The 115,343-nt window shown below is 66.3% G+C and carries 89 protein-coding genes and 2 pseudogenes (1 of these 91 running past the window's edge); 51 read left to right on the plus strand and 40 right to left on the minus strand.

Going from position 1 to position 115,343, the window contains the following annotated elements; translation table 11 throughout:
* The 3 genes and pseudogenes from BLT73_RS17620 to BLT73_RS11530 form a co-directional block, all read left to right on the plus strand.
* Window positions 1-126 (plus strand): annotated as a pseudogene (locus tag BLT73_RS17620) (acyl-CoA dehydrogenase); the annotation flags it as partial.
* Window positions 127-907: 781 nt separating this feature from the next.
* Window positions 908-3,730, plus strand: coding sequence for a type VI secretion system ATPase TssH (gene tssH, locus BLT73_RS11525; RefSeq protein WP_090523996.1), 2,823 nt, complete (start codon window positions 908-910; stop codon window positions 3,728-3,730).
* Window positions 3,731-3,924: 194 nt separating this feature from the next.
* The gene (locus BLT73_RS11530) at window positions 3,925-4,434 is read left to right on the plus strand and encodes a hypothetical protein (protein WP_143025669.1); all 510 of its coding nucleotides are present in this window, start codon (window positions 3,925-3,927) and stop codon (window positions 4,432-4,434) included.
* A gap of 42 nt (window positions 4,435-4,476) precedes the next feature.
* On the opposite strand, the gene BLT73_RS11535 is transcribed toward BLT73_RS11530, so the two are convergent.
* From BLT73_RS11535 to BLT73_RS11550, 4 genes are all read right to left on the minus strand, one after another.
* Entirely contained in the window at window positions 4,477-6,399 is a 1,923-nt protein-coding gene (locus BLT73_RS11535) for a caspase family protein (RefSeq protein WP_090523999.1), read from the minus strand.
* A complete protein-coding gene (locus tag BLT73_RS11540) occupies window positions 6,399-12,326 on the minus strand; it encodes an MBG domain-containing protein (RefSeq protein WP_176805059.1) in 5,928 nt (1,975 codons plus the stop codon). Before BLT73_RS11540 ends, BLT73_RS11535 begins: the two co-directional genes overlap by 1 nt.
* Window positions 12,277-14,040, minus strand: coding sequence for a ShlB/FhaC/HecB family hemolysin secretion/activation protein (locus tag BLT73_RS11545; RefSeq protein ID WP_090524001.1), 1,764 nt, complete (start codon window positions 14,038-14,040; stop codon window positions 12,277-12,279). Before BLT73_RS11545 ends, BLT73_RS11540 begins: the two co-directional genes overlap by 50 nt.
* Window positions 14,041-14,367: 327 nt before the next feature.
* Window positions 14,368-15,261, minus strand: coding sequence for an OmpA family protein (locus BLT73_RS11550; protein ID WP_245727285.1), 894 nt, complete (start codon window positions 15,259-15,261; stop codon window positions 14,368-14,370).
* Here BLT73_RS11550 and BLT73_RS11555 point away from each other — a divergent pair.
* The 4 genes from BLT73_RS11555 (at window position 15,232) to BLT73_RS11570 (ending at window position 21,767) form a co-directional block, all read left to right on the plus strand.
* A complete protein-coding gene (locus BLT73_RS11555; protein ID WP_245727287.1) occupies window positions 15,232-15,945 on the plus strand; it encodes a PP2C family protein-serine/threonine phosphatase in 714 nt (237 codons plus the stop codon). The two genes, BLT73_RS11550 and BLT73_RS11555, sit on opposite strands and share 30 nt — an antisense overlap.
* Complete coding sequence (locus BLT73_RS11560; protein ID WP_090524006.1) at window positions 15,945-16,826, plus strand: M15 family metallopeptidase; 882 nt, start codon at window positions 15,945-15,947, stop codon at window positions 16,824-16,826. Before BLT73_RS11555 ends, BLT73_RS11560 begins: the two co-directional genes overlap by 1 nt.
* A gap of 3 nt (window positions 16,827-16,829) precedes the next feature.
* Window positions 16,830-19,280: an ImcF-related family protein gene (locus BLT73_RS11565; protein ID WP_090524007.1), complete on the plus strand. Its 2,451-nt coding sequence runs from the start codon at window positions 16,830-16,832 to the stop codon at window positions 19,278-19,280.
* A gap of 90 nt (window positions 19,281-19,370) precedes the next feature.
* Window positions 19,371-21,767, plus strand: a complete 2,397-nt coding sequence (locus BLT73_RS11570) for a type VI secretion system Vgr family protein (RefSeq protein ID WP_090524009.1) — start codon at window positions 19,371-19,373, stop codon at window positions 21,765-21,767.
* Window positions 21,768-21,775: 8 nt separating this feature from the next.
* Here the strand turns inward: BLT73_RS11570 and tagF are convergent, their stop codons facing one another.
* From tagF to tssA, 13 genes are all read right to left on the minus strand, one after another.
* The gene (gene tagF, locus BLT73_RS11575; protein WP_090524010.1) at window positions 21,776-22,252 is read right to left on the minus strand and encodes a type VI secretion system-associated protein TagF; all 477 of its coding nucleotides are present in this window, start codon (window positions 22,250-22,252) and stop codon (window positions 21,776-21,778) included.
* Window positions 22,253-22,255: 3 nt separating this feature from the next.
* On the minus strand, window positions 22,256-25,807 hold the full coding sequence (gene tssM, locus BLT73_RS11580; protein WP_090524012.1) for a type VI secretion system membrane subunit TssM: 3,552 nt from the start codon (window positions 25,805-25,807) through the stop codon (window positions 22,256-22,258).
* A 4-nt stretch (window positions 25,808-25,811) separates the two neighbouring features.
* Window positions 25,812-27,143, minus strand: a complete 1,332-nt coding sequence (gene icmH, locus BLT73_RS11585; protein ID WP_090524013.1) for a type IVB secretion system protein IcmH/DotU — start codon at window positions 27,141-27,143, stop codon at window positions 25,812-25,814.
* Between the two features lie 7 nt (window positions 27,144-27,150).
* Window positions 27,151-28,485 (minus strand): type VI secretion system baseplate subunit TssK, encoded by a 1,335-nt coding sequence (tssK, locus tag BLT73_RS11590; protein WP_090524015.1) that lies wholly within the window; start codon window positions 28,483-28,485, stop codon window positions 27,151-27,153.
* A gap of 20 nt (window positions 28,486-28,505) precedes the next feature.
* Window positions 28,506-28,976 carry a type VI secretion system lipoprotein TssJ gene (tssJ, locus tag BLT73_RS11595; protein WP_245727289.1) on the minus strand — a complete coding sequence of 157 codons (471 nt, stop codon included), beginning with the start codon at window positions 28,974-28,976 and terminating at the stop codon, window positions 28,506-28,508.
* A 1-nt stretch (window position 28,977) separates the two neighbouring features.
* Entirely contained in the window at window positions 28,978-30,531 is a 1,554-nt protein-coding gene (gene tagH / locus BLT73_RS11600) for a type VI secretion system-associated FHA domain protein TagH (RefSeq protein WP_090524016.1), read from the minus strand.
* Window positions 30,522-31,604 carry a type VI secretion system baseplate subunit TssG gene (tssG, locus tag BLT73_RS11605; RefSeq protein WP_090524018.1) on the minus strand — a complete coding sequence of 361 codons (1,083 nt, stop codon included), beginning with the start codon at window positions 31,602-31,604 and terminating at the stop codon, window positions 30,522-30,524. The genes tagH and tssG overlap by 10 nt, the downstream gene beginning before the upstream one ends.
* On the minus strand, window positions 31,568-33,451 hold the full coding sequence (tssF, locus tag BLT73_RS11610; RefSeq protein ID WP_090524020.1) for a type VI secretion system baseplate subunit TssF: 1,884 nt from the start codon (window positions 33,449-33,451) through the stop codon (window positions 31,568-31,570). The genes tssG and tssF overlap by 37 nt, the downstream gene beginning before the upstream one ends.
* The gene (locus tag BLT73_RS11615; protein ID WP_245727296.1) at window positions 33,451-34,170 is read right to left on the minus strand and encodes a type VI secretion system baseplate subunit TssE; all 720 of its coding nucleotides are present in this window, start codon (window positions 34,168-34,170) and stop codon (window positions 33,451-33,453) included. Before BLT73_RS11615 ends, tssF begins: the two co-directional genes overlap by 1 nt.
* A gap of 26 nt (window positions 34,171-34,196) precedes the next feature.
* The gene (locus tag BLT73_RS11620; protein ID WP_090524022.1) at window positions 34,197-34,673 is read right to left on the minus strand and encodes an Hcp family type VI secretion system effector; all 477 of its coding nucleotides are present in this window, start codon (window positions 34,671-34,673) and stop codon (window positions 34,197-34,199) included.
* Window positions 34,674-34,804: 131 nt separating this feature from the next.
* A complete protein-coding gene (gene tssC / locus BLT73_RS11625; protein WP_176805061.1) occupies window positions 34,805-36,313 on the minus strand; it encodes a type VI secretion system contractile sheath large subunit in 1,509 nt (502 codons plus the stop codon).
* A gap of 2 nt (window positions 36,314-36,315) precedes the next feature.
* Complete coding sequence (gene tssB / locus BLT73_RS11630; protein WP_090524025.1) at window positions 36,316-36,855, minus strand: type VI secretion system contractile sheath small subunit; 540 nt, start codon at window positions 36,853-36,855, stop codon at window positions 36,316-36,318.
* A gap of 41 nt (window positions 36,856-36,896) precedes the next feature.
* Window positions 36,897-38,048, minus strand: coding sequence for a type VI secretion system protein TssA (gene tssA / locus BLT73_RS11635; protein ID WP_090524026.1), 1,152 nt, complete (start codon window positions 38,046-38,048; stop codon window positions 36,897-36,899).
* 270 nt (window positions 38,049-38,318) lie between these two features.
* On the opposite strand from tssA, the gene BLT73_RS11640 reads away from it, so the two are divergent.
* Complete coding sequence (locus BLT73_RS11640; protein ID WP_090524028.1) at window positions 38,319-38,747, plus strand: DUF6484 domain-containing protein; 429 nt, start codon at window positions 38,319-38,321, stop codon at window positions 38,745-38,747.
* On the plus strand, window positions 38,747-39,112 hold the full coding sequence (locus tag BLT73_RS11645; RefSeq protein WP_090524029.1) for a hypothetical protein: 366 nt from the start codon (window positions 38,747-38,749) through the stop codon (window positions 39,110-39,112). The genes BLT73_RS11640 and BLT73_RS11645 overlap by 1 nt, the downstream gene beginning before the upstream one ends.
* Here BLT73_RS11645 and BLT73_RS11650 read toward each other — a convergent pair.
* From BLT73_RS11650 to BLT73_RS11665, 4 genes are read right to left on the minus strand one after another with little or no spacing between them, the layout of a single operon-like run.
* Window positions 39,102-40,010: a hypothetical protein gene (locus BLT73_RS11650; RefSeq protein WP_090524031.1), complete on the minus strand. Its 909-nt coding sequence runs from the start codon at window positions 40,008-40,010 to the stop codon at window positions 39,102-39,104. The two genes, BLT73_RS11645 and BLT73_RS11650, sit on opposite strands and share 11 nt — an antisense overlap.
* Window positions 40,010-41,155: a DUF4150 domain-containing protein gene (locus BLT73_RS11655; protein ID WP_090524032.1), complete on the minus strand. Its 1,146-nt coding sequence runs from the start codon at window positions 41,153-41,155 to the stop codon at window positions 40,010-40,012. The genes BLT73_RS11650 and BLT73_RS11655 overlap by 1 nt, the downstream gene beginning before the upstream one ends.
* Window positions 41,152-42,177: a 3-oxoacyl-ACP synthase gene (locus BLT73_RS11660; RefSeq protein WP_090524034.1), complete on the minus strand. Its 1,026-nt coding sequence runs from the start codon at window positions 42,175-42,177 to the stop codon at window positions 41,152-41,154. Before BLT73_RS11660 ends, BLT73_RS11655 begins: the two co-directional genes overlap by 4 nt.
* The gene (locus BLT73_RS11665; protein WP_090524036.1) at window positions 42,174-43,259 is read right to left on the minus strand and encodes a DUF2169 family type VI secretion system accessory protein; all 1,086 of its coding nucleotides are present in this window, start codon (window positions 43,257-43,259) and stop codon (window positions 42,174-42,176) included. The genes BLT73_RS11660 and BLT73_RS11665 overlap by 4 nt, the downstream gene beginning before the upstream one ends.
* Window positions 43,260-43,500: 241 nt before the next feature.
* Here BLT73_RS11665 and BLT73_RS11670 point away from each other — a divergent pair, with 241 nt between their 5' ends.
* Both BLT73_RS11670 and BLT73_RS11675 read left to right on the plus strand, forming a co-directional pair.
* Complete coding sequence (locus BLT73_RS11670) at window positions 43,501-45,585, plus strand: serine/threonine protein kinase (protein ID WP_090524037.1); 2,085 nt, start codon at window positions 43,501-43,503, stop codon at window positions 45,583-45,585.
* 378 nt (window positions 45,586-45,963) lie between these two features.
* Complete coding sequence (locus BLT73_RS11675) at window positions 45,964-46,857, plus strand: MurR/RpiR family transcriptional regulator (protein WP_176805063.1); 894 nt, start codon at window positions 45,964-45,966, stop codon at window positions 46,855-46,857.
* A gap of 22 nt (window positions 46,858-46,879) precedes the next feature.
* On the opposite strand, the gene BLT73_RS11680 is transcribed toward BLT73_RS11675, so the two are convergent.
* On the minus strand, window positions 46,880-48,355 hold the full coding sequence (locus BLT73_RS11680; protein ID WP_090524041.1) for an aminotransferase class V-fold PLP-dependent enzyme: 1,476 nt from the start codon (window positions 48,353-48,355) through the stop codon (window positions 46,880-46,882).
* Window positions 48,356-48,464: 109 nt separating this feature from the next.
* On the opposite strand from BLT73_RS11680, the gene BLT73_RS11685 reads away from it, so the two are divergent.
* A complete protein-coding gene (locus tag BLT73_RS11685) occupies window positions 48,465-48,935 on the plus strand; it encodes an Lrp/AsnC family transcriptional regulator (RefSeq protein WP_245727298.1) in 471 nt (156 codons plus the stop codon).
* A gap of 10 nt (window positions 48,936-48,945) precedes the next feature.
* Here BLT73_RS11685 and BLT73_RS11690 read toward each other — a convergent pair whose 3' ends face one another.
* Window positions 48,946-49,242: a VapC toxin family PIN domain ribonuclease gene (locus BLT73_RS11690; RefSeq protein WP_143025670.1), complete on the minus strand. Its 297-nt coding sequence runs from the start codon at window positions 49,240-49,242 to the stop codon at window positions 48,946-48,948.
* A 73-nt stretch (window positions 49,243-49,315) separates the two neighbouring features.
* On the opposite strand from BLT73_RS11690, the gene BLT73_RS11695 reads away from it, so the two are divergent.
* The 3 genes from BLT73_RS11695 to BLT73_RS11705 all read left to right on the plus strand — a co-directional run bounded on the left by BLT73_RS11695 (window position 49,316) and on the right by BLT73_RS11705 (window position 52,956).
* On the plus strand, window positions 49,316-50,302 hold the full coding sequence (locus BLT73_RS11695; protein WP_090524045.1) for a serine hydrolase domain-containing protein: 987 nt from the start codon (window positions 49,316-49,318) through the stop codon (window positions 50,300-50,302).
* 156 nt (window positions 50,303-50,458) lie between these two features.
* Window positions 50,459-52,111, plus strand: coding sequence for an alpha/beta hydrolase (locus BLT73_RS11700; protein ID WP_090524047.1), 1,653 nt, complete (start codon window positions 50,459-50,461; stop codon window positions 52,109-52,111).
* The gene (locus tag BLT73_RS11705; protein ID WP_245727300.1) at window positions 52,108-52,956 is read left to right on the plus strand and encodes a dienelactone hydrolase family protein; all 849 of its coding nucleotides are present in this window, start codon (window positions 52,108-52,110) and stop codon (window positions 52,954-52,956) included. The genes BLT73_RS11700 and BLT73_RS11705 overlap by 4 nt, the downstream gene beginning before the upstream one ends.
* A gap of 274 nt (window positions 52,957-53,230) precedes the next feature.
* Here BLT73_RS11705 and BLT73_RS11710 read toward each other — a convergent pair whose 3' ends face one another.
* From BLT73_RS11710 to BLT73_RS11720, 3 genes are all read right to left on the minus strand, one after another.
* Window positions 53,231-54,601, minus strand: a complete 1,371-nt coding sequence (locus BLT73_RS11710; protein WP_090524048.1) for an aspartate aminotransferase family protein — start codon at window positions 54,599-54,601, stop codon at window positions 53,231-53,233.
* A gap of 132 nt (window positions 54,602-54,733) precedes the next feature.
* Entirely contained in the window at window positions 54,734-56,194 is a 1,461-nt protein-coding gene (locus tag BLT73_RS11715; RefSeq protein ID WP_090524050.1) for an NAD-dependent succinate-semialdehyde dehydrogenase, read from the minus strand.
* A 144-nt stretch (window positions 56,195-56,338) separates the two neighbouring features.
* Complete coding sequence (locus BLT73_RS11720) at window positions 56,339-56,818, minus strand: Lrp/AsnC family transcriptional regulator (RefSeq protein ID WP_090524052.1); 480 nt, start codon at window positions 56,816-56,818, stop codon at window positions 56,339-56,341.
* 72 nt (window positions 56,819-56,890) lie between these two features.
* Here BLT73_RS11720 and ehuR point away from each other — a divergent pair, with 72 nt between their 5' ends.
* The 11 genes and pseudogenes from ehuR (at window position 56,891) to BLT73_RS11775 (ending at window position 68,520) form a co-directional block, all read left to right on the plus strand.
* Complete coding sequence (gene ehuR, locus BLT73_RS11725; protein ID WP_090524053.1) at window positions 56,891-58,258, plus strand: MocR-like ectoine utilization transcription factor EhuR; 1,368 nt, start codon at window positions 56,891-56,893, stop codon at window positions 58,256-58,258.
* Between the two features lie 189 nt (window positions 58,259-58,447).
* A pseudogene (locus BLT73_RS11730) lies at window positions 58,448-59,449 on the plus strand (TRAP transporter substrate-binding protein); the annotation flags it as partial.
* A 271-nt stretch (window positions 59,450-59,720) separates the two neighbouring features.
* Window positions 59,721-60,368 carry a TRAP transporter small permease gene (locus BLT73_RS11735; RefSeq protein WP_090524057.1) on the plus strand — a complete coding sequence of 216 codons (648 nt, stop codon included), beginning with the start codon at window positions 59,721-59,723 and terminating at the stop codon, window positions 60,366-60,368.
* A 3-nt stretch (window positions 60,369-60,371) separates the two neighbouring features.
* Window positions 60,372-61,658 (plus strand): TRAP transporter large permease, encoded by a 1,287-nt coding sequence (locus tag BLT73_RS11740; protein WP_090524059.1) that lies wholly within the window; start codon window positions 60,372-60,374, stop codon window positions 61,656-61,658.
* A 9-nt stretch (window positions 61,659-61,667) separates the two neighbouring features.
* Window positions 61,668-62,111 (plus strand): universal stress protein, encoded by a 444-nt coding sequence (locus tag BLT73_RS11745; protein ID WP_090524061.1) that lies wholly within the window; start codon window positions 61,668-61,670, stop codon window positions 62,109-62,111.
* A 7-nt stretch (window positions 62,112-62,118) separates the two neighbouring features.
* Window positions 62,119-62,838, plus strand: coding sequence for a maleate cis-trans isomerase family protein (locus BLT73_RS11750; RefSeq protein ID WP_090524063.1), 720 nt, complete (start codon window positions 62,119-62,121; stop codon window positions 62,836-62,838).
* The gene (gene eutB, locus BLT73_RS11755) at window positions 62,832-63,800 is read left to right on the plus strand and encodes a hydroxyectoine utilization dehydratase EutB (RefSeq protein ID WP_090524065.1); all 969 of its coding nucleotides are present in this window, start codon (window positions 62,832-62,834) and stop codon (window positions 63,798-63,800) included. The genes BLT73_RS11750 and eutB overlap by 7 nt, the downstream gene beginning before the upstream one ends.
* The gene (locus BLT73_RS11760) at window positions 63,797-64,762 is read left to right on the plus strand and encodes a cyclodeaminase (protein ID WP_090524067.1); all 966 of its coding nucleotides are present in this window, start codon (window positions 63,797-63,799) and stop codon (window positions 64,760-64,762) included. The genes eutB and BLT73_RS11760 overlap by 4 nt, the downstream gene beginning before the upstream one ends.
* A gap of 3 nt (window positions 64,763-64,765) precedes the next feature.
* The gene (gene doeA / locus BLT73_RS11765) at window positions 64,766-65,962 is read left to right on the plus strand and encodes an ectoine hydrolase DoeA (protein WP_090524069.1); all 1,197 of its coding nucleotides are present in this window, start codon (window positions 64,766-64,768) and stop codon (window positions 65,960-65,962) included.
* Window positions 65,959-66,945, plus strand: a complete 987-nt coding sequence (doeB, locus tag BLT73_RS11770; RefSeq protein WP_090524071.1) for a N(2)-acetyl-L-2,4-diaminobutanoate deacetylase DoeB — start codon at window positions 65,959-65,961, stop codon at window positions 66,943-66,945. Before doeA ends, doeB begins: the two co-directional genes overlap by 4 nt.
* A gap of 405 nt (window positions 66,946-67,350) precedes the next feature.
* Window positions 67,351-68,520, plus strand: a complete 1,170-nt coding sequence (locus BLT73_RS11775) for a Hint domain-containing protein (RefSeq protein WP_245727302.1) — start codon at window positions 67,351-67,353, stop codon at window positions 68,518-68,520.
* A gap of 36 nt (window positions 68,521-68,556) precedes the next feature.
* On the opposite strand, the gene BLT73_RS11780 is transcribed toward BLT73_RS11775, so the two are convergent.
* A complete protein-coding gene (locus BLT73_RS11780; protein ID WP_090524072.1) occupies window positions 68,557-68,961 on the minus strand; it encodes a hypothetical protein in 405 nt (134 codons plus the stop codon).
* A gap of 171 nt (window positions 68,962-69,132) precedes the next feature.
* Here BLT73_RS11780 and BLT73_RS11785 point away from each other — a divergent pair, with 171 nt between their 5' ends.
* The 6 genes from BLT73_RS11785 (at window position 69,133) to BLT73_RS11810 (ending at window position 78,042) form a co-directional block, all read left to right on the plus strand.
* Window positions 69,133-69,897: a LamB/YcsF family protein gene (locus tag BLT73_RS11785; RefSeq protein ID WP_090524074.1), complete on the plus strand. Its 765-nt coding sequence runs from the start codon at window positions 69,133-69,135 to the stop codon at window positions 69,895-69,897.
* Window positions 69,894-71,495 (plus strand): 5-oxoprolinase subunit B/C family protein, encoded by a 1,602-nt coding sequence (locus tag BLT73_RS11790; RefSeq protein ID WP_245727304.1) that lies wholly within the window; start codon window positions 69,894-69,896, stop codon window positions 71,493-71,495. The genes BLT73_RS11785 and BLT73_RS11790 overlap by 4 nt, the downstream gene beginning before the upstream one ends.
* A complete protein-coding gene (locus BLT73_RS11795; protein WP_090524075.1) occupies window positions 71,492-73,246 on the plus strand; it encodes an acetyl/propionyl/methylcrotonyl-CoA carboxylase subunit alpha in 1,755 nt (584 codons plus the stop codon). The genes BLT73_RS11790 and BLT73_RS11795 overlap by 4 nt, the downstream gene beginning before the upstream one ends.
* A gap of 155 nt (window positions 73,247-73,401) precedes the next feature.
* Window positions 73,402-74,787, plus strand: coding sequence for a hypothetical protein (locus BLT73_RS11800; RefSeq protein WP_090524077.1), 1,386 nt, complete (start codon window positions 73,402-73,404; stop codon window positions 74,785-74,787).
* A 2-nt stretch (window positions 74,788-74,789) separates the two neighbouring features.
* Window positions 74,790-75,524, plus strand: a complete 735-nt coding sequence (locus BLT73_RS11805) for a COG3904 family protein (RefSeq protein WP_090524078.1) — start codon at window positions 74,790-74,792, stop codon at window positions 75,522-75,524.
* Between the two features lie 208 nt (window positions 75,525-75,732).
* Window positions 75,733-78,042: a PIG-L family deacetylase gene (locus BLT73_RS11810; protein ID WP_090524080.1), complete on the plus strand. Its 2,310-nt coding sequence runs from the start codon at window positions 75,733-75,735 to the stop codon at window positions 78,040-78,042.
* A gap of 63 nt (window positions 78,043-78,105) precedes the next feature.
* Here the strand turns inward: BLT73_RS11810 and BLT73_RS11815 are convergent, their stop codons facing one another.
* On the minus strand, window positions 78,106-79,005 hold the full coding sequence (locus tag BLT73_RS11815) for a dihydrodipicolinate synthase family protein (RefSeq protein WP_090524082.1): 900 nt from the start codon (window positions 79,003-79,005) through the stop codon (window positions 78,106-78,108).
* Window positions 79,006-79,453: 448 nt separating this feature from the next.
* On the opposite strand from BLT73_RS11815, the gene BLT73_RS11820 reads away from it, so the two are divergent.
* Window positions 79,454-80,251 (plus strand): NAD-dependent epimerase/dehydratase family protein, encoded by a 798-nt coding sequence (locus BLT73_RS11820; protein ID WP_176805065.1) that lies wholly within the window; start codon window positions 79,454-79,456, stop codon window positions 80,249-80,251.
* Here the strand turns inward: BLT73_RS11820 and BLT73_RS11825 are convergent.
* A complete protein-coding gene (locus tag BLT73_RS11825; protein WP_090524086.1) occupies window positions 80,248-80,976 on the minus strand; it encodes a FadR/GntR family transcriptional regulator in 729 nt (242 codons plus the stop codon). The two genes, BLT73_RS11820 and BLT73_RS11825, sit on opposite strands and share 4 nt — an antisense overlap.
* Before the next feature lie 79 nt (window positions 80,977-81,055).
* On the opposite strand from BLT73_RS11825, the gene BLT73_RS11830 reads away from it, so the two are divergent.
* Window positions 81,056-81,916, plus strand: a complete 861-nt coding sequence (locus BLT73_RS11830; RefSeq protein ID WP_090524088.1) for an SMP-30/gluconolactonase/LRE family protein — start codon at window positions 81,056-81,058, stop codon at window positions 81,914-81,916.
* Window positions 81,917-82,021: 105 nt separating this feature from the next.
* On the opposite strand, the gene BLT73_RS11835 is transcribed toward BLT73_RS11830, so the two are convergent.
* The 4 genes from BLT73_RS11835 to BLT73_RS11850 all read right to left on the minus strand — a co-directional run bounded on the left by BLT73_RS11835 (window position 82,022) and on the right by BLT73_RS11850 (window position 86,181).
* The gene (locus BLT73_RS11835) at window positions 82,022-83,059 is read right to left on the minus strand and encodes a LacI family DNA-binding transcriptional regulator (RefSeq protein WP_245727306.1); all 1,038 of its coding nucleotides are present in this window, start codon (window positions 83,057-83,059) and stop codon (window positions 82,022-82,024) included.
* A 44-nt stretch (window positions 83,060-83,103) separates the two neighbouring features.
* Window positions 83,104-84,612 carry a tripartite tricarboxylate transporter permease gene (locus tag BLT73_RS11840; protein ID WP_090524089.1) on the minus strand — a complete coding sequence of 503 codons (1,509 nt, stop codon included), beginning with the start codon at window positions 84,610-84,612 and terminating at the stop codon, window positions 83,104-83,106.
* 12 nt (window positions 84,613-84,624) lie between these two features.
* Window positions 84,625-85,044 carry a tripartite tricarboxylate transporter TctB family protein gene (locus tag BLT73_RS11845; RefSeq protein ID WP_176805067.1) on the minus strand — a complete coding sequence of 140 codons (420 nt, stop codon included), beginning with the start codon at window positions 85,042-85,044 and terminating at the stop codon, window positions 84,625-84,627.
* Between the two features lie 78 nt (window positions 85,045-85,122).
* Window positions 85,123-86,181: a type 2 periplasmic-binding domain-containing protein gene (locus BLT73_RS11850; protein WP_176805069.1), complete on the minus strand. Its 1,059-nt coding sequence runs from the start codon at window positions 86,179-86,181 to the stop codon at window positions 85,123-85,125.
* A gap of 231 nt (window positions 86,182-86,412) precedes the next feature.
* Here BLT73_RS11850 and araD point away from each other — a divergent pair, with 231 nt between their 5' ends.
* From araD to BLT73_RS11880, 6 genes are all read left to right on the plus strand, one after another.
* Complete coding sequence (gene araD, locus BLT73_RS11855; protein WP_218132535.1) at window positions 86,413-88,155, plus strand: L-arabinonate dehydratase; 1,743 nt, start codon at window positions 86,413-86,415, stop codon at window positions 88,153-88,155.
* A 78-nt stretch (window positions 88,156-88,233) separates the two neighbouring features.
* Window positions 88,234-89,748: an aldehyde dehydrogenase (NADP(+)) gene (locus BLT73_RS11860; protein WP_090524092.1), complete on the plus strand. Its 1,515-nt coding sequence runs from the start codon at window positions 88,234-88,236 to the stop codon at window positions 89,746-89,748.
* Window positions 89,749-89,762: 14 nt separating this feature from the next.
* Window positions 89,763-90,473 (plus strand): ribonuclease activity regulator RraA, encoded by a 711-nt coding sequence (locus tag BLT73_RS11865; RefSeq protein WP_090524094.1) that lies wholly within the window; start codon window positions 89,763-89,765, stop codon window positions 90,471-90,473.
* A 68-nt stretch (window positions 90,474-90,541) separates the two neighbouring features.
* Window positions 90,542-91,486, plus strand: a complete 945-nt coding sequence (locus BLT73_RS11870; protein WP_245727308.1) for a 2-hydroxyacid dehydrogenase — start codon at window positions 90,542-90,544, stop codon at window positions 91,484-91,486.
* A 65-nt stretch (window positions 91,487-91,551) separates the two neighbouring features.
* Window positions 91,552-92,616 (plus strand): DNA topoisomerase IB, encoded by a 1,065-nt coding sequence (locus BLT73_RS11875; protein WP_090524098.1) that lies wholly within the window; start codon window positions 91,552-91,554, stop codon window positions 92,614-92,616.
* 261 nt (window positions 92,617-92,877) lie between these two features.
* Window positions 92,878-93,804, plus strand: coding sequence for a DMT family transporter (locus tag BLT73_RS11880; RefSeq protein WP_090524099.1), 927 nt, complete (start codon window positions 92,878-92,880; stop codon window positions 93,802-93,804).
* Between the two features lie 53 nt (window positions 93,805-93,857).
* Here BLT73_RS11880 and BLT73_RS11885 read toward each other — a convergent pair whose 3' ends face one another.
* The 6 genes from BLT73_RS11885 to BLT73_RS11915 all read right to left on the minus strand — a co-directional run bounded on the left by BLT73_RS11885 (window position 93,858) and on the right by BLT73_RS11915 (window position 102,256).
* A complete protein-coding gene (locus tag BLT73_RS11885; RefSeq protein WP_090524238.1) occupies window positions 93,858-94,463 on the minus strand; it encodes a 2-dehydro-3-deoxy-6-phosphogalactonate aldolase in 606 nt (201 codons plus the stop codon).
* A complete protein-coding gene (locus tag BLT73_RS11890) occupies window positions 94,460-95,362 on the minus strand; it encodes a 2-dehydro-3-deoxygalactonokinase (RefSeq protein WP_245727310.1) in 903 nt (300 codons plus the stop codon). Before BLT73_RS11890 ends, BLT73_RS11885 begins: the two co-directional genes overlap by 4 nt.
* Window positions 95,359-96,201 (minus strand): SMP-30/gluconolactonase/LRE family protein, encoded by an 843-nt coding sequence (locus BLT73_RS11895; protein WP_090524101.1) that lies wholly within the window; start codon window positions 96,199-96,201, stop codon window positions 95,359-95,361. The genes BLT73_RS11890 and BLT73_RS11895 overlap by 4 nt, the downstream gene beginning before the upstream one ends.
* Window positions 96,202-96,548: 347 nt before the next feature.
* The gene (locus tag BLT73_RS11905; protein ID WP_090524104.1) at window positions 96,549-99,692 is read right to left on the minus strand and encodes an efflux RND transporter permease subunit; all 3,144 of its coding nucleotides are present in this window, start codon (window positions 99,690-99,692) and stop codon (window positions 96,549-96,551) included.
* A 33-nt stretch (window positions 99,693-99,725) separates the two neighbouring features.
* On the minus strand, window positions 99,726-101,093 hold the full coding sequence (locus tag BLT73_RS11910; protein WP_090524106.1) for an efflux RND transporter periplasmic adaptor subunit: 1,368 nt from the start codon (window positions 101,091-101,093) through the stop codon (window positions 99,726-99,728).
* Window positions 101,094-101,239: 146 nt separating this feature from the next.
* Window positions 101,240-102,256 carry an Ldh family oxidoreductase gene (locus BLT73_RS11915; RefSeq protein WP_090524107.1) on the minus strand — a complete coding sequence of 339 codons (1,017 nt, stop codon included), beginning with the start codon at window positions 102,254-102,256 and terminating at the stop codon, window positions 101,240-101,242.
* Window positions 102,257-102,576: 320 nt separating this feature from the next.
* Between BLT73_RS11915 and BLT73_RS11920 the strand changes: the two genes are divergently transcribed.
* The 11 genes from BLT73_RS11920 to BLT73_RS11970 all read left to right on the plus strand — a co-directional run bounded on the left by BLT73_RS11920 (window position 102,577) and on the right by BLT73_RS11970 (window position 113,157).
* Entirely contained in the window at window positions 102,577-103,386 is an 810-nt protein-coding gene (locus tag BLT73_RS11920) for a transporter substrate-binding domain-containing protein (protein WP_090524240.1), read from the plus strand.
* A 66-nt stretch (window positions 103,387-103,452) separates the two neighbouring features.
* Complete coding sequence (locus BLT73_RS11925) at window positions 103,453-104,118, plus strand: amino acid ABC transporter permease (protein ID WP_090524109.1); 666 nt, start codon at window positions 103,453-103,455, stop codon at window positions 104,116-104,118.
* 10 nt (window positions 104,119-104,128) lie between these two features.
* Window positions 104,129-104,782: an amino acid ABC transporter permease gene (locus tag BLT73_RS11930; RefSeq protein WP_090524111.1), complete on the plus strand. Its 654-nt coding sequence runs from the start codon at window positions 104,129-104,131 to the stop codon at window positions 104,780-104,782.
* Window positions 104,775-105,497, plus strand: a complete 723-nt coding sequence (locus BLT73_RS11935) for an amino acid ABC transporter ATP-binding protein (protein ID WP_090524112.1) — start codon at window positions 104,775-104,777, stop codon at window positions 105,495-105,497. Before BLT73_RS11930 ends, BLT73_RS11935 begins: the two co-directional genes overlap by 8 nt.
* 10 nt (window positions 105,498-105,507) lie before the next feature.
* Window positions 105,508-106,737 carry an NAD(P)/FAD-dependent oxidoreductase gene (locus tag BLT73_RS11940; RefSeq protein WP_090524114.1) on the plus strand — a complete coding sequence of 410 codons (1,230 nt, stop codon included), beginning with the start codon at window positions 105,508-105,510 and terminating at the stop codon, window positions 106,735-106,737.
* Between the two features lie 4 nt (window positions 106,738-106,741).
* Window positions 106,742-107,743, plus strand: a complete 1,002-nt coding sequence (locus BLT73_RS11945; RefSeq protein WP_090524115.1) for a 4-hydroxyproline epimerase — start codon at window positions 106,742-106,744, stop codon at window positions 107,741-107,743.
* Window positions 107,740-109,437 (plus strand): cis-3-hydroxy-L-proline dehydratase, encoded by a 1,698-nt coding sequence (lhpI, locus tag BLT73_RS11950; protein WP_090524117.1) that lies wholly within the window; start codon window positions 107,740-107,742, stop codon window positions 109,435-109,437. Before BLT73_RS11945 ends, lhpI begins: the two co-directional genes overlap by 4 nt.
* Entirely contained in the window at window positions 109,430-110,458 is a 1,029-nt protein-coding gene (locus BLT73_RS11955; protein WP_090524118.1) for a trans-3-hydroxy-L-proline dehydratase, read from the plus strand. Before lhpI ends, BLT73_RS11955 begins: the two co-directional genes overlap by 8 nt.
* A gap of 67 nt (window positions 110,459-110,525) precedes the next feature.
* Entirely contained in the window at window positions 110,526-111,230 is a 705-nt protein-coding gene (locus BLT73_RS11960; RefSeq protein WP_090524242.1) for a GntR family transcriptional regulator, read from the plus strand.
* 138 nt (window positions 111,231-111,368) lie between these two features.
* Window positions 111,369-112,331: a dihydrodipicolinate synthase family protein gene (locus BLT73_RS11965; protein ID WP_090524243.1), complete on the plus strand. Its 963-nt coding sequence runs from the start codon at window positions 111,369-111,371 to the stop codon at window positions 112,329-112,331.
* Window positions 112,332-112,632: 301 nt separating this feature from the next.
* On the plus strand, window positions 112,633-113,157 hold the full coding sequence (locus BLT73_RS11970; RefSeq protein ID WP_090524120.1) for an outer membrane protein: 525 nt from the start codon (window positions 112,633-112,635) through the stop codon (window positions 113,155-113,157).
* A 161-nt stretch (window positions 113,158-113,318) separates the two neighbouring features.
* On the opposite strand, the gene putA is transcribed toward BLT73_RS11970, so the two are convergent.
* Window positions 113,319-115,343, minus strand: the 3' portion of a protein-coding gene (gene putA, locus BLT73_RS11975; protein ID WP_090524244.1) for a bifunctional proline dehydrogenase/L-glutamate gamma-semialdehyde dehydrogenase PutA. 1,386 nt of this gene lie beyond the right edge of the window; 2,025 of the gene's 3,411 nt are visible here — the last part of the coding sequence; the start codon falls outside the window, past its right edge; its stop codon occupies window positions 113,319-113,321.

Genomic DNA, 115,343 nt, shown 5'->3' on the forward strand with positions numbered 1-115,343 from the left:
TCGGAAGAGTTCCAGGTGATGCGGCACATGAACAACCTGGAAACGGTGAACACCTATGAAGGCACGCACGACGTCCACGCGCTGATCCTCGGCCGGGCGATCACCGGGTTGCAGGCGTTTTTCTGATCCGGGCGCAGGCGGTCAAGCTGCCTGCGGATTGCGTGTTTGTTGCGGCCTCCACAGGCGCAGCACTTGGCGCCCGAGGGCGAGATAGAGCGCATATCCGGCCAGAACGCAGGTGATCGGCCCGTTGCGGCCGGTCAACCGCTGACGCGATGCCCTTGGTGCAAGGAATGGTGCCGCGCAAGATCAGCGGCCAGAGAAACGCATTGTCGCGCCAGACGGATCTGGTTCGTGAATCCGATCTGTTCCGTGCGCCGAAACAGTTGCTCATTGCGACGTCCCTGCCAAGGAAAAGCTTTCGCGAGCCGCGGCATCGTCCCGCTTCGTCTTTCTGTGTGGCGGAGAGGGCGTTTCGACGGCGGCGCTGCGGCGCAATCAAATGGGGATGGATGTTCTCTGAATCGGTTGCGCTTCATCGTTAACGACATTTGTGCCGCATCGGTTACAGCTCTGCAAATTGGCAAGTCGAATCTTAAGGGGGCAGGGTTTTCGGCGGCTCCATCCGCTGGAAACCAAAGCCGATAAGGTCAAGAATTTTTTTTCTGCACGTTTTCGGCTTTCTGAAGGCGCGAGATAAATCTAAGTCTCGCAGTCACTTCTTTGAACGGTGACTGTCTGCGAACTGTCGAAATTCGGGTTTTCTGCAGCGGGACGCATGAAAGGCGTTCCGCATCAAATATCTGGCAAGAAAAAGAGTTTCGCGATACCATCGCCGTGCTATTGTTTTCGGAATACCCGACCATTTCCAGTTTTTGACTTCTGAAACTTCTTGGGGGCGTTTCAAATGGCCGCACGCGGATCTCAGCAAATCGTCAAGCGCAAGGAGCTGGTGGGAAAACTGAATCCCATTTGCTTCAAGGCATTTTCCGAAGCCGCGCAGGCCGCGAAACGCCGGGGCAATCCTTACGTGGAACTGGTGCATTTCATCACCGCCCTGGCCGATACCGAACGCTCCGATATCGCCTTGCTGCTGGAGTCCGCCGGGGTCGACCGGCATCGCTTCGATGGCGACGTGCTGCGGGCCACGGATGCGCTGCCGCATGGCGCCGGATCGGTCGAGGAGTTCTCGGAACATATCTTCCGCGCCATCCAGGAGGCGTGGAATTACGGCTCGCTGGAGTTTGGCGACGACACGGTGCGCTCCGCCTATCTGCTGCTCGGGGCGCTGCAGGTGCCGGTGCTGGAAGGGCTGCTGTTCAAGATCAGCCTGGAATTCGACAAGCTGGATGCGGCGGCAATGGCGGCGCAGCTCGACGATATCCTGGCCGCCTCGCTGGAGCGCCGCCCGGATGAGGAGGGGCAGAGCCCTGCCGGTGCGAAGCCCAGACCGGGCGGGCAATCGGCGCTGGATCAGTTCGCCACCAACCTGACCGCGCGGGCGCGCGACGGCAAGATGGACCCGGTCGTCGGCCGCGACGCCGAGATCCGGCAGATCGTCGATATCCTGCTCAGGCGCAAGCAGAACAACCCGATCCTGACCGGCGAGGCCGGGGTGGGCAAGACCGCCGTGGTCGAGGGGTTCGCGCAGCGACTGGCGCGGGGCGATGTGCCGCCGCAACTTCGCAATGTCGATCTGCACATGCTGGATATCGGGCTGATGCAGGCCGGGGCCAGCGTCAAGGGCGAATTCGAGAAACGCCTGAAATCGGTGATCGAGGAGGTGCAGTCCTCTGACGTGCCGATCATCCTGTTCATCGACGAGGCGCACACGCTGATTGGCGCGGGCGGCGCGGCAGGCACGGGCGACGCCGCCAACCTGCTGAAACCGCCGCTGGCGCGGGGCGAACTGCGCACCATCGCCGCCACCACCTGGGCGGAATACAAGCAGCATATCGAACCCGATCCGGCCCTGACGCGCCGATTTCAGACCGTCAAGATCGAGGAGCCGGACGAGGCGCGCGCCGTGCTGATGTGCCGCGGCATCGCCGGGGTGCTGGAACAGCATCACAAGGTCGAATTGCTGGATGAGAGCATCGAGGCGGCGGTGAAGCTGTCCCACCGCTACATCCCCTCGCGCCAATTGCCGGACAAGGCGATCAGCTTGCTGGACACGGCCTGCGCGCGGGTGGCGGTGTCGCAACACGCCACCCCGGCCGAGGTCGAGGATCTGGAACGCCGCCTCGCCGCACTGGAAATCGAGCGCGGCATCATCGATCGGGAAGAGGCGATCGGGATCGATGTCGCCGCCCGCCGCGAGGAGGTCGGGGCCGGGCTGGCCTCGGCGCAGGAGTCGCTCGAGGCGGCGCAGGCCCGCTGGGACGCGGAAAAGGATCTTGTCTCCGAAATTCTTGAGATGCGCGCGCAACTGCGCGGCGCCGGCGCCCGGCTGGATGAGACCGGCGAGATCGGCGATGCCGAGGAGGTGCTGGCCGAGGAGGGCGCGGCCGATCAGGACCAGCCATCCGATGCGCCGGATGGCATCGCGCAGGATGCTGCCGCGCAGGGTGCCGACGCGCAGCAGGCCGGGGCCGATCCGCAGCCAGAGGGGACCGCTTCCCCCGCCGAACCGCCATTCGACCGCGCGGCTGCGCTGGATGCGCTGAAAGAGAAGATGGCCGAGCTGGTGACGGCCCAGGGCGAGACGCCGCTTATCCTGCCTGCGGTCGACAAAGCGGCGGTCGCCTCGGTCGTGCAGGACTGGACCGGCATCCCGATGGGCCGGATGCTGGCCAGCCAGACCGAGAAGGCGCTGTCGCTGGCCACCAACCTGGCCGAGCGCGTTGTCGGCCAGGACCATGCGATGGAGATGATCGCGAACCGGATCCAGACCTCTGCCGCCGGGCTGAAAGCGCCGGAAAAGCCGGTCGGGGTGTTCATGCTGTGCGGCCCGTCCGGGGTGGGCAAGACCGAGACCGCGCTGGCGCTCGCCGAGCTGATGTATGGCGGCGAGGATAACGTCATCTCGATCAACATGTCGGAGTTCCAGGAGGCGCATACCGTCAGCACGCTGAAAGGCGCGCCGCCGGGCTATGTCGGCTATGGCAAGGGCGGCATCCTGACCGAAGCCGTGCGACGCCGCCCCTATTCCGTGGTGCTGCTGGACGAGGTCGAAAAGGCCCATCCCGACGTGCACGAGATCTTCTTCCAGGTCTTCGACAAGGGCATGATGGATGACAGCGAAGGTCGGCGGATCGACTTCAAGAACACGCTGATCCTGCTGACCTCGAATGTCGGGTCCGAGGAGATCATGGACATGACCGAGGATGGCAAGGCGTCTGCCGATCCCGACGCGCTGAACGCCGCGCTGCGCGCGCCGCTGCTGAAGGTGTTTCCCGCCGCGCTGCTGGGGCGGGTGGTCACGATCCCTTACTACCCGCTGTCCGACAGCATGATCGAGGCGATTGCCGGTCACAAGCTGCGCGGCATCGCCAAGCGGCTTGGCGAGGGGTACGGGGCGGAGTTGGTCATCGGCGATGGCGCCATGCAGGTCATCAAGGATCGCTGCACGGAGATCGAAAGCGGCGGGCGCATGATCGACGCGATCCTGACAAATACGCTGATGCCCGAACTCAGCCGGCGCATCCTCGGCTATCGTCTGGAAGGGAAGGAATTGAGCTCCGTCACGGTAACGGGCGGTGACACGGGCTTCGAGTATATTTTCGCCTGAGACATCTGCGCTGGCTTTGGTGGAACTGCGCCGTGCGCGGCGCGGCTGCGGCCGCCGTCTTCCTGGCGAGATGCGGGACCGGCCTTGGCAGAACCGATCGGCGGATTGTGCCGCGCCGCGGGCGTCTTCGCCGGGCCGCCAGGTCGAGGGCCAGAAAATTGAAGGTTTCAGCAGGCCGCTAACGGAGGGAAATTATGTACAGCATTGTTGACAGGATGCGCGAATATGGCGTGATGCATGATGAGTTCGCATTTGCTGCGGAACAGTTGCACAAGGTCGCCATGGCCGAGGACATCAGGCGCAACGCGGCGCGAGGCGAATTGAAGGACGAGATTCACGCCCAACTCCGCAATCCGCAGCAGGACAGGAGCCGCGCGAGATTGCTGGGCCGCGTTCTGGAGCCGGCCTTCGACGCGAAAATGCAGATCGCGGATGCCGAACTGCAACGCAGGCTGACCAGCTACCTGACGCAGAAATACGGTCTGGCCAAGGGGCCATGCCAGAATGCGCTGGCAGAGTTTTCGACCATGGTCGTCGAGGTCAGGGATTGTGGATATAATCTTGCGGATTTCACGGTACAGCAGCGCTTCTTCCAGTTTCTGCTCGCCTATGTGACTTCGGGCTTCAAGGAGAAGGACACCAATGGCACGCAAATGGGTCAGTATCGCGGTGACTGGCGCGGCGGCGGGTTTGCCAAAAGCTAGTCCGGGTGCGGCGCCGGGATCTGTGATGCCGGCCCGCGCCTGTCAATCGCCAAGCACCGCCACGTCGAAGCCACCGTTGCGCCAGCCTGTCAGCGCGGCGCTGAAGGCCGGGCCGGGCAGCCCGTCCACCTCGCTTCGATACAGCCCGGCATCGGCCAGCAATCTCTGCACCTGCGTGATCGTCTCGCGTGACCAGCGGTCGCTGCGTTCGGTCAGATCGGCCAGCACCTGTCCGTTATCCTCCGCCGTGGCGCGCAGCAGCATGTCGGCCGCGGCGGCCGGGTCGCGTGGCACACCGCGGCCTTCGTCCAGCAGAATGGCGGCCGCGCGATAGCCCTGGAACTCACCTTCGCGTGCGGCGCGCCGGAAATAGGACAGCGCGTCCTCGGGCTGGCCGATCAGGTTATCCTGCGCCAGCACACCGAGATTGAAGGTCGCCTTGGCCGAACCCTCCTCGGAGGCCCGCTCCAGCAGCGCGATGGCGCGCGCGTCATCCTTCGGCAGGATCTGGCCCTCGAACAGTGTCACGGCGAGGTTGATCATCGCATCATGGCTGCCGGCTTCGGCGGCGCGTTCGTAAAGCTGGATCGCGCCCGGAATATCCTGCGCCGTGCCGTTCCCGCTTTCCTTGAGCTGTGCGAGGCTGACCATGGCGCGCAGATCGCCGCGGTCGGCAGCGGTTTCATACAGCGCCAGTGCCCGGCCCAGATCGCCCGAGGCCGCGGTCGCGCGGGCCAGCAGGGCCACGTAATGCGGCAGGTTCGGCGATTGCGTCACCGCCGCCGAACAAGCCTGGATGGCCGACACCGCATTCCGCTGCAACCGCTCGAACGGGACACCAGATGTCCCGGCGGTCGCGTCGCGCGGATGCGTGGCCAGCCGCTCGCAAAGTGCGGCGGGATTGCTGTCCTGCAATTCCGGCAGCAGCGCCAGCAACTGCCGCGCATCCTCGACATTGCGCCCCTCGGGATAGCGGTCGAGGTAAAGTTGCAGCAGCGGGCGCACCCGGCTGCGCTGCGCCAGCGCCCAAAGCTTGTCGGCCTGCTCGGCCGGATCGCTGCGCTCGATGGAGCGGGTGCGGGTGCCGGTCTCCAGCCAGGCGAGCGCCTCGCCCAGATGGGCCCCCTGCGGGTAGAGATCGACATAGAGCCGCATCAGCGCATCGTCCCGCGCGCCGGTCGCCACCTGGTAGAACATGGTTTCCTGCGACACGCCCGGCGGACGGGTGTCAAAGGCGAACTGCCGTGTCAGGGAGGAGTTCTCCCACGGGATCTGCTGGCCGCCCGTGGCGGTCATCACGTCGCGCCGCACCGCGATCATCATGTCGGAGATGGTCTGGCCCGGCGCATAAAGCTGATGCAGCAGCGCCTGGGTGAAGAAGCTGTTCCGCCCGGTTCCGTCATAGGCGACATTGCCGGGCTGGGTGGCATAGGCGAACATGAAATCGGCCTCCGTGCCGATCCGCGCCAGACCCTCCTGCGCGCCGGCCATGCTGGCGCCGAACGGGTTGTTGCGGCAGGCATCCAGGAAGACCAGCTTCAGGCCTGGCATCTCCTCCATCCGGCCCAGAATCTCGTTGACGGACACGGTCTGCCCGGTCGAATCCTCGGTCGAGCTGATCCGCGCATCGGTCGGCACAAGATAGTTCTGCCCGTCGACCTGAAACCCGTGCCCGGCATAGAAGAACAGCGCCACCTCCGCGTCCTGCGCGGCCGCCGCGAACTCCGCCGTGGACTGCGCCATCCCGTCGCGGGTCAGATCACGGCCCAGAATGACCTCGAAGCCCAGCCCCTCCAACGCGACTGACATGTCGAGCGCGTCGTTCTTCGGGTTTTCCAGCGACTCGACGGCTTCGTATTCCGAATTTCCGATGATCAGCGCCACCCGCTCCGCCGCATGAAGCGCGCCGGCGCCTGCCGACAGCGCGACGATCACGACCAGCACCGCGCACCGCAGAAGGGCCATTACAGCCCCACGGAGCGCGACAACTCGATGCCGACGCTGTCCACGGCCTGCGCCACGCGGTTGATCGTGGCGGACTGGACCTGCGCCAGTTCCGGGTCATCCGCCCGGACGAGGGCGATGGCCTTTCGGATCTCCGTGGAGGCAGTGGCCACGGCCGCGCGGGCCTCGTTCACCGCATCACGGCGGATGCTGTCCCGCTCGGCCGCGGTGGTGGCCCCGGCAAGCCTGCGCGTGGCGCGGCTGCGCGAGGCGTCGATGTCGCGGCGGGCGTCGCGGATGATCTCGGCCACATTGCCCATCGCGGGCGGCAGGTCGGTCGAGATCTCGTCCAGCTTGTTCGCGAAATCGTCGAGCGCATCGGACAGGCAGGCCAGGTATCGGCTGACATCCGCGTCGCTTTGCGAACAACTATTGGCCGCGACTTCGAGGATGGCCGAGAACTGGTCGACCTGATCCAGCGTCTGCTCGGCCGCGTTGCGGGATGCGATCACCACCTGCGAGGCGGGCGCGCGCTCCGCCGCGGGCGAAGCCGCCGCGATCGTCAGAACCGCGCCCATGTCCAGCGACATCGTGTCCACCGGATTGGGCAGATCGAAGGCCGGGATGCTGACCGGACGGGGTATCCTGTCTTCGAATGCCGGGCCGGGCGTCTGCGCCGTGACGGTGAATTTGCCCGGAACGAAGGTGATGTCGTAATTCCGCACCCACCAGGCATAGGGCGGGTTTCCGTCGATCGCATAGGGGCTGCCGGCGGCGTTTGCGCCGGGCTTTGCACCATCGCTGATTATGTCGATATCGGGATGACCCTCCCAGGGCTTGAACCCGACCGCCGTGTATTCCTGCCCGGTGAAGGTGAAACTCTCGCCTTGCCGCTTTGTCTGGTCATTCAGGGTGATCGTCAGCGGGATCGGCGTGATCGCGAATTTCTCGTAACTGGAGTCGTAATAGTCGATGTCGTAATTCGACAGCCCGGTCCCGACGGCGTTGCTGGTGACGATTTCATAGCGAATCAGCGTCCGATCCGCCCGTTCCGCAGCACCCGGACTGGACATTCGCACCCGCGTCACGCTGTCGTCATTCTTCAGCCCCTCGGTGGAGAATTCCGTGCCGCTGAAGACGTATTGCTGACCGTATGGTTTTTCGATGAAATCGGGGATGATGACCAGCCGGGCGGGCGTGACTGCCATCTGACCGCTGCCATAGCTGATGTCGTAATTCGACAGCCCGGTTCCGCTCGCCCCGCTGGCGGTGATCCGGTAGGGGCCGCCCAGCACGGTGGCGCGCGGCCCGCTGCCGGCGCTCGACATCGTGACGCGACCGATGCGGTCGTTATTCACCAGCCCGTCCGCCGAAAACTCGGTGCCGTCGAAGACGAATGTCTCGCCGTAGATCTTCGACTGGTCGTCCGGCGTGATGGACAGCGAGGCCGGCGTGACCGTCATCGCGCCATCTGCGTAGCGGATGCTGTAATTCGACAGCCCGGAGCCGGCCGCATCCGAAGCGGCGATGGCATAGGGCGCGCCTGCCACACCCGCAGTCGGTGCCGCGCCGTCGCTGCTCAGCGTCACCCGCCCGATGCTGTCACTGTTCAGAAGGCCGGTGCTGGTGAACTCCGTGCCGTCGAAGGTGATGCTCTGACCGTAGATCTTGGACTGGTCGTCTGCGGTGATGGTCAGCGGTGCCGGGGTCACGGTCATCTGACCATTTTCATAGCGGATGCTGTAATTCGAGAGACCCGCTCCAATCGCTTCAGAGGCGGTGATCGCATAGGGGCCGCCGGCCACACCCGCCGTCGGTGCCGCGCCGTCGCTGCGCAAGGTCACCCGGCCGATGCTATCGCTGTTCAGCAGACCTGCGCTCGTGAATTCCGTTCCGTCGAACGCGAAGCTCTGACCGTAGATTTTGGACTGGTCTTGCGCGGTGATTGTCAGCAGGGCGGGATCAATGGTCATTTCGCCATCGGCATAGCTGATCTCGTAGTTGGCCAGACCGCTGCCAACGGCATCGCTGGCGGAGATGGCATAGGGCGATTGCGCCACGGCCGCGGTGGCGCTGCTGCCGCCGCTTGCGAGCGATACGCGCGAGACGCTGTCGTCATTCACGAGGCCGGAAGTGGAGAACTCGTCCCCGTCAAAGGCGAACAACTCGCCATAGGTCTTGGTCTGATCGTTGGCGGTGATCCACAGGGGGGCCGGCTGAACGGTCATCTGCGAACCGGCATAGCTGACGTTGTAATTTGACAGGCCCGAGCCCGCCGCGTCCGAAGCCGTGATGCCATAGCTGCCGACCGTGGCGGAACCGGGCGCACCCGCGCTGCTCAGGCGCACGCGGTCCACCCGGTCGGTGTAGAATAGCTGCGTCGATGGATCGATTGTGAACTCCCCGCCCGTGAACGCGAAGCTCTCGCCATAGATCTTGTCCTGCGCGGTGGCGCCGATCAGCAGAGGCGCCGGCGTGATCTCGTAGCTCGCGGGCAGATCGACGACGCGATAGACCTCGCCTGTGCTGCTGGTCAGACTTGTCGTGGCCAGGCTGAACTGGCCTGTCCCGGTATTCCGGTTCGGAAAGACCGGGTTCTGGAACAAGGCATTGCCGTTCAGCGTCTCGCCCGGCTGGGCAAAGACATTCTCGGAGGGGCCACCGGCGACATCGCCCGTGGCGGTGGCCGTACCGGTCGTGCCATATTGCAGGGTCAGCGGGTTCGGGCGGGCAAACACCACCTGATCGACGGAATAGAGCGCCGGGTGCGCGGTCGCATCCCCCGGCGCCCAGGTCGTGGCGAAATTCCATCCCTGCGCCTCTGCCAGTGCCAGGAAACCGGCCGTGTCGCGGAAGGTCGCGGTGGGAAGCGGGGTGCCGTAATTCGGCAGCCCGTTCGGCCCCTGTTCCGACTGGTCCTGATCCCAGAAGGACGCGATCACGCTGGTCGGCGGCGCGCAGCAATCCTCGAGATTATAGCCGATCAGACCGCCAATCCCGGTGACCGATCCGCTGCTCTGAACCAGACCCCGCGAATAGGATCTGAGCACCTGACCGCCCTCCGTCGCGCCAATCAGGCCGCCAACATAATGCGTTTCCTGCGAAGACGAGGTCACGGAGCCGTCGGCATAGCTGTCGATGATGTCCGACGCGATATTCACCCCGGTATGGCCGCCAACATTCGCCGGCGCCTGACCGGCATCGACGGACACTTCACCATGCGCGGCGGTGCGGGTCATTGTCACGCTGCCAAAGCCTGTCTCGTGCCGCCCGGCGAACCCGCCCACGGAGACGGAGCCGGTGCTGCTGAATGACCCACTCTCGGCATAGGTGACGGGGGCGTTGCTGTCACTGTCCGTGATGGTTCCGTCCAGATAGCCAACAAAGCCACCGATATTCATCACCTCGAACTCTTTGTCGGTGACGGTCACGGCGACGCTGCCGGCCGACCGGGAGGCGGTGATATTGCCGCCATATGTCAGGCGACCGACCAGGCCGCCGACATCTCCCGCATAGAGCGTGTAATCGGAATCGTTTTCGGGGTCGTCGGCCATATCAACAGTGAGCGCGACATTGGACGTGCTGTCCATCACGCTGCCATAGAGCATGTCCCCGATCAAACCGCCCGCTGTGACCTCGAAGAGATCGCCAGCGGCCGTCACCTGGCCAGCAACGCTGACATTCTCGACGACCGTATCATCGGCAACACCCACGAGCCCCGCCGCAAGCTGCTCGCCCTGGATATCCACGTTCTCCAGCGCAAGATCGCTGATCGTTGCACCGGCGGTCCGCTCGAACATGGCGGCGTAGTATGGGCGATTGCTGGTAAGCCCGCTGATCGTGAACCCGCGCCCGTCGAAGCTGCCGGTGAAATTTTCTTCGGCGTTCCCGATTGGATTGAAGCCCTGATTGCCTGTCAGGGGGTTGGGGTTCCAGTTCGCCGTCCCGCTGGCGTCGATATCGTCCGCCAACGCGAAATTGCTGTCCAGCAAGACCGGCGCGCTGCCCGTCAGATAGGAGTCGACGCCTTGCAAGCCGTAGACATCCACCAGCAGATAGGGATCCGCTGCCGAACCGTCCCCGCCGGTCACGCGCAGGAACCGGCTCGGCCCCGAGAAACCGTCGCTGGTGTTGAATTGCTGCACGTCGAATGGCGAAAGCGCCGGGCCCTCCTGGGTCCATTCCGATCCGGTGAGCGCGAAGACGCGGGCACTCACCCCGCCCGCCGCGCCATATTCCGTGATCTGGCTGTCGGTCAACGCGGCGGTGTCGGCGTTGATCGTCAGCCGGTCGACAAAAACCGAGGCTGCTGAGAAATTCACATCGCCCTTGGCCTCCAGTTCCAGCCCGCCGGCACTGGCGCTGATACTGTTACTGATCGTGATATCGTTTTCAGCGGTCAGGATCAGCGAGGTGCCGGCGTCCCATCCCAGACCGTCCATCACCTCGATATTGCCCTCCATCGAGGCCGAACCGTTCGTGTCCAACTCCAGCGAACCGATCTCGAGCGCGGCCTCGGCATCAGCGGTGGTCATGGTCGCGCCGGGTTGGTCCGAGATCTCGATATCGACGGGGTCGATCAGCAGCGTGCCCCACGCGCCGCCGGGCGCGCGCAGATCGGTGCGGCCCGCATAGCGGACATCGCCTTCGCTCGATACCTCGACGAAGCCGCCATCGCCATCGCCCGCTCCGCGCGCCGAGATCTGGCCGTTGAACTCTGTGCGCAGGTCGGACCACATGGCAATCCGGCCGCCATCGCCGGACGTGACCGCATCGGCCAAGATCCGTGTCTGCGCATCGGCCCGGACCGTGCCGGCATGTGGCATCGGACCCTGGCCTGCGAAATCGCCGCCGATGCGGATGCGCCCGCCGCCGCCCTCGCCGCTGGCATCCAGCAGCGCGCCGAGCAGCATGATCTCGGCCCCCGAGATGTCGATCTGCCCACCGGATTGTCGCGGCGGGCGGGGCGAGCTTTGCAGAGCCAGCTTCGATTCGCGCCGCCGCGGCTGGGTCTGCACAGGCTGGCGGATCGCGCGGGTGGTGGCGCGTCCGGTTACCTTCACCGTGCCGCCCGCGCCGCCGCCCAGAACGATCGCGCCATTCTGGACCGAGACCGAGCGCGCCTCGGCCGTGCCGGACAGGTTGATCGTGTTGCGCGCGGCATCCCGTGCCACCGCGGCCTTCATCTCGATCCGCCCGCCATCCGCCGACAGGCGCCCCGAATTCTTCACGAGCGCGCTGTCATCCCCGTCATCCTCCGATGGCAGGGCCACCTGCAGGAAGCCGTCGCCGGACAGGTCCAGCGTCGCGCGTTCGCCCGCGCCCAGCCCGATCCGGCCCAGAGGGGCGGAGATCGTGCCGGAATTGTCCACGCGCCCGCCGAGAAGTGCGGCATAGCCGCCCGCGCCGACCGCGATGCTGCCGCGATTGGTCACCCCGGCGGATCGGCCATTGCCGCCAAAGCTCAGCCGGCCGGCGTTGAAATCCTCGTCCGAGATGTCCAGCGTCGAAGCGACGAAGCCGCCCCCGGTGTTCACGCGCCCGGATTCCCCGATCACGATGCCGTTCGGATTGACGACATAGACCTGACCATTGGCGTTCAGCGCCCCGTGGATCTGGCTGGTGGTGTCGCCGGTCACCCGGTTCAGCATCGCGCTGCCCTGTCCGGGCTGACGGATATCGACCGAGTTGCCGCGCCCGACCGAGAAACCGTCCCAGTTCACCACCGCGCGTTCCGAGCCTTGGTTGATGATCATGGCGTTCGCAGAGGGCTGGCCGATCGACACCTTCCCGCTGGCCACCGTGCCGCCGCTGGGCAGATCCTGTGCCGATCCCGCGACGGGCAGGGCGATCAGCAGCGTGCTGCTCAGCAGTGCAGCGCGCAGCCGCAGCGGACGCTCAGAACCGGAAATTGCCGGAAAGGCTGACGCGCGAATTGTCTGAGCCATGTTTCCGCTCTCCTCTGCCATATTCGAGTCTCAGGGAATTCGACCGGAAGCGAGAGCCGGTCTGGGAGATCAGGTCGATGCCGACGCCGAAGGCGTTGGCCGATTCCTTCGCCTGTTCGAGCGTGGTCGGCTGCTCGATCCGCACCTGACCGACCCCGGCGAAGACATAGGGGCTGAACACGTAATCCGCGCCGCGAAGCTTGACGGGGCGGGGTTGGGACAGCTCGGCCCGGATCACCCAGCCGCTATCGCCGCGCAGATCGCCGGAATCGAAGGCCGACAACTCGTTCGGCCCGGCAATGCTGAACTGCTCCGCCGTGACCAGCGGATCGCCGAAGGAGGATTGCAGCCGCCCGGTCACGTCCAGCGAGAAGCGTTCGCCAAGCGCGCGCTCGTGATTGGCCGACAGGACCAGCTTGCTGAACTCCGCATCGGCACCCGCGCGCGACAAGGGCACATTGCTGCGCGCCGCCTCGGCCGCGCTGCGTGCGCCGAGCGCATCTATGCCGCGCGACAGGACCGCGCCCGCCGTCGAATATGCGCCGTCCTCATGGCTGTAGGACAGGTTCCCGCCGAAGCGCAGCACGGTCGTCTCGTCGCGGTAGAAGGCTGGAAGCCCGCCGGTCAGCGGCCGCATTTCATCCTTCTGGCGATCCAGCATGAGCTGCGTTGTCAGGTTCATCTGCCGCGACCGGATCCAAGGATAGATCAGCCGGAAGGACTGGCGATCGAAGCTGGACCGTGTGGGTTGTGCCTTGTTGTCGGGGGTGGTGTCGCTGGTGGTCAGCTCGACATTCACTGCCAGCCCCGACGCGCCGACCGGAACCACCGCGCCAAGGGCGAAGACCCGGTAGCGCGGGTCGTCGGACAACAGCCCGTGCGGCGATGCGGCCATGCGGCCATAGAAGGTCTCGCCATAGCCGAGCATGCTGTTCAGCTCGAAACCGGAATGGATGACCACGCCTTCGAGATCGTCGGGCGCGATGCTGCCCAACTCCGGCGGGGCGAAATTGTCGAAGCCGACAAAGCCGGTGATCTTGCGGAATTGCGGATCGAGCGCGATCACCGTGCCGCCGGGCCGGCTGCCCGTCGCCAGTGCCGAGCCGAGCGCCACGCCGGACACGTCACCGGCCAGCAGAAGCTGACGTTCAAGCTGAGTCCGCGTCATGCCGGGGCGATCGACGAGCGGTCCGGTCAGCGCCTCGATCCGGCGCCTTATCTCGGGCGGGGTGCGGGAGACATCGACCGATTCCACGAAACCGTCCACGACGCTGATCCGCAGATTGCCGCCGTCGCGCAGCGTCTGTTGCGGCAGCACCACCCGCGCCAGCACATAGCCGGCCTGCGCGTAAGCCGCCTCAAGCTCGGCCGAGGCCTCGAACAATTCGGAGACCGGGATGCGCCCCCGTGTAAGCCGGGTTTCCAGCGCGGCATTCGCGGCAGCCATCTGGGGGAAAGCACCCTCCAGCGTCACGCCAGACAGGGTGATGCCGATCTGCTCCGACCCGGCAGGGGCCTGGGTGCCGGTATTGCCGCTGAACACCACCGAGCCCGCGAGGTTCTGCAGCCGCGGCTGAAAGCTCTCCGGGGTCACGGAGCTGGCGCTTTGCGCGAAGGCGGGAGTCGCCAGCAACGCCAGCGCCGCTGCGGATACGGCGAGCGCCCGCTGCCAGGATGCGACGGGACCAGTCGGGGCGGCGTCAGCTTTCGTCATACTGATCCCTCCAAGTTATTTAATGAAATCGCGTCTCGAATCAGAATATCCCAAATGCCGTTTCTGTCCAGAATTGCAGATCGCATTTCCGGATATTTTTGGGAGAAACAGGGTTAACTTGACGAGGCCGGTATTTCGCAGTGCAATCACATCGCAAATAGCGCGCAAATATGGGCTGCCCGGCCGATTTGGTCGGCCTGGATCGGCAGATCGCAAAGAGGCATCAGCACCGACGAAGAATCAGCGATTCATCGCCGCCACGTTATCCAATTCCTATTCCCGCGACCGTCACAATTTGACGACACGGCGCCGGGATAATCATGGCGCCTAGATAATCGCCTGGAATTCGACGCGGCGGTTCTCATCCGCTTGCGGGTTTTCGCGGTTGAACGGAAACCGCTCGCCCATGCCGGTTGATTCCAGCCGGGCCGAGTCGACGCCGCATTCATCCACGAGGTAGCGCACCACCTCCTCAGCGCGCATGATCGACAGCCGCTCGTTATAGGCGTCGCTGCCGGCCGTGTCGGTATGGCCGACGATGCGGAACACGCCGACATCGCTCAGCTTCATCGCCTCGCAGATCTTCTGCATCTTCGGCTTTTCGGTTTCGGCCAGGGCCGCGCTGTCAAAGTCGAAATTGATCTGCAGATTGACCTGCAATTCCGGGTCGAGCTGTCCGAACACAACCGGCTGCACCGTCTCCGGCGCGTCAGTCATTGCAGGATCCGAGGTGCCTGCCGCGCCGGCGATCTGCTGATCCGCAGGCGTCGTGCTCAGCACCGCCCCGGCCGCAGGCTGTGCCGCCTCCGCGCCCGCATCGTCGATCGTCACCAGTTCCAGCCCGCGGGTCTTGCCCAGGCCGTTCGACTGCGCCTCGCGAAACACCTCCTGCTGCTTGCTCCACAGGCCGACGAGATCTTCGACCGAAAGATCATCCTGCGCCAATGCCGGGCTGGCGATCGCGGCAAATCCGGCAATGGCGAAAACGGGAAGACAGGGCGTGAAACGCATTTTGACACCGCAGAAATGGAAAGGTTTGATAAGACTGATTCCTAGGGTATCATTAATTAATTCAAAGTTCAGCCATTTTCCAAGGTCGTGAATGATTCCCGCAGCCCAACAGGAAAGCGAGCCGCGAACGTGACTGGTCCGACGACCCGGCCGCCTCGGATCATGGCGGAGAATCGCCCTTTGGTCATCCGCGGAAATGGGCTGACCCATGTCGGGCGCGTCCGCGAGAATAACGAGGATGCCATTCTGACCGATCCGGGCGGATTGCTGTGGGCGGTGGTTGATGGAATGGGGGGATATGGCAACGGCGAAATCGCCGCCGATATGGTGATCGACAGAATCGCCACCCTGTCCGACCACGCCCCGGCCGAGGCGGGTCTGCGCCAACTGATCGCGGAAGCCAATGAGCAGATCCTGACCCGCAGCGCGCAGGAAGGGATTGACCAGATGGGCGCCACGATGGTCGCCGCGATGATCCAGAACGCGGTGGCGACGATTGCCTGGGTCGGGGATTGCCGGGCCTATCTGTGGCGCGACAGCGCGCTGCGGCAACTGACCAGCGATCACTCCGTGGTGCAGGAGCTGATCGATTCCGGCCTGCTGGACCCCGATCAGCGCGAGACCCATCCGCAGCGCCATGTAGTCACCCGCGCCGTCGGCGTCGAGCCCGCGATCGAAATCGATACGACGCGGTTCGAGATGGTGCGAAAGGACCGGCTGATGCTGTGTTCCGACGGGCTGACCACCTGCGTGCCGGACCGCCAGATCGCCGCGATCATGGCGCGTCCGGCCGATCCGCGCAGCCTGTGCCGGGCACTCGCGATGCAGGCGCTGGAAAATGGCGCGCCGGACAATGTCTCGGTCGTCGCCATCTTCGCGCAGGAGGCGTATTGATGCGTCATGGTGCTCTGATCGGCCCGATCATCGTCGCCATCGGGCTGGTGATCGCCGCGCTTGCCTTTGCCGTGGTGGGGGCGCTGCTCGAGACCGCCGATGGCAGCGCGGAGTTGCGGCTGAACCGCAGCGAGGCGGAGCTGGCGGAGCTGCGCAGCGGCGTCGAGACGCTGCGGGCCGAATTGCGCGATGCCCAGATCGACATCGAGCGGCTGGCGGAGGATCTGGCCCTTCAGGCGGCGCAGCCGGCTTTCGCGCCACCGGCCGCCGCGACCGCGATGGACCTTGCCGCCCCGGCGCTGTCCGGCGATGAGGAGGTCTCCGATCACGGCGGCACGGCCGAGATGACGGAGGTGATGCGGCTCGGCAAATCGCGTTTCAACAGCGGTGTGACCCAGCCCGGCAACCGGGTGATGCTGGAGGTTCTGGGCCATCCGCGTGACAGCTATTCCACCGATTGCCAGGCGGTGACCCAGCCGAAGCTGAAATCGCTTCTCGAAACCCGGCAGATCGGGCCGATCCGGGTGACGATGATCCGGCCCGCGCTCGACAGTCTCGAACGCATACTGGCCGAGCTGCAGCAAAGCGAGCCAGACATCTACGCGGCGCTCGGCACGGCCGGGGCGATGTGCGCCCGGCTGATCCGCGGATCGCGCAGCGCGGTGTCAAATCATTCCTGGGGCACGGCCATCGATGTGAAGCTGGAGGGCAAGCTCGACGGGTTCGGTGACGGTGGCACGCAATTCGGGCTGCTGCTGCTGGCCGAACTGTTCAACAAGGAGGGCTGGTTCTGGGGTGCCACCTATAGCCGCGAGGACTCGATGCATTTCGAGGTCGGCGTCGAGACGCTGCGGAAATGGCAGGCCGAGGGTCATCTGTGACACATGGCGCGCGGACGGGACAACGCCTCTGCCTTCGACATGGCTGCCCGTCCGATGCTGCAATTCATCGACGAGCTGGATCTGCGCGCCGGGCGCGGCGCGGCATCGCTGATCGGGGAGGCCGCAGGTCTTCTTGACCGGTTCGAGGTGGACGCGATCCTGTCGGGGGCGTCGTCCCACGCCTTGAAGCCGGCCAGATATGGGCTGGCGGTTCTGCTGGACCGGCGGGCCCGCACGGTCAGGACGATCGATCTCGAAACGTGGTCCGTCCTGCTTCGTCGGCGGCTGTTCGATGGCCGCGACATGTCGCTGGCCCGGATCCGGGAATTTCAGAAGGTGGCGCAATCGCAGGGGCAGGATTTTGCGGATCTTGCCGAATTTCTGGCAGTGCTGATCTCGCGGGCGGAGTCGGCGCGGGACGGGCATCGCCGCCTGGGAAGTGGCGGCTGGGGCTGGAAGATCGCGGGGTTCGTGCTCGCCCTCTGTGTCGGGCTGCTGGGTTACGCGGGCTTTCTCGAACTGCGCTATCATCAACGCATCAGCGCGGGCTTCGACGCCGAGGCACTGCTGATCGGGCTGGATCAGCCGCGCAGCGGTCGCGATCTTGTCCGCCGGCTGGACGATATGCGCGCGGCGGTGGGCCGGGTCACCGACGCGGCGTCCCAGGCTCCGCTGAAACGGGCGCTGCGCCTGCCGGTCTATGACAGCCAGACACGGGCGGAGGCCGTCTACGCCGACGCCGTGCAGCGCATGTTGCCCGATGCCGTGGCCGAGGCGATCGAGACGGCGATTGCGTCCGAAGGCGAGGGGCTGCTGCTTTATGACGCGCTGCGGGCCTGGTCGGTGCTGACCGGGCAGGATGACTGGACGCCGGGCTATCTCGCCGGATGGTTGGAAGATCGCGACGCACAGTCCGGGTTGGCCGGGCTGGCGCCCCATGTTGCGCGGCTGACCGGACCCGCGGCAGGTTTGACCCCGCGCGATACCGAGCTGCGCGAACAGGCGCGACGCTTCGCCGCCGAGATCCCGGATGCGGACCGCGCCTGGCTGGAATTGCTGCGGGCCGGCCAGACACGGGCGCTGCCGCAATGGGATCCGGCCGAGCAGGTGCCGGGGCTACCGCAGGTGTTGCTGCGCCGCTCCGGCACGCCCATCGAGACAGCCCTTCCCGGCCTGTTCACTCAGGCCGGATGGGATCATGCCCGCGATTACGGTGTCGGGATTGCCGTGCAGAAAGCGCGTGCCGTTGCGCCGCTGATCCTCGGCGACGCGCCGCCCACGGATAATGACACCCCCGATTTGCTGATGGATCGCCTGCAACAGCAGACCATCGCCGCCTGGGAGGATTGGCTGGCCGATCTGCGGGTCCGGCCCTTCGCGCAGCGCGAGACGGCGATCATCGTCTCCGGCGCGCTTGCCCGGCCGGATAATCCGCTCAGCCGGATGTTCCGCGAGGTCTGGGTGCAGGTCGGCGGGCAGGACCGGCGCCGCAGCCATGCGCAGCAATTACAGTTGGCCCGCCAGTTCGGCCCGCTGATCCAGTATGTCGAACAGGGCCGCATGTCCGAGATTTCCGCCCTCTTTGCCGCGCTCAACGTGGCACTTGGCGCGGTGGACCTGGATCGCAGGCGCGGAATGGACCGGTTGATGAGCATCGGCGACCGGGCGCGCTCCATCACCGCGCTGAAGGCCGCGCCGCGCATCGTGGTGCAGATTGCCGAGGATGTGCTGGCGCAGTCCGCGGCGCCGCAGACGGCCGCCATGGCGGGCGGCAACGCGCTGACGCGGGAATGGCAGCAGCAGGTCTTTCCCGCCTGCCAGCAACTCGTGCAGGGGCGATATCCCTTTGCCGATGGCGGGCCGGACGCGCCGATGGCGGAACTGGCCGGTCTGCTCGGCCCGCAGGGTGTTCTCACCAGCTTCCTGCAAAACGCCGCGCTGCCGCAGCTCGAGACCGCGGAATCCCCCTGGCGATGGAAGCCGGAAGCGCGCTTCGAGGGGCTGGAGCCGGACAGCGCCGCCTTTCTGGAACGCGCCGCGCAGATCTCGCAGGGCCTGTTCGGGGGCGGCCCGGTGGTTCGGGCTGAGGTGACGCTCAGCGCGCTTGCCGAGCGCGGGCGGACGCTGATCGCGCTTGGCGGTGTGGCGCAGCCGGTTCTGGCGACGGGTGCGCCCGTGGCGCTGTCCTGGCCCGGCCCGTCGCCCGAGGCCGGGATCGAGGTCAGTTTCCGGGAAGGCACCGATGCCGGGCGGCTGAGCCATCAGGGACAGTGGGGGCTGTTCCGGCTGATCGACACGCTGCGGCTGCGGCTGCGCGATGACGGGGCGCGCGCGCTGCTGGATCTGCGCAGTGACACTGGCCGGGTGTTCCTGGAAATGAGCTTTGCCGACACGCTCAATCCGATTTCCGTCCGCAAGACCATGCGCGGATTGGATTGCCCGCCGAATCTGTAATTGTAGCGTTTCCGGAATTCGGCTTTTCGGATTATAATTGCCGCGATTTGAGCGAATTTTGAAAATTCCGAATGGGGAAAAGGATCAGCCATGCCGAATGAGCGTTTCGCCATCTTGCAGACTCCGCTTCCCTCGGAAGAGATGCTGTCAAACATCCCGATGGAGGAATTCCGGGGCCTGGCGTTTCTGGCCATGCAGGGGCATGACGAGATCAGCCAGTGTTTCGAATTCGACGTCAGCGCGATCAGCGGCACACCGGATATCGCGGCGCATGATCTTCTGGGAGAGGAGGTCGCGCTGCATGTGTCCGCCGATCCGCAGGATCCTGCCTCAATCCGTTGTTTTCACGGGATTGTCGATGAGTTCCGATTCGCAGGAACTGACGGCCAGGGGCATTGGCGCTATCACCTGACATTGCGCCCGCGCATGTGGCTGCTCGGCAAGTCCAGCGACAACCGCATCTTCCAGGAGATGACCGTCGTGGACATTGTCAGCGAGATCCTGGAACAGCATGGCTGCACCGCCTATGAATGGCAGCTCGACCGGGATCCGCCGAAACGCGAATATTGCGTGCAATACGGCGAATCCGACCTGAATTTCGTTCAGCGGCTGCTGGAACATGAAGGGATATTCTATTTTTTCCGTTTCGATCCGTCCGGCCACAGAATCATTTTCTGCGACGGGTTCGGCGCACTGCAATCCGCCGAGAATTGCAGCACGCTGCATTTTCGCGAAGGCTGGTCTGGCCATGCCGCCGGCATTGGCGCGATCACCGATTTCAGCCGGGCGGATTGCATCGTTCCGGGCAGCCACAGCCTGACCGATTACGATTTCGAGAAACCGTCCGCCGATCTGATGAGCCGGTCCGAAAATCCGCTGCCCCATAGCAACAGCGAGGGGGCGCGCTATGGCTATCCGGGGCAGTATACGGAGTTTCAGAGAGGCGATGACCTCGCTATGATCCGCAACCAGCAGGATCAGGCCCGGATGCAGGTCATCACCGCGCTGTCGACCGCGTCCGCACCGGCGTCGGGGAATGTCTTCGCGCTCACCGATTTTCCGCGCGAGGTGGAGAATGAATCCTATGTGATCGAGCGGGTGGCGTATGACATCCGCGGACGCCGCCACCGCAGCGAGGCGCAGGGCGCGTCGATGGGCGATCCGGCGGCGCGTTTCGCCACCATGCCGGAAAAGCAGTCGCGCGAGGCCGACCGCGCCGGGTTTTCGGCACTGTATACGCTGATCCCCGAGCGGGTCAGCTATCGCCCGGCCTTCCGCGCCCGCCGCCCGGTGATGAAGGGGCCGCAAACCGCTGTCGTGGTCGGGCCGCAGGGCGAGGAAATCTATACCGACAAGTACAGCCGGGTGAAGGTGCAGTTCCACTGGGACCGTGATGGCAGGCGCGATCAGAACACCACCTGCTTCATCCGCGTCAGCTCCGCCTGGGCGGGCTCGGGCTGGGGCTTCATCCAGATCCCGCGCATCGGGCAGGAGGTGATCGTCGATTTCCTCGAGGGCGATCCCGATCAGCCGATCATCACCGGCCGGGTCTATAACGCCGAGCAGATGCCGCCCTACGCGCTGCCCGCGAATGCCACCCAATCCGGCTGGAAATCGAACTCCAGCCCCGGCGGCGGCGGCTGGAACGAGTTGCGGTTCGAGGACAAGAAAGGCAGCGAGGAGGTCTATTTCCAGGCAGAGAAGGACCATAACGAACTGGTCAAGAACAACGAATCCCGCCATATCGGCAATGACTGGGCCGAGGAGGTGGTGCGCGACGCGACCCAATGGGTCGGGCATGACCGGACCGAGGCCGTCGACAACAACAAATCGACCACGGTGGGCGTTGATCGCACAGTCAAGATCGGCAGCAATGACGACGAGACAGTGGGCAAGAACCGGACGCTGCGCGTGGGCGTGGATGAATCGATCAGCGTGGGAAACAACTCTACCGAGGTTATTGGCATGAACCACAGCCAGAGCGTCGGGGCCACCCAGACCGTCACCGTCAAGCTGACCCGGACCGATACGGTGGGCGCGGCCGAAACCCGGCTGGTCGGGGCCGCGCAGGTCAATACGATCGGCGCGGAACGCGCGGTCACGGTGGGCGATGCGCAGCAGCATGTCATCGCCAAGGATGACGGCTGGGTGATCGGCGACAATCAGAGCATCCGCATCGGCAAGGACCAGTTGTCCGAAATCGGCAAGAACCTGACCCAGACGATCGGCGAGAACCGCACGATCAGCGTCGCGAAATCCGCCAGCGAAAGCATCGGCGATGACATGGCGCTGAATGTCGGCAAGACCATCGTGGTCGAGGCCGGGGACAGTCTGGTGCTGAAATGCGGCAAGGCCAGCATCGCGATGAAGAAGGACGGCACCATCAATATTGACGGCAAGGACATCACCACCAAGGGATCCGGCAAGATCAACGTCAAGGCCAGCAGCGACATCACGATGAAGGGCAGCAAGATCAAACAGAACTGATCGCGCGCTCAGCCCTGTTCGCGCCTGCCCAGCACGATCTCCGGGATGTCCGGGGCCTGGCCCGACTGCCAGAGCAGCGGGGCATCCAGACCAGACCCGGCGCTGTCAAGCGTGCAGCGAGACAGCGCCTCGGCCAGCTCATCCGCGTCCAACACGCCCGCACAGGCCTCGCGCAACACGCTCAGCGCCTGCGCCGCCCACGCCTCGACCTGATCCGTCCCGACCGACGGCGCCGCGGCGACCGCGGCCAGCGGAAAGGCGCGCCCGGTGCCGTCGCGGCTCGGCAGGATCAACAGCGCCAAAACGCCCTGACCATGCGCGATCACCGCCCGGAACCCGGTTTCGGGCCAGTGCTCGGGGTGGCCGGCCCATGTCGCGAGATGCCGCGTCAGCCAGCGGTCCAGAACCGGCCTGGCACCGGGCGGCAAGGCGCGGGCCACGAAGTCGCCGCGCGTCGGCAGCTTGCCGAAGAACCCGGTCGCCACTGATCAGAACCCGGCCGGGCAGGTGAACCCCGAGAACATCGTTAGATCGAACGGGTTCTCCACCGAATTGGCCCGAAGATCGAAGCTGGACGAGAACCCCCGCGCCGACAGGCGCAGCTTGAACAGGTCCGGCTGGCCGCTTTTGGACAATTGCCCGCCGCGGATCAGCCGCAGGAAGGCCCAGCTTCCGCTTTCCGAGGTGATGACCTCGGCTGCGCCATTGACCGGGGCGAAGCTGAGCGTGATCATGTTGGTGCCGTCGCGTCCGGGCCAGGTCATCGGTTCGGGCCGGGTTGCGGCGTTGAAATAGGTCAGCGCCTGTCCGTCGACATTCAGCGTCACCCGGCTGGCATTGGGCGACAGGTCGGTGGCCTGAAGCGTGAAGGCCATGACCGGGCCCGATCCGCCCGGAAACAGCGCGTCACGCATCGACCTTGCCCGCTCGAACGGGGCCAGAAGCGCCGCGTCCAGCCCGAAATCCGACCGCCACCGCCACGGCCGCACGGTGCTGTCGACGTAGTTGGCCAGATTGTCGGTCACGAAGCTGTCGATCATCCCGCCCGGTCCGAACAGCCGCTGGAAATCCTGCGTGTTGACGTCGATGGCGGAAGACTGGTCGAACGGATAGCGCCCGCCGGTCGATGAGCGGCAGAAGGGCAGCACATCGGCCCGCCAGCGGGCGTTGAGCTGCGCGATCACCGCCTCTCGCGTCACGCTGATCGTGTCGCCGGCAATGCCCGCCACCCATTTGTCGATCGGATCGGGCAACCGCGCGGCCTCATTGGCGATGGTTCCTGTCAATTGCGGCAGCCCGCCCCGCGCCAGCAGCGCGGATTGCGGGTCGGGGCTGGCGGCGACGGTCTGCAACTCGTTCGACAGGGCGGCCAGGGCCGCGACCGCGTCATCCAGCAGCGGGGGCTGGCCGTCTACCTCCTGCACGGCGCTGCGGATGTCGCGGAAATGATCGGAGACCGGCTTGCCCGGCGGGGGCGGGGGGGCCGCTTCCGCGCCGCCGCCGGTCTTGCGTGCGATCTTCGTCCCGGTCTTGACCAGTTTTCCCAGCTTGCCGAGCTTCGAGGCGGCCTTGTTTCCAGCCTTCGCGGCATCGATCCCGCCGCCGGTCTCGTCCGCCTCGGCCGGGCGGGCCAAATCGGTCTCGTACACCACCGAATCGAGAAGCCGTTTCAGCGCGCTGTCGGCGGAGGACAGATCCTTCAGATTGCTCTGCGCCGCCGCCAGATCGCCGATCGGGGTCAGCCGCACATCGCGCAGGAACCCGTCCCACTGGGCAATGAAATCGTCGTAGTACAGCTTGAGGATATCGGCCTCCAGCGTGTCGGTGGAGGCTTCGGCGCTCTCGTTGCAGCCCCCGGCGAAGACCGCGCGGTCAAGGGCGGCCTGCGCCGCGACCTCGGGCACCAGAGGCAGGATTACCTCGTGGAACCCGTCATAGGTGAAGGCGCCGGGCAGGCCCACACGCAGCGTCTTTTCCGACAGCCGTGTCAGCACGCGCGCGCCATTCGGCCCGGTCTCCTCCGCCGGAACCCAGTCGGCCAGCCCCGCCACCGCCGGATCGGAGCGCAGGCCGCGATAGGCCCGCACCGCCAGCGGGATCTGGCAGATGGTTTCCAGCGCCGTCGAGACGAGCTGGTCATGCGGCGCGATCTTGTCGTCTTCGCTGCGCATCCGGTCGAGCGCGGCAAGCTGGTTGGCCAGGCTCTCCTCGGTCGGGAACGGGTCGATGGGCGCGTAGTCCGGCAGGATCGTCTGCCACCATGCGCCCAGGAAATCGGCATCATAGGGCGCCTGACCGGTCAGCATCTGAAAGGCTTTCATCGCCTCCAGCAGAAATTCCGGGTCGCGGCTGTGGCGCCACATCGTTGCCTCGACAAGCGCCACCATCCGCGGCTCGAGGATATTGCGCAATGTGCGGTCATAGGCGATCTGCTGGATCTGCGCCAGTTCCGGGCCGGCACCGGGACCGGCCAGCGTCAGGACGCCGTCCGGCGCCGGCGTCGCGGCGAGTGCCGTCTCGTTCGCCGCTTCCAGCGCGAGGTTGAGGTCCAGCGGGTCGGTCGGCGCCTCCCGCGCAGCGACATTGGCCAGCCGCGCGTTCAGATCGGCCAGTTGCCGCTCCTGATCGCCAAGCGCGCCGTTCCAGCGCAGATAGGACAGCAGAAACAGCGTCCCGGCCAGAACCACGGTCATCGCGGACAGCGCCAGCGCGCCGCGCCAGATCCATCGCCGCCGTTCCTCGGCACGGGGATCGAAACGGCCCAGCCCGGCCTCGGGGAAGATCAGATCGGTCAGTAGGTTGCGCAAGAAGAAACTGCGCTTTTCGCCGTGCCGCCGGTCCTGCAGGCGCGGCGCGGACAGGCCCAGGGAACCCGCGATTCCGACCAGCATCTGATCGATGGGCGAGCCTTCCTGCGTGGCCGAACTGAAGTAAATCCCGCGCAGCCAGGGGCTCTCCTCGTAGCGGCTTTCCCCGAACGCGGCCTCCACCAGCGTTTTCAGCGGCGCGGTGAGTTGGTCGAACTGGGCCGGAAACCGGAAGATCGCGGCGCGGTCGGGCAGGGGAAGGTCATCGGCGATGCGATCGACCAGCCGGGCCTCCAGCGATTCCTGCAAGCCCTGCATCTCGCGTTCGACGGTCAGCCCGTCCACCCGATCTGCCGTGCCCAGCGTGGCCCCCCAGACCTGCTCGCGCTCGCGCGAGTTCAACTCGCCGAAGAATTCCTCGAAACCGGGCAGCAGATCGGCCTTGGTGATCATCAGATAGACAGGCAGTTTCAGCCCGGTCTGCTCGCGCAATTCCGCCAGACGCTTGCGGATCTCGCGCCCGTGATCGCGGATCGCCGCCTCGCCGGCCGAAAGTTCCTGCACGGACAGGGTCAGGATCACCCCGTTGAGCGCGCGCCGCCCGCGATGCTTGACCAGCAACTCCATGAAGCCCCGCCACTCGGCGGAATCGGCGTCGGGATCGGACTGCTGTTCGACATAGCGCCCGGCCGTGTCGATCAGTACTGCGTCCTCGGTAAAGAACCAGTCGCAGTTCCGGGTGCCGCCGACGCCCTTCAGATCGTCGCTGAGATCGATCGGGAAATGCAGGCCCGACTGGCGCAGCGCCGTGGTCTTGCCGGTGCCGGGCGGGCCGATGATGACGTACCACGGCATGTCGCGCAGGAATTTGCGGCTGCCCAGCTTGGAGCGTTTCATCTGCTCCAGCACGGCCTGGAACTTGCCCTGCACCTCGGCCAGGTTCTCCTCGCCCGGACCGGGCGGCGCGGTCGCGGCGGGGGCGGCCAGCTCCTGCACGAACACCCGGTTGGCGCGCGCCGCCCGCATCTGGCGGATCAGCATCGAGAGCAGCCACAGGATGATGATGACCCCGATCACGACGATCCGCGTCAGCTCCGACGCCAGAGGCTGCAGGTCTCCGAAGGACAGCAGCGGGCCGTAGAACCAGATCAGCGCGCACAGGATCGCGACGCCGATCAGCGTCCACAGAAAGCGCGACAGCAACACCCCGAGGATTTTCTTCAGCACGGTCATGCGCTCAGACCTTCTTCTGCAGGATGATCTCGACCCGGCGATTGCGCGCCCGGCCTTCGCGGCTGGCATTGTCTGCGATCGGATCGGTCGCGGCCTTGCCTTCCGATGTCACCAGCTCCGCCGGCACGCCGGCCGCGACGAGAAGACCCGCGATGGTGCTGGCCCGGGCTTCGCTGAGCCCCTGGTTGGAGCGGAACGGGTTCGCCGCCTGGACCGGGACGCTGTCCGTGTGGCCGACCACGCGGACAGAGCCGATCAATTCGCGGTTTTCGACGATGACCCCGGCAATGGCGGTCATCAGCGGGGCGTAGATGTCGTTGATGTCGGCCTTGGCAGAGCGGAACACCTCGGGGTTGTCGGCCTGGACGACGATGGTCGCGATGGACACATCCTCCGTACCCATCAGCGCGGCGGCAGTGGCTTCGGGCGCCGCGTCGGTGAACAGGGGCACAAGCTCGAACAGAAGCGGATCGGCAGAGAATTGCGGCGTTGCGTCGGTCTCGATCGGGGCGCGGAAGATCGCCGCGCGCTCGGGCGGCGGCAGAACGCCGGCAAGGGTGAACAGATCCTCGCCCCGGCCCGACAGCCGCATCGACAGGGCGACATAGATCGCGGTGACAAGCGCCAGCGCGATCAGCGCCAGCGACCAGATCGGCACGGCGAAACGGCGGTCCTCATCCTCTGCGACCACGCCCTTCCAGTTCGGCGAAAGCGGCATGTCGGCTGCGTCGCGATCATGCAGCACCCGCGCAAGCTGCGCCCGCAGCCGCGAGATCTCGGCCTCGCCCGCCGCGCCGCCGATCCGGTGCTTGCCGCGGAACCCCAGCGACAGGCACATGAACACCAGTTCCAGCAATTCGGGATCGCGCGCGGGATGGCGCAGCAACTCCTCGGCGAGATCGAAGAACCGCTCACCGGAATCGACATGGCCGTAGATCGAGGCGACCAGTGGCTGCCGGGGCCAGCCGCTCGACCCGCCCCAGGGCGTGTTGATGGCGACATCGTCGAGCAGCGCGCCCACGAACCAGGCCGCCTGATCGGCGCGGGTCAGCGGCACCCCCATCGTGACCGCGCTGTCGCGGGCATGGGTGAGGTTGTCCTGCAGCCGCGTGCGCAGCAGATCGGGATTTTCCGGGGCCACGGCGCGCTGCAATTCCGGCGCAATCCCCAAAAGCGCAGCGAAGGCCCGGACCAGCGGGTTGTCATTGGCCCGCGTGCTGCGCAGCGGTGCCGTCGCCGCCGCGGCCGCGGCGGGTTGGGCCCGGGCCGCGCCGCGGGGGCGGACGCGGGTGCGCCCGGCGTCGTGATCCAGTCCGAATGGGTCGTGATCGCTCATCTGGCTCCTACCGGTTGACGACGTAGCAATCGATCTGCGGCTCGCGTTCCAGCTTGCCCGCCACGCCGAGGACGAAGCCCGGCGACTCCGCCAGCGCCGGGTAATGCTCCGAGGCGCGGTCAAGTTCGAGGCACAGCCGGTCGCCGTCATAGGGGATCTCGCGCGGCTGCGAATTCAGCGGCTTCAGGGCGATGCCGGTCAGCTTCGATTTCCACAGCTTGTCGAAATCCCCGGCCGCGCCCACCGTCGCCTGGTCGACGAAGATCTTGCGCAGCGTCGATTCCGACAATTCGCCGCCGATGCGCAGCACGATGCGGCTCGACTTGATCATCTCGGGATTGTCGATGCGCACCGTCCAGATATTCTCGGAATGGCGCGACACCAGCAGGGCGCGCGATTTCGGCTCGACATGGCGCAGCGACAGCATCAGCGAGCGCAGCGTATCGGCCAGGGCGGTGAAGGCCGGCTGCGGATCGGCGTGGTCATAGACCGGCAGTTCCGTCATCCGCCGGGACGAGGCGCCATAGGTCGCCATCTGCCCCGCCAGCCCGGCCAGTTCGCACAGCAGGTCCGACGGGTGGCAGTCGGTCTGTGCCAGAAGATGCGCGATGCGCGGCCGCGCCCGGTTCGCCAGTTCCAGGATCAGCAGGTTCTCCATCGACGCGCCGGTCCCGCCCAGCACCATGGAGCCATGCGCATCGGCGATCCGGTCCAGCCCGGTGACGATCTCCTTCAAGAAATACCCATACCAGGGCACCGCGCCGATATTCAGCGCCGGTGCCAGGAACCCTTCTTCCAGCGCCACCGCGCCCTCCGCCGTCAGCCCGGCCAGGCGCGCCAGCGGAAGCGTCGTGTAGCCGCGGGTCTCCTCGCCCGGAAGCAGCAGCTTGGGGGCCAGCCTTGCGACCTCGATCTCGGTCGGCTCGGCCCCGCCCGCCACCGCGTCGCGGATGGTGGTGAACCCGCCGCGATAGCGCATCCCCGAGGGCTCGGCATGTTCCGGGTCGATTTCTGCCCCGCCCGCGATCTCGGCGGGAATGGCGAGATGGACCAGCCCGGTCTCGGTCTTGGCGCTGACCGTGACCGGAGCGATCGGCAGGCAGGTCTCGCCCGTCGCGAAGATGGTGCCGTCCGGCATCACCCCTTCGGCGGACTTGAGGCCGATCTGACCGGCATCAAGCGCCACCGGGTCCAGCTCGAGCGCGGCGAAGCCATGGGCCTGCAGCGGCGTGGCGCGCATGGCTTGGCGCAGCAGCCAGTCCAGATGCCGGTCCTGCTGTTGCAGATGCTGCGTCCGAAGGAACAGACCTTCGGACCAGACGACTTTGTTTCTATCGCTCATGCCATGCCCGCCAGCCCGTCTCAGCCACCGCTGACCGACAGACCGCCGGAGCCGACGGTGATGGCGAGCGGCGCGGGACCGGCAGGCGCGGGCAGTTTCTGGCGCACCGACCGGCCGGTGGGATCGCGGAACCCGGCGGTCACGGCGATCGTGGTCACGCCCGCCTGGACAGGGATGGCGCGGCTGACCGTCGCGCCGGGCGCCAGCACGATCTGGTCGGCCTTGATGAGGTCGCCGCCAAGCGCCGCAGCCGGATCCTGAAGCGACAGGTAATCCGCCGCGTCGAACGCGCCGGTGCCCGACAATTGCAGGATACTCACCGTCACCGGGCGGTCAGCGCCGTCGGGGCCGGGATTCATCCCCGCTGCACCCTGCGCCGTCACGGCCAGCACGGCGGGCGGGGCCTCGGGCGGCCCGCCGCACGCGCCGAGCGTCAACGCGGCCGCGCCGAGGGCCAGAACCGCGCGTCTCCTGATCGAATGTTCCATCATCTCAACTCCTTCCGTTTTCATAGGCTTCCCTGAAATCCGCACCGACCTCGCCCAGGAACTGATCTTCTGCCGCGCGGGCGATCTCGCGGTAGCGCTCCTCGTACAGCCGCCACAGCTTGGCGCTGCGGCCGCCGGCCATCAGGCTTTCCAGCAGGCCGACCTCGGCCATGGAGGTCTCGATTGCCTCGGGGTCGAACCGGTCGATCATCCGCCGCAGCGCGGTTTGCAGCGCCGTCCATGTGCGAAGCTGATGGTCGGTCAGGTCGCGGAATGCCTCCTCCAGCGAGGCCTCCGCGTCGAGATACCCCTTGCCGCGGGGTTGCACGAAACTGGCCAGAACCTCGTCCGGGGTGGCGAGGAATTTCAGCGGGTTCACATCGGCACGGGCGACGATGGTCTGCGCCACGCGGGCACGCTGCTTGGCGACGGCGCGGGTGCGCAATTGCTGCATCAGGCCATCGACCAGCATCCGCATCGCCCGGCCGATCTGCTCGGCCTGGGCCACCGGATCGCCGGTGAACTGGGCCGGATCCAGCCCCATGCCGCGCAGCAAGGCCGCGTGGGCTTGGGCATCGTCTCCGCCCGATGCGACCGGCGTGGCCGGCGCGGGCGAAGGCGCCGCCTCCGCCGCCGTCACCGGGGCAGAGGGGGAGGGCATGTGCGCCGATGGCACCGGCACGGCGCCCGCGTCGGGCGATCCGGCGTTCTGCGGGGCGGTGTCCGTTGCTCCGGCGGGATCGAGACCGGTTGATGGTCCGGTGTCTTGGGCGGGGGTGGAAACGGGTGTCTCGGCTGGGGACGCCCTGGTCCAGTCCGCGAAAATGTCCTTCGGGCCTTCGGAAGATGATATCCCGGATGGCGCGGTCTGGCTGGAGGGTGGGTGATCGGACGCGGATGCGGGTGCGGGTGACGGCGCGTCCGCAACATGGCCGGGAAGCGGATCGAAATAGCCGCCGCCGCCCGGCGGAGGGGCGGCCTCCGCGTCGGTCGGTGTGGCGGGGTTGGCGGAACGGCGCAGGTCCAGGCTGAACGCGTCCTCCTGGTCGAGCGGCCGGGGCGGGGCGGGCGGCCGCTTGCGCTCATGGCTGCGCGCACTGTCCGTCAGGCCGAACGGATCGGGCAGGTCCGCCGGCCGCGGCTCAGGCGGCGGCGGCGGGGCCTCGCCGTCGCCTATGCTGAAATCGAAGACCATGCCGCCGCCTGATGCCGCCGCCGCGCCGGGCGGTGCGGCGCTCGCGCCGGAGGCCGCCTCGACGCGCAGCACGAAATCGCCCATGCGCAGCCGCATCCCCGGCTCGACCGCGACGCTGTTGCTGGCGCCGACCGGATGGGCCGCATTGTCGATGAACAGCCCGGAGCTGGACGCATCCGTGGCCATCACCGTGCCGTCCTGCTCGGTCAGGATGCAGTGCTGGCGCGAGACATACATGTCGGGATCGTGCAGCGGCCAGTCGGCGTCGTCGCTGCGCCCGATGACCATGCGCCCGCCGCTGAACTCGCGTTCCTTCTCGCGCTGCGGGTGGGGCGCGGATTCGATGACCAGTCTCACGCCCATGCGCCCTCTCCCGTCGGTCCGGCCCCTTCGGTCCCGGCATTGATGCGGCGGTAGCAGAGATCGGCCGCCGGTCGGCCCGGACGCGGATCGATCCAGCTTGTCAGCCCGAGCCGGGACTGGCCGAGCCGCGCCTTCGGCACCTCCTCCGCCGCCAGCACCAGCCGCAGGTCGAAATCCATGTCGCGCCCCTGCGCAAAGATCAGCGCGTCGCGAAGCCGCGCCCGGCTGCTGGGGGCATCGGCAAAGGCGTCGAATTGCCGGCGCGTCAGCGGACCCAGCCGGATCTCGGCCCGCGACTGCCGGTCGAAGCGCCGCGATCCGACCATCGCCCCGGTGCCCAGCCCGGCATGCTGCACCCCCAGCCGGGTCTGCAACCGCTCGGGGATCTCCAGCCACACCCCGACGAATTCAATGAGCCGGACCGGCACGTCCAGCACCGATTGCAGCAGCGAGGTCAGCCGGTCCGGTCCGCGCACCTCATGGGCAAGCGAGGTGGCGTGGCGCATCTGTGCATCGTCGATCTGCCGATCCCGGCTGCGCCCGCCGGGCAGGCCGGTGCCGGCCAGGGCGCGCAGCATCGCGATCACCTGTCCGCCGTCGCCATGCGCAAGCTGGACGGCGGCGCGCGAATCCGCCCATGCCCGCCAATACAGCGCCATCATCCGGTGCTGGAGCATGTTGATGAAATCCAGAAACGAGGTGTCCGCCGTCGCCCCGCCGCTTTCGGCGCCGGCGAACCAGCGGCTGGATTGCCGCGCGATGATCCACCGCGTCAGATGCAGCGGCATCGGGCCTTCCGGCCCGATCAGACCCAGCACATGGACCGTGACCTCGGGCTTGCCGCCCCGGCCCGGCCCGAGCTGTGCCACGTCGCCTGCGGCAAAGGACTGGCGCGGTTGCTGCGCCAGGCGGGCCGGTTCCGACCCCGCCCCGCCGGAGCGTCCGAAGCGCGCGCCTTTGCCTTCGAGTTGCCGCAGCAGCTCGAAGAAATCCATGTTCGCGATCTCGGCCTGCGTCGCGCCTGACGCGGTCGCGGTCAGATCAGCGCGCGCGTGCCGGTCGTCATCGGCCATACCACCTCCGTTTGCGACTGGACCAGCCGGGTTCTGGTGCGGACAAAGGAATTGATCGCCGCCTGGCGGCTGAACAGCCGCGCCATGAGCGCCGTCAACAGCAACTGGCTGCCGCCGGTCAGCAGGGTTTCGTTCACGTCGAGCGTGATCTCCGTGCCGTGCGCGAAGCAAAGCGGGCCGCGCAGGTCCAGCCGTTCCACCACGCTGCGCGCGGTCACGCCGGTCAGCGCCTCGCCATGCTGCGTGAGACCGGGATCGCCCCGGTCCGCATAAAGCCGGATCATCGCGCGCAGGGGCTCTGCACCCGCCTCGCCGCTTGCCAGCGACAGGTGATCCAGGCTGAGCTGCGCGATCCACCGCCAGGTGAGATCGTCGATCTTCTGGTCATTCGTGGCGCCGGACGGCAGGCTGGCGCGCAGTGACGGGCGCGGCCGCCGCATGGCGCCCAGCATCTTGACCTGCTGGACCGGATCGCCGGTTTCCAGCGTCAGCGACGGCCGGTCGTCCAGGATCGGCAGGTCGCGATTGGTGCACAGCGCGCGGATATCAAGCTGCGCCAGCGGGGTCGCGCCCCTGGCTCCCGCGGGGCGGGCGACGGAGATATAGAAATCGTCGCCCAGATAGCTCGATCGGGTCTGTCCGCGCCGCACCTCCTCGGTATCGGGGCGGCGCGGGCGGCGTTCAGTGGTATAGACATGGTCATTGCCGTCGCGCGTCTCGACCGAAATCAGCGGGGCAAGCCGGGCTTGCGGACCCTCCGCCGCGGCATCGTCCACGCGCAGCAGACGGTAGATCTCGAAATCCTTTGGCCGGGTCCGGTCGGCATGGACCAGATGGGCGGAGCGTCCCTTGCGCAGTTCGACAATATTGCATTCATGCTCGAACAGATTGACCAGCGGCGTTGCGAAAAGCTGGAAATCGGCGGCGGAGATGCCTGACAGTTCGCTGCGCTGATGGGCGAACAGGACAATGATCTCGACGGCGCATTGCGGTGCCGTGCATCTGCGGATGGCAGCGGACAGCCCGCTCAGCCGCACGAACTGGAACCGCTCGGGCATCAGGAAATATTCGCGCAGCAGCCGGTATCCCTCGAACGCGCTGCGCACCCGCGGCAGCAGCGCCTCCTCCGCCTCGATCCCCACCATCGCGGGCGGGTCGATCGCGGCGAATACCGAGCTGCCATCCGCAGGCCGCGCGACTGCCCCGGCGCGCGACCCGAAGATCGCATCGAAGATGGCGCCGCCGCGCTGTCCGGCGCCGAAATAGACCGGCAGGTTGTCCAGCGACAATTCGGCCAATGCGCCGGTCCCGCGCCGTCCGATCTTCAGCCGCATGCCGGCGCTGGCATGCCGGGCCAGCCGCTCCGACACGCCAGCCTGCACGAGCGCGCCCCGGTCCTGGAGATAATCCACCGCCAGCAGGCGCAGCGGCCACATCCGCACATCCTGCGAGGTGGTATAGGTGCACCGCGTCCGCAGGCCCTCGCGCAGCGACGAGACGAGCCGCGTGCCGCGCGACACGACATGGCCGTCCAGCATCACGTCCACCTGCGGCCCCGGTGTGAATTCGGCCATCGTCATCGCGGGCGACGGCCCCGCCAGATCGGGATAGAGCGCGTCGATCATGTCGCGCACGAAGCGGCTGGATTCGGCATCGACCTTCAGCCGGGTCCGCGCCGCCAGATAGGCCACCCCCTCCAGCAGCCGTTCCACGTAAGGGTCGGGGCAGGGCACCGAATCGAGCGACAGATTGCGGGCGACATTGGGATGCATGGCCGCGAATTCGGTCGCCAGGCTGCGGATATGCAGCAACTCGTCCTCGTAATAGTCCAGGAACATCCGGTCCATCACCGCTCCTCCATCGAGGTGACGGCGTGTCCGCTGTCCAGATCGATCATCGTGGAGAGCCGCAGCCGCTCGGGCACCGGCGACAGCATCAAGAGCGCGTCGATCTGGATCTTCAGCCCGGTCTTGTCATTGGCGGAGACATTGACCCGGACGGTGTCCGGCTTGAGCCGCGGCTCGAACACGCGCAGCACCTCCACCAACTCCCGCGACAGCGCGTCGGGATCGAAATCCGCGCCGTGACGACCGGAGAAGGAGGGGACACCGTAATTCACCACCGAGCGGCGCACTTCCGGATAATCCTCCAGCAGTTCCTCCGGTGTGGTCGTCCGTCGCATTTCGCGCTCGCTCAGCAAATATCTCGCCTCGAACCGTTCGATATTGAACAACATCTCGATGTCGCGCCGGACCGCTTCGCGCAGCACGTCCGGCGTGACCATGACCCCGCCTTCCTCGAGCCGCTGCTGACGGCGCAGCAGGTTCGAGAGTCGATGCGCCTGTCTGCGGGTCTCCTCATTCAGCGCGGCGGTCTTCTCGATCGAGCGGGCGCCGTCGCTCAGCAGGGCATCCACCGCGGCGGCCCCGCCGAGTTCCCGCTCCAACTCCCGCCGCAGGGCGGATGTCTCGGCCGACAGACCATGAAGCTCGTCGACGAGGCGGTCCCAGAGTGATGGCTGGACCGCCTCGCGCAGTGATGTCTCCATGTCCGACTGGTCGATCACCTGTCAGGTCCGCCCGCCGGCGCCGGTCATTTCGCGGCCAGCACGTCGTATTCGATTTCGTGTTCGTCGCCCTTGGTCAGGTCATCCGCATCCACGAGATACTTCATCTTGATCGTATCGAAGCTCAGCGTGATCGCATCGACCGGGTTGCCGCCGCCACCGCCCGAGACCTGGTAGTTCTCGACCAGCGTGTTGGTCATGGTGATCGTCAGGTAGTCGGAATGGTCGTCCCCCTGGTCCTTGCGCAGCGTCAGGACCGTCTCGCCCAGGTTCTTCGCCTTGATGCAGGCCAGGGCGATATAGGGCGACGAGCAGTCATAGTCCTTCGAGATCGACAGGGACTGGATATCGGCCAGACCGCTCTCGCGCTGACCGCCGGAGTTGCGGAACGCCGACCGCGATGCGCCCCAGGAAAACGAGGAGATGACGATCTCGTCCTCGTGATCGGAGCGTTTGCTCTCACCGGGGATGTCGTCAATCTTGTAGTAGCCGCTGAATGACATGGGTCTTTCCTTTCATAGCCAAGTTGCTTTGTGATCGCCCCTGGCCGGGAACCAGCGACGTTCCGGGTGACAACAGGCCGACGGACCGGCCTGCCATGCGCGGTGCCGCGGGGCACGCCCGCGGGCTGCCGTCAGCTCTTGACGGACGGCAATTCGGACACCAGCCGCAGGCTCGCATTGATGCCTTCAAGCTGGTAATGCGGACGCAGGAAGAAACGGGCGTTGTAATAGCCCGGCCGCCCCTCGACACTGTCCACCTGAACCTCGGCCGCGGCGAGCGGCCGCTTGGCCTTGGCGCGGTCATCGGCCATGGCCGGATTGGCCAGCACGTAGCGGTTGATCCATTCCGACAGCCATTTCTGCATGTCGTTCTTTTCCTTGAACGTGCCGACCTTGTCGCGGGCGATGGCCTTGAGGTAATGGGCAAAACGCGACACCGGGAACAGATAGGGCAGGTTCGCCGACAGCCGCTCATTGGCCTGCGCATCGGGATCGACCAGCCTTCCGGCGCGGGTTTCGTCGTCCTGCAGGCTGTGCGCACCGATGAAGGCGGCGACATCGGTGTTCTTGCGATGCAGGATCGGCATCATGCCCAGCTTGGCCAGCTCCGCCTCGCGCCGGTCGTCGATGGCGATCTCGGTGGGGCATTTCATCGCCACGCTGCCATCATCGGTCGGGAAGGTGTGGACCGGCAGGTTCAGCACCGTGCCGCCGGATTCCACCCCGCGGATCTGCGTGCCCCAGCCATAGAGCTTGTGGCTGCGGTTGATGTTCACCCCCATCGCGTAGGCGGCGTTCATCCACACGTAGTTGTCGTGCTTGGCGTCGATCACCTCCTCGAAATCGAACCCTTTGACCGGGACGGTTTCGGCACCGTAAGGCAGCCGCCCCAGCACGCGCGGCATGGCCAGACCGATGTAACGCGCATCCTCGCTTTCGCGCAGCGACTGCCAGCTTGCATATTCCGGTCCCGACACGATCTGCTGAAGATCCTGCGGGTTCGGCAGTTCCTGCCAGCTTTCCATGCGGAACAACTGCGGCGCGGCGGCGGCGATGAAGGGCGCATGAGCCGAGGCGCAGATCCCCGAGAGGTTGCGCAACAGACCCACATCCTTCGGCTTGTGCGAAAACTCGTAATCGCCCACGATCGCGCCGACCGGCTCGCCGCCGAACATCGAGTATTCGTCGGTATAGATCTTCTTGAAGACCGGGGACTGGTCCCACATCTGGCCTTCGTAATCCTCCAGAATGTCGGCCAGCTCGTCCTTCTTGATGTTCAGGACCCGGATCTTCAGCTTGGAATCGGTCTCGGTGTTGTTCACCAGGTAATGCAGACCGCGCCACGACCCCTCGATCTTGCGCAGCTTCTCGTCATGCAGGATGACGTTCATCTGCTTGGACAGCATCTCGTCGATGCCGGCGATGAGCGACTTAATCGACTTGATCGCATTGCCCGAAATGGTGGCAGTGCCGGAGCGTTCCTTGGCCGCCACGGCAAGGTTCGACACCAGTGATTTCAGCTTGTCGCTTTCGCTGTCCTGGACCCGGAAGTCCTTTTCCAGCAGCTCGCTGAACTCGGCCAGATCGAGCGCCTCGGCCTCGGCGGCACCGCCTGCGGCTTCCTGTTTCGCGTCGGCCATTCTCAGCCCTCCTCATCGGTCTTGCCGGCGGCAATGGCCTGCTCGGCGGCCTGCTGCAGCAAGGGTTCATTGTTCAGCAACTGGGCGATGCGCTTCTCGGCATCGACCTTTCCGTCCATGTAGCTCAGCAGCTGTTCGAGCTGCTGGCGCATCTTCAGCAGCTCGTTGAGCGCCGGCACCTGCTGGGCGATCTTGTCGGGGGCGAAGTCGCTCATGCTCTTGAAGCTGAGATCTACGAACAGCTCCTCCTCGGCCTCCTCGCCCTCGGCGGCGGGCAGCGCATTGGGCACCCGCGTCTTCACGCGCGGGGCCAGCGACTCCATGAACTTGTTGAACCGCCCGGCATCCGTCTCGACGAATTTGCGCTCACCGACGGGCTTCTTGGCCTCGGCGGTTTCGGATTCGCCCGCCAGATCCGACATCACCCCCATCACGAAGGGCAGTTCGATGGTGGTCGGGCTTCCGTAATGCTCCACATCATAGGCGATCTGGACGCGTGGCGACCGGTTTCGCTCTATCACTTTCTGCTTGCTTTCGCTCATCCGCGGACCCTTTCAGCTTCTGATTTCCAAGTTCTGAGAATTCATTTCTTGCCGTCCTCCAATCCGGCGATATTGCGAAATTCCTTCAGACCGGAGGGGGCGATCTCGTTCATCAATTGCAGGAAATCCATCGAGACCATCCGGCGCAGGCGTTTGGCGACATGCGGGATCGGGCTTGACGGTTCGGTGCGTTCGTAAAAGGCCACGATGCGATCCAGCGCGCGCTCCACATCGTCGCGGGAATTGATCTCCCCGCTGCCGGATGCGGGTCGCGACGCGGCCTGCGGCGCGGGCGATGCCGGCGCATCCGCGGCCGGGCCATTTCCTCCGGACCCGGCAGAGTTGCCTTCCCCGGATGACTGCGGATCTCCCGCCGTCTCGGAAATGGAAACTTCGAGAGATTTTCTGAGATTATCGAGGAAACCTGATAATTCCGAAAACGACAATCCGGTGGCCGGGTCCAACCCGGCCTTCTCAGCGAATGTGGTGCCGAGCGTGCCGAGTTCCGCGAGGCAGACGGAAATGGCCGACAGCATCCCCGCGACCTCCTCGGAGTGCTCCGCCGCCATGGCGCGGCACGCGGCCTTCGCCCGGTTGGCGCGGTCATGGTGCCGCGCCAGTGCGGCATCCTTTTCTGCCTGGCCGAGACCGGAGGCCAGCCCGGCCTGGACGTCGAAATCGGACAGCAGCATCCGGCCGACATGGTCGAACATGACCGGCCCGATGCCGCGCGGGCTGAAGGCCACGCCGAAGCGCAGATCGCCCAGCAAGCCATTGTCATCATTTTCCAATTGCCGCAGCGCGTTGATCCGGGCCATCGCGGCGGCCTGCGGATCGTCGCGGTCGCGCAGGGCCGGATGCAGGCTGTCCCAGTAATCCGCGATAGAGCGGCGCAGCAGGATCAACCCCTGCGACAGCCCCTCGAATCCGTCGGTCGCGAACAGCGCCCTGACGAGGATGACGAGCAGCCGAAGGTCGCGCCCGCTGGCCGACAACTCCTCGCTCTGGCTCAGCACCGACCCCCAGTCAACCGGCGTGGCCGACTCGTTCAGGGCGCCATCCGGCTTCGTCCGCTGGCTGCGCGCCGCCGGCTCCAGCAGCCGTTCAATCGAATGGAAACGCGCATCATTGCGCAATTCAACCCCGGAGGGCTGGTCGCCGGAAAGCGGGGAGAGGAGGCTCTCCAGGTCCATTCCATCGCGCCTTTACGAAATCAATGACAAGTTTTCAGGATCGTGAAAGAGATCTAATAGCTACCCAAACATCTAAGATTATTATATTCTTGCAGACGACAATGATTCTTGCAACGAACTTAAATTGATTCGCGGTCATTGTTTCGGTTATTTCGGTATCGCGATTGTTTTTATGTGCAGTCGTGCTGAAACGCTGTCTGCGATATGACGGGAATTGTAATTCGTCCAGACAATTACCGTTTCGAAAATGGACAAATGGCAGGGTTTGCAATGGATGTCGGAAATCGCACGGACGGGGTTGTCATCGGCCTGTTGATGGGATTTCGCGACGGCGTCCCGCTGGTGGTGTTTCCATCGAATGAACAGGATCACGCCATTCCCGCACGCGCGCTGACGCCGCTTTCGGGCGATGACAACGGCTCCGAGGTCGCGCTGCTGTTCGAGGATGGCGACATCGCGCGGCCGCTGATCATCGGACGCATCATCGACGACCCGCGCGGCGGCGACCGGCAGACGCCACGCATCGTCAGCGATGGCGAGCTGGTGAAGGTGACGGCCACGCATCGGATCGAGCTGCGCGTCGGCCGGTCCTCTATCATCATGGAGAAGGACGGCCACATCACCATCCGCGGCACGCACCTGGTCAGCCACGCCTCGGCCTCGAACCGGATCCGCGGCGGGTCGATCAACCTGAACTGATGGCCTATCAAGCCCCCGCGCTCGAGGAGATGCTGCGCCAGCACGCCGAACAGGCGGCGTTTCTGTGGACGGTTTACGATGACAACCTGCTGCATCCCGACGACAACGAGGAGATGGACGCGGAGCGCATGGCGCGGCTGACCGACCGGCTCGACGCCCATATCGACGGGCTTCGGGTGGCGGGGGCGGAGGGCGTGCGCGTGGCCGAAGAGAGATACGCGGAATATCCCGAAGCGGGGGAGCTGTTCGTGTTGCGGATGTTGCAGCCGGGGGCGGAGGGCCTTCTGGTGGCTGAACTGCCCATCGACAAGGTGCGCAGATACATCGACCAGCAGCTCGGCCCGTCGGCGGCGATCAGTCGTTAGACGGAATATGGACCCGATGCCATTCGTCGCCATCATAGCGCAGAATGTCATCCTGACCGACCGACCAAAGCTCGCTCTCTGACGCTTGCAGCCGATAGCAGGTTATGTCGTTGCCCAGCCCGTGATCGAGCCTGAGGGCGCTGGCGGAGTCGTCGTCCCAACGGAACAGCCCGTCGAAGGCGGACAGATAAATCTCATCCCGGAACTGCGCCAGACCCCAGAATGAGGAGGAGGTTCCCGAATCGAGGAAAGCCATCTCCCCATTCTCATCCAGGATCAGAGTGCCGTTTTGTCCCGCGATCCAGAATCGTCCGGCCTTGTCTCGAATGACCTGTTCGAGCGTTGCATTTGTCGGGATATCCATCGGCCGCCACATGTCGCGATAGTCGAATGCAGCGCCGCTGAATCCGACAGTGACCAGCCGTTTGCCGTCCAGCCCGGCAATATCACGGAGCTGCGTAGAGAACACATCGCGGCTGTCCGAATACACGCCGTCATCGAATGGCACCCATCCCTCAGGTCCGGCGCGCGAAATCTGGCCGTTCATCCCGCAGGCATATGGTACGCCACCAAGATTGCGCAGTCGCAAAAAGGTGCCGCCCCCTGGCCGTCCGACCGGGACAGGCGTTCCCACGTCCGGAAAGACCGGCATTGCGACGCCGGATTTCGCAAGCGCAATCACCTGATCGCCCGCAAGGCAAAGCGAGATGAGATTTTCGGGGATATCCGCGAATCTGACCGTCTCGTCTTTGACATGCAGCAGCCGCGTGGGCCGGTCGTGGCTATCCTCCAGCCCCCAGATAGCGGCGATGATGATCGCTTCGCCGGGACCGAGCGGCTGGCAATCCAGATAGGCCAGCGGAGGCTCGTTTTCCGTAAGCGGCGCGTATGCCGGCATCAGACGATCCCCATCTTTGTGCCGGCTGCGGGTTGCGGCGACGACCCGCTCTTGATCCCGGAACGCAGCCGGGTGTTCGGGGGAATTCCGCGGTCCTCGTAATGCTTGACGATCTGCTTCTTCATCTTCGCGGGATCGCAGCCATGCATCCGCATCGCGAGCAGCGATGCCTGCTCGGCGCTTTGGTCCAGCGTGATGGTGTGCTTGGGCTTGTTGTCGCGACCAATCGCCTCGACGACATTGTCATATTGCTCGTGGAACAGACCGTGCTCCCCAAGTGTAAGGGAGTAGGGAGATCTCCCCTCCCAATTCGGAAACAGGCTGGCCGTCCGGCCGGAGTTGCGCCGCGTTTTCTTGACGATGCTCTTCTTGAGCCGGCGGTCTCCCATCTTGCCGGGCGCAGGGATAAGGGAGTCGGTCTTCAGGTCGAACATCTGGTCCAGTTCCTCATCCGGGATCATCGACGTCTTGACCATGCCTTGAAGACAGATGCAGAGCCCCTGGGCGTGAAAGGCCCGCGCCGTCGAGGAGGTGGATTCTGACGCATCGCGGTCTGTTGCGGTCTTGAATGCATCGTCGACGCCCGACAGGAATTTGTCGCTCCCCTGTTCGTGGAACTGTGCGTCTCCGACCAGATGGTGAGGTGTCTCGCCCTCGGGGCAGTCATTGGGTTTGTATTCTGTCAACTTGCACTTGTCGCGGATCGCCCCCGGATTGGCCGTCCCGGCCACTGCCATCGGCGGGCTATCCCCTGCATTCGACGCATGATTCGAGGTCGCGATATCTCCGAACCGGACCACGCCCTTGCCCTCGAACTTCACATCCATGGACCATTTCTGGGCATAGACCTTGCCGCGGTTCTTCGAGGTGATGATGCCTTTCTTCGGGGCCGAACCGGCCTCGTCGCCGGAGCATTTGCTGTAGTTGGTGGCGTTTTCCTGGCTGACCGGCTTGCCGCCGATCTTGACCGTGCCGGTGCCGGAGGCCAGGTCGCTATCCAGACCGAAATTGGGGTAGGGCACGGGAACGCCGGGCGGCGTCGCAGGTGTCTGTGGCGGCGTGAAGCAGGTGTCCGGGAAAGCCGCGATGACCTTGCATCCCTGTTTCTTGGCGGAAATTTCCAGCCCGTTTGCGAAAACCGTCATGCGCCCTCCATCACGGCAGCCCCGCACGCGCCATCATCGGCCGAGGCCTCGATCAGCATCGGCCCGGTGCCGCCGTAGCCCTTGCGCTTCGCCTCCGCCGCCCAGCCCAGCATCACCGGCACTGCCGCCGCGCCGATATTGCCGAGGCTGGCGGCCACAGACCAGATCGGCTGGACCTCGCTGCGGGCGCGCTGAGTGCGCAGCATCGAGAGTGCCGTCTGCCTGAACCAGTAATTCTCGCCGATCAGATCGCCGATCTTGATGCCGATATCGGAATGCTGCCGGCCCGCTTGCGCAAAGGCTGCCTGATAGGCCGCGCTCATCCCGTCACCGCGCAGCGGCCGGTCCAGCCCAACATCGTCGAGGGCGTTATAGATGAACGCCTCCTCCCGCGTCAGCCCCAGCCCGGTCAGGCGCAGATCGCCTCGCGTGGAGCAGAGCACCGCCCCAGCGGCCTCTCCGGGGATGAATCCGTTGGCGTTCTCAGGGGTCAGCAGACGGTTCTCGGCCAGGTAATGGGCGATGGCCAGCGTGGTCAGATAGCTGTCGACGCCCAGGATCAGCACGTCTTTCGCGCCGCGCGCATCGAGCATCCGGCGCGCCTGCTCCAGGGCGGCGATGCCGGAGGGGCGGCCATGGGCGATGACATGGCATCTGGTCGCCAGTGGCAGGCCCGCGCAGTCCAAGACCAGGCGGACGAAGCCCGCATCGTCGCGGATCGGGCGGCCGGGCCGTTTGGCTTCCGCCAGGCACAGGATCAGGTCCACATCCCCCTGCAGCTCCGGCGCCTGGTTCAGGCAGTCCACGATGGCACCCGCCGCCAGATGCGCCAGACGCTTCTCTCCGATCCAGTTGCGCGGCAAGGGCACGGGCGCGCCGACCAGCCAACTCCCGGCCGGTCCGACGAAGCGGGTCTCGCAGAACCCGTCCAGCCGTGCCCGCATCGCGGCGGCGGCCGAGGCGCAATCCAGCCCCACCGCCGTCACCATGCCGGCCGAACGGATATGCAGCGGCGCGCTCATGCCTCCGCCTCCGATAGACGCCGGATATAGCGTTTGACCACGCGGTCGGCGCGGCGCATCGCCGGTGTGGGCGGGCCGAGCCAGGCATGGGTGAACTCGGTGATGATGCGGCGGATCGGAACCCAGACCCGCCAGACCAGCATGAACACCCGCGCCTCGGGATCGAAGATCAGCGTGTCGGGCAGCGGCGCGGCGTCCAGGCAGGTCTCGCGCCCGCGGAAAATGCGGATCGGCAAGGCGGTGTCGGGCAGGCGGAACGCCTCGCGCCCGTTCGGGGTCAGGTTGACGAGCGCGACCGGCGTGCCGGGCTCCGGGAAGGCGATCTGCTGATCTTCCGGCGCCATCTGGAAATACCGCTCGTCGAAATCCTGCGGCAGGAACGGAAACACCTGATCGACCCAGCCCTGATCGTAGCTGCCCGCATACCGGATCCGCTGCGGCCAGCCGCGCCCGATCGGGCCGAGCGCCATCGGGCGGTAGCTGCCATAGGGCGAGGTGACCGGCTCATCCACGGCCTCTGTATTGGGCAGGGGCCGGCCGGGCAGGCGCGATTGCGACCGGACCGAGGCAAAGCCCAGCCCCACGGGATTGTCGGCATAGGCAGGCGCGGTCTCGTCCTGCGGATCGGCGCGATCGGTGCCGCCGAATGCGGTGTCATAGGAAAACGTCTGCCGCGTGAACGGGTAGGGGCGGGTGGCGGTGACCGCCGGCCCGATCACGCGCCACTCGCGCGGCCCGACCACGTCGAACTGCTTGGACCAGACCCCCACCTTCACGCCCACCCGCACCCGCTCTGCTGGTCTGCCACCCGGCGCGTAAGCCGCGCCCTGCAACACCACGTCGCAGCGGCCCTTGCGAAAGGCGAAATCGGATTCCCAGGTGACGGCCGAGAGGCCGGGCGTGCCGGAATATTCATCCGCCATGATGAGCGGGCGCTGCACCTCCGATGGGCGCGGTGCCTGCCCCGGCTCGGCCGGGAAATCAAAGCTGCCCTTGACGACGAAGGACAGATACTCCCGGCCCGACTTGTCCATCGCGCCGGTGAACTGATGAACAAATGCGGTCTGGTTCAGAACCTTCATTTCAGGGCCTGCCTGTGCCCGGAAACCGGGACCGCGCTCCGCCCGGCTTTGTCGGCCTGATCGCCCTTCTGCCAATCGGAACGACTCATCTGTGAATATTTCCCGGAAAACGATCGGATATCTGGTCGGCGGACAATTAACTTCTCAAAGGCGCGTCCATTGTTATGATAGACTATATTTTAATCCCGCGCGACATTGTTGATCGTTTTCCGCCGAAGCCGCAGCCCGAGCAAGGATCACCATGCATTCCGATATTTTCAGCCCCGGACAGATCCTGAACAACACCTATGAAATCATTCGGGTTCTCGGACGCGGCGGCACCGGAGAGGTATATCTGGCGCGGAATCAGATTGTCGAACGCGACGTGGCGATCAAGGCGCTGAATATCCGTTTCTCGGGAAATGCGGATTATGTCGAGCTCATCAAGCGCGAAGAACAGATGCGCAATATCATCAATGACGCGGTGGTGCGCTATTCCGAATGTTCCCGCTCGGATGCCGGACATGTGTTTCTGGTGATGGATTATGTCGAAGGCCCGTCGCTGAACGAGGTGATGCTGGAACGGCGCCTGGATGACCGCGAGTCGATGATCGTTGCTCATCGCGTGCTCGAAGGGCTGGTTGCCACGCATGAGCAGGGCATCGTTCACCGCGACCTGTCGCCCGACAACGTGATCCTGCGGGGCGGCAAGCCGGAACGCGCGACGATCATCGATTTCGGCATCGCGAAGGACACGGCGGCGGGGGCGCGCACCATCGTCGGCAATGAATTTGCCGGGAAATACGAATATGCCGCGCCCGAGCAGTTGGATGGAAAATCCGATTACCGCGCCGATCTCTACGGGCTGGGGGCATTGCTCCTGGCAGCGGCCCGGCAGGAAGTGCCGAATGTCGGCAGCAGTCCGGGCGAGGTCGTCCGCTTCAAGCGCGATCCGCTGGATACATCGGGGATCAAGCCGCCGCTGAAGGATCTCCTGGACTGGCTGACCGCGCCCGATCCGGCGAAGCGTCCGCAAAGTGCCGCCGAGGCCCTGACACGGCTGGACGGCTGGTTGAAGCCGGACAGCCATGCGCGAAAGACCCGCCGCGCCGCCGCCACGCGCCGCAACGCCCCCGTGGGGCTGATCGCGGCGGGCGTCGTGGCGCTGCTGGCGGGTGGAGGGGCATGGCTGTGGTCAAGCGGGGCGTTCGGCCCCGCCGCGCTGCCGGAGGCGGTGCCGTACCGGCTCAACGCGAGCGTCGCGGCCGATGGCAGCGGCAGCCTGTCGGGAAACGCCCCGGACCCGGACATCGCCGCCGCGCTGCGCGCGGCCTTTGCCGATGCGACCGGGATTACGGCGCCGGAAGATGCGCTGAGCCTCGCCGCCGGGATGCCCGAAGAGACGTGGCCCGACAACGCCGCCGACCTGATGCTGCTGTCCTCTGCGCTCGATCGTTGGGAGCTGGCGATCAGCGACAACAGCGCGCGGATTTCCGGTCTCGCGCCCGATGCCGCGACCCGCGCGGCGCTGCGCGCGACGCTGGATGGCTGGCAGGACGAGGCCGGGATGTCGGTGCAGACCAGCGTCGATGCCGGGCCGGAGTCGCTCGACTGGGCGACGCTGGAGCCGGTGCTGGCGCAGGCGGCGACCTGCGGCCCGTTGCGCCCGCCCGCCGATCAGCCGACCAGCTTCGGGCTGCGCGACCGGATCACCGTGCTGGGCGATCTTGCCAGCGCAGGGGATGCCCAGACCATTCAGGCGGAAGTCGCCCCGGTCATCGGCGACCGGGAATTGCGGATTGACGCCACCGTGCTGAACGAGGATCTGTGCAGCATCCGGTCCGTCCTGCCATCTTCAGCCACCGGGGGCATGTCGCTCTGGCTGGGCAAGGGGGGCACGGGCGAGGCGGTGATGAATGGTGTGTTCAGCACCGGCGAGAATCCGGTGGTCGATGTCCAGATCCCGGCCAGCGTCACCGGTGCCTCGCTCTGGGTGATGGTGGTCGATAATACCGGGCGGGTGTTCCATGTCCTGCCCAACATCAACCAGCCCGAAACCTCGGTCGAGCAGCTTGGCAGCGTTGACAGTGGCGTGCGCCGGATCCGGGTTCTGTGGTCGATCGACGAGGTGAAGCAGGACAACAAGCGGCTCGGCTTTCGCGTGACCGAGGACAATCACGGCAAATCCGAAGTGATCGCCATCCTCTCGACTACGCCGCTTTTCGACATGCGCCGGCCGCGTGACGAGAGCGTGCAGTCCCAGGCCAAGGCACTTGCCGAGACGCTGCGCGGGCGCGAGGGTCAGATCATCGGCATGGCTTCGCGCATCATCGACGCGCGGCCATGAAACCGGTTTCGGCCCGCCTCCTGCCTGACGCGATTTCGGGCTGATCCGAGACGCGCGCCAACCGGCCATTTCCATCGTTATCCCCGTTGATCGGGCATCTTGAAATAGAATTGTGGCGCGGGTTCGCGAAACGGAGTATCGGCGGCAGGACGGGGTGAGATGCGCGCTCTCTCGCCGCGTGGGCGCCTAGATTATCCAATTATTTTCATAAACTTAACAATGAAAATCATTTTGAAATTCGATTTTAAAATATGAAAATGACCTTGCGGAAGGATGGTCGGGCGTGCCAGTAAGACCCGCGTCCGGGCCGGCGTGAATTGCCGCCTCGACAGCACGCCACGCGGACGGCTTACGTCGCCGCAACCCCCGAGAGGTGAGATGAAAGACCACGGTTCCACACCCGGCCCGTCCAGCATCGCAATGCGGCTGCAAGCCACCATGGCGTCGCTGTCCCGATCCGAGAAACAACTCGCCCTGCTGATCCTCGACCGGCCCTTCGAGGCGGCGAACATGACGATCACCGAATTGTCGCGCGCCGCGGGCGTTTCCGACGCGACGGTGACACGGTTCTGCCGCAGGCTGGGCCTGACCGGCTATGCACAGCTTCGCCTGCAACTCGCGGCCGAGGCCGACCGCAAGCAAACCGATCTGCGCCCCGGCCTGTCGCTGATCGACGATATCAGCCCGGATGACACGCTGGTCGATATCGTCCGCAAGACCGCCTATGCCGATATCCGCGCGGCCGAGATCACGATCAGCCAGCTCGACCTGGACCAGCTCGGGAAGCTGGTGGAGGCGGTCGCCGGCGCGGGCCGGGTGCTGGTCTTCGGCGTCGGCGCGCTCGGGCCGGTTGTCCATGACATCGTCCAGAAGCTGTTCCGGCTGGGGCTGAACGCGGCCGGGTTCAACGACATCCACACCGCGCTTGCCGCCGTCTCGATGACGGGCAGCGGCGACGTGGTTCTGGTGCTGTCCCATTCCGGCCGGACGGTGGAGGGGATCGAACTGCTGACCCTGGCCAAGACGCGCGAGGCCCATGGCGCGGTCATCACCAGCAACCCGCTGTCGAGCGCCGCGATGCTGGCCCGGACCGTGCTGGTCACGGCTGCGCGGGACACGCCGTTTCGCAATGGCGGCATGGCCTCGCGCAGCGCGCAGCAGATCATCCTCGACTGCCTCTATGTGGCGCTCGCCCATCGCCAGTACGACAAGACCGGCGCGTTGCTGGCCACCGCCCATGACGCGCTGCGCAATCACCGGCGGGAGCGCTGAGCCGAGCTGACCGCGGGCGCGATCAACTGACCATGTCCAGGACCGAACCGGCCTGGTCCGGGCAGGGGGAAAAGATCGCGCGCGCCGGATCGACACGGTAGCCTGCGGCAAGATCGGCCGCATCCCCGGCCAGTTCCGCCACGCTGTCGAGGATGTAGTCGACCGTGTCTTCGCGCATCAGCACGCTGAAATTCAGCCGGGTGAAGCCGGGCTTCATCACCTCCTCGCCGCGCAGGATCGCGCTGCGCAGGCTGTCCGATTCGGCCGCAGAGATCCCCAGCAGATGATGGACATAGGGCCCTGCGCAGGCGCAACCGCCCCGCGCCTGGATGCCGTATCGGTCGCTGAGCAGCCGCGTCACCAATTGCTGATGGACATGGCCGCCCGCCCCGTCACCGATCCGAAACGCGAAGATCGGAAGCCGCGCGGCCTCGGCATGTCCCAGCAGTTCCAGCCGCTCGACCCCCGACCAGCGATCCTTGGCGCGCCGGGCGAGGCTGGCGTTCATCTGCTGCATCCGCGCCGGGCTGATGGCCTGCTTGACCAGAAAGGCGAGGGCCGCGCGGATATCTCCGATCACGTTGGGGGTGCCTGCCTCCTCGCGCGCTTCCAGCCGGTCGCTGTAATCATGGAAGCGGTCGGAAACGAAACTGACCGTGCCGCCGCCGGGCCAGGTCGGGCGCGCCGTGACCACCGCGTCCCGGCGCAGGATCAGCACACCGGACGCGCCCGGTCCGCCGATGAATTTATGTGGCGACACGACGATGGCGTCGATCACGCAGTCCGGCTCCGGCGTCATGGCAATCGGCAGATAGGGGCCGCCGCCGGCATAATCCCAGATCATCCGCGCCCCGGCGGCCTTGGCCATGCGCGTGACCGGCGCGATCTCGGTCAGGATGCCGTTGACGTTCGAGGCCGCCGAGAAGGCGCAGACAATGTGACGACCCTGCGCCGCGGCAAGCTCCGCGGCGAAGGCATCGAGGTCCGGTCCGCCGCCTTGCGCCTCCGCCACTGCGATCACCTCGGCCCCCGTCTCGCGCCAGGGCAGCAGGTTGGAGTGGTGCTCGTACGGGCCGGTGATGACGACGCTGCCGGGGCCGACCCCGAACAGTGCGCATAGCCGGTTGATCCCCGCCGTCGCACCCGATCCCGTGAAGATCACCGCGTGATCCGGTCCGGCCCCGCAAAGCTGCGAGATCGTGGCGCGTGCCTCGGCCCGCAGCCGGGTCATGAAGGCCCCGCAATGCGACGCCTCGGTATGGCTGTTGGCGTAGAAGGGCAGCACCTCGTCCATCACGAATTGCTCGACCTGCCGCAAGGCGCGGCCCGAGGCGACGTAATCCGCGTATACGAGCGGCTTCGGCCCGAACGGCCCGTCGATCATCGCGTTCTTCCCGATCAGGCCGTCCGATAGCTGGCCGATCGGATCGCCGTCCCGCAGACCCTCCAGGAAACCATGCAGCAGACCTGGGGCAAACTCCTGTGACGAATTTAGCATCTCACGCCTCTCGCTCTTCTCCTCATGAAAATACCCCCTGCCGACGGTTGATTCAGCACCGTTTTCTCGCCATTCTGGCGTATCCCTGTGTCGTATGATCGGATATCGCATGGAACTTGACAGGATTGATCTGCGCATACTGACCGCGCTGCAGGCCGACGGCACCATGTCGCAGCGCAAGCTGTCCGAGGAGGTGGGGCTGTCGCAGAACGCTTGCTGGCGCAGGCTCCAGCGGTTGAATGCGACGGGCATCATCCGCGGCAGCCGGGCCGAGATCGACCTGTCGGCGCTAGGGCTGGACCTCACCGTGTTCGTGATGATCCGCACCCGCCACCATTCCAAGGACTGGGCGGACGGGTTCCGCCGCCATGTCGAGAAACTGCCGGAGGTGACGGATTTCTTTCGGATCGGCGGCGACTGGGACTATCTGCTGAAGGTCACGGCGCGGGGCGTGGCAGGGTATGACGCCTTCTACCAGCGGCTCATCACCGATCTGGACCTGGCCGCGGTGACCGGCTTCTTCTCGATGGAGGCGATCCTGCAGAACCGCCCGCTCGATCTGTCCCGGCTGGGCAGATAGCGCCGCGCGCTCAGCCCGGCCCGAACGGGTTTTCGACCCGGCAGCCGCAGCGACGGAACGCGGCACCGCTGCCGGTCACGACAACTGTATGATGGCACAGCGCGGTTGCCGCGATCAGCAGGGCCGCGTCGTCCCCATCCGGCGCGTACGGCGAGCGGCCCCGGATTCGCACCACATCCGCGCCGACTTGCAGCAGATGATCTCCGAACAGCGACAGGCAGCGATGCAGCCATGCGCGCCTGCACATGAACCGGCAGGCGCGCGGGTCGCGCGGACGTGATGCGGGGTGATCGAATCGGGTGGCCATGCGGGTTCCGCCAAAGGCGGAACCGCGCCACAGTGAGCCATTATCCACAAACCCTTTCGGGAGCGCGGTCGTCATGTTGTCACGACGAGATTTCACCTTCTCCGTTCTGGCCGGAATTGCGGCCCCGGCCGTGTCGCTTGCGCAGGGGCAGGGCGCCGGCGCGATCCGCGCCGCCTTGCCCGGTCTGACCCAGCTTCACGCCATCCTGGTGCAGCGCGGCGGCGATCTGGTTCTGGTCGAGGCGCCGCGCGGGCCGGGGCTGCGCCGACCGGCCAACATCAAGTCCTGCTCCAAGAGCATTCTCGCGCTTCTGCTGGGCGAGGCGATGGCGCGCGGGGCGGTGCCGGGGCTGCAGACGCGGCTTGCCGATCTGGCGCCCGACCTGGTTCCGGCAAACGCCACCCAGGGCGCGGGCGATCTGACGCTCGAGGACATGGTCACGCTGCGGGGCGGGCTGGAAAGCACTTCGGGGGGAAATTACGGCAGTTGGGTCAGCTCCGCTAACTGGGTTGCTTACGCGCTGCGCCAGCCGCGTGTCAGCCCGAATGGCGGGCGCATGATCTATTCCACCGGCACCACGCATGTGCTGGGCGCGGCGCTCAGCCGGGCCACGGGGCGCAGCCTGCTGGATCTGGCGCGGGCATCGCTGGGGCAGGGGCTTGGGATCGACATCCCACCATGGACGCGCGACCCGCAGGGCTTCTATTTCGGCGGCAACGAGATGGCGATGAGCCCGGAGGCGATGCTGCGCGTGGCGGTGATGATGCGCGATGGCGGTCGCTTTCAGGGCCGGCAGGTGATCCCACAGGACTGGGTGCGGGCCTCGCAGCAGCCGCGCACCGTCTCGCCCTATTCCGGGCTGGCCTATGGCTATGGCTGGTTCATCAGCGAGACCGGCTGGATTCTGGCGCGCGGCTATGGCGGGCAGATCATCGCCGCCAATCCGCGGCGCGACCTGGCGGTGGCCATCACGTCCGACCCGACGCGGCCGGCGCGCTCCGGCGGGTATTTCGGGGATCTGATGCGGCTGCTCGACGGGCCGGTCCTGGGTCTCGCCTGACCGGGTGCCGCCTTCGCCCTTGAAACGGGCTGGCGGACGTGGCGTTCCGGTCGCGGACGGTTTGCACCGGGCCGGCAAACCTGACTATGGTCGGCGCAGACCCGGAGCGGGATGCAGACCCGATCCGGCCCGTCCCGACCGTCGAAGGATGCTGCCATGGACTGGAAGAAGCCGCTTGGCCTGTCGCTGCTGCCGCTGTTCCTGGGATTGTTGTTCTTCTCCGCCTCGCTGACCCCGTCACTGATCCCGCGCGGCTGGTTCATGCAGGGCGTGCTGGGCGGCGTCGTCGCCGCCATCGGCTATCTGGTCGGACGCTTCGCCCTGATGCTCTGGCGTCAGATGGCGCTTCCCAGATGGCGGGGCCTGCCCTTCGCGATCGGCCATGCGGCGATCGGCCTTCCGGTCGCGGTGATCCTGATCCTGTCGCTGAGCAAGGCGGGAAGCTGGCAGAACGCCATACGCGCGCGCATGGGGATGGAACTGATCGACGCCACACCGGTGCTGCGCATGGTCGGGCTGGCCCTGACCGTGTTCGGGCTGCTGATTCTCTTGGGCTGGCTGGTGCAGATCCTGTTCGACCGCACGCGCCGCTGGCTCTATCGCTTCATGCCGGAGCGGACGGCGAACGTGGCCGGGCTGGTGATTGTGGGCCTGCTGCTGCTGATCGTCACGCGGGACGGGCTGATCGACCGGCTGATCGGGGTCTTCGACCGCACCTATACCGTGGCGCAGAAGCTGACCACGCCGGACCGGCCGCCCCCGGCCGAGCCGCTGCGCTCCGGCAGCGAGGCCTCGCTGATCGGCTGGGCGGATATGGGTCAGCCGGGGCGCAACTTCATATCCGGCGGACCGCGGGCCGGGGACATCGCCGATTTCACCGGCGGCGCGGCGATGGAGCCGCTGCGGGTCTATGTCGGCCTCGCCAATGCCGATGACGCGCAGGGAAGATCCGATCTGGCGCTGGCCGAGTTACAGCGTATCGGCGCATTCGAGCGTGAGGTGCTGATCGTGGCCATGCCGACCGGCACGGGCTGGCTGGATCCGGGCAGTTTCGATCCGCTGGAATACATGCATGGCGGCGATATCGCCTCGGTGGCGGTGCAATATTCCTATCTGCAATCGCCGCTGGCGCTGATTATCGAAACCGATGCCGGTCTTCAGCAGGCCCATAGCCTCGTCTCGACCATCCATCGCTACTGGCGCAGCCTGCCCGAAGACGCGCGCCCGCGCCTCTATATGCATGGGCTGAGCCTCGGGGCCTGGGCGTCCATGTACGGCACCGATCTCGAGGCTCTGCTGGATGACCCGATTGACGGCGCGCTCTGGGTCGGTCCGCCCTTCCCCTCGGCCCGCTGGAACGAGGCGATGGCCGCGCGCAATCCCGGCTCGCCCTATGTGGCACCTGATGTGGGCGACGGACGGCTGTTCCGCTTTGCCAGCCACACGAAGGACGCCGGCGGGCCCGATGGCTGGGGCAGCATGCGGCTGATGTTCCTGCAATATTCGAGCGATCCCATCGTGTTCTACGAACCCGCCTCGCTGTTTCGCGCGCCGAGATGGATGCGGGAGCCGCCCGCCGCGGATGTCTCGCCCGATCTCAGCTTCATGCCCATCGTGACCCAGTTCCAGCTGGCGCTCGACATGGCCTTTTCACTGGCTGCCCCGGCGGGCCACGGCCATTCCTATTACGCCCATGACTATATCGGCCCATGGGCGGCGGTGACCGCGCCCGAGGGGTGGACCGAAGCCGATACGGCGCGGCTCAAGCAGATCTGCGATAATGGCTTGCAGAAGGGCTGCGACAATTGACACGCCGCACAGGCTGGATCGCGGCGGGTCTGGTCGTTCTGGTTCTGGCCGCCCTCATCGGCAACACGCTGCGCCACCGGATGGGGCTGACCGCCTATGAGCGCAGCCCCGAGGCGCAGCGGGCGCGGCTGGCGGCGCATTGGCGGATGATCCCGCCCGCCGCGGCCCTCTCTGATGCCGGTTCGGTCCTGCTCTCGGGCTGCGACGGGGTGCGCGACAATATGGAGTTCTGGGGCGGCGTCATGGCGGGGCGCGGCCATGAGGCGCTGATCCTCGACAGCCATACCCCGCGCGGGCTGGATGATTTCGACACCTGGCGGCTGCTTTGCGTGGGTCAGGTCTTGCCCGGCGCGCAGCGGGCGGGGGATCTGGCCGTGGCGATGGCCCAGACCGCGCGGGAGGACGTGATCCTGCTGGGCGCATCTCACGGCGGTTGGACGGTGCTGGAGTTCCTGCGGCAGAGCCTGACTGGAACGGTCCCGCCCGGCCTTTCCGACTGGCCCGCACCGCCCGCCGGTCTGCTGCGGCAGGTGGGCGCGGCGGTCGTGCTGTATCCCTATTGCGGGGCGCTGAACGGGGCGGCGGCGGGGGATTGGTCAGCAATGCCGCCGGTGCTGATGATCGTGGCCGCCGAGGATGAGCTGGGGCTGGCCGATGATTGTATCGCCATGGCAGAGGCGCTGCGGGATCGCGGCGCGACGCTCGATCTGCTGGTCTATGAGGGCGCGGGACATGGTTTCGATCAGCAGGAAAGGGCGGCGTTCTCGACGCTGGACTATCGCCCCGAGCTGCGGGACCGGGCCAAGGCGGATGTGGCGGCGTTTCTGGATCAATATGGGCTATGAAAGCGACCCCAAGCACGTCCTAAGAGAGGGCCAGCGTCCGACCGCGGGCTGACGCTGCCGACAGCTCATCAGCGCACTTTATGGTCCACTCTCGCTGAACAGCCCTTCGAAGCGGACCGGCCAAGAAGCGTCCGCCCATCATGCGGTGCATGTCCAAGACATGACGGGCGGTCGGACGCTGGCCCGGCGGCGCTGCGCGCCTTGGTTCCGGGCCGAGTCTGCTACGGCGAAGGCGGGGGCGTGCTACCCCGGCCCAAGCCTATGGTGATCGGGCTTACCCGAGCACCTCCTCAATCGCCCCTGCCGTTGCCGCAACGATCTGATCCGCCTCCGCCTTCGACAAACACAGCGGCGGGGCAAAGCCCAGAATATCGCCCTGCGGCATGGCCCGCGCGATCACCCCGCGCTTGGCCATGGCACCAACGATCTTGGCCCCCTTGCCCTCCGAGGCCGGGAAGAATTCGCGCTTGTCCCGATCCGCGACCAGTTCGACGGCACACAGCATCCCCTCGCCGCGCACCTCGCCGACATGCGCATGCCCACCGACCGCATCGGCCATCGCCTTGTTCAGATAGGCCCCGACCTCGCCCGCATTCCGGACCAGCCCCAACTCGTCGATCAGCTTGAGATTGGCGATCCCCGCTGCCGCGCCGATCGGATGGGCCGAATAGGTCCAGCCATGCCCCAGCACGCCGAACTCATCCGCGCCCTGCATCAGCACCTCCCACATGCGGTTCCCGACAATCGTTGCCGAAAGCGGCGCATAGGCCGAGGTCAACCCCTTTGCGCAGGTGATCAGATCCGGCTTCAGCCCGTAATGATCCGAGCCGAACATCGTGCCCAGACGCCCGAACCCGGTCACGACCTCATCCACGATCAGCAGGATGTCGTGTTTCCGCAGAACCTTCTGGATCGCCTCCCAATAGCCTTCCGGCGGCGGCACGATGCCGCCCGTGCCGAGGATCGGCTCACCGATGAAGGCGGCGATGGTGCCGGCCCCTTCGGCGGCGATCAGCTCTTCCAGTTTCTCGACGCAATGGGCGGTGAAATCGTCCTCGCTCATCCCGGCTTCGGGGCGGCGGAAATAATAGGGCGCCTCGGTATGGATCACCTGCGCCAGCGGCAGGTCGAATTTCTTGTGAAACAGCTCCAGCCCGGTCAGCGAGCCGGTGACCAGGCCCGAGCCGTGATAGCCACGCCAGCGCGAGATGATCTTCTTCTTCTCCGGCCGGCCGAGGATATTGTTGTAGTACCAGACCAGCTTGACATTGGTTTCGTTGGCGTCCGAGCCGCCCAGCCCGAAATACACCCGCGCCATGCCCTCCGGCGCGCGCTCCATGACCATCTTGGACAGGGTGATATTCGCCTCGGATCCATGCCCGGCATAGGCGTGGTAATAGGCCAGCTCATGCGCCTGCTTGGCAATCGCCTCGCTGATCTCGGTGCGGCCATAGCCGACATTGACGCAATACAGCCCCGCGAAGCCGTCCAGCAGGCGGTTGCCGTCGCGATCGGTGATGAACACGCCCTCGCCGCCGGTGACGATGCGCTGTGCCGCCTCGCCCCGGGCGAATTGCGACAGATGGGTCGAGGGGTGCATGAAGTTCTCGCGGTCCCATTTGGCGAGTTCGTCATTGGTCAGCATCTTATCTTCCTTCTACGTTCATCCTGTTTGTGGCAGAGGGCCGGCGTCCGCCCTGGGAGCGGTCGGACGCTGGCCCGGCGGCGCTGCGCGCCTTGACTCCGGGCCGGGTGCTTTGCACTTGCCATCTTCGCCTCACCCCCAGTCACGGCAGACATACTTAATCTCCGTAAACGCCTCCAGCCCCTGCCTTGCGCCTTCGCGCCCGATACCGGACTGTTTCATGCCCCCGAACGGAATCGGCGCGCCGGTGACCTTGGTGCGGTTCACCGCCACCATCCCGTATTGCAGCGCCCGCGTCGCGCGATAGATCCGGCGCGGGTCGAGGCTGTGGACATAGGCCACCAGCCCGTATTCGCTGTCATTGGCCCGCGCATAGACCTCCTCCTCGCTGTCAAACGGCGTCAGCGCCGCGACCGGGCCGAAGGTTTCCTCGCGCATGATCGCCGCATCATCGGGCACATCGGCCAGCACGGTCGGGCGGAAGAACAGCGGGCCCAGCCCCTCATCCACCGCGCCGCCGGTCAGCAGCCGCGCGCCCTTGTCCACGGCATTCTGAACATGTGCCTTCTGCTTCTCGATCTGTCGGTCATGGATCAGCGGGCCGATATCGGGATCCTCCATGCCGCGCCCGAGGCTCAGCGCCTCGACGGCCTTGGTAAAGCGCGCGCAGAATTCGTCGTAAATCTCGCGATGGATATAGAACCGGTTCGCGCCCAGGCAGTCCTGGCCCGATGTGGCGAATTTCGCCTTGATCCCCTCGGCCACGGCGCGATCCAGATCGGCGCGCTGAAAGACGATAAAGGGCGCATGCCCGCCCAGCTCCATCACCAGCCGTTTCACCGTATCCGCCGACTGGCGATAGAGCAGCCGCCCCACCTCGGTCGAGCCGGTGAAGGACAGCGCCCGCACCCGCTTATCGGCGGTCCATTCCCCGACAATCGTCGCCGCATCGCCGATCACCGTGTTATAGACGCCGTCAGGAAACCCCGCCCGCCGCGCCAGCACGCCCAGCGCCAGTGCCGAAAGCGGGGTCTCGGCGGACGGGTGCACCACCACCGTGCAGCCCGCGCCCAGGGCCGCCGCCGCCTTGCGGGTGATCATCGCGCAGGGAAAATTCCACGGCGTGATCAGCGCGGCCACACCGACGGGCTCGCGCCACAGCTCCATCTCGGCATCGGGCAGATGGCTGGTCACGCCCTCGATATTCGGGCGCAGCGCCTCTTCGGCATAGAACTGCACAAAGCTGGCGGCGTAATCGATCTCGCCGCGCGCCTCGCTGATCGGCTTGCCCTGTTCGGCGACCATGATCCGGGCCAGATCCTCTTTCGCGGCGATGATCAGATCGTGCCAGCGATGCAAGATCGCCGCGCGGTCCTGCGGCAGCATGCCGGACCAGCCGGCAAAGCCCGCCTGCGCGGCATCGACCGCCGCGCGCGCGCCGGTCGCGTCGCTCATCGTGACCTTGGCGACGATGTCACCTGTGGCCGGGTCTCGCACCGCCAGCCTGCCGTCACCCGCGAAATCGCCGGTATTCGAGAACAGCTCTGGATCGCTGAGCTGGCTGTCCAGATCGGTCTTCGGGTCGTCGAGCATGATGCGCCTCCTTGTTGCCGTCACTATGGGGCGGGACGGGCAGGGGATATCTCTGAAGATGAATGCGGGGGCAGAGAATTCATCTTTCTTCAGGCTATGCGGAAGAGCCTTTCCCTGCCTCGGCCGCTCTGCGCTGTCGGTGCCTCAGGGATGGAGCAGAGCCGAGGCCGGCGGCTCGGTCTTCACCGGCTTGGTCACGATATAGCTGTAATAGCGCCGCATCCCGGCCCGGCTTTCGAGCAAGCCGTCCATCAGCTCCTGAAACGACGCCACATCACGCGCCACGACAAGCAGCAGGTAATCGTATCCGCCGCCGATCGCCCAGCAACTGGTGATCTCCTCCATCCCGCCGATGATCCGCTCGAAGATCTGGAAGCTTTCGGCGCGGTGGCTGTCCAGCTCCACCGTCACGAAAACCTGCACATGCGGGCCCAGGGAAACCAGATCAATTTCAGCCCGGTATCCCTTGATATAACCGGCTTTTTCAAGCTTCTTCATACGCTCCCAGCAGGGAGTCGGCGACAGGTTCACGCGCGCCGCCAGATCGGTCTTGGCGATGCGGCCCTCGCGCGACAGCGTCGCGAGGATGGCAATGTCCCTGTCGTCGAGGCGCGGCGTGTCCATGATCCGCTTCTTTCCCTGCCGCCCGGCTTTGTCAATCTGGACAAGCGGCGCGCGGGTCGCTTCATTACGGCCATGTCGCATTGGCCCCTGACCCGGCAGGATATCACCCGCCCCGCCTATCGCAGCCTTGCCCAGGGAATCGCGGCGGCCATCGATTCCGGCAGCCTGCGGCCGGGCGCGCGCCTGCCGCCGCATCGCGAACTCGCCTGGCAACTCGGCCTGTCGGTCCAGACCGTGAGCCGCGCCTATGAGGAACTGATCCGCGCCGATCTGATCTCCGGCGAGGTCGGGCGGGGCAGTTTTGTCCGCTCCGGCCCCCGCGAGACGCTGGAAGTGCCCTGGTTCCGCGCCGCGACCGAGCGCCCGCCCGTCGATCTGTCCATGCTGACCCCGGTCCGCCTGCCGCAGATCGCCGAGGCCTGGCGCGACAGCATGACCCGCGTGGCCCAGCATCTGCCCGATCCGGCGATGTATTCCTTTCGCCCGCGCCAGACCATGGCGCTTTATGGCGGCATGGCGGCAAGCTGGCTGGCGCGCTGCGGCGTGGTCGTGCCCGCACAGCGCATCCTGATCACCAATGGCGCGACCCCGGCCATGTTCGTCGCCCTGATGAGCGTGGTGACGCCGGGCGACGTGATTGCCACCGAAAGCTCCACCTGCCACACGCTGCGCCCCATCGCCAACAGCCTTCATGCCAAGCTGCGCGGGATCGAAGGCGATGGGCGCGGCATGCTGCCTGACGCGCTGCGCGCTGCGGCCGCATCGTCGGGCGGGCGGATGCGGGCGGTGTTCCTGCTGCCGTCGGGGGCCGGGCCGTTTGCGCGGGTAATCGACCTCGAACGGCGCGAGGCACTGGCCCATGCGGCCAGCGATGCCGGGCTGGTGGTTGTCGAGAATGACGCGCTCGGCCCGGTCGGGTTGCGCCGCCCGCCGCCGGTCAGCAGCTTCGCCCCGGAATGCAGCTTCTATTTCACCGGCCTGTCGAAATCGCTGTCTCCCGGTCTGCGGATGGGATTTCTCGCCATGCCTGAAAAGCTGGCAGAGCGCGCATTGAACCGGCATCAGTCCATGGCGTGGATGGCCACGCCGATGATCGCGGAAATCGCCCGCGACTGGATCGAATCGGGGCTGGCGGACGATCTGCTGGCTGCGCAGCGCGCCCAGCTTGCCGCCCGGAACCGGCTGGCGCAGCGCGTGCTCGGCGGGCGCAGCGCGGGCTTCCCGCAGGGGTTGCATCGCTGGCTGCCCTTGCCGGAAGGGTGCGACGAAAAAGACCTTCTGGATCGTGCGCTTGCGCAGGGCGTCGCGGTGGCGCCGGGGGCGGGATTTGCAGTCACCGACCGTTCGCCTGCGTTGCGGGTCACACTCGGCGCGCCGGGGCTGCGCGAGCTGGAGGAGGCGCTGTCCGTGATCGCCGCCCTGCTGCCCGGCGAAAACTGACGGAACCGGAGCGGCTGGCCAGTCGTTTGACTCTGAACCATCAAATTGTCATGGTTTAATATAGAAATTGACTTGAAATCCGGATGTGTCGAAGTCTCGGCCTCAGCCGGTTCGGTCGGAGGCCCCGGCCGGTATCCAGAACGGAGATCGGGCACAGTTGTGCAACACGGTCCCACCACAGGAGGAAGTATGACCTATAAAACGCTGACTGCAGCCAGCCTTGCGGCCCTGATGATCGGATCGGGCATGGCACAGGCCGATACCTGGCGCTACGCGTTCGAAGAGGCCTTGGAAGAGGTTCAGGGCAAGTATGCCCAGAAATTCAAGGAAGAGGTCGAAGCCAATTCCGACCACACGGTCGAGCTGTTCCCCTTCGGCACGCTGGGCGAATCCGCCGACATCATGGAGCAGGCCCAGTCGGGCATCCTGCAATTCGTCGATCAGTCGCCGGGCTTCACCGGGGCGCTGATCCCCGAGGCGCAGGTATTCTTCGTGCCATATCTGCTGCCGGAAGATCAGGACCAGCTGTTCAGCTTCTTCCGCAACTCCAAGGCCATCAAGGAGCTGTTCCCGCCGCTTTATGAGGCGCAAGGGCTGGAGCTGCTGACCATGTTCCCCGAAGGCGAGGTCATGATGACCACGCAGGAGCCGGTCGCCTCGCCCGAGGATCTCAACGAGGTCAAGTTCCGGGTGATGACCAACCCGCTGATCGTGGAGAGCTACCAGGCCTTCGGCGCGACACCGACGCCGCTGCCCTGGGGCGAGGTCTATGGCGCGATGCAGACCGGCATCATCCAGGGGCAGGAAAACCCGGCCTTCTTCATTGAATCGACGAAGATGTACGAGGTCAGCGAGCATATCACCCGCGCCGGCCACAACAACTTCACCACCGCCGTCATGGCCAACAAGGAGTTCTATGACGGGCTCTCGGACGAGGACAAGCAGGTGGTGCAGGATGCCACCCAGGCGGCCTTCGACTATATTCTGGACTACCAGGACGGTCTGACCGAGGAATCGCTGGAGAAGATCATGGAGGCCAAGCCGTCCATGACCATCACCGAGCTGAGCGAGGAGGAGCGTCAGCCCTTCCGCGACACCGCCGAATCGGTCGAGGCCGAGTATCTGGAGATCGGTGGCGAGCAGGCGCAGGCGATCCTCGACCAGATGAAGGCGGACCTTGAGGCCGCTGCTGGCGCGTCGGGCGGGGAGACCGCCGAAGACGGTGGCGAGGCGATGGACAGCTCGGCCGAGTCGGGATCCGACGGCGCTGCTGCTGACGATGCGGGCGCGGAGTCCGACAGCGCGTCCGAAGGTGACGACGGCGCGATGGACGAGGCGGATGCAGGGTCCGAGACCGAAGAAGCGCCGGCCAATTAAGGCCGCCATGCCCAAACCGGCCGGCCCGTCGCGGGCCGACCGGCTCCGCGAAATTCCCGAGTAGCGCATTGCGAGGCAGAGCGGCATGACGCCGGACGACGAAAAGCCCCCCAGAACCGACCCCGACATCATCGCCGCCGCCGAAGTCGCCAATGTGGACGAGGATATCGACGACGCCGAATATGTCTCCGGCCTGCCGGGTGTTCTGGGTGTCATCGACGCGGCCATCGCGCGCATCGAATCGGTGCTGCTCGCGCTCGGCGTGCTGGCCATGGCGGTCAACACCATGGCCAATGTCGTCGGCCGCGTGATCGGCAGCACGATCTATTTCAGCGAAGAGCTGAACCAGGCGCTCATCATCCTGATTACCTTCGCCGGCATCTCCTATGCCGCGCGTCACGGCCGCCATATCCGCATGTCGGCGTTTTTCGACGCGATGCCGTTCCGGCCGCGCAAGATGCTGATGGTGGCGATTGCCGCCATCACCGCGGCGGGAATGTTCCTGCTGACATGGTATTCGGTGGTTTACGTGCTGGAACAGGCGTCGCGCGGCCGGTTGCTGCCGGCGCTCCAGATCCCGCAATGGTGGATCATCGTCTGGGCACCGCTCGGCTTCTTCCTCACCGGGCTGCAATATGCGCTGACCGCGATCAAGAATGTCATCGACAAAGATATCTGGCTGTCCACCAGCACGCTGGAAGGCTATGACGACAGCGTGGAAGAGGAGGTCTGAGCCATGACCTGGGCCATTTTCGGGACCATGATCGTGCTTCTTCTGCTGGGTTTCCCGATGATGATCCCGCTGCTTGCGGGTTCGCTGATCGGCTTCGTGGCGCTGTTCGGGGGTTTCGGCCAGCTTGACACGATGGTTCAGCAGGTTCTGGCCGGGATCCGCCCGGCCAGCCTGATCGCCGTGCCGATGTTCATCTTTGCCGCCGACATCATGACGCGCGGCCAGTCCGCGAACCGCCTGATCGACCTGGTGATGACCTTCGTGGGCCATTTCAAGGGCGGTCTGGCGATTTCGACCGCCGGGGCGTGCACCATGTTCGGCGCGGTGTCAGGCTCGACCCAGGCGACCGTCGTCGCGGTGGGCGGACCGCTGCGTCCGCGCATGCTGAAAGCCGGATACAACGACAGCTTCGTGCTGGCGCTGATCGTGAATTCCTCCGATATCGCCTTCCTGATCCCGCCCTCCATCGGGATGATCATCTACGGCGTCGTCTCGGGCACCTCGATTTCCGAGCTGTTCATCGCGGGCATCGGGCCGGGCCTGCTGATCCTGTTCATGTTCTCGGTCTACAGCTACATCTACGCGACCCGGCACAACGTCCCCGTCGAGCCGAAGGCAAGCTGGGGCGAGCGGGCGGCTGCGGTAAAGCGCGCGATCTGGCCGCTCGGCTTTCCGGCGATCATCATTGGCGGGATCTATGGCGGCATCTTCTCGCCCACCGAAGCCGCGGCGGCCTGTGTGCTCTACGCGCTGTTCCTGGAAATGATCGTGTTCCGCGAGATGAATTTCAAACAGCTCTATGCCACGGCCAAGTCCACCGGGCTGATTACGGCGGTGGTGTTCATCCTGGTCGGCGCGGGTGCCGCGTTCTCCTATGTCATCAGCTTCGCGCAGATCCCGCAGCAGATCCTGGCCGGGATCGGCATCGACCAGATGGGGCAATACGGCGTGTTGTTCACCATCTCGGTCGCGTTCTTCGTCGGCTGCATGTTCGTCGATCCGATCGTGGTGATCCTGATCCTGGTGCCTATCTTCGCGCCGGTTGTGGCCGATGTCGGTCTGGACCCTGTGCTGGTGGGCACGATCATCACGCTTCAGGTCGCCATCGGCTCGGCCACGCCGCCCTTCGGCTGCGACATCTTCACCGCCATCGCCGTCTTCAAGCGCCCCTATACCGAGGTGGTCAAGGGCACGCCGCCCTTCATCTTCATGCTGCTCAGCGTGGCGGTGCTGCTGATCTTCTTCCCGCAGATCGCGTTGTTCCTGCGCGACCTGGCCTTTGCGAAATAAGAGGGACGCATGTTTGAAAAGATCCTGGTCCCCTATGACGGGTCGCATGGTGCGGAGCGGGCGCTGAAGAAGGCCGTCGACATGGCGCGGCTGTGCAACGCGCATCTCGTCGTGCTGACGGTGTATCGACACCATTCGATGCTGGAGGCCTCGCTGTCTATGGTGCGCGGCTCGGTCGAGCGCGGCGGCAATCTGGACAACGAGATGCGCGAGGCGGCGCGCGAGGCCGCGAATTACGCCAAGCGCTTGGTGAAGGAGCAGGGGCACGAGAATGTCAGCGCCTTCGTCAAGGCGGGCCAGCCTGCGCGCACCATCATCGCCACCGGCAAGGAAAAGGGCTGCGACCTGATCGTCGTCGGCTCGCGCGGCCTGGGCGCGACCGAGGGCTACCTGCTCGGCTCGGTCAGCCACAAAGTCACCGGGCTCGCGAACTGCCCGGTTCTGGTCGTCTGATCCCCTGATGTCCGCGCCAAGCTGGCACGATCCCGTGCATCGCCGTTTCGGGCTGATTGCCCTGGCCACCGACCTGACCGTCGAGGCAGACGGGGCGCGGCTAATGCCTGAGGGGTGCCGGCTGCATGTCACCCGGATCGCCTTTGACAATCCGACCACGCGCGACAACCTGCTGAAGACCGGCCCGCGGCTGCGCGAGGCGGCGGGTCTGCTGGTGCCGGGCGTGGCGCTTGACGGGATCGGGTTTGCCTGCACCTCCGCCGCCGCCGTGCTGGGCGATGCGGTGCAGGACGCAATCGGCCACCGCGCGCCGCTTTCCACCCCGGCCGCGGCGGCGATGCGCGGATTCCGGGCGCTCGGCGTGGACCGGGTTGCGCTGATGACGCCCTATCTGGAAGCCACGGCGGATCTGGTCGGGGATCATTTCGCCGCGCATGGATTCGATGTCGTGCGCCGTCATTCCATGGGGTTCGAGGATGATCGCGACATGGCGCTTCTGCAGGCCGACCGGATCGTCGATTTTGCCGTCGCGGCGGATCATCCGCAGGCGCAGGCGCTGTTCATGTCCTGCACGGCCTTGTCCGCGGTTTCTGTGATTGACCGGATCGAAGACCGGCTTGGCAAGCCGGTCATCAGCTCCAACCTGGCGCTGTTCTGGTCGATGCTGGATCAGGCGCGCATTGCCGCGACAGGGCCGGGCGCGTTGTTCCGGGTGCGGACATGGTGAGCGACGCCGTGGTGACGCCGGATGACATTATCGCCGCCGGAGAGCGGATCCGCGACATGATCCGCGTCACGCCGGTGAAACATTCGGCCAGCCTGTCGGCCGTGGCGGGCGGGCCGGTCTGGCTGAAATGCGAGCATCTGCAGCATACCGGCGCGTTCAAGCTGCGCGGGGCCTCGAATGCGGCGGCGCGGCTTGGCGATGTGGCGGGCGTCACCACCGCCTCGACCGGCAATCACGGTCGCGCGCTTGCCCATGCGGCGCGCCAGTTGGGCCTTCCGGCGGTGATCTGCGTCTCGCGCCTCGTGCCGCGGAACAAGCTGGATGCGATCGCGGCGCTCGGGGCCGAGGCGCGGGTCATCGGTGCGTCTCAGGACGAGGCCTTCGAGGAGGCGCGTCGGCTGAAGCGCGAGGACGGCTTTGCCCTGATCCCGCCCTTCGACCATCCCGAGGTGATTGCGGGGCAGGGCACGCTGGGGGTCGAGATCATCGATCAGATCCCAGATGCCGCGACCATCGCCGTGCCGCTGTCAGGGGGTGGGTTGCTGGCGGGCGTGGCGCTTGCCTCGAAATCACGCAGGCCCGACATCCGGATCATTGGCATCAGCATGGAGCGAGGCGCGGCGATGGCCGCCAGCCTGCGGGCCGGGCGTCCCGTGGATGTCGAGGAGGTGGCGACGCTGGCCGACAGCCTCGGCGGCGGGATCGGGCGCGACAACCGTTTCACCTTCGCCATGGTCCGCGAACTGATGGACGATCTGATCCTGCTGACGGAGGAGGAGATCGCGGCAGGTATCCGGCATTTGTCGGTCGCGGATGGCGAGATGGTCGAAGGCGCGGCCGCGGTCGGGGCGGGTGCGGTTCTGGCCGGTAAGCTGCGGGCGGACGGACCGCTGGTGCTGATCCTGTCGGGCGGAAATATCGACCCGGCCCGCCATGCCGAAATCGTGGGGGAGGCGAAATGAGCGACATCCTGATCCTGCAAGAAGGCCAGATCCGCGACCGCGTGAAACTGGATGCCGAGGCCATCGCCGTTGTCGAACAGGGCTTTGCGCGTCTCGCACAGGGCGGGGTGGAAATGCCGCCGGTGCTGTCCATGCATCTGCCCGAGCTGAATGGCGAGGTGGATGTGAAGACTGCCTACGTGCCGGGTCTGCCGGGCTTCGCGGTCAAGATCTCTCCGGGCTTCTTCGACAATCCGGCGAAGGGGCTGCCATCGACCTCCGGTCTGATGGTGGTGCTGTCCTCCGAGACCGGCCGGGTGCAGGCGGTGCTGCTGGATAACGGCTATCTCACCGATCTGCGCACGGCAGCGGCGGGGGGCGTCGCGGCGAAACATCTCGCCCGCGCCGATGCCAGCCGCGCCGCGATCTTCGGCGCCGGGCTTCAGGCGCGGATGCAGTTGCAGGCGCTGCGGCTGGTGCGCCCGATCCGCGAGGCGGTGATCTGGGCCCGCGATCCGGCCAAGGCGCAGGCGCTCGCCGCGGAGATGAACGGCGAGGGTCTGGCGGTCCGTGCCGAGCCCAACGCCGAAGCCGCCGCGAACTGGGCCGATCTGATCGTCACGACCACCCCCGCCAGCCAGCCGATCCTGAGCGCCGACTGGCTGCGCCCCGGCCAGCATGTCACCGCCATGGGCAGCGATCAGGACGGCAAGAACGAGCTTGATCCGCTCTGCCTCGACCGCGCCGATCTCTATGTGGCGGACCGGGTCAGCCAGACCCGGTCGCTCGGGGAATTGCAGGCCGCACTGAGCGCGGGCATCATCTCCGACACGACCGAAATCCCCGAGCTTGGCCAGATCATCACCGGCCAGCATCCCGGCCGCACCGCTTCTGACCAGATCACCATCGCCGATCTGACCGGGACCGGGGTGCAGGACACCGCCATCGCAACCCACGCGCTTGCCGCGTTTTCGAAAGACTGACCCATGCCCGAACTGCAACGGACGCCGGAGCGGTTCTCCACCGCCGAATATGAACGCCGCCTGCGCCAGACGCGGGAAAGCATGGCGCGGCTTGGCCTCGATCTGCTGATCGTCAGCGATCCGTCCAACATGGCCTGGCTGACCGGCTATGACGGCTGGTCCTTCTATGTCCATCAATGCGTGATCGTCGGCCCCACCGGACAGCCGATCTGGTTCGGGCGCGGGCAGGACGCAAATGGCGCACTGCGCACGGTCTGGATGCGCGATGACCACATCATCGGCTATCCCGACTACTACGTGCAGTCGGTCGAACGGCACCCGATGGATTACCTCTGGGCGAGCCTTGCCAGCCGCGGCTGGCATCGCGGCTTCATCGGGGTGGAGATGGACAATTACTGGTATTCCGCCAAGGCCCATGAGCGCCTTGTCTACGGCCTGCCCGAGGCGCAGATCCTGGACGCGACCGGGCTGGTCAACTGGCAGCGCGCGGTGAAATCGGACGAGGAGCTGTCCTATATGCGCAAGGCCGCCCGGCTGGTCGAACGCATGCATCGCCGCATCGCCGACAAGGTCGAGGTCGGGATGCGCAAATGCGATCTGGTGGCAGAGATCTACGATGCCGGTCTGCGCTATGACGAATGGGAAGGCCATGGCGGTGATTACCCGGCCATCGTGCCGCTGCTGCCGTCGGGGCCGGATGCCGCCGCGCCGCATCTGACCTGGGACGACATGCCGATGAAGAAGGACGAGGGCACCTTCTTCGAGATCGCCGGCTGCTATCAGCGCTATCACTGCCCGCTCTCGCGCACGATCTTCCTCGGCACCCCGCCCAAGGAGATGGTGGAGGCCGAGAAGGCCGTGCTGGAAGGGATGGAGGCCGGGCTGGAGGCCGCGCGCGCCGGCAATACCTGCGAGGATATTGCCGCGGCCTTCTTCACCGTTCTGGACCGATACGGCATCGTCAAGGACAACCGCACCGGCTATCCGATCGGGCTCAGCTATCCGCCCGATTGGGGCGAGCGTACCATGTCGCTGCGCCGTGGAGACCAGACAGAGCTGCGCCCCGGCATGACCTTCCATTTCATGACCGGGCTGTGGATGGAGGATTGGGGATATGAGACCACCGAGTCGCTGATCATCACCGACGGCGAGCCGGAGCTGTTCTGCTCGCTTCCTCGTCGGATGCTGGTGAAATCATGAGCGCGTCCCCGATCCGCCCGACGATTTCGCTCGACGCGCAGGGCAAGCATCACGGCTTCCTGCGCCTGCCCTACAGCCGCAATGACAGCGCCTGGGGCAGCGTGATGATCCCGCTCACCGTGATTGCGAACGGAGAGGGTCCGACCGCGCTGCTGACCGGCGGCAATCACGGCGACGAATATGAGGGCCCGATCGCGCTCCAGCAGCTCGCATGGGAGATCGAACCGCAGCAGGTCTCGGGGCGGATCATCCTCGTGCCCTACATGAACTACCCGGCGTTCCGGGCGGGGACGCGGGTCAGCCCGATCGACAGCGTGAACCTGAACCGCGCCTTTCCGGGCCGGGCCGATGGCACGGTCAGCCAGAAGATCGCGCATTATTTCGACGATGTGCTGGTGCCGATGGCGGATCTGGTGCTGGATTACCACTCCGGCGGCAAGACGCTGGATTTCCTGCCCTATGCTGCCGCGCATTATCTTGACGACGCGGACCAGCAGTCCCGCTGCGTGGCCGCGGTCAGAGCCTTCGCGGCACCCTATACGATGATGATGCGCGAGATCGACGCGGTCGGCATGTTCGACACCGCCGCCGAGGCGCAAGGCAAGGTCTTCGTCACCACCGAGCTTGGCGGTGGCGGAACGGCGACTGCATCTTCGGCAGATATCGCCATTCGCGGCGCCAAGAACGTGCTGCGCCATGCTTCGATCCTGGCGGGCGCGCCCGAGCCGGGCGACAGCGTGATGCTGGACATGCCTGATGACGATTGTTTTCATTTCGCGACCCGCGACGGGCTGCTGCACCCGCTGGCCGATCTGGGCGCGCGGCTGGCGGCGGGCCAGCCCATCGCGCGGATCTGGCCGCCCGACCGCAGCGGTGTCGCGCCGGTCGAGGTTGTGGCCAACCGCGCCGGGATCCTGGCCGCGCGGCATTTTCCGGGGCTGGTGCAGAGCGGCGATTGCCTGGCGGTGATCGCGGACGGCTGAGGAGGCTGGCTTCGGATTTCCGTCACCGGGCGAAAGATTACACGTCGCGAATTGAACAAGTTTCGGCCGCGGCGACGTCCGATCAGGAATGCTGGTGGGCGAATCAGTCGGGCCTTTCTCGTCGATTTGCCGGTCATGCTCCGCCGAATGCTGGTGATTTTCACCCATACCCTGAAGCTATTTTATCCATATCGCTCAAAAGCTTGCGGCGTTCTGTCGCATGCGATTTCGCATATGCGCGGAATCGTTTCTCCAAATTTCAAAATTGGACGCTGATATTTGCTATCGTTAATGAAATATCAACTATTTTAGTTCGCGGGGTGAATTGCTGTTGCTGAAATTAGTTAACTAGTTGTAAGGGCTCCGCGCCTGAAACGCGCGCTGCCCCGAGAAGGAAGAATCCTGATGCCGACCCATAATGTGACCCAGCTTTACATGGGTATTTTTGATGATCTTGATCCCGTAGAATTTGTCGGTAGCAAGGATCAGACGAACGAATTGACGGAGGTGCCTGGTTGGGCGCCAGACGTGGTTTTCAAGTCGAAAGACCTGCAGGTCGTCAACATCATTCAGAATGACGAGACGATTGGGAACGATACAGGCAAGCTGGAAGAAAACGATCTGGCGGACCGCGTCGCCAACCCCATCCGAGGGGACAGTATCACCTATGATCTGGGTGATGGGAACGGGCCCATCACGTCCTATATCGACTCCGCTTTCAACTATAACGCCACATTCACTCTCGCGGACACTGGCGAAGAAGACATCACCACGATGCAGTTTATTCAGTTGGAGAATGGCGCGATCTTCACGAACTCCAACTCCTATCTCGACAACAAGACGATCTCGAAGATCAAGCTTTATGGCCCTGCCCGCAACGACTTCTACGGCACAGAGACCGAGCGCAGTGCGGACGGCCTGAAGGTCAACTGCTACGCCAGCGGCACGTTGATCCGAACCCCGCGCGGCGAGGTGGCGGTCGAGGACCTGGCGGCGGGCGATCTGGTAAACACGGTTGATGATGGCGCGGCCCCGATCCTGTGGATCGGCCATCGCAAGCTGGACCGCGTCGATCTGCAAAGCGAGCCACAACTGCGCCCGATCCTGATCCGCGCAGGCGCGCTTGGCGAGGGGCTGCCCGTGGCCGATCTGGTCGTGTCGCCGCAGCATCGGATCCTTGTCAGGGGGGCAATCCCGCAGCGCATGTTCGGCCAGGCCGAGATCCTCGTCGCCGCCAAGCAACTGGTTGAACTGCCCGGGATCGAGGTAATCGAAGACACGCAGGAGGTCGCGTATTTCCACCTGCTGCTGGCGGATCACCAACTCGTCTGGGCGAACGGCGCACCGGCAGAGACGATGTTCGCAGGGGTCGAGGCGCTCGGCGCGATGACGCCGGATCAGTCGGCGGAACTATCGGCGATCTTTCCGGAAATCGCGGGGCTGTCCCCGGATCGCGCGGCCGAAGCCCTGTCGCCCGCCCCGGCACGGCTGCTGGCACCCGGCCGCCGCGCGCGCCGCCTGGCGGAACGGCTGAAGAAGAACGGCACCGCGCCGATCTCGCGTCTCGCAGCCTGAGCCGAAGACGGGTCGCGGCGCCTCGGGGTGCCGCGGCTATGGCGCCGCGGGGGTGGCAAGGCATGGGTCCAGCAACACCTGACCTTGCCGGCTGCCGGCAAATCCGCCCGCCAGCGTGACCTGACGCCCCTCCGCCACCTCCAGCGGCTCATAGGTGACGCAGATCACCTGCGTCTGATCCGCGGGACACACGATAAGATAGGCAAGCGCCCCGTCCCAGTCGCTGGCCAAGAGCGGCCCGGTCACAGCCATGCTGATCCGGCCGTCATGCTCCGGCAGTTGGTCCATCCAGCCAGGCAGGCTGTCGCAGGTGGCGGGGGTTTCGGGAAAAGCCTCGCCCTTGACGAAGGGGCCGTCCGTCGGGAACTCCTCGGCCGCCGATCCGGCGGCAGGCAGCAGGACGACGAGAACGGCCGCAAGACGGCAGAGAAATCGTTGCATGACTGATGTCCCGGTTGCCGATGGTGCTGCGGGACAACGCGCCGCGCGGCCAACCGGGTCCGGGCAGGTGGGCGCACCGGTGGGATTCTGCCACCGCCCGACATGTCGCGCCGTTTGCCCTGATCGCCCGTCCTGCGCTAGGACAGTGGGCAGGGCAGGCAGGGGAGGCCGATGGATCTCAACAGCGATATGGGTGAGAGCTTCGCGGCCTGGAAGATGGGCGATGACGCGGCCATGCTGGATCTGGTCAGCTCCGCCAACATCGCCTGCGGCTTTCATGCGGGCGATCCTGCGGGGATGCTGGCGACGCTGCGCCTGGCCGCCGAACGCGGCGTGGCGGTCGGTGCGCATCCGGGGTATCGCGATCTCGCCGGGTTCGGGCGGCGCGCCATGGATGTCTCGCCGGTCGATCTGACAGCTGATGTGATCTATCAGATCGGGGCGTTGGATGCGCTCGCCCGCAGCGCCGGCACCCGCGTCAGCTATATCAAGCCGCATGGCTCGCTCTATAACAGCATCGCGCAGGGCGGGGCGCAGGCCGAGGCGGTGATTGCCGCGATCTGCGCCTATGACCCGGCGCTGCCGCTGATGGGGCTGGCCGGGTCGCGGGTCCTGGCGCAGGCCCGCGCGGCCGGGCTTTCGGTGATCGCAGAGGCCTTCGCGGATCGCGGCTACCGCGCCGACGGCCAGCTTCTGTCGCGGCGCGAGCCAGGGGCGGTACTGCATGACCCCGAGGCGGTGGCGCAGCGCATGGTCCGTCTGGTGCGCGAGGGGGTGATCCGCGCAGCCGATGGCCGCGATGTGGCGATCGAGGCGGACTCCATCTGCGTGCATGGCGACAGCCCCGGCGCAGTCGCGATGGCGCGGCGGATCCGGGCGCTCTTCGATGCCGAAGGGATCGCGCTGTCGCCCGCCGCCGGGACGATCGGCGGATGATGCGGGTTCTGCCGGCCGGTCAGGATGCGGTTCTGGTCGAGCTGGAGGATCTGGACCAGGTTCTGGCATTGCATGCGAGCCTGTCGGCGCAGCCGGTCGCGGGTGTGCGAGAGACGGTGCCGGCGGCGCGCACGCTGCTGATCCTGTTCGACCGGCATGAGGGGACGGCCGAGGCGATTGCCGCCGATCTCGCGGCCAGACCCTTGACCGCGCAGCCCGACCGGACCGGGCGGATCGTCGAAATCCCGGTGCGCTATGACGGGCAGGACCTGGACGAGGTCGCATCGCTGACCGGGTTGGCCCGGGCGGAAGTCGTCGCGCGTCACGGCGGCAGCGACTGGCGGGCGGCCTTCGCCGGTTTCGCGCCCGGCTTTGTCTATCTGACCGGCGGCGACCCGGCGCTCAACGTCCCGCGCCGGACAAGCCCGCGCACGGCGATCCCGGCCGGCTCGGTGGCGCTCGCCGGGGCGTTCTCGGCGGTTTATCCCAAGCAGAGCCCCGGCGGCTGGCAGATCATCGGGACCACCTCCATGCCGATGTGGGACATCGGCCGCGATCCGCCCGCCTTGCTGAGGCCGGGCGACCGGGTGCGCTTTGTCGATCAGGCCAGCCAGCCGAAACCCGGCCACGCGCCGCCCGCAAAGGCGCGACCGGCGCCCGAAACGCGCCCGGCGGCAAGGCTCGACATTCTTGCCGCGCCATTTCCGCTGCTGTTTCAGGATGGCGGGCGGGGCGGGCAGCTTGCGCAAGGCATCGCCGCCTCGGGCGCTGTGGATCAGGGCGTTTGCCGGGCGTTGAACCGGATGCTCGGCAATCCGGCGGGGACCCCCTGCATCGAGTTTCCGGGCGGGGGGCTGCGGTTGCGCGCAAGCGGCGCCTGTGTCGTGGCCCTCACCGGCGCGCCGCGCGCGGTGACGCTGAACGGGTCCATCCGGCTATCCAGCCACACGCCCATCGCGCTCGATCCCGGCGACGAGGTGCTGATCGACGCGCCGGACGAGGGGCTCTATGGCTATCTGGGTGCACGGGGCGGATTCTCGGTGGACGCGGTGCTGGGCAGTGCCGCCACCGACACGCTGGCCGGGATCGGGCCGGAGCCCCTGACGCAGGGCGGCTGGATCGGGCTGGCGCAGCAACGCGCCGGGCCGGTGGGCGCGCCCGATGCGCCGCCCGCGCTGCCGAAGCCGGGGGATCTGGTCGAGGTCGATGTAGTGATGGGGCCGCGCAGCGACTGGTTCTCGGACGAGATGCGGCGGCATTTCGCCACGCAGGAGTGGCAGGTGACGGCCCAGTCCAGCCGGATCGGCAAGAGGCTGGAAGGGGACAGGCCGCTGACCCGCGACGACACCGCGGAATTGCCGAGCGAAGGCACGGTGAGCGGTGCCATCCAGGTGCCGCATTCGGGCCAGCCGGTGCTGTTTCTGGCCGACCATCCGCTGACCGGCGGCTATCCGGTGATCGCGGTGGTCGCCGCGCATCATCTGGATCTGTGCGCGCAGGCCCCACCCGGTACCCGGCTGAAGTTCCGCCCGCTGGCCCCGTTTTCCGAGATCGCGCCACGCCGGGCCGGCTACGCAACCGAAAGGGCTGAGAGATGAAGAAGATCCTGATCGCAAATCGCGGTGAAATCGCCCTGCGCGTGATCCGGGCCTGCCGGGATTACGGCGTCGCATCGGTCGCCGTCTACGCCGATCCCGACGCGGACCTGCCCTATCTGCGCCTTGCGGACGAGGCCTATGCCCTGCCGGGCAGCAGACCCGCCGACACCTATCTGAACGCCGACGCCATTCTTAAGATCGCCCGGCGCGCCGGGGCCGATGCTGTCCATCCCGGTTATGGTTTCCTGTCCGAAAGTGCCGGTTTCGCGCAACAGGTGCAGTCGGCCGGTCTGATCTGGATCGGACCGGGACCGGAGGCGATAGCAAAGCTCGGCGACAAGATCGCGGCCCGCGCCATCGCGCGCGAGGTCGGTGCGCCGCTCGTGCCGGGGACGGAGGGGCCGGTGCGCGATGCGGGGGAGATCCGCGAGTTCGTCCGGGCACATGGTCTGCCGGTGGCGATCAAGGCCTCGGCCGGCGGTGGCGGGCGGGGGATGCGCGTTGTGCGCAACGATGACGAGATCGAGGAGCTGTTCGCCGCCGCCTCCAGCGAGGCGCAAGGCGCCTTCGGCAATGGCGATTGCTATGTCGAGCGGTTCCTCGATCGTCCGCGCCATGTCGAGGCGCAGGTGCTGGCCGATGCGCATGGGAACGTGGCGGTGGTCGGGCTGCGCGACTGTTCCCTGCAACGGCGCAACCAGAAACTGGTCGAGGAGGCACCCGCGCCCTTCCTGCCCAACGGCATCGCCGCGCAGATCGCGACGGCATCGCAGGATATCTGCAGGGCCGCAGGCTATCAGGGGGCGGGCACGGTCGAGTTCCTGCTGGGTCAGGACGGGCTGCTGAGCTTCCTGGAGGTGAACACTCGGCTTCAGGTCGAACATCCGGTGACGGAGGAAAGCGCCGGTGTGGATCTGGTTGTCGCGCAGTTGGACATCGCAGACGGGAAGACCCTGCGTCTGAATGCGATGCCCGAGCCGCGTTGCCACGCCATCGAGTTCCGCATCAATGCCGAGGATCCGGGGCGTGGTTTCCTGCCGACGCCGGGCCGGATTACCCGCTTCGCCCCGCCGGCCGGACCGGGTGTGCGGCTGGATTGCGGGGTGGAGACCGGATCGGTCGTGTCCGGGGCCTTCGATTCCCTGATGGCCAAACTGATCGTGACCGGCCCCACGCGCGAGATCGCCATCGCCCGCGCCCGCCGCGCCCTGGCCGAGTTCCGCATCGAGGGTGTGGCCTCGGTGCTGCCGTTTCACCGCGCCGTGCTCGAGGCCCCGGCTTTCAACGGAAGCGACGGGTTCGGCGTACATACCGGATGGATCGAGGCAGAGTTCGCCGACGATCTGGCGGCCGCGCTGCGTGTGGAGCCCGCCGAGGACACGGTGCTGCGCCTGCCGGTCGAGATCGACGGTCAGCGCCGAGACCTGGGCTTCGGGGCGCACGCGCTTGCCCGGCTGGGCGCGGCGCTTGGTGCTGCGCGCCCAGCCGATGCGCCGGAGGCCGCGCGGGACACGGACAGCAAGACGGGCAGGACGGACCAGGCGGACGGGCTGCGGGCGCCGGTCTCCGGCACGCTGACGGCGTGGAAGGTCGCGGATGGCGAGACGGTGGAGCCGGGCCGGACGCTCGCCGTCATGGAGGCGATGAAGATGGAGATGACGCTGACGGCGGATGGCGGCGGCACGATCAGGCGCAGGGTCGAGGCCGGTGCCGAACTGGCCGAGGGCGAACTGCTGGCCGACATCGAATGAGGCGGGCGAGCCATCGCGCGGCCCCGCCATCATGCAAGCGTGATCCGGTTCCGGCCGCGGCGGCATCGACAAGTGCCGGTCTTTGCTGAAACATGCCGCACCGAACCGGACGCGCTGCTAGCCTGTCCCCGATCCGACCTGACAGCGAGGCCGCCATGACCGAACCCAACACGCAGACGGAACGCGCCGGGGACCGCTATGCGCGGGAGCTGGAGCGGCATCTCGACTGGCTGGACACCTTCACCTCGACCGCGCTCGGGGTGCTGTCGGCGGCATCGGGGATCTATACCTATCTGGGTGTGCGCACGCTGCTGGATGATCCGGGGATGTGGACGACCTTCGCGGCGCTTGCCTATTCCATCGCCGTCTCGGTCGGGATCTTCGTGTTCTGGTCCTACATGCTGCGGCTGCTGCCCGCCGTGCGAAGTGCTGCCTCCCGCGTCGGGCTGTTGCTGGCAATGGTTCTGGGCAGCGTCGCCATCGTCGCCATTTCGTCCTGGCTGAACGCGGCGGCCCTGGCGGGCGGTGCGGCGGTCGAGACGCATATGGCGACGACCGTTCAGCATTACCAGGCGTCGCTGGAACGCGCCCATTCCAACGCGGTGGCCGGTCAGTCCCTGTCGCGCGACGTGGCCCGCGTCCGGCAAAGCTTCAGCGATCTGTCCGAGCAGGAGGCCGGCGGCACGCTGTCGGGATTTTCCGGTCGGGGCGCGGTGTTCCGGGTGCTGATCCAGAAAAGCGCCGAGCTGGAGGCGCTCGAAACCCAGCTCAACGAGGTCGAGGGACCGATCGAGGCCACATTCGCGCAGGGCAACGCCATCCTGTCGCAGATGCGCGGCACCACGGTGGGGCCGGGCGCGCTGTCCGACCGCACCGTGCAGTTTTCGGAAGACGCGGTGGAACTGGCCGGGTTGATTACCCAGCTTCGCCAGCTTAATCCCGCGCAGCTCGTATCGCGGGCCGCGAACGATCTGGCCGAGGCGGTGGTGCTGCCGGAACTCGACGGTTCGACCGCCGCTATCCAGCAGGGCCAGTACAATACGATCAACTCTGTCCTGACGCTGGTCGCGCAGCGAGCCAACACGCTCTCGACCGCCGCGGCGGAGGTCGAGGCGCTGCCGCCTCCCGATGAAGCCGTCTATACACCCATGTCGGCCGCGGATGCGGTGATCGTCTATGCGGGGAATTTCGTGCCGGCCTGGGCGGGCGCGATTTCCATCGACCTGCTGCCGGCGGTGCTGGTCTTCATCATCATGGTGATCCAGGCGGCGATCCGGGGCGGACGCGGGGTGCATCACAGCGATGACCGCATGACCGTGGGCGAGCTGCGCGCTGCCCTGGCCGCGGCCGAGATCCTGCGAGAATATGAGGAGCAATCGGCTTCGCCCGCCCGGCGCGCGGGACGGCAAGCACACGTGCCGGATGTCACGGCGTCCCGCAACGGGCGCGACGCCGCTCCCGCTCCCCCGATAGCGCCGCCAGCACCTTCACCCCAGGCGGATGAGGGCGCGGATGGCCGCCCGCTCGGCCCGGAGCGGTGAGGATGGGGCTGCTCTCCTCTCCCGGCGCGGCGATCCGGCTGGTGCTGCTGTCTCAGGTCGTGCTGGCCGGTGCCATCGTCTGGATGGATCTGCGCGACAGTCGCGGCACCGCCGCGCCGGGGATGTTCGCCCCGCCGACGGACGGACCCAGCGTGCGCCCCTATCGCCCCGACCTGGGCCCGGCAGAGCCCGGCGCCCCGGCCATGCGGCCAATGTCGAGTGAACTGGACTTCTCGATCGTGGGCGGCGCGATCCGGCTGTCCGGGCAGATCGCAGGCGGCGATGCGGACCGTTTCGCCCGCTGGTTCGATGAAAACCGCCCAGCCGAGACCCTTATCTGGCTCGATTCCTCGGGCGGCTCGGTGGCCGATGCGCTCGCCATCGGCCGGACCATCCGCGCGGCGCGGCTGGATACGGAGGTGGCGGACGGCTCGGTCTGCCTTTCCGCTTGCCCCTATATCCTTGCCGGAGGGGTGAACCGTTCGGCCAGCGAGGGCGCGGTGGTCGGCGTCCACCAGCATTTCTTCGGCAAGAACACGCTGCTGCCTGCCTTCATGGCGGTGCGCGATGTCCAGCGGGCGCAGGCCAGCGTGATGGATTACCTTGGCGAGATGGGCGTGGATCTGCGGCTGATGAGCTATGCGCTGCGCACCCCGCCCGAAGACATTCACTTGCTCGACAGCGCCGAAATGACGGCGCTGAAACTGACAACAGATGCGGGCGCGGACCCCGCCTGACAGATCGGCGCGCATCGCCGCGCGGCTGCAAAAATCGGTTGCAAATATGAACTGAAAGGCCCATTTCCGGTCCGTGATGCCGGAATACGGCGGTTCGTTTCACCGAACCCCGCAAGCTTGTCGGGCGGGGCGGCGTTGGTGCAATCGATTGTTGCAGAACGGTTTTCTCTGCGTAAACTCCGGCAGGACTAGGGGCTGAGGCGGATTGATGGCGGTGATTTCCGATTCCACGCGGTTGATGCGGGATGAGGACAGCCCGATGCTCCTGCGCCTGTCGCGGGCGCTTGCGCGGCTGAAATCCACCCTGACCGTGATGAATGTGACCGCCCGTCCCGGCGACGAACTCAGCGGGCTCCTGGCCTGGCTGCGGCACGGGCTGGGGATGCGCCTCGTCATCGCCTGCGCCACGCGCGGCGAAAGCGGCGAGAACCTGTGCGGGGTGGAAAGCGGCGATGCGCTCGGACTGATCCGTACGACGGAGATGGAGGCGGCGGCGAAGGTGCTGGATTCGCATCTTCTCTGGCTCGGCTACGGCATGTCCGATCCGGTGCATGATTTCGGTTACTCCCGTGATGGCGAGGAGACATTGCGACGCTGGCGAGGCGATCTGGTGATCCGTCGGCTGGCCGGGGGATATCGGATCTATCGCCCGGACATCGTGCTGCTCTCTCATGCCGACATCCCCGGCACGCCTGGCCATCACCGCGCCATGGCCCCGATCGCCGAGGCCGCGATGGCGCTTGCGGCCGATCCGATGGCCGATCTGGGCGACGTGCCGGGCAGCGATCTGCCGGCCTGGCAAGTCTCCAAGCTGTATCTGCCGGCGCGGCCGGGCGGCACGGGCGATGGTCCCGTCCCCACGCTGACGGTCGAGGCGGCGCGGCGCGATCGGGTGACCGGCGTGCCGTTCGAGCGGATCGGTGAATGGTCGCGCGCGCGCCACGCGTCGCAGGGTCTCGGCCGCTGGCCGGCCGCGCCACGCCGAAGCTGGGATCTGCACCGCCTCGGCGCGATGCGCGAGGGCGACATGGCCGAGGGGCTTGCATCCGATCTCGTCGGCCTCGCGGATGATTGTGTCGATCTGCCGATGCTCTATGACGCGGCGGAGCATGTGGCGGCGGCGCTCGCGCAGTTCCCGGATGCCGAGGCCGTCGTGCCGCATCTGCTGCGCGCCGACACCGCGCTGCGCGAGGCGGACCGCCAGATCACCCGGAATTGCGCCCGGTTTCACGGCCACTGCATCAGCCAGAAGCGCCAGGAGATCGCCCTCGCCATATCCGAGGCGATTGGGCTCAGGCCCTATCTCTCGGTCAGCCCGCACCGGCTGGAGGCGGGCGGCTCGGCCGATCTGCGCCTGCAGATGGAGCCGGGCATCGCCACCCGGATCAGCGATATCGAGTTCCATCTGCCCGCGGGCGCGACAATCAGCGAACAGCGCATCTCCACTGCGCCCGGCGCGGCGCCGACCCCGAATTTCCGCCCCTTCTGGTCGCCGCATGGATGCCGGGCGGTGCTGCGCGCCGATGTCAGTTTCGATCTGCGCAGCCAGCGGCTGACCATCCCGGTTCCCGCCATCCCGGATCTGTGCATCGCGCCCTCTCCGCTTGTGTCCTTTACCCCCGCAGAGGTGCTGCTGACCCCGCATGCCCGCAGCGCCATGGTGCAGGTCTCGCCGCCAGGGTCCGGCCTGACCGGCAGCGCCGGGATCACGCTTTCGCAGACGGGGGACGAGGTCACGCTGAGCTGGCCGGAGGGCAGCCCGCCCGGTCACCAGCTTCTGCGCGGGCGGGCCGCGGACGGCGCACCGGGATTCTCCGAGACGCAGCTTGCCCTGCCGGACGGACACGGGGCCGGGATGGCCGCGCCGGCCATGCTTCGCGTGTTGTCGCTCGATTGCGCGCGCCCGCTTGGCCGGATCGGCGTGATCGCCGGTCGGGATCGCGCTGGGTTATGGCTGCAACGCCTGGGCGCGGACGCGCGAGAGGTGGAGATGGGTGGGCGGGTCGATCTGTCGGACCTCGATGCAGTTCTTCTGGGGGTCGATGCCGCGGCGCGGCGCGGGCTCGACCCTGCCGCGCTGCGCGATTTCGTGGCGCGGGGCGGCTATCTTCTGAGCCTGGAACACCGGGCCGAGGCCTGGAACGGGGCCGGCATCGCGCCTCTGCCGCTGCGCATCGGGACCGCGCCGGCGCGAGGCTGCGCGGTGGATCCGGCGGGGCCGGTCACGCTGCTTTCGTCCGATCATTCGCTGCTGACCGGCCCGAACCGGATCACGGCAGAGGATTGGGCGGGATGGGTCAGCCATCGCGGCCAGAACTTCGCGCAGGAATGGGATGCGGCCTATGAACCGCTGATCGAGCTGTCGGATGAACGCGGCACCGCGCAACGCGGCGCGGTGCTCTCGGCGCGGATCGGCCAGGGGCGGCACAGCCATTGCGTGCTGTCGCTGCCGCGCCAGATGGATGCGGGGATCCCCGGCGCATTTCGCATCTTCGCCAACCTGATCTCGGCCTGGTAGCGCGCGGGCGGGCTGTCCGTTTTCCGCCCCTGCCAGCCACCCCGGCGCGCCATGCGGGGGCGGTTACACCAGCCCGTTCCGCGACAAAAAGCCCTGCATCTTCCGGCTCTGCGCCTCGGTCAGCGGCCAGGCCGAGGGCGGGCGGGTCGGCCCGCAATCGCGCCCCATCGCCTGCAGGGCGGCCTTCACCCCGGTGACATTGGTGCCGTTATGCTCCTCGGCCCGGATATCCTCGAAGCCGCGCATTTCCTCGATCAGCGCATTGGCCTGGCCGTAATCGCCCGCCTCGAGCGCGGCATGGATCGCGACGGAGCGTTCCGGCCAGACATTGATGAGCCCGGAGGTAAAGCCGCGCGCGCCGACCGCATAGAAGCTGGGCGCCCAGACTTCGGCCAGACCGCCGACCCAGACGATCGCGGGATCGCAGGCGCCCTTGGCATCGGCCAGCTTCATCGGGTTCGGCGTCGCCCATTTCACCCCTTTGACCCCCGGCACGGCGCATAGATCGGCAATCGCCGCGGTGCCGATCGTGTCGTTGCGCAGATAGAGCATCATCGGCAGCCCGCCCGAGGCATCGGCGATGGCGTGCAGGTAATCGACCACGCCGCGAGGTGCTACGAAGGGATCGGGCGGCTGATGGATCATCAGCGCGGCCGCACCGGCATCGGCCGAGCGCCGCGCCAGCCGCACCGCGTCGCGAATGCCGCGTCCCACTCCGGCCAGCACCGGGGCGCGGTCGCCGACCATGTCGCAGACCGCCCCGGCCATGTCGCAGGCCTCGTCCGTGGTCAGCGCGTAGAACTCGCCGGTATTGCCGTTCACCACCGGCATATGCAGCCCGGCGCCGAGCGCGTGATCGATGATTGGCGCAAGCCGGTCTGGCGCGATCTCTCCGCCCGCGTCATAGGGGGTGACAAGAATGCCGGAAATTCCGGTCAATGCGTCGTCAAGGGTGCGTGTCATGTCGTTCTCCTCAAAATCTTACCTTTTCCGAGATTGCCTCCATTGGAAGCGCAACCTGCCAGGGACAATGCCGTCCGGCCGCGATCTGAGACCCGCGACATGCTCGGACCCCTCGCAGACCAGAGGCTCGCGTCCCACGGCGAACACCGCGGGAAATATCAGGAACTTTGGAGAAAAGCCAAGATAATTTGCTTATTCTCCGTTATTTCCTCGTGTGAAGTGAATGTCCGAACTAGCTAGAAGCCTAAATAATTAATTCTAAGATACTGCGGTTAATAAAGAATATCGCATATATCCTTGCCTCCATCCAGCCGCCGCCTGCCAAGTCGACTGGCGTCGAGGTCTCAATTTGTCCTATAAGTTTGCTTTTAAGCTCCCTTCTTGCGGGGATCGCAGCGGGTGCGGCAGCATGGACGCGGCATTGACCAACCGGAGAGAGGGCCAGGCGATGAAAGACAGCGTGTATCCGCAGAAGATACTTCTGACCGGGGCCGCGGGCGGGTTGGGGCAGGTGGCCGCGCGCCATCTGGGCCGGATGCTGCGGCGTGGCGATCTCGCCGGGCTGCGGATGGCAGACATCAACCCGATGGAGGAGGTGGAAGGAGCCGAGATCGTCCAGACCCCGATCAGCGAACGCGATGTCATCTTCGATCTCGTCGAAGATATGGACGCGGTGATCCATCTGTCCGGCATCTCGGGCGAAAGTGACTGGGCGTCACTGATCCCGTCCAACCTTGCGGCCACCGCGCATCTCTGGGATGCGGCCTTTGCGCATGGCACCGACCGGATCCTGTTTGCCAGTTCCAACCATGCGGTGGGGATGTATCCGGTCGAGCAGCGCATTGATGACACGGCCGCGCCGCGCCCGGACAGCCGATACGGGCTGACGAAGGCGTTCGGCGAACAACTCGGCGCGCTCTACGCGGTAAAGACGCCGGTGCGGTCCTTCTGCATGCGGATCGGCTCCTGCTTCGCGCAGGTCACCGCGCGGCGGCATCTCAAGACCTTCCAGTCGCATGCCGATTTCCTTCGCATGATCGAGACCGGACTGACCGCCGATTACCGGCACGAGGTGGTTTACGGCATTTCTGACAATGACGACAGTTTCTGGGATAATCGCAATGCCTTGCGGCTGGGATACACACCGCGCGACAAGCCGCAGGATTTCTTGGCGGAGGAGATCGACCAGACGGAGCATCGCCTTCAGGGCGGCGAGTTCCCCGATCTGCCGCTCAGCCGCGACTAGTTGGCCTGGTCGATGATCCGGTTGCGCACGCTGATGAGGTGATAGCCCATATACAGCTTGGCCAGCTCCGAGTCGCCGGCGCTGATGGCCTGAAAGATGTCGCGATGCTCCTGAATGACCTTTTCCTTGCGATTATCCGACCGCTTGATGGTGATCATCGACGCGATCCGCATCGTGCCCAACATGTCGGGGCGCAGGAACATGAGCTGTTTCTCGAACAGGTCGTTTTCGGTGGCGCGCGCGACTTCCAGGTGAAACTGGAAATCCGCCTCAAGCGCGTCCTCGCCGCCGCGCATCGTGTCCTCCATCACGCTCAGCGCGTGCGCGATGCGGCGGCGGTGGTTCTGGTCGATGCGCAGCGCCGCCAGCCGCGCAGCCTCCACCTCCAGCCCGCGACGCACCTCGTAGGCGCGCATATACTGGGCGATGCGGGCATCGTCGGTGTGATGCGCCATCTCATGGGGCGGCAGCCGGCTGACGAACGTGCCCGATCCGCGCCTTGCGTCGATCAGCCCGTCATTGGAAAGATGCTGCAGCGCCTCGCGCACGACCGGGCGCGATACATCATAGGTCGAGGCCATTTCCTTTTCCGTGGGAAGGCGGTCCCCGACCTTGTATTGACCTGTCGAAAGCTGGAGCAGGATCTGGGCGTAGATCTCGTCCGAGAGGCGCTTCTTGCGCAGCGGCGCGACCGAGACGCCAATATCCGGCGGGGGGGTGATCATGCTGACTCATGCGATGATTTGTCAATAAGTAAGCCTGATAGCCTGAAATTTGTCAATCATCACGCGAGGTAAAGCAATCATGTCAGTGAGCATCGTGCTGGATGCCCATGCGTCGGTCGGGGAATCCCCGGTCTGGTGCGACCGCCGTCAGGTCCTGTTCTGGGTCGATATCGGGGCGGGGGTGCTGCATCGGTTCGATCCGGCAACCGGCGAAGACACGGCCTGGCCGATGGGCCGCGCGGTGGCCTGCATCGCGCTGACCGAGGGCGACGACCTCGTGCTGGGGCTGGCAGACGGGCTGTTCCGCTTCGCGCCCGAGACCGGCGCGATGGACCGGATCGCCGCGCCGGAGGCGGATCGGCCCGAGAACCGCCCCAACGACGCGGCGATGGGCCGTGACGGCAGGTTCTGGTTCGGCACGATGAAGGCCGAGCCCGACGGTCAGCCCCGTGGCGCGCTGTACCGGCTGGACACTGATCTGAGCGTGCACAAGGTTCTGGACGGGCTGCATGTCTCGAACGGGCTCGCCGTCAGCCCCGATGGCAGGACGCTGTATCTCTCGGATAGCTGGTCGGAGGTCCGCCGGATCTGGGCGTTCGATATGGACGGGCAGGGCGGGCTGTCCGACCGGCGCGTGTTCTTCGACACGGCGGGCTTGCCGGGGCGGCCAGATGGGGGCTGCGTCGATGCGGATGGGTTCTACTGGTCGGCGGCCATTGACGGCGGCCGACTGCTGCGGATCGCGCCCGATGGCAGGGTCGCGCGCGAGATCGCGCTGCCTGTGCAGAAGCCCACCAAATGCTGCTTCGGCGGGCCGGATCTGGATGTGCTTTACGTCACCTCGCTTGGCGAAACGGACCCGTCGGAACATGGCGGCGCGCTGATGGCGCTGAGCCCCGGCGTCACCGGCCTGCCCGAGCCGCGATTCGACCTGCGCTGAACATCCGGACGCCCGCGCCATGATGCTCCGGGCCGGCCAGGATTCGGTGCATGGGCGCGGCAACCGCATGGCCGGTCGCCATTTTCATGTCGGTGATCGATGTCCTCAGGCCGACTCCCGCCGGATCAGGGAAAACCCGACATCGATGGAGGCCGGCCCCACAGCGTCGTCGCGAAAACGCTGCAGCAGCGCGTTGGCGGCTTCCTTGCCAAGTGCGTCGCGATCCACCCGGATGGTCGTCATGGCCGGGTGGGTGCGGGCGGCGAAGACTTGGTCTCCGAATCCGATGACGGCGATCCGGCCGGGCACATCCAGCCCCCGCGTCGTCGCCTCGGTCAGGATGCCGTGGGCGAACTGATCGGAGCTGCAGAACACCACGCCCGCCGCGAAACCCTGACGGTCGATCAACGCGGCCAAGGCGTCGCGGCCCTGGCCGAGCGTGGCGGTGCCGGCGGGATAGTCGATCCGCGTCACCTTGCTGCCGGTCAGCGCTTGGTAGCGGTCGATGAAACTGTCCCGGCGCCGCTGTGCCCGAATGTCACCGGCCGTCACCGTCGCCGCTTGTGCATAGCCCGCGCCGACGGCGAATTCCGCCACCTGGCGACCGACCTCGGCATGGGAGAACCCGACGCAACAATCGATCGGCGTCTCGGAGATGTCCCAGATCTCGACCACCGGAATGCCGGACCCGATCAGCATCCGCCGCGCCTCCGGCGTGTGGTGGATTCCGGTCAGCAGGATGCCGTCCGGCCGCCGGCTGAGATGAGCGATGATCGTCTCCTGCTCGCGGGCGGGGTCGAAGCCGATTTCCGAGGTCATGATCTGGTAGCCATGCTGGCGCATGATCTCTGCAAACCCGTGCAGCAGGCTGGAATAGACGATATTGGTGATCGACGGCACGAGGGCGGTGATGAGCCTGCTTCGCCGCGAGGCGAGCGCGCCCGCCACCGCATTGGGCACATAGCCCGTCGCCTCGATCGCCTCGCGGATCCGGCGCAGCGTGTCGGGCGAGACCTTGTCGGGATCGGAGAGCGCGCGCGACACCGTCACCTGCGAGACCCCGGCCATGCGGCCAACCGTAGTCATGGTGACGGCACCCCTGGCCGGGCTGCGGGGCTTGGCGGGTTTTGCGTTCGCGTTCATGGCCTTGGCATGATGGCGGGCCGGATCGCGGCCCGCAACCCTTGTCAGCCAGACGTGCCGGCGGCGCGCTCGCGCGACTTGCGCCGCGCCAGAAGGGCGGAGCCGATCACGGAGCCCAGGATCAGCACCCAGAGCAGCATGGCGATCCAGCTTTTCGTGAAGAAGATCGACAGCGTGCCGAAGCTTTCCAGCGATTTCACGAAATAGATCTCTGCCGAGGGGCCGAGGATGAAGCCGATGATGAACGGTGCCACTTCCAGCCGCAGCTTGACCATCAGCCAGCCGAAGATCCCGAAGATCAGCAGCGTCCAGACATCGAACATGATCCCGTAATTGATCGTATAGGCCCCGATGACGCACATCATCAGGATGACCGGGAACAGGATATGCTTGGGCACCGCCACGACCATCGCCAGCCAGCGAATGGCGAAATACATGATGCCGAACATGAAGATATTAGCGATCAGCATGGCGAAGATCATCGAGTCCCATGTCATCGGGTTGTTGCCGATGAACAGCGGTCCGACCTGGATGCCCTGAAGCGTGAATGCCCCGATCAGCAGCGCGGTGGTGGAATCGCCCGGTATCCCCAGCGACAGAAGCGGCACCAATGCGCCCCCGGTCAGCCCGTTATTGCCCGCCTCCGACGCCATGATCCCGGCCGGGTTGCCCTTGCCGAAGCTGTCCGGGTTCTTGGACGAGGTCTTGGTCGCCGTATAGGACAGGATCGAGGCCGCCGATCCGCCGACACCCGGCAGGATGCCGACGAATGTCCCGATGCCGGAGGAGCGCAGCAGGTTTGCGACCTGGCCCTTGAAGACCGACCAGGAAAATCGGGAATGCGCGCCGACCTCGATATCCTTGAGCGACTGTCCCTTCGGCATGCCGGCCTCGGCCCCTTCAAGGATCGTGGCCAGTCCGAACAGCCCGATCAGCACCGGCAGAAGCGAGAATCCCGATTCCAGCCAGTATTCCGTGCCGGGCGGGATCAGACGGTATTGCCCGTTGCCGCCATCGGTCACGTCATAGACGCCGATCAGGCTGATGAAGATTCCCAGAAAGCCCGAGAAGATCCCCAGCAGCATGTCTTCGGACAGCGCCGCCATCACGGTCAGCGCAAAGAAGATGATGAGGAATTTCTCGACATAGGAGAACTTGATCGCGAATTCGGCCAGGGCCGGCGCGAAGAAGAACAGGGCGGCCAGCGACACGAGGCCGCCGATCAGCGAGGCGACGATGCCGATGCGCAGCGCCTTCTCGCCCTCCCCGCGCTGCGCCATGGGGTAGCCGTCGAAGGTCGTGGTGATCGACGACGGCGTGCCCGGAATGCCCAGCAGGATCGCCGGAACCAGCCCGCCCGAGATGCCGCCGACATAAAGGCCGAGCAGCAGCGCCAGCCCGTTATCGAGGCCCAGCGAATAGGTCAGCGGCAGGCACACCGCGACCGCCATGGTGGCGGTCATGCCGGGGATCGCGCCGAAAATGATGCCCACCAGCGTGCCCGCAAAGATCAGGAACACGAACATCGGGGTCAGGAATTCGAAAATGGCCATGATCGCGGCTCCTTATGGCAGGGTCAGCGCGAAGACATAGGTGAACAGCCACCAGACAATGGTCGGGGCCACGACCGACACAATCAGCATCGGCACCAGGCCGCGCGCATCGCGCTCATGCATGTAGAGGATGCCGATCAGCGCCACGAAGGGGATCGAGCAGATCAGGAATCCCAGCCCAGTATTGGGCCAGAGATTGCCCACCGGCACCATCAGCAGGAAATAGACGATGGTCAGCACCAGCGTGCCGAAGAATCGGATCTTGTCCATGCCCGCAAGCGTCTCGGCCCACATCGCGCCCGCGCCGGTGATCGCGCGGCGGTGGGTCAGCAGGATGGCCAGGCCGAGCAGGATGAGGATCCCGCCGATCAGCGTCGGAAAAATCAGATGCGAGCGGTCGAAATCCACCGTCACGCGCAGCAATTCGGACATCGCGCCCCCTCCCGGAAAACAACAGGTCACATGCTGAAGCTTGCCGGGGCCGCGCATTGCAGCCCCGGCAAGCAATCGTCACTGGGCGGCGGGCGCCTTCAGCGATTCGATCACCGTGGCGTAGTCGTCGCGCTTCTGCTGAAGATGCGCCGCGGCCTCCTCCATCGGGCGGTAGTCGGGGATGAAGAACGCATCCAGCAGACGCTGGTTAAGCTCCTCGTTCTCGAACACCGTTGCCAGCGCCGTGTCGATCGTCTCCATCTGCGCCGGATCCATCTCCTGATTATAGATCAGGAAAAATTCCTTATCGAAGGTGAAGGGCTCCGATTCCGACATCGGCACGGTGGTCGCGGGAGCCGCGTATTGCATCATGTCCTCGCGGGTCAGATTGCCGACCCCGGCCTCCGGCCCCTGTTCCAGGGCCTCCTGCGTCGCGGTGATCCACAGGAAGCGCATGGCCTTCTGGTCGTCCTCGGGCAGCTCGGCGAATTGCTCGTTGGCCTGGATCGAGCCGTTGATGACATCGGCCAGCCCGTCGAACATGGCCTGGTTCTTGTCGGATTGAGAGCCGGTATTCACCGCGACGATGTTCTCCTCCGATCCGGGCGAGGCCATGCGCGCGGCATTGCGCATTGCCGTGAACCCGATCTCCGACACCCCGCCGGGCTGGATGGCCACCCGCACACGCTCGCCATCCCCGGCGGCCTGCAGCACGTCATCCATGCTCTGATAGGGCGAATTCTTCGGCACCAGATAGGCGTTGCCGGGATTGATGGTCAGGGTCGGGCCGACGACATAGCCCTCGAACGGATCCGGGTTGCCGGGCACCCCGTAAAGATTGGCCAGATAGGACTGGTCGTGATGCAGCATGATGGTGGTGCCGCGGCTGTCGCGACCCACGGCCTTGAAGGCTTCGGACGGGCCGACCGCGTCCACCTTAATGTTGATCCCCAGCTCTTCGGCCAGGGCGTCGGCCACGATCGAGGCCGCCTGATAGGTGTCGCCGCCGGTCGAGTTCGATCCGATCACCATGCGGACATTGCGTGGCAGATCCTGTGCCGATGCGGCGAAAGGCTGCGCGATCAGCGCGGTCGAGCAGGCGGCAAGCGCCATGATGGTTCTGCGGGTCAGCTTCATCTCGTTCCCCCTGAGCCGTGTCGAACGGCTCGAAAGCTTCCATTGTCCGGGAGGCTCCTCCGGCCCGGACGCGCATGAATGCGCATACATGCTACGGCAACACGAATCACTGCCGCCTGTCAAGTGTGGCTTTATTTGACTGCTAGGCGGAAATTATTATGGGTAATCGCATTGACAAATCTGGATGTATACGCATTCATAAAGCCTGTGCAGCATCCAAGGAGGTCCGCGATGGCACGCGACGGAGGCATCACCCCCGACCAGTTGAGAAGCGCCCGGTGGTTCGCGCCCGACGATCTGCGCAGCTTCGGGCACCGCTCGCGGATGATGCAGCTCGGCTATTCGGAAGAGGAGTTTCTGGGCAAGCCGATCATCGGCATCATGAATACCTGGTCGGAGCTGAATTCATGCCACGGCCACTTCCCCGAGCGGGTGAAAGATGTGAAGCGCGGCGTGCTGCAAGCGGGCGGATTCCCGGTCGAGATGCCGACGCTCTCGGTCGATGAAAGTTTCACCAAGCCGACCTCCATGCTGTATCGCAACATGCTGGCGATGGAGACGGAGGAGATGATCCGGTCGCACCCGCTGGACGGGGTGGTGCTGATGGGTGGCTGCGACAAGACCACGCCTGGGCTGGTGATGGGGGCGATTACCGCCGGGGTGCCGGCGATCTTCCTGCCGGCCGGGCCCATGCTGCGAGGCCACTACGCCGGCAAGATCCTCGGCTCCGGTTCGGATGCCTGGAAATACTGGGATGAGCGCCGCGCCGGCAACATCACCGACGAGGAATGGCTGGGCGTGCAGGGCGGCATCGCGCGTTCGGTCGGCACCTGCATGACCATGGGCACGGCCAGCACCATGACCTCGATCACCGAGGCGCTCGGCCTGTCGCTTCCCGGCGCATCCTCGATCCCGGCGGCGGATGCGGGCCATCAGCGGCTTGGCAGCGATTGCGGGCGGCGCATCGTCGAGATGGTGTGGGAGGATCTGACGCCTGACCGGATCGTGACCGACGCCGCCGTGCGCAACGCGGTGATCGTGGCGATGGCGACGGGATGCTCGACCAATGCGGTCGTGCATCTGATCGCGATGGCGCGGCGCGCGGGCGTCGATCTGACGCTGGACGATCTGGATGCGCTCAGCCGCGAGACCCCGATGATCTGCAATGTGCGGCCCTCTGGGAAGGACTATCTGATGGAAGATTTCTTCTATGCTGGCGGTTTGCGCGCGCTGATGACGCAGCTTTCCGAGAAGCTGGACGGCAGCGCGCTGACCGTGACCGGACGCAGCTTGGCCGAGGGATTCGCCGGGGCCGAGGTCTATAATGACGACGTGATCCGGCCGCTGTCCAACCCGGTCTATCATCAGGGTTCGCTGGCGGTGTTGCGCGGCAATCTCTGCCCCGATGGCGCGGTCATCAAGCCAGCCGCCTGCGACCCGAGATTCTATGTCCATGAAGGTCCGGCGCTCGTCTTCGACAGCTATCCCGAGATGAAGAAAGCGGTGGATGACGAGGATCTGGAGATCACGCCGGACCATGTGATGGTGCTGCGCAATGCCGGGCCGCAGGGCGGGCCTGGATTCCCCGAATGGGGGATGCTGCCGATCCCGAAGGCGCTGATCAAGCAGGGCCATCGCGACATGCTGCGGATCTCCGATGCGCGCATGTCGGGCACGTCCTACGGGGCCTGCGTGCTGCATGTGGCCCCGGAAAGCTTCATCGGCGGCCCGCTGGCGCTGCTGCAGACCGGTGATATTGTGCGGCTGGATGTGCCGAACCGGAGGCTGGACATGTTGGTGGATGACGCGGAGCTCGAACGCCGCCGGTCGGCGTGGCAGGCGCCGCAGCCGCGTTTCGACCGGGGCTATGGCTGGATGTTCTCGCAACATGTCAGCCAGGCCGACAAGGGCTGCGATTTCGATTATCTTCAGCGCGATTTCGGCAAATCCGCCGGAGAGCCGGATATTTTCTGATCCGGCAAGCACGAAACATCGCAGGCGCGAATGCGTTGCGCCTGCGCGGAATGACATGAACAGATCCGAGGTAAAGACATGAGTTTCACCCCCCACGGCAAGCATTTGGTTTCGGGCGAGTGGGTGTCCGGCGACGCGATGTTCTCGTCGGAGCCGGCGCATGGCCCGTCACACGAGTTTTCAGTCGGCACGGTCGATCTGGTGGACCGCGCCTGCGAGGCGGCGGAAGAGGCGTTCTGGTCCTACGGTTACAGCTCGCGTGCGGACCGCGCGGCCTTCCTAGATGCGATTGCCGACGAGATCGAGGCGCGCGGCGCGCAGATCACCGAAATCGGCACGCAGGAGACCGGGCTGCCCGAGGCGCGTCTGGAAGGCGAGCGGGGCCGCACCACCGGCCAGTTGCGGCTGTTCGCCGAGCATATCCGCAAGGGCGATTACCTCGACCGGCGCCACGACGCGGCGTTGCCCGACCGCCAGCCCCTGCCGCGCCCGGATCTGCGCATGATCCAGCGGCCCATCGGGCCGGTCGCGGTGTTCGGGGCGTCGAATTTCCCGCTGGCCTTCTCGGTCGCGGGCGGGGACACGGCGGCGGCGCTCGCGGCGGGCTGCCCGGTGGTGGTCAAGGGCCATTCCGCCCATCCCGGCACCGGCGAGATCGTGGCCGAGGCGATCAAGGCGGCGGTGGGTAAGACCGGCATGCCGGCGGGCGTGTTCAGTCTGATCCAGGGCGGCAATCGCGAGGTGGGCCAGGCGCTCGTCCAGCATCCGCTGATCAAGGCGGTGGGCTTCACCGGCTCGCTCGGCGGGGGCAGGGCGCTGTTCGATCTCTGCGCGCAGCGCGACGAGCCGATCCCGTTCTATGGCGAACTGGGCAGCGTCAACCCGATGTTCGTGCTGCCCGAGGCCGTCAAGGCGCGCGGCGCGGAGATCGGCAAAGGCTGGGCCGGCTCGCTGACCATGGGGGCGGGGCAGTTCTGCACCAATCCGGGCATTGCCGTGGTCGAAACCGGGGCCGAGGGTGACGCCTTCGTGCAGGCCGCCGCCGATGCGCTGAAGGAGGTCGGCCCGCAGGTCATGCTGACCGACGGCATCGCCAAGGCCTATCGCGACGGGCAGGACCGGTTCGAGACGCGCAACAGCGTCACCCCGATCCTGAGCACCAACAGCGAGGGCCGCGAGGCGAACCCGAATCTCTATGAGACGAGCGCCGAGAACTACCTGCAGGATCATGCGCTCGGCGAGGAGGTCTTCGGCCCGCTGGGTCTGGTAATCCGGGTCGGCGGCATCGAGGAGATGCTGAACCTGGCAAAGGGCTTCGAGGGCCAGCTCACCGCGACCATCCAGATGGACGAGGGCGACACCGAGACCGCCCGGAAGCTGCTGCCGATTCTCGAACGCAAGGCGGGCCGGGTGCTGGCCAACGGCTTCCCGACCGGCGTCGAGGTGGCCGATGCGATGGTCCATGGCGGCCCATTCCCGGCCAGCACCAATTTCGGCGCCACCTCCGTCGGCACGCTGTCCATTCGCCGCTTCCTGCGCCCGGTCAGCTTCCAGAACATCCCCACGGGCGTTCTGCCCGATGATCTTGCGTGACGGGAGGGTTGAGCATGAAACAGCAAACCCGAGACAGGCTGATGGGTGTCTCCGTCGCCACGCTGGCCACGGCGCTCTACAAGCGCGGGCTGCGCAACCAGGTCATCCAGGGCGTCCACCCTCTGGGCTGGAAGGGCCGCAACATGGTCGGCCCCGCCTTCACCCTGCGCTACATGCCGGCGCGCGAGGATCGCAACACGCTGGCCGCGTTCCGCGACCCCGAACATCCGCAGCGCGTGGCGATTGAGACCTGCCCGGAGGGCGCGGTGCTGGTCATGGACAGCCGCAAGCAGGCCAATGCCGCATCGGCGGGGGATATCCTCATCACCAGGCTGATGAAGCGCGGCGGCGCGGGGGTGGTCACCGATGGCGGATTTCGCGATGCCGCGGTGATTGCCGAGTTGGACATGCCAGCCTATCACACCCGGCCCTCCAGCCCCACCAACCTGACCAATAACGAAGCCATCGCGATCAACGAGCCCATTGGCTGCGGCGATGCGCCGGTCTTTCCCGGTGACATCGTCGTGGGCGACGCGGATTGCGTCATCGTCATCCCGGCCGAGATCGCCGATGAGGTCGCCGAGGAGGCCGTCGAGATGACCGCCTACGAGGATTTCGTCGTCGAGCGCGTCAAGGAGGGTGCCGCGATCATCGGGCTCTACCCTTGCACACAGGACGAAAATCGCCAGGCTTTCGAGGCGTGGCGGACGCGGAACGGCCGCTGATTGCCGCGCGTGGATTGCGCCCCGGCCGCGACCGGCCGGGCGGGGCGCGCAGGATCGGGGGCTGAGACATGGGTAAACCGGCACTGATGGCCATTGCCAGGCTGCGATCCACGGCGATGGCGCAGCTAGAGGACCATTTTGACCTGCGGCGCTGCTGGGAGGCCGATGATGCCGCCCGCTTCGTGGCGGAGCACGGCGCGGATTGCCGTGCCGTTCTGGCGACGGGCCATAGCCATTTCACCGCCGGGATGCTGGCCGACATGCCGAAGCTGGAACTGGTCAGCCTGCCCACCGCCGGTTTCGACGGGCTGCCGGTGGCGGAGATGGCGGCGCGCGGCATCCGGCTGACCAATGCCTCGCCCGCGCTGCGCGACGATGTGGCGGACACCGCGATCATGCTGATCTTGGCCGCGCAGCGCTCTCTGGTCGCGGCGGATGGGTATGTTCGCAGCGGGGCCTGGGCGCGTGACGGCATGTACCCGTTGCAGAAAACCGTTTCGGGCCGTCGGCTGGGCATCGTGGGCATGGGCTCGCTGGGATCCGCCGTGGCCGAACGCGCTTCGGCCCTGCGCATGGAGGTCAGCTACTGGAACCGCGCGGCGAAGGACGTGCCATGGCGGTATGAGCCGGAGCTGGCAACGCTGGCCGCCAAGAGCGATGTGCTGGTGGCGACCGTGGCGGGCGGGCCGGACACGGCCGGGCTGATCTCGCGCCAGGTGATCGAGGCGCTCGGCCCGGACGGGCTGTTCATCAACATCGCGCGGGGATCGGTGGTGGATGAGGAGGCGCTGATCGAAGCGCTGCAGAGCGGCACGCTCGGGCGGGCCGGGCTGGATGTCTATGAGAACGAGCCGGAGATTGACGCGCGACTGACGGCACTGGAAAATGTCACGCTGTTTCCGCATCACGCCTCGGGGACGGAAGAGGCGCGGGCGGCGATGTCGCAAATGGCCGTGGACAACCTGCTGGCCTTCGCGCAGGGCCGCGCATTGCTGTCAGAGGTGGCAATCTAACCGCGCAACTTGTCGGGCCGGTGCTGCGTTTCTTCCGTTGACGCCAGATGCCTCGGACCGCCGCCATGCCAAAGGATCAATCCACGCCGATCATCGACCCGGAGGATGCCGCCGAAACCGCGGGCCTCGTCTATGTCAATGACGACATGCCGGGGATCAGCCGGGTGCGCGCCGGCAAGGGATTCTCCTATCGCGACGCCAAGGGGCGCACGATCCGCGACAAGGCGGAGCGAAAGCGGCTGGCTGCACTGGCCATCCCGCCGGCCTATGAGGATGTGTGGATCTGTCCCGATCCGCGCGGCCATATCCTCGCGACGGGCCGCGACGCCAAGGGACGCAAGCAATATCGCTATCATCCAGATTTCCGCGAGATCCGCGATTCCGCCAAATACGACCACATGCTGGATTTCGCCGCCGCCCTGCCGAAGATCCGTGCACGGGTGCGCAAGGATATGGGCAGGCGCGGATTGCCGGCAGAGAAGGTGCTGGCCACCATCGTCTGGCTGCTGGAAAACACCATGATCCGGGTCGGCAATGCGGATTACGCGAAAGAGAACAAGTCCCACGGGCTGACCACGCTGCGCGACAAGCATGTGACATTCGACGGATCGGAGGTGCAGTTCCGCTTCAAGGGCAAGGGCGGCAAGGAATGGAACCTGGATATCCGCAATGCCCGCGTGGCGAAGATCGTGCGCGCGGCGCAGGACATACCCGGCCAGCATCTGTTCCAGTATCTCGACGAGGATGGCGAGCGGCGGGAAATCGACTCGGGCGACGTGAACGACTATCTGCGCGAAGTGTCGGGGCGCGAGGTCACGGCCAAGGATTTTCGCACCTGGACCGGAACGGTTCTCGCCGCGCTCGCCCTGTCCGAATACGAGCGTGCCGACAGCGAATCCGCGGCCAAGGCCAATGTCCGCGACGCCATCGAGGAGGTCGCCGCGCATTTGGGAAACACCCCCGCGATATGCCGGAAATGCTATGTCCATCCGCAGATCATCGACGCCTATATGGCGCAGGAGCTGAAGCTGGAGCTTCGTGAGAAGATCGACGACGATCTGAAGAAACCGGCCCTGCGGCATGAGGAGAAGCAGGTGCTGAAATTCCTCAAGGCACGGCTGAAGACGTAGGGGCAGGGCCGCCCCTTGCGAGCCAATCGGGTAGAGTACGTGTGACAGCGCGGACGTGAGGCGGTCTGATCCGGCAGCGGTCCACGCTATGGGCCACGCGGGCCGAAATCCGGCTCGTTGTGTCTGAAACGACATGAAAAACAACGCATTGCCGTCGGTTCGACCGTGCGTCCTTGACCCGCCTCGGATCGCGGCATAGGCAGTTGGCAGCGGTCATCCGGCCGCGCATCCGCCAAGGCACATCGCTGGAAAGCCCCGCTCATGGACGGCCCGATCAGAGGCATCCTGCTGAAATGCTGCAGCGTGACCGTGTTCACGGTCATGGCCGCCATCGTCAAGGCGACCTCTGATGGCGGGCTCGGCGTGCCGCCGGGTCAGCAGGTCTTTTTCCGCTCCTTTTTCGCGATCCCGGTCATCCTGATGTGGCTGGTCTGGCGTGGGGAGCTGTCGGTCGGGCTGCGAACCCATCGCCCGATGGGGCATTTCTATCGCGGGATCGCGGGGTCGGCGGCGATGGGCTGCAATTTCTGGGCGCTCGGCCTGCTGGCCTTCCCCGAGGCCATCGCCATAGGCTATGCCGCGCCGCTGCTGGTGGTGATCTTCGCGGCGATGTTTCTGGGCGAGAATGTGCGGCTGTTCCGGCTCAGCATGGTGGCACTTGGCCTGACCGGGGTCCTGGTGGTGCTGTCGCCGCAGCTCGGGCTGGGGGCAGGTGCGCCGGACACGGCCCGCACCCTCGGCGCGGTTCTGGCGCTGAGCGGGGCGGCCTGTGCCGCATTGGCGCAGGTCTTCATCCGCAAGATGGTGCAGGAAGAACGCACCTCGGCCATCGTATTCTGGTTTTCCGTGACCGCGTCGGTGCTGGGGCTGCTGACGCTGCCCTTCGGCTGGGTCATGCCCGATCCGCAGACCGGGGCACTTCTGGTCGCGACTGGGTTGTTGGGCGGAATCGGGCAGATCTTCCTGACCTCCTCCTATCGCTTCGGGGAGGCGTCGCTGATCGCGCCCTTCGAATATGTCTCGATGCTGCTCTCCGTCGCCATCGGCTGGTTCATGTTCGACGAGGTCGCGACCCCGACCATGCTGGGCGGGGCGTCGCTGGTGATCCTGGCCGGGATGCTCATCATCTGGCGCGAGCGGCAACTGGGGCTGGAGCGTGACCGGCAGCGCAAGGCGATGACGCCCTGAAGACGCGGCTCAGGCGCGGCTCGGACGGTCACATTGCGGGCGGGCTTCGTCGTCTAGCCTGCGCCCGCATCCCATAGCCGCACCAGTTCGGCGGCGCGCGAGGCCACCGTCTCGGCGCTGTCGCCGGGCCGGTAGATCCCCGATCCCACGCCGATCCCCGCCGCGCCGGCCTGCCGCCATGCGGGCAGCGTGTCGGCATTCACCCCGCCCACCGCGTAGCAGGCCGTGCCTGCGGGCAGCACCGCACTCATCGCTTTCAGCCCGTTAGGCCCGATCAACTCTCCGGGAAACAGCTTCAGCCCCCTCGCCCCGGCGTCGAGCGCGGCGAAGGCTTCGGTCGGCGTCATGATGCCCGGCCAGCTTTCCATCCCGGCCGCGACGGTGGCGCGGATCACCTCGGGATTGCAGTTGGGCGACACGATCAGCTTCGCGCCGAGACCGGCCAGGCGCTCCACCTCTGCCACGCGCAGCACGGTGCCCGCGCCGATCCTGGCCCGGTCGCCATATTCGACCAGCATCTCCGCGATGCTGTCATAGGCGTCGGGAGAATTCAGCGGCACCTCGATCTGGGTCACGCCGGCCTCGATCAGCGAGCGGGCGACGGGCAGGGCGTCCGCCGGGGTGATGCCGCGCAGAATGGCGATGATGGGGCGGGTCATGGCCTGGCTCCGGTCTTGCGCCATGCGGCCAGAAGCCCGGCGCGGGTTGCGGTGTCGGCATCGCCGATGATCGGGGCGACACCCTGGAGTTTCAACGCGGCCTCGTAAAGCCTGGCCAGCCTGGATGCGCCGATGATCAGCACCTGCTGGCCCAGCCAATGGGCGCGGGCCGCCCCCAGATCCAGCCCGATCAGCGTGCCGGACAGCCGGGCCACGGTTGCGGCCGGATCTCCCTCTGCCACCAGCCCGGCGGCGCGCAGGCGGAACAGCCGCGCCCAGGCCTGATGCGGCTGGCTGAGCGCGGTCGCAAGCGCGTCCGCAAATGCCTCAGATTGCGGGTCGGTCTCGGCGTCGCCCAGGCTGTGCCGCAGCACGGATTGCCGCGCCAGCAGGGCGAAGATCTCTCCGGTCATCACGGTCTGGAAATGCACGATCTCGCCGGCCGAGATGCGCGCCCATTTCGTGTGCGTGCCGGGCAGGCAGATCACCCCGTCGAAATCGGGCGAGGCGGCCAGCACGCCCGCAATCTGCGTCTCCTCGCCGCGCATCACATCGGGGGGATCGGTCTGCATGACCCCTCCCGCGATGCGCACCCGGCGCGCGCCTTGCGTGTCGGGCACTTCGGTCAGGGCCGGGATGGCCGGGCAGGGCGTGCTGGCATAAGGCACCTCGACCCAGCCCTGCCGGGCGCCGACCATGCCGCAGGCGATCACCGTCACGTCGGGCCAGCCTTCGGTGATCCGGTCCAGCTCGGCCGCGAAATCCGCCGGGGCCGACAGCGCGCCCATGCCCCGGTCAGAGCCGCGCGCCTCCAGCATCTCCGATCCGCGCATCGCCCAGACCCGCAGGTTCGAGCTGCCCCAATCTGCGGCGATCCAGTCGGCATCCGCCCCGCTCACAGCCGCACCTGCGGTTCCGGCAGGCCGGGGGCAGCGGCGCGGACCAGATAGGTCAGACCCTCATCCGGGCCGGGATCCTCCATGCCCTCGGTGGCCGTCGTCACCAGCATGTCACGCAGATCGGCCCCGCCAAGCGCGGGGCAGGAGCTGTGGCGTCCCGCGACCGTCACCCGGTCCAGTTCGCGCCCGTCCGGCGCAAAGCGGATCACCGTCCCCGCACCCCAGCAGGCCACGCAGAGCGCGCCCTCGGCATCGACCACGGCCCCGTCCGGCTTCAGCCCGGCATCCCGCAGATCCAGGAAGACAACAGGCGCGCCGTCGGGCCATCCCTCTGCGTCCAGCCTTTGCGACCAGATGGTCTGTTCCGGCGTGTCTGCGTAAAAGGCGGTGCGCCCGTCCGGGGCGAAGCAGATCGCGTTGGTTGTGGTGATATCGCCCACGAGACGGCGCAGCTCTCCGCCGAAGTAGCGATAGATGCTGCCCAGCTTTCGCTGTCCCTGCTTGCCCATCGTCCCGATCCAGAACCCGCCCCGGCGGTCGGCGCGCCCGTCATTGCAGCGCGTCTCCGGCCGGTCGGCCTCCAGATCGACGACATGGCGCAGGCTGCCATCGCGCAAATCCAGCACCGACAGATCGGTCTCGGTCGCCACCAGCATCCGGTCGCGATCCACCCAGCCGGCGGCCGAAGCGATCCGGTCGAAGCGCCATTCCCGCTGGCCCTGCGCGTCGCGCGACAGCAGTCGCTGGCCGAGAATGTCGAACCAGAAGAACTGCCGCCGTTCGGGGTGCCAGATCGGACCTTCGCCCAAAGTGCAGATCCGGTCGTCGAAAACTGTCATGCGGTCTTTCCTCCAGCTCGGGTGCGGGTCTCGCCGGTGCCGAGAATGCACCCGGTCGGGCCATGCTGCAACATGCTCAGCCCGCCATCTAGCACCAGGCAGGCGGCGACCATGAATGGGGTCGCGCCCGGGATGATGAAGACTGCGGCGCAGGCAATCTCCGCCGGCCTAGCGGTCCGCCCGCCCGCCCTGCGCCGCGGCCTCCGCATGGGCGGCCTCGAACGGAGCCGCGGTCAGACGAATGCCGCAGGATCGTCAGCATGGCCGGGGCGGACGACATGGCCGTGGCCCCGCTTGGCCCGCTGGCGCTCGCGGTCCGTCTTGTCTGGTCCTTCAACCTTCACCCGTCAGGCGCGTGCAGGCTGCGCGTCAGGTGCGGTTCCGGGCTCGGCATCGTCGAACTTGTCCTTGCGGCCCAGCAGACGCCGCATCAGCACATAGAAGAGCGGCGCGAACAGGATGCCGAAGATCGTCGCCATGATAGTCCCGCCCAGCACGGTCGAGCCGATGGCGTTCCGGCCCGCGGCACCCGCCCCTGACGACAGCACCAGCGGCGTGACGCCGAGCGAGAAGGCGATCGATGTCATGATGATCGGGCGGAAACGCTGCCGCGCCGCCTCGACCACCGCCCGGTAGAGCGGCACGCCGGCCACGGATTGCTCGCGCGCAAACTCCACGATCAGGATCGCGTTCTTGCCGGTCAGGCCGATCACCGTCAGCAGCCCGACCTGGAAGAACACGCCATTGTCGAACCCGCCCAGATTTGCCCCGATCAGCGCCCCGAGAATGCCGATGGGCATGACCAGGATGACCGCGAGTGGGATCGACCAGCTTTCGTAGAGCGCGGCGAGGCACAGGAACACCGCCGCCAGCGACAACGCATAGAGCAGCATCGTCTGGTCGCCGGATTCGCGCTCCTCGAGTGACAGGCCGGTCCAGGCGACGTTGAAGCCGTCGGGCAGTTGCGCGGCGATATTCTCGACCTCGGCCATCGCGTCGCCGGTACTGACGCCCGGCTGCGGGCTGCCCTGGATCTGCATTGACGGCACGCCGTTATAGCGGTTCAGCCCCTGCGGCCCGAAGGTCCAGTCCCCTTCCGCGAAATTGGCGAAAGGCACCAGCCCGCCCGCCGCGTTGCGGACCCGCCATTTCTCCAGATCGCTCGGCGTGGCGCGGCTGTCCGGCTCGCCCTGGACATAGACCCGTTTGATCCGGCCGCGATCGACGAAATCGTTCACATAGCGGCCGGTCCAGGCGATTTGCAGAAGATTGGCGACATCGGTGGCGCTGACGCCCATCGCGCCTGCCCGACGCCAGTCGATGTCCAGCCGGTACTGGCTGGCATCTTCCAGCCCGGAGGGCCGGGTCTGGGTAATCAACTGGCTCTGCGCCGCCATCCCGAGGAACTGGTTGCGGGCCTCAAGAAGCTGTTCGTGGGACTGGCCGCCGCGTGCCTGCAAATAGAAGTCGAAGCCCGATGCATTGCCCAGCTCGATCACCGCCGGCGGCACCACGGGGAACACCATGGCGTCGCGGATCTGGCTCAACGCGCCGAAGGCGCGGCCGGCGATGGCCTGCACCGATTGGGCGGGGTCGGTCCGCTCCTCCCAGTCCTTCAGCCGCACGAAGGCCATGCCGACATTCTGGCCCTGACCGGCGAAGCTGAAGCCGACCACGCTGAACATCGATTCGACCGATTCCGATTCCTGGGTCAGGAAATAATTCTGGACGTCATCCACCACCGCCTGGGTGCGCTCGGCCGTGGCCCCGGTCGGGGCCTGGATCAGCACGAACATGATGCCCTGATCCTCCTCGGGCAGGAAACCCTGCGGCGTGCGGATGAACAGCAGCACCATCACCGCGGCGAGACCGGCATAGACCAGCAGCATCCGCAGCGGCCGACGCACCAGCCAGCCCACCGCGCCGGTATATCCGTTGGTCGTCTTGTCGAAGCCGCGGTTGAACAGCCCGAACAGACCGCCCCGCTTGCCGTGGCTGGGCCTCAGCATCGAGGCGCAGAGCGCCGGGGTCAGCGTCAGCGCGACGACCACCGACAGCGCCATGGCCGAGACGATGGTGATGGCGAATTGCTGATAGATCACCCCGGTCGAGCCGCCGAAGAACGCCATCGGCACGAACACCGCCGACAAAACGAGCGCGATGCCGATCAGCGCGCCGGTGATCTGGCCCATGGATTTCCGCGTCGCCTCGCGCGGGTCCAGCCCCTCCTCCTCCATGATGCGTTCGACGTTTTCCACCACCACGATGGCATCGTCGACCAAAAGGCCGATGGCCAGCACCATGGCCAGCATGGTCAGCGTGTTGATGGTAAATCCGAACGCCGCCATGATGCCGAACGTCCCCAGCAGCACGATGGGCACGGCAAGCGTCGGGATCAGCGTCGCGCGCCAGTTCTGCAGGAACACATACATCACCACGAAGACCAGCACGATCGCCTCGATCAGCGTCTTGACGACTTCCTCGATGGAGATCTCGACGAAAGGCGAGGTGTCGAAGGGGATGACATATTCGACGCCTTCGGGGAAGAACTGGGCAAATTCCTCCATCCGCTCCTTCACCCGCTCGGCGGTGTCGAGCGCGTTGGCGCCGGGCGCCAGGCTCAGCGCCATGCCGGAGGAGGGGCGGCCGTTATAGGTGGCGTTGGCGACATAGGATTCCGCGCCGATCTCCACCCGCGCCACGTCCTGCAACAGCACGAGCCCGCCATTCTCCTCGGCCCTGAGCACGATCTGGCGGAACTCCTCGGGCGTGGACAGAAGCGATTGCGCGGTGACCGTGGCGTTGAGCTGCTGCCCATCCACCGCCGGCAGCGCGCCGAACGCACCCGCCGAGATCTGCGTGTTCTGCGCCGAAACCGCCGCCACCACGTCGGACGGGCTCATCTCGAACGCGGCGAGCTTGGACGGATCCAGCCAGATCCGCATCGCGTACTGCGCGCCGAACACCTGGACCGAGCCGATCCCCTCGATCCGGCTGAGATCGTCAACCAGGTTGGTGACCATGTAATCGGCCAGATCGGCGTCGTCGTAATCCTCGTTGCCGATCAGCCCGATCACCATCAGGAACCCCGAGGTGGCCTTTTCGACGGTGATCCCCTGCCGCTGCACCGGCTCGGGCAGAAGCGAGGTCGCCTGGCTCAGCTTGTTCTGCACCTGCACCTGCGCAATATCGACATCGGTGCCGGTCTCGAAGGACAGCGTGGTCGAGGACGACCCCGCCGAGGTCGAACTGGAGGAGATGTAGCGCATCCCGTCCAGCCCGGTCATCTGCTGCTCGATCACCTGGGTCACGGTGTTGGAGACGGTTTCCGCAGAGGCGCCCGGATAATTGGCCCGAATGGTCACCGAAGGCGGCGCGATCTGCGGATATTGCGCGACCGGCAGGGACAGGATCGACAAGACGCCGATCCCCATGATGATGATCGAGATGACCCAGGCGAAAACCGGTCGATCGATGAAAAAACGGGCCATATGCGAGCCTTCGTTGGTCCCTGCGCGCCGGGGTCAGTTCCCGGCTTGCGCGGCGTCGGTTTCGGGGGAGGCGGCAGCGTCGCCTGCGGCGGCGTCGGGAGCAGACGACGTGTCCTGCGGCGCGCTGTCCGGGGCGGCCTCTTCCGCTGCGCTTTCTGGCTGTGCGGCCTGATCGGCGTCCGTCCCATCCTGCGCGGGCTCCGTCGCCTCGGGCTGTGGCGCCGCACCGGCCTCTGCGCCTGCTGCGCCTTGGCCGTCTGTGTCCTCACCGTCTTCCTGCCGCTCTTCCGGTGTCACGGTCACGCCCGGCGCGATGCGCTGCGTCCCGGCCACGACGATGCGGTCGCCATCGCTCAGCCCCTCGCGCACCACCCAGTCACTGCCGCGATCCTGCACGATCTCCAGCATGCGCTGCTCGACCACGTTCTCGGCATTGACGACATAGGCGATGGGCCGGCCGCGGCGGTCGCGGCTGACGCCTTCCTGCGGGGCGAGGATCATGCCGGACAACTCGGCCTGCGGGATGTCGGCCAGCACATACATTCCGGGCAGCAACAGATTGTCCGGGTTGGAAAATTCCATGCGCAGCGTCACGACGCCGGTGGTCTCGTCCACATGGGGCTCGGCCCCGGTCAGCGAGCCGGTCTGCTCATAGACCGTGCCATCTGCCAGCCGCAGGCTGACCGTGCGGGCCGCGCCGTTCGCCAGTGCCGCGCCATCGCCCTGGCGCTGCCAGCGGATGATGTCGGCGGCGGATTGCGTCACGTCCACCTGCACCGGGTCGATGCGGCGGATCACCGCCAGCGGCGTGGCCTGGCTGGCCGTGACAAGCGCACCCTGCGAGGTCTGGGCAAGACCGATCACCCCATCGAGCGGGGCGGTGATGGTGGTGCGGTCCAGATCGATCCGGGCCGCCTCCAACTGCGCCTCGGCCGCCTTCACCGCGGCCTGCGCGGCATCGCGCGCGGCGATGGCGCTGTCCTCGGTCTGCTGGCTGGCCACGCTGCGGTCGCGCAGGGCGGCCACGCGCTCGGCCTCGCGGGTGGCGGCATCGGCCTGCGCCGTGGCCTGGGCGAGCGCCGCCTCCGCCTGCGCCACCGCCGCCTCGTAGCTGCGCGGGTCGATCCGGTAGAGCGGATCGCCCGCGCTGACCACGCTGCCTTCCTCGAACAGCCGTTCGGTGATGATGCCGTTGACCTGCGGGCGCAGTTCCGCCTCGGCCGAGGCCAGCACCCGTCCGGGAAGCGACGCGGTCAGCACCACATCCTCGGCCGAAAGCGTGACCACCGTCACCGCAGGCGGCGGCGCCTCGCCCCCGCCCGGCTGTTGCGCTGCGGCGGGTCCGGCGAGAATCAGCCACAGGAGCGCGCCCGCGCGCAGGAGTTTTTGCGAAGAGTTCATACTTTCCAACCGTTTCCGGGGATCCGCAAAGCGATCACGAAGTCTGACAAATGATCGGTCGCGCAATCACGATAGCGTGCAATCTAGGCCAGAACACCGGGGTCTTCAATGCGGGTTCGGCCCGCCGGACGCGGCGGAAAGCGGCTCTAGCCTGCGCGCAACTCCTCCAGCATCGCCATTTCCTCGGCACTCAGCGCGATGCCGTCGCGCATCGCCGCCGCGCGCGCGGCAAAGCGGCGTTCCGAGGGCAGTCTTGCGCCTTGTCCGGCAATGGCGTCCAGCAGGCGCTCGGCCCGCGCAAAGGGATCGCCGGGCCGTCCGGCCGCAAAGCGCGCGGGCGACATGGCAATGATGAGCTCGCCATGCGCGGGCAAAAGCGCCGTGCTGCCAAGCGCGCCGAGCGCCTCGGGGCTTGTCAGATCGCCGATCATCGCCCCCGCCAGAAGCTCGATCATGGTGGAGATCGCCGATCCCTTGTGCCCGCCAAAGGGCAGCATCGCACCGGCCAGGGCCGCATGGGGATCGGTGGTGGGCCGGCCCTCCGCATCCACCGCCCAGCCTTCGGGCAGGGTGCGGCCATCCTGTCGGTGCAGCTCGATCTCGCCCCGCGCGACGATGGAGGTGGCGAAATCGAACACATAGGGATGCCGTCCGGGGCGTGGCCAGCCGAAGGCGAAGGGGTTGGTTCCCAAAAGCGGCGCGGTGCCGCCCGACGGCGCCACGGCGGCGTAGCTCGGGCACATCGCCAGCGCCGCGACCCCGGCTTCGGTCAGCGTCTCGATCTCGGGCCACAGCGCGGAGAAATGTGTGCAATCATTGATGACAAGCGCCGCAATCCCCTGCGCAGCGGCCTGTTCCGCCAGCACCGGCGCGCCGACCGAGAACGCGGCGGTCGAGAATCCTCCGCCCGCATTCACCCGGATCAGCGGGCCGCCATCATGCTGCAATTCGGGCTCGGCGGCCGGGTCCACCTTGCCCGCCTCGATGGTCCGCAGGCAGCCCGCGATGCGGTAGATGCCGTGGGATTTGCAATTGTCCCGCTCGCCCGCGACGATGGTGGCGGCGACGCTGCGCGCCTGGATGTCGTTCAGCCCGGCGCGCAGGAAGATTCCGGTGACGATTTCAGTCAGGGCGGCGATGCTCAGCCGGGTCGGTCGCGGCATCAGGTAACTCCCTTCGGATGACTGCCTGCCTGTTTTGTATACTTGATGTATGCAGCACCCGCAAGCGGTCCGCGCGGAACACTCCGGCGGCGTGCTGTCCATCCGCCGCGTCCTGCGGCCGGTCAGATTTCACAGCATCGCCGCGGGCGTCTTGCCTTGTGGTATCGCGTGAGAGGAAGGGCGAAGAACCCGCGCCGCCCCGCCCGGGTTTTGCATACAACTTGTATTTAATATTTGCTTTTCGATCGCCGGCAGCGGATAAAAATCCCATGGAATCGTCTCATATGGATTCGAATACCAGACAGGGAGAAGAAAAAGATATGAAAATCTCAACGCTTACCATCGCCGCCGTCTCCGCCACCGCGCTGACCGGGCCCGCCTTCGCCGACAAGCTGGACGACATCATCGCGTCGGGCACGCTGCGCTGCGCGGTGGTGCTCGACTTCCCCCCCATGGGGTCGCGCGACGAGAACAACGAGCCGCAGGGCTTCGACGTGGATTACTGCAACGACCTGGCCGCGGCGCTCGGCGTCGAGGCGGAAGTCGTCGAAACCACCTTCCCCGAGCGGATTCCGGCGCTCGTCTCCGGCCAGGTGGACGTGGCCGTCGCCTCGACCTCAGATACCCTGGAGCGCGCCAAGACCGTGGGCTTCACCATCCCTTACTATGCGTTTGAAAACGCTGTCGTCGCCAATGAGGGCGTCGAGATGTCGAGCTGGGAAGACCTGCAGGGCAAGACCGTCGGCGCCACCGCCGGCACCTATGAAGCGATCTGGCTGGAGGGCAAGATCGACGAATGGGGCGAGGGGGAATTCCGGCCCTACCAGAACCAGGCCGATGTGTTCCTGGCGCTGAGCCAGGGTCAGCTTGACGCGACCGTCTCCACCGTCGAGGTGGCCGAGGCGAATGTGGCGTCGGGCAATTACGACGGCATCAAGATCGTGGACAAGGCGCCGATGGTGCCCGACTATGTCGGCCTGATCACGCTGCGGGGCGAATACGGGCTGATCGACTACATGAACCTGTTCATCAACCAGCAGGTGCGCACCGGGCGCTATGCCGAGCTGTATGAGAAATGGGTGGGCGAGGGCGAGCCGGCCGATCTGACGATCCAGGGCGTCTACCGCTAAGACCGCCACCGGGGCGGCGCGGCGATCCGCCGTGCCGCCCGTTTCGTGTCCCGGACGGAGGCGGTCATGTTCAACTACACGTTCCAGTGGAAGCAGGTCTATGCCCGCCTGCCGGAGATGCTGGAAGGCGCGCTCGTCACCATGCAGATCGCGGTGCTGTCGATGGTGATCGGCATCGTGCTGGCGGTGATGCTGACGCTGTTCCGCCTGTCGGGCAACCGCATCCTCGGCGGCGTCGCGCAGGCCTGGGTCGAGGTGGCGCGCAACACCCCGGCGCTGTTCCAGATCTACATGGCGCATTTCGGTGTCGCCAGTTTCGGCATCCATTTCAGCCCCTGGACCTCGCTGCTGATCGGCATCACCTTCAACAATGCGGGCTATCTGGCCGAGAATTTCCGCGGCGCGCTGAAAGCCATTCCCGACACCCAGGCCCGTTCCGGCCGGTCCCTGGGGATGAGCGAATTGCAGGCCTTTCGCCATATCGTGCTGCCGCAGATGCTGCGCATCGCCTTCCTGCCGATGTCGAACCAGATGGTCTGGGCGGTGCTGATGACCTCGCTCGGCGTCACGGTCGGGATGAACACCGATCTCTACGGCGTCACCCAGGATCTGAACGCGCTGACCTTTCGTACCTTCGAGCTGTTCTTCGTCGCGGGCGTCATCTTCTATGCCATCGTCAAGCTGATCCAGCTCGCCACGCGGCTGATCGCCTGGCGCATGTTCCGGTATTGAGGAGGGCGCCATGTTCGATACCGCCATGACCCTCAACGATGTCATGTTCCTCGCCCAGGGCGCGGGGATGACGATCCTTGTCACCCTGATCGCGGTGGTCTGCGGCACGGTGCTGGGGATCATCTTCGGGGTGGTCCGCTATCAGGTCGGTCCGGTCTGGGCCGCGCCCTTGACCTTCTTTCTGGACGTGTTCCGCTCTATCCCGCTGCTGATCCAGTTGGTCCTGACCTTCGCCTTCATCGGCACGGTGATGAAGATCCGCATCTCCGGCTTCTCGGTCGCCTGTCTGGTGCTGACGCTCTATACCTCGGCCTATTGCGCCGAGATCGTGCGCGGCGCGATCGAATCCGTGCCGCCGACGCTGCGCCGCGCCTCTCGCTCGCTCGGCATGACATGGGGGCAGGACATGCGCCATATCGTGCTGCCGCTGGCGACGCGTGTGGCCTTTCCAAGCTGGATCGGGCTGGCGTTGTCGGTGATGAAGGATTCCGCGCTCGTCTATGTCGTGCAGGTGACGGAGCTGCTGAAATCCACGCAGATCCTGATCACTCGCCTGCAAGAGCCGCTGTTCCTGCTGATGATCTGCGGCGCGTTCTACTTCCTCATCAGCTTCCCCATTGCCCGCATCGGCGGCTATCTCGAACGACGGTGGTCCAATGATTGAGATCGAAAATGTCCGCAAATCCTTCGGCGCGCTCGAGGTGCTGAAGGGGATCGACCTGACCGTCCAGAATGGCGAGGTGCTGACGGTGATCGGCGGTTCGGGTTCCGGCAAATCGACCCTGCTGACCTGCATCAACGGGCTGGAGCCGATCAATGCCGGCACGATCCGCGTCGACGGGACCGAGGTTCACGCCAAGTCCACCGACATCAACAAGCTGCGCCAGAAGATCGGCATCGTGTTTCAGCAATGGAACGCCTTCCCGCATCTGACGGTGAAGGAAAACGTCATGCTGGCCCCGCGCAAGGTGCTGAAACAGTCCCGCGCCGAGGCCGAGGCGATGGCGGTCAGGCAGTTGGAGCATGTGGGCTTGGGCGACAAGCTGGATGTCTATCCGACGCGGCTGTCGGGCGGGCAGCAGCAGCGCATGGCGATCGCCCGCGCGCTTGCCATGTCGCCGCGCTACATGCTGTTCGACGAGGTGACCTCCGCGCTCGACCCGCAGCTTGTGGGCGAGGTGCTGGATACGCTGCGCATGCTGGCCAGCGAAGGCATGACGATGATCTGCGTCACGCATGAGATGAAATTCGCGCGCGAAGTCTCTGATAGGGTGGCGTTTTTCCATCAGGGCGTGATGGCGGAGATCGCCCCGCCGGACGAATTGTTCGGGTCGCCCAGGGATCCGAATCTTCAGCAATTCCTCGCCGCCACGCATTGAGGTCAAACCCATGTCGCAGCCCGATGTGATCGTGATCGGGGCAGGCGTGATCGGCCTGTCCTCGGCGCTCGCGCTGCAGGCGCGGGGCCTGTCCGTGACGGTGCTGGACCGGGAAGGCCCGGCGGCGGGCGCATCGGCGGGCAATGCCAGTTGCTTCGCGTTCTCGGAAATCACCCCGCTGGCATCCCCCGCCACCTTGCTGAAGGCACCAAGCTGGCTGATGGACCCGCTGGGGCCACTGTCGGTGCCGCCCGCCTATGCGTGGCGGATCGCGCCCTGGATGGCGCGCTTCGCCGCCGCCGCCCTGCCGCATCGCGTCCGCCGCTCGACCGAGGCGCAGACCGCGCTGATCGACCTTGCGCGGGCCGAGCTGGAGCCGTTCCTCGCCGCCAATGGCCACGGCAATCTGCTGCGCAAATACGGCAACCTGCAGCCCTTCGAGACGGAAGCCGAGTTCCGCGCCGCGCAGCCGGTCTGGGAGGCGCGCGCCCGGCACGGCTTCGAGTTCCGCCACCTGACCCGCGACGAGATGGACGAGATCCAGCCTGGGCTTGCCCCGCGCTTCATCGGTGGCACCTTCACCCCGGCCTATTGGTCGATCTCCGACCCGAAGACCTACACCCTGGCCCTGGCCGAGCGTTTCACCGAACGCGGCGGCAGCATCGAGCGGGCCGAGGTGGCGGCGCTTCGGCTCGATGGCGACGGTGTGCGCATCGACGACACGCGCCGGGCCGGCCATGTCGTGCTGGCGGCCGGCGCCTTCTCCCATCGCATCGCGCGCAGCCTCGGCGACCGCATTCCGCTGGAGACGGAGCGCGGATACAACACCACCCTGCCGCCGGAGGCCCTGGACCTGCGGGTGCAGATCACATTTGCCGGACATGGCTTCATGGTGACAAAGCTGGACAGCGGCATCCGCGTCGGCGGTGCGGTGGAACTGGGCGGGCTGGATGCGCCGCCGAATTTCCGCCGCGCGCAGGCGATGCTGGAGAAGGCGAAATCCTTCCTGCCCGATCTGAAACCGGAAGGCGGCCGGCAATGGATGGGCTTCCGCCCGTCGCTGCCCGACACGCTGCCGGTGATCGGGCCGTCCCGCGCCGGGCCGCGCGTGACCTATGCCTTCGGCAATGGCCATCTGGGCCTGACCCAATCGGCGGCCATGGCCCGGCTGGTGGCCGATCTGGTCACCGGCCAGCCCGCCGCCATCGACCTGTCCCCGTTTTCCCCGCAGCGGTTCTGAAGCCATGACCACCCACACATTTTCCTGCATCGACGGCCATACCTGCGGCAACCCGGTCCGCCTCGTCTCCGGCGGCGCGCCCCGGCTGGAGGGGGCGGACATGCTGGAGAAGCGCGCCCATTTCCTGCGCGAGTTCGACTGGATCCGCACCGGGCTGATGTTCGAGCCGCGCGGCCATGACATGATGTCGGGCACCATCCTCTATCCGCCGACGCGCCGCGATTGCGACGTGGCGGTGCTGTTCATCGAAACCTCGGGCTGTCTGGCCATGTGCGGGCACGGCACCATCGGCACCATCACCATGGGGATCGAGAACGGGCTGATCCACCCGCGCGAGCCGGGCCGCCTGTCGATCGAGACCCCGGCCGGCAAGGTCGACATCTCCTATCGCCAGGAGGGCCGCTTCGTCGAGGAGGTGCGCCTGACCAATGTGCCGGGCTTCCTTCATGCCGAGGGTCTGACCGCCGAGGTCGAGGGGCTGGGCGAGATCGTCGTGGACGTGGCCTATGGCGGCAATTTCTACGCCATCGTCGAGCCGCAGGCGCGTTTCCGCGACATGGCCGATCACAGCGCCGCAGAGCTGATCGCCTGGTCGCCCCGGCTGCGCGCGGCGCTGAACGCGAAGTACGATTTCACCCATCCCGAACACTTCGCCATCAACGGGCTGTCGCATATCCTGTGGACCGGGCAGCCAACCGTCGCGGGCGCCCATGCCCGCAACGCGGTGTTCTATGGCGACAAGGCGATCGACCGCTCGCCCTGCGGCACCGGCACCTCGGCCCGGATGGCGCAGCTTGCGGCGAAGGGAAAGCTGAATCCTGGGGATGAATTCCACCACGAATCCATCATCGGCTCGATCTTCAAGGGCCGGGTCGAGGCCGCGACAGAGGTCGCCGGCCGCCCCGCCATCATTCCGTCCATCGCCGGATGGGCGCGGATGACCGGTTACAACACCATCTTCATCGACGACCGCGACCCGTTCGCGCATGGGTTCGTGGTGACATGACCGTCACCCGCATTCTGCCCGGCACGGCGGAGGGCCCCGTGCTGTCGATGGCGCATGGGCTCAGCTTCTGGGGCGGGGTGGACCCGGCCACCTCGCGTGTCATCGACGCGCACCACGAGGCGCATGACGCGGATCTGTCGGGGCAGGTGGTGCTGATGCCGACCAGCCGGGGCTCGTGCTCCGGCTCGGGCGTGATCCTCGAGATGCTGCTGAACCGCCGCGCCCCCGCCGCGCTGATCTTCTCCGAGCCGGAGGACGTGGCCACGCTCGGTGCGCTGATCGGGGCAGAGATGTTCGGCCTGTCGCTGCCGGTGCTGCGCGCCGACCCGGCAGATGTCGCGCGGCTGTCCACCGCCGCGCGGCTGCGCATCACCGCCGACGCAATCTGCGGCGCCGGCCCGGATCTGCCGACCGCTGATCTGCTCGCGGCCGAAATCGCGCTGAGCGACACCGACCGCGCCATGCTGCGCGGTGACATGGGCGAGGCTGCGGCGGTCTCGATGCGGATCATCCTCAGAATGGCGACACTGCAAGGCGCGCGCGACCTGATCGACGTCACGCGCGGCCATATCGACGGCTGCATCCTCGCCAATCAGGCCAACCTGATCTTTGCGGAGACGATGGCCGAACGGGGCGCGCGGGTCGCGGTCCCCACAACGATCAACGCGATTTCGATCGATCGCGAGCACTGGCAGTCGCAGGGGGTTCCGCCCGGTTTCGGTCGGCAGGCGGCACGGCTGGCCGATGCTTATACGGCGATGGGCTGCCGACCCAGCTTCACCTGCGCGCCCTATCAACTGGACGACCCCCCCGCACCGGGCGAGGCCATCGCCTGGGCCGAATCCAACGCGGTCGTGTTCGCCAATTCGGTGCTTGCGGCGCGGACGCCGAAACATCCCGATTACCTGGATCTCTGCATCGCCATCACCGGGCGCGCGCCGCGCGCGGGCGTGTATCTGGACGCGGCGCGTCGGGCGCGGCGCGTGCTGGAGTTCGACATTCCGGCCGGTGCCGATCCGTGCATCTGGCCGCTCATCGGCTATGTTGCCGGGCTGCGTGCGCCCGACCGCATCCCGCTGCTCACCGGCCTCGCGGCGTTGGCGCCCGGCCCCGATGATCTGAAGGCCCTCTGCGCGGCCTTCGGCACCACCTCCGCCGCGCCGATGCTGCATGTGGATGGCATCACACCCGAGGCCGGAGATGCCGCGGCGCCGGATTCCGACAGGGTCGCGATAAGCTGCACCGATCTGGCGGCGGCCTGGCAGGCGCTTAATGCCGGGCCGGAGCAGGTGGATCTGATCGCCATCGGCAGCCCCCATGCCTCGGTCACGGAATGCCAAGATCTTGCCCGGCTTCTGCGGGGGCAGCCGGTCGTGGCCGAGGTGATCGTGACGGCGGGCCGCGCTACCATCGCTAACCTGCGCACTGACGGCACGCTCGAGATGCTCGCCGCCTCGGGCGCCCGGGTTCTGCCCGATCTATGCTGGTGCTCGATCACCGAACCGGTTTTCCCGCCCGCCGCCCGCACGGTGATGACGAATTCCGGCAAATATGCCCATTACGGCCCGGGCCTGTCCGGCCGCGCCATGCGTTTCGGCAGTCTCGCGGATTGCGCTCGCGCCGCATTGACCGGGCGCGCGGCTCAGACCTTGCCGGGCTGGCTCTGCCCCGATGAAAGGACCGCACATGCGTAGCACGCAGACCGTTCACGTCATCTCTGCCCATGCCGAGGGCGAGGTCGGCGATGTCATCGTCGGCGGCGTGTTGCCTCCGCCCGGAGACACGATCTGGGCGCAGTCCCGCTGGATCGCGCAGGATGGGCGGCTGCGGAACTTCGTGCTGAACGAACCGCGCGGCGGGGTGTTCCGCCATGTCAACCTGCTGGTGCCGCCGAAACATCCCGAGGCCGATGCCGCCTTCATCATCATGGAGCCGGAGGACACGCCGCCCATGTCTGGCTCCAACTCCATCTGCGTCGCGACGGTGCTGCTCGATGGCGGGCTGATCCCGATGACGGAGCCGGAGACACATCTGACGCTGGAAGCGCCGGGCGGTCTTGTCCGGGTGCGGGCGGAGTGCCGCGATGGCAAGGCGCAGCGGATCTTCGTGCGCAACCTGCCCAGCTTCGCCGGCCCGCTGGATCAGACGCTGGAGGTCGAAGGGCTTGGCAGGCTGCGCGTCGATACGGCTTTCGGGGGCGACAGCTTCGTGATCGTCGATCCGCTTCAGATCGGCCTCGCCATGACGCAGGAGAACGCGCATGAAATCGCTCGGCTCGGGGTGCGGATCACCAATGCGGCCAATGCGCAGATGGCGTTCCGCCATCCCACCCTGCCGGATTGGCGCCATTTCAGCTTCTGTCTGTTCGCTGGTCCTGTGGCGCGGGACGGGCGGGAGCTGAGCACCAGCTCCGCCGTGGCGATCCAGCCGGGCAAGGTCGACCGCTCGCCCACCGGCACGGCGCTGTCGGCGCGGATGGCGGTGCTGCATGCGCGCGGCGAGATGGGCGAGGACGACCACCTGACGGCCACATCGCTGATCGGCTCGCGCTTCGGCGGCCGGATCGTGGGCACGACCCTGCTGGGCGACCAGCCGGCCATTCTGCCCGAAATCTCAGGCCGGGGCTGGATCACCGGCATTCACCAGCACATGCGCGACCCCGACGATCCCTGGCCGGAAGGCTATCGGCTGAGTGACAGCTGGGGGGCGCGATGATCCGGTGCGACATTTGGAAAGGCCAGGGCGCTCCGCTATGCTGCGGCGCCAATCGGAAGGAGACGCGATGAACAGGAAAGCCGCTTCGGTCCCAGGCGAGCGCAAGCGCGGCGAGGGCGTCAGGTTCGTCTACGAGATCCTGCGCGACGACATCATCAACCTGACCTTGCCGCCGGGCAGCCCGATCGACGAGGTCCAGCTTGCCGAGCGGCTGGAGATGTCGCGCACCCCGATCCGCGAGGCGCTTGTCCGGCTTGCGGGCGAGGGGCTGGTGACGACGCTGCCCAACCGCTCGACCATCGTGTCGAATATCGATTTTCTCAACATGCACGCGTTTTTCGACGCGATCACGCTGATGTACCGGGTCACCACGCGGCTGGCCGCGGAATATCGCAGCGAGGCGGATCTGGACGAGATCCGCGCCCGCCAGGCCGATTTCGCGCGCGCCGTGGCGGATCAGGACGCGCTTGCCATGATCGCCAGCAATCGCGACTTCCACGCCGCCATCGGGCGGGCCGGGCGCAACCCCTATTATTCCGGCCTGTTCAACCGTCTGCTGGACGAGGGGCGGCGGATCCTGAGGATCTATTACTCCTCCTATAACGACCGGATGCCGCAGAGCGTGATCGACGAGCACGAGGCGATGATCGCGGCCATCGCGGCGCGCGACATCGCGGCCGCGGATAGGATCGGACAGCAGCACGCCAACCAGATCGTCGGCAAGATCCAGACCCTGATGGCGGAGGACCGGCGCCAGCCCATCGCGCTATAGGCCGGGTTCGCGCGCCGGGCCGGAGGCGCTGCTGACGTAGAAATTTCTGTCGACAAGTAAAATACAAAGCGTATTATGAATTGGGTCAAGGGCCGATTCGTCCAGGAATCGCTCGCTTATCTGCCTGAGGAGGCGCGTATGGATTCGACGATTTTTTCCGGGACGGTGCCGGCGCTGATGACACCTTGCACGCCGGATCGCGGCCCGGATTTCGACGGGCTCGTCCGCGAGGGGCAGCGGCTGATCGAGGCGGGGATGTCGGCGGTGGTCTATTGCGGCTCGATGGGGGACTGGCCGCTTCTGACCGACGCGCAGCGCATGGAGGGGGTCGAGCGTCTGGTTAAGGCGGGCATCCCCACCATCGTCGGCACCGGCGCGATCAACACGGCAAGCGCGGTGGCCCATGCCAGCCACGCCCAGAAGGTCGGTGCGCAGGGGCTGATGGTGATCCCGCGGGTCCTGTCGCGCGGGCCGGTCATCGCGGCGCAGAAGGCGCATTTCAAGGCCATACTCGCCGCCGCGCCGGATCTGCCCGCGGTCATCTATAACAGCCCATATTACGGCTTCGCGACGCGGGCGGATTTGTTCTTCGCCCTGCGGGGCGAGCATCCGAATCTGGTCGGTTTCAAGGAATTCGGCGGGAATGACGATCTCAGCTATGCGGCCGAAAACATTACAAGTCGTGACGACGAGGTGACGCTGATGATCGGCGTGGACACCGCCGTCTATCACGGCTTCGTCAATTGCGGGGCCACAGGCGCGATCACCGGGATCGGCTGCGTGCTGCCCAAGGAAGTGCTGCATCTGGTCAATCTCTGCCAGGCGGCGGCGCGGGGAGATGCCGAGGCGCGGTCGCGGGCGCGGGAGCTGGAAGAGGCGCTGTCCACCATGTCGAAATTCGATGAAGGGCCGGATCTGGTGCTCTATTTCAAGCATCTGATGGTGTTGAAAGGTTATCCCGAATTCGCGCTGAATTTCAACGAAACCGACGCGCTGAGCGAGAGCCAGAAGGGCTTTGCCGAGGCGCAGCTCAAGCTGTTCGACGCCTGGTATGCGGACTGGTCGAAGCAGGACGGGGCGGTGCGCAAATACGCCGCCTGAGGGGCCGCACAGCGCGTACACAGAATGTACACCGCCTGTACACCGGGCGTGCACCGATGTGGTGCACGCCCTTTTTCATGTTGGGGCAAAGCCGCGCCGTCTAGGGACGATCCGGTTGGGTAGTCGCCGCCCGGTTCCGTTTGTGACCCGCGCCGCGCGGCAGGCGGCTGACATATCGCATTCACGAAAATGTCATCTGCCCGCGCGGCCGTGAGGTCAACTTTTTGCGACCCGGTGCGTCTCGTTTCACGTCCCCGCGCGCGCGGGGACGGTTTCTGGTGAATGCGAAAAGGTGGACGTGATGAAAAAACAGGTAATCCTGGGGGCGGCCGTGCTGGCGCTGTCGGCAGGCTCGGTCCTGGCGCAGGAATGGACGGGCTTTTATGCCGGTGCGGGGATCGGACGGGCCGAGGTGGACCCCGGTGCCGCGGCCAACAAGGAGGACGCGACGGCCTACGGCATTCATGCGGGCTATCGCCACGATCTCGGCCGCTGGGTTCTGGGCGGCGAGCTGGAGCATGACTGGACGGATATCGAGCTGGCCCCCGGCGCGATCACCGTGGACCGGGTGATGCGGGTCAAGGCGAGCGCGGGGTATGATCTGGGCCAGACGCTGCTTTATGCGACGGCCGGGGCCGCGCAGGTGGATGTGGACGGTCTGGGCGATGACTGGGGCAGCTTCTACGGGATCGGTGCCGCCTATGCGGTCAGCCCGCGCGGCGTGGTCAGCCTTGAATTGCTGGAGCATGAGTTCGACGATATCGGCGATTCCGGCGTCGATGCGGAGGCCTGGAGCGGCGGGCTGCGCGCCTCCTGGCGGTTCTGATCTGCGCGGACCGGCGCGACGCGGCCCGGTCGGGTCGCGCGCCGGATTGCGCAGGCAGAGGCGGGCGGATCATGGAGCCGGACCCGTCCGCCCGTTGCAGCAATCGGCCGCCACGCTGATAAGGCGTGGCGGCGTTTGTCGTTTTGCGACGTGGTCCCGGTCTAACCCGCCAGCAGCGCGGCATTGCCGCCGGCGGCGGTCGTATCAACACACAGATGCCGCTCATGCGCGATATGGGCGAGGTCGGGCAGGGCGGTGATCAGCGCCTTGATCTCGCCGTCGCGGGACGCGAGCGCCTGGGCATAGGCGCGGGCCTGATCCGCGTCGCCCCACCAGATCGCGGCGGAGAAGCCGGTCAGCGTCGTCAGCGCCTCGGGCGCCAGATCGCCGTTGACCGCGACGGCATGGCCGCCAAGCGCCTCGACCGCCTTCACCTGCGCCGCCACCGCCGCGCGCCCCGGACCGAGGCAGAGAAGCGGCGGGCGGGTGAGGGTCATCAGCCGGTTCAGCTCTCCGGTCGGGCCGGGCATCAGGGTTTCGGCAATGTCGCGCTCGGGCGCGTCGTCCAGGGATTTCTGGAGCGCGTCGAGATCGGCCTTCCCGCCGAAACCTGCTGGCTGCGCGGTGGGCGCGGCGGGGGCGTAGAAGCGCGGCAGGTAATTCGGGCCGCCCGCCTTGGGGCCGGTGCCAGACAGCCCCTCGCCGCCGAAGGGCTGGCTGCCGACAATGGCGCCGATCTGGTTGCGGTTCACATAGATATTGCCGACATGGATCGCATCCGCGACCTCCTGCACGCGGCTGTCGATGCGGGTGTGCAGCCCGAATGTCAGGCCGAAGCCGCGGGCGTTCACATCGGCGATGATCTTGTCCAGATCGCGGTTTCTGAAGGTCGCGAGATGGAGGACGGGGCCGAAGATCTCTCGGTCCAGATCGGCGATGCCGTTCACTTTCAAGAGCGTCGGGGGGACGAAGCTGCCGGTGTTGGGCACGTCGCGCTTGTGGAGCAGATTGGCCTCCTGCGCGGCAATATAGGTTGTTATGTCGTCCTGCGCCTGCGCGTCGATCACCGGGCCAACATCGGTGGAGAGGTGGCGCGGATCGCCGATGCCGAGTTCGTCCATGGCACCCTTCAGCATCTCGATCATCTGGGGGGCCACGTCCTCCTGCACATAGAGGCAGCGAAGCGCCGAACATCGCTGCCCGGCCGACTGGAAGCTGGAGGCGACGATGTCGCGCACGGCCTGTTCGGGCAGTGCGGTGGAATCGACGATCATGGCGTTCAGCCCGCCGGTTTCCGCGATCAGCGGGGTGCCGGGGGTGAGGTGATCCGCCATGGCGCGCGCGATGATCTGCGCCGTGTCGGTCGAGCCGGTGAACACCACGCCGTTGATGTGCGGATCCGAGGTCAGCGCCGCACCCACCGTGCCGCCATCGCCGGGCAGGAGTTGCAGTGCCGCGGCGGGGACTCCGGCCTGATGCAGCAGGCGGGTGGCGAGCGCGGCAATGAGCGGGGTCTGTTCGGCGGGTTTGGCCAGCACCGCATTGCCGGCCATCAGCGCCGCGGCGATCTGTCCGGTGAAGATGGCCAGCGGGAAGTTCCACGGGCTGATCGCGGTGACGATGCCGCGCGGGGCGTCGTCGCGGGCCTCACCCTGCAGCGCGTAGTAGCGCAGGAAATCCACCGCCTCGCGCAGCTCGGCAACGGCGTCGGGCAGGGATTTGCCGGCTTCGCGGTGCAGCGTGGCGAAGATCTCGGCATGGTGGTCTTCGTAAAGATCGGCGGCGCGGCGCAGGGTGGCGGCGCGCTCCGCCGGGGGGGCGTCCCAGATCGCGGCGTCGGTGATGGCGCGGGCGGCGGTCCGGGCGTCGGCTTCGGTCACTTGCGCCACGATCTCGCCGGTGGCGGGGTTGGTGATGGGCCGGGTCTGGCCGGTGGGCGGCGAGACGGTCAGCGGCGCGGCATCCGCGATGCGATCGGGGGCTGCGGCGCGGATGCGGGCCAGCGTCGCCTCATCGGTGAGGTCATAGCCCTGCGAGTTGCGGCGGTCGGGCCCGAAGATGTTTTCCGGGCGGGCGAGCAGCGCCGGGGCCTCGGCCGTGTCGAGCTGGGCAAAGGGGTCTTTCGCGATCTCCTCGGGCGGGACATCTTCATCGACGATCTGGTGCACGAAGGATGAATTCGCGCC

It is taken from the genome of Paracoccus isoporae (assembly GCF_900101865.1).
Classification (GTDB): domain Bacteria; phylum Pseudomonadota; class Alphaproteobacteria; order Rhodobacterales; family Rhodobacteraceae; genus Paracoccus; species Paracoccus isoporae.

Coding starts and splice junctions, on each gene's coding strand:
- tssH (WP_090523996.1), top strand. CDS start 908: ATGGCCGCACGCGGATCTCAGCAAATCGTCAAGCGCAAGGAGCTGGTG.
- BLT73_RS11530 (WP_143025669.1), top strand. CDS start 3,925: ATGTACAGCATTGTTGACAGGATGCGCGAATATGGCGTGATGCATGAT.
- BLT73_RS11535 (WP_090523999.1), bottom strand. CDS start 6,399: ATGGCCCTTCTGCGGTGCGCGGTGCTGGTCGTGATCGTCGCGCTGTCG.
- BLT73_RS11540 (WP_176805059.1), bottom strand. CDS start 12,326: ATGGCTCAGACAATTCGCGCGTCAGCCTTTCCGGCAATTTCCGGTTCT.
- BLT73_RS11545 (WP_090524001.1), bottom strand. CDS start 14,040: ATGACGAAAGCTGACGCCGCCCCGACTGGTCCCGTCGCATCCTGGCAG.
- BLT73_RS11550 (WP_245727285.1), bottom strand. CDS start 15,261: ATGGGTCAGCCCATTTCCGCGGATGACCAAAGGGCGATTCTCCGCCAT.
- BLT73_RS11560 (WP_090524006.1), top strand. CDS start 15,945: ATGCGTCATGGTGCTCTGATCGGCCCGATCATCGTCGCCATCGGGCTG.
- BLT73_RS11565 (WP_090524007.1), top strand. CDS start 16,830: ATGGCGCGCGGACGGGACAACGCCTCTGCCTTCGACATGGCTGCCCGT.
- BLT73_RS11570 (WP_090524009.1), top strand. CDS start 19,371: ATGCCGAATGAGCGTTTCGCCATCTTGCAGACTCCGCTTCCCTCGGAA.
- tssM (WP_090524012.1), bottom strand. CDS start 25,807: ATGACCGTGCTGAAGAAAATCCTCGGGGTGTTGCTGTCGCGCTTTCTG.
- icmH (WP_090524013.1), bottom strand. CDS start 27,143: ATGAGCGATCACGACCCATTCGGACTGGATCACGACGCCGGGCGCACC.
- tssK (WP_090524015.1), bottom strand. CDS start 28,485: ATGAGCGATAGAAACAAAGTCGTCTGGTCCGAAGGTCTGTTCCTTCGG.
- tssJ (WP_245727289.1), bottom strand. CDS start 28,976: ATGATGGAACATTCGATCAGGAGACGCGCGGTTCTGGCCCTCGGCGCG.
- tagH (WP_090524016.1), bottom strand. CDS start 30,531: ATGGGCGTGAGACTGGTCATCGAATCCGCGCCCCACCCGCAGCGCGAG.
- tssG (WP_090524018.1), bottom strand. CDS start 31,604: ATGGCCGATGACGACCGGCACGCGCGCGCTGATCTGACCGCGACCGCG.
- tssF (WP_090524020.1), bottom strand. CDS start 33,451: ATGGACCGGATGTTCCTGGACTATTACGAGGACGAGTTGCTGCATATC.
- BLT73_RS11620 (WP_090524022.1), bottom strand. CDS start 34,673: ATGTCATTCAGCGGCTACTACAAGATTGACGACATCCCCGGTGAGAGC.
- tssC (WP_176805061.1), bottom strand. CDS start 36,313: ATGGCCGACGCGAAACAGGAAGCCGCAGGCGGTGCCGCCGAGGCCGAG.
- tssB (WP_090524025.1), bottom strand. CDS start 36,855: ATGAGCGAAAGCAAGCAGAAAGTGATAGAGCGAAACCGGTCGCCACGC.
- tssA (WP_090524026.1), bottom strand. CDS start 38,048: ATGGACCTGGAGAGCCTCCTCTCCCCGCTTTCCGGCGACCAGCCCTCC.
- BLT73_RS11640 (WP_090524028.1), top strand. CDS start 38,319: ATGGATGTCGGAAATCGCACGGACGGGGTTGTCATCGGCCTGTTGATG.
- BLT73_RS11645 (WP_090524029.1), top strand. CDS start 38,747: ATGGCCTATCAAGCCCCCGCGCTCGAGGAGATGCTGCGCCAGCACGCC.
- BLT73_RS11650 (WP_090524031.1), bottom strand. CDS start 40,010: ATGCCGGCATACGCGCCGCTTACGGAAAACGAGCCTCCGCTGGCCTAT.
- BLT73_RS11655 (WP_090524032.1), bottom strand. CDS start 41,155: ATGACGGTTTTCGCAAACGGGCTGGAAATTTCCGCCAAGAAACAGGGA.
- BLT73_RS11660 (WP_090524034.1), bottom strand. CDS start 42,177: ATGAGCGCGCCGCTGCATATCCGTTCGGCCGGCATGGTGACGGCGGTG.
- BLT73_RS11665 (WP_090524036.1), bottom strand. CDS start 43,259: ATGAAGGTTCTGAACCAGACCGCATTTGTTCATCAGTTCACCGGCGCG.
- BLT73_RS11670 (WP_090524037.1), top strand. CDS start 43,501: ATGCATTCCGATATTTTCAGCCCCGGACAGATCCTGAACAACACCTAT.
- BLT73_RS11675 (WP_176805063.1), top strand. CDS start 45,964: ATGAAAGACCACGGTTCCACACCCGGCCCGTCCAGCATCGCAATGCGG.
- BLT73_RS11680 (WP_090524041.1), bottom strand. CDS start 48,355: ATGCTAAATTCGTCACAGGAGTTTGCCCCAGGTCTGCTGCATGGTTTC.
- BLT73_RS11685 (WP_245727298.1), top strand. CDS start 48,465: ATGGAACTTGACAGGATTGATCTGCGCATACTGACCGCGCTGCAGGCC.
- BLT73_RS11690 (WP_143025670.1), bottom strand. CDS start 49,242: ATGGCCACCCGATTCGATCACCCCGCATCACGTCCGCGCGACCCGCGC.
- BLT73_RS11695 (WP_090524045.1), top strand. CDS start 49,316: ATGTTGTCACGACGAGATTTCACCTTCTCCGTTCTGGCCGGAATTGCG.
- BLT73_RS11700 (WP_090524047.1), top strand. CDS start 50,459: ATGGACTGGAAGAAGCCGCTTGGCCTGTCGCTGCTGCCGCTGTTCCTG.
- BLT73_RS11710 (WP_090524048.1), bottom strand. CDS start 54,601: ATGCTGACCAATGACGAACTCGCCAAATGGGACCGCGAGAACTTCATG.
- BLT73_RS11715 (WP_090524050.1), bottom strand. CDS start 56,194: ATGCTCGACGACCCGAAGACCGATCTGGACAGCCAGCTCAGCGATCCA.
- BLT73_RS11720 (WP_090524052.1), bottom strand. CDS start 56,818: ATGGACACGCCGCGCCTCGACGACAGGGACATTGCCATCCTCGCGACG.
- ehuR (WP_090524053.1), top strand. CDS start 56,891: ATGTCGCATTGGCCCCTGACCCGGCAGGATATCACCCGCCCCGCCTAT.
- BLT73_RS11735 (WP_090524057.1), top strand. CDS start 59,721: ATGACGCCGGACGACGAAAAGCCCCCCAGAACCGACCCCGACATCATC.
- BLT73_RS11740 (WP_090524059.1), top strand. CDS start 60,372: ATGACCTGGGCCATTTTCGGGACCATGATCGTGCTTCTTCTGCTGGGT.
- BLT73_RS11745 (WP_090524061.1), top strand. CDS start 61,668: ATGTTTGAAAAGATCCTGGTCCCCTATGACGGGTCGCATGGTGCGGAG.
- BLT73_RS11750 (WP_090524063.1), top strand. CDS start 62,119: ATGTCCGCGCCAAGCTGGCACGATCCCGTGCATCGCCGTTTCGGGCTG.
- eutB (WP_090524065.1), top strand. CDS start 62,832: ATGGTGAGCGACGCCGTGGTGACGCCGGATGACATTATCGCCGCCGGA.
- BLT73_RS11760 (WP_090524067.1), top strand. CDS start 63,797: ATGAGCGACATCCTGATCCTGCAAGAAGGCCAGATCCGCGACCGCGTG.
- doeA (WP_090524069.1), top strand. CDS start 64,766: ATGCCCGAACTGCAACGGACGCCGGAGCGGTTCTCCACCGCCGAATAT.
- doeB (WP_090524071.1), top strand. CDS start 65,959: ATGAGCGCGTCCCCGATCCGCCCGACGATTTCGCTCGACGCGCAGGGC.
- BLT73_RS11775 (WP_245727302.1), top strand. CDS start 67,351: ATGCCGACCCATAATGTGACCCAGCTTTACATGGGTATTTTTGATGAT.
- BLT73_RS11780 (WP_090524072.1), bottom strand. CDS start 68,961: ATGCAACGATTTCTCTGCCGTCTTGCGGCCGTTCTCGTCGTCCTGCTG.
- BLT73_RS11785 (WP_090524074.1), top strand. CDS start 69,133: ATGGATCTCAACAGCGATATGGGTGAGAGCTTCGCGGCCTGGAAGATG.
- BLT73_RS11790 (WP_245727304.1), top strand. CDS start 69,894: ATGATGCGGGTTCTGCCGGCCGGTCAGGATGCGGTTCTGGTCGAGCTG.
- BLT73_RS11795 (WP_090524075.1), top strand. CDS start 71,492: ATGAAGAAGATCCTGATCGCAAATCGCGGTGAAATCGCCCTGCGCGTG.
- BLT73_RS11800 (WP_090524077.1), top strand. CDS start 73,402: ATGACCGAACCCAACACGCAGACGGAACGCGCCGGGGACCGCTATGCG.
- BLT73_RS11805 (WP_090524078.1), top strand. CDS start 74,790: ATGGGGCTGCTCTCCTCTCCCGGCGCGGCGATCCGGCTGGTGCTGCTG.
- BLT73_RS11810 (WP_090524080.1), top strand. CDS start 75,733: ATGGCGGTGATTTCCGATTCCACGCGGTTGATGCGGGATGAGGACAGC.
- BLT73_RS11815 (WP_090524082.1), bottom strand. CDS start 79,005: ATGACACGCACCCTTGACGACGCATTGACCGGAATTTCCGGCATTCTT.
- BLT73_RS11820 (WP_176805065.1), top strand. CDS start 79,454: ATGAAAGACAGCGTGTATCCGCAGAAGATACTTCTGACCGGGGCCGCG.
- BLT73_RS11825 (WP_090524086.1), bottom strand. CDS start 80,976: ATGATCACCCCCCCGCCGGATATTGGCGTCTCGGTCGCGCCGCTGCGC.
- BLT73_RS11830 (WP_090524088.1), top strand. CDS start 81,056: ATGTCAGTGAGCATCGTGCTGGATGCCCATGCGTCGGTCGGGGAATCC.
- BLT73_RS11835 (WP_245727306.1), bottom strand. CDS start 83,059: ATGAACGCGAACGCAAAACCCGCCAAGCCCCGCAGCCCGGCCAGGGGT.
- BLT73_RS11840 (WP_090524089.1), bottom strand. CDS start 84,612: ATGGCCATTTTCGAATTCCTGACCCCGATGTTCGTGTTCCTGATCTTT.
- BLT73_RS11845 (WP_176805067.1), bottom strand. CDS start 85,044: ATGTCCGAATTGCTGCGCGTGACGGTGGATTTCGACCGCTCGCATCTG.
- BLT73_RS11850 (WP_176805069.1), bottom strand. CDS start 86,181: ATGAAGCTGACCCGCAGAACCATCATGGCGCTTGCCGCCTGCTCGACC.
- araD (WP_218132535.1), top strand. CDS start 86,413: ATGGCACGCGACGGAGGCATCACCCCCGACCAGTTGAGAAGCGCCCGG.
- BLT73_RS11860 (WP_090524092.1), top strand. CDS start 88,234: ATGAGTTTCACCCCCCACGGCAAGCATTTGGTTTCGGGCGAGTGGGTG.
- BLT73_RS11865 (WP_090524094.1), top strand. CDS start 89,763: ATGAAACAGCAAACCCGAGACAGGCTGATGGGTGTCTCCGTCGCCACG.
- BLT73_RS11870 (WP_245727308.1), top strand. CDS start 90,542: ATGGGTAAACCGGCACTGATGGCCATTGCCAGGCTGCGATCCACGGCG.
- BLT73_RS11875 (WP_090524098.1), top strand. CDS start 91,552: ATGCCAAAGGATCAATCCACGCCGATCATCGACCCGGAGGATGCCGCC.
- BLT73_RS11880 (WP_090524099.1), top strand. CDS start 92,878: ATGGACGGCCCGATCAGAGGCATCCTGCTGAAATGCTGCAGCGTGACC.
- BLT73_RS11885 (WP_090524238.1), bottom strand. CDS start 94,463: ATGACCCGCCCCATCATCGCCATTCTGCGCGGCATCACCCCGGCGGAC.
- BLT73_RS11895 (WP_090524101.1), bottom strand. CDS start 96,201: ATGACAGTTTTCGACGACCGGATCTGCACTTTGGGCGAAGGTCCGATC.
- BLT73_RS11905 (WP_090524104.1), bottom strand. CDS start 99,692: ATGGCCCGTTTTTTCATCGATCGACCGGTTTTCGCCTGGGTCATCTCG.
- BLT73_RS11910 (WP_090524106.1), bottom strand. CDS start 101,093: ATGAACTCTTCGCAAAAACTCCTGCGCGCGGGCGCGCTCCTGTGGCTG.
- BLT73_RS11915 (WP_090524107.1), bottom strand. CDS start 102,256: ATGCCGCGACCGACCCGGCTGAGCATCGCCGCCCTGACTGAAATCGTC.
- BLT73_RS11920 (WP_090524240.1), top strand. CDS start 102,577: ATGAAAATCTCAACGCTTACCATCGCCGCCGTCTCCGCCACCGCGCTG.
- BLT73_RS11925 (WP_090524109.1), top strand. CDS start 103,453: ATGTTCAACTACACGTTCCAGTGGAAGCAGGTCTATGCCCGCCTGCCG.
- BLT73_RS11930 (WP_090524111.1), top strand. CDS start 104,129: ATGTTCGATACCGCCATGACCCTCAACGATGTCATGTTCCTCGCCCAG.
- BLT73_RS11935 (WP_090524112.1), top strand. CDS start 104,775: ATGATTGAGATCGAAAATGTCCGCAAATCCTTCGGCGCGCTCGAGGTG.
- BLT73_RS11940 (WP_090524114.1), top strand. CDS start 105,508: ATGTCGCAGCCCGATGTGATCGTGATCGGGGCAGGCGTGATCGGCCTG.
- BLT73_RS11945 (WP_090524115.1), top strand. CDS start 106,742: ATGACCACCCACACATTTTCCTGCATCGACGGCCATACCTGCGGCAAC.
- lhpI (WP_090524117.1), top strand. CDS start 107,740: ATGACCGTCACCCGCATTCTGCCCGGCACGGCGGAGGGCCCCGTGCTG.
- BLT73_RS11955 (WP_090524118.1), top strand. CDS start 109,430: ATGCGTAGCACGCAGACCGTTCACGTCATCTCTGCCCATGCCGAGGGC.
- BLT73_RS11960 (WP_090524242.1), top strand. CDS start 110,526: ATGAACAGGAAAGCCGCTTCGGTCCCAGGCGAGCGCAAGCGCGGCGAG.
- BLT73_RS11965 (WP_090524243.1), top strand. CDS start 111,369: ATGGATTCGACGATTTTTTCCGGGACGGTGCCGGCGCTGATGACACCT.
- BLT73_RS11970 (WP_090524120.1), top strand. CDS start 112,633: ATGAAAAAACAGGTAATCCTGGGGGCGGCCGTGCTGGCGCTGTCGGCA.